This is a genomic window from Paenibacillus qinlingensis, assembly GCF_031455095.1.
GTDB lineage: Bacteria > Bacillota > Bacilli > Paenibacillales > NBRC-103111 > Paenibacillus_E > Paenibacillus_E qinlingensis_A.
In genome coordinates this window covers 1,498,912-1,614,254 of the sequence record NZ_JAVDSB010000001.1, presented here as the reverse complement: position 1 = coordinate 1,614,254, position 115,343 = coordinate 1,498,912, and the positions used below count along the sequence as shown (strand labels likewise).

Here is a 115,343-nt window from a genome sequence, read left to right as displayed (position 1 = left end):
GTTTCCGTGCATGTGCGACATCTGTATATTTTTTTGCTGGAACAACAAATAAAATCTCCGTATTTTCAATCTTCATTACTCCTTTATCTACAAGGCTTTCTAAAACCATTTTATAAATGTCTCTTTGATTATAGTAAAAATATGATACCCACTTTTTTAGTTTCTTTGGTTTTTCAGCAGCGATAATGTCGAGTAATTTGTCCAGATACTTTTCACCTGTTGATTCTGAGTTTGAAATTTTGACTGTCTCATCACCTTCAAAAAAAACATTACCATTTAAAGAAAGTTCCACGAAACAAGCCATTACCGTATACAAGGCAATATTCATGCGAAACATGGCCTTTATTTTATTCGTCTCACGATCTAACGCTAACAAAGTAAACTCTTCGGGGACTGATAAATTGTGCAACATGGTAATATCAACCATCCTTTCAGTCATTTTCACTTACTACTTACTACTTACTACTTACTACTTACTACTTACTACTTACTACTTACTACTTACTACTTACAATAATGTCCCAAATACAAAAAGTCAAAGGGTTTATTCATCAATTTTGAATTTGACATACGTAAACAGGCTACCGTTAATTACGGTAACCTGTTGGCATAAAAATTTTTAGTTATCAGCAGCGTTTCATTCCTGTTATTCCTTCACTGCACCCAGCATGATGCCGGATACGAAATATTTTTGAAGGAATGGATACACGATTAGCATAGGCACCATGGCAATAAAGACCTTAGCAGCATTGAGTGTCCTGTTGGATAACTCAGAGAGCTTTTTATATTGTTCTGGTGTCAAGTTGGTTCCAACAGGGATGTTAACTACCAACTGCTGAATATAGGTTTGCAGCGGATATTTATCAGATGTATTCATCAGCACCAGACCGTTAAAGAACTCATTCCAGTGATAGACACTGATAAACAGCGCTACTGCTGCTAAGACAGGGATGGAACAAGGGATATAGATCCGAAACAAAGTGGCCCAAGGGCCTGCACCATCAACAATTGCCGCTTCGCTAAGTTCCTTAGGGAGATTCCGAAAAAAATTCATAATTAAAATTACATTAAATATTGGAACACCACCGCCAAGCACTAGTGCCCAGATGGAGTTGATTAAACCATAATTCTGGATCGTGAGATACCATGGAATTAGACCACCATTGAATACCATACAAAAAACCAGGATCCACATAAACGTATTGCGTGCTTTAAATTCTCTCTTAGATCTGGCCAAAGGATAGGCCATCAGAATACTAATGAACATGGAGAATGCCGTACCTAACACGGTTCGTTGGATTGAAATCCAGAAGGAATTTAAGAAAAGTCCATCGTTTATGATCTCTTTGTAGGAGGCTAAAGAAAAACCAATGGGATAGAGTGTGACCAACCCTGCGTTTGCAGCTGATTTATCGGAGATGGACACACAAAAGGTATACCATAACGGGTATACGCAGCTAATTAGCAACAATCCTAGGAGAGCCACATTGACAATCTCGAAAGTACGCGAACCTAACGTAATATTTCTTACCATTGCAATGCCTCCTTTTTAAAATACGGTATAATCTGCATATCTGTATGCTAACCGGTATGAGATAACGATGAGCAAGAAGCTGATGACCGATTTGAACAAACCTGCAGTTGTTGCCAGTGAGAATTGCAGATTCTGCAAGCCAAGCCGATAAACCCATGTATCTAAAATATCACCTGTGGAGTAGACAAGTGGATTATAGAGATTGTATACCTGATCGAAACCTGCATTTAGCACGTTGCCTAGGCTCAGAACGCCCAGCAGCACGACGGTTGTCGTAAGCGCCGGAAGTGTTATATTCCTTATCATCTGCCACCGATTAGCTCCATCGATCGCAGCCGCTTCATATAAATTCATGTTGACGCCAGTCAGTGCTGCAAGATAAATAATGGCATTGTATCCGAACTCTTTCCACACATCGGTGCCGATAACCAATTGACGAAATATACTTGCGTCTGCCATAAAAAGCTTGGGATCTCCCCCGAACATTTGAATGACGGTGTTGACAACACCGTAATAACCGAAAATGCCAATAACGATCGTCGCCATAATAACCCATGATAAAAAATGAGGTAAATAAACGATGGTCTGAACAAACTTTTTATATCGCAAGTTGGTAAGCTCATTGAGTAGAATCGCAAATACCAAGGGGATTATTAAATTAAATACAATTTTGCCCACAGCGATAATAATGGTGTTCGTAATGACCGATTTGCTGTCATTTAATTGAAACATATATCTAAAATTTTCCAACCCAACCCACTCGGAACCGAGTATTCCCACGCCGGGATTATAATTTTGAAATGCCATCACGATGCCGAACATCGGTACAATACTGAACATAATAAGCCAAATCATGCCTGGAAGCAGCATGAAGTAATAATGCTTTTGGAAACCCATTTTCCTCATAACGGTTGTCCCCCATCTCAACAGCCATATTGAAATTTGCAAAAGGCGTTGAGTCTGCCAACGCCTTTTGCAAGTATAGCCAAGTTATTTCTTAAGGAGATCCGCAACTTCCGTTGAGATCTGATCCCCACCCTGTGCCTTCCAATCTTTAACAAACTTATCAAACGAATCGATTGGCGTCTGGCCAAGGATGATTTTTAGAACGGTCTCATCTTCCATCTTTTTCAAGTTCGCCCATTTAGTCTCCATTGTCGGTGTTTGGTTATAGGTGACACTGAACACTTTTTTATTGATCGGGATCGTTGAGAATGCACGGTCGCCAATCAGCAGTGAATAGAGACGTTGGAAATCCCCGAAGTTGGTCTTATCGAAGTTGCTGACGTTCAAGTTATCGTACGGCGGTTTAACTACGCTTTGTACCTTCTTTGCATCTGCGTACATCAGTTTATACAAGCTGTTCGGCACATTGTAATCTTCTGGTTTCTTTTGACCGTTCAAGACTTTAAGAAGCTCGGTATATTCATACTCCGTTTCATTTGCCGCAGCCATGACATTACGCAGCGGATACCAAGACACAGCGACGGATAGGTTGAATGTGGCTTCATCGCGTACAAGCGCGTTATTCATGATGAGAATCGCTTTAACAACATCTGGTTTCGCGTTCTTACTGATGAGCGTATACGTACTGCCTGTCGTTTTCATATGGGTGTTCCATTTCCCGTCATCCGTATAAACAGGATAAGCTTGCCAGTTGGCATTCGGAACGTTTTTGAAGGAATCCCCGTTTCCGTATCCGCCATTCCACCACGGACCAAAGAAGATTCCCGCCTTGTTGGCATTGATGGGATCCCCTACGTTGTCACGGGTACCAACCTCTGGGTCAATGAGTCCCTTTTTGTACCAATCAGCCAGTAAAGCCAGTGTTTTCTTTGTATTGTCTGTCGTTGTTCCATAGGTAACCGATCCGTTACCATTATCTAGCCAGTAGCCTGGATAGGCGTCTAAAGCACCGAATAACGGATCAAATCCACCCATGTTGTTGGAAGAAACGAGGAAGGTTGCGTATGGGAACGTATTTTTTGAAGGACCTGCAATGCCGATTGTTTTGTCCCCGCCCAATTTGTTGTCAATGAAGGCTTTCGCTGTTTTCTCAACGTCTCCCACTGTCTTGGGCACCGGCATATTTAGTTTATCGAGCCAATCTTTGCGAATCCACATGATGTGAACCCCATCTGTATCCACGGTGATATTAGGCAGTGATGTCATTTTGCCTTTGTAACTTGCGTTTTCCAACGCACGGCCTTGTGTACTTGCCATAATTTCCTTGACTTGCGAAGAGGCATACTGGTTGAACGAATCGGTGATATCGTACAGTAATCCTGAACTGGCCGCTTTCGTCATAAAGGACCTGTCATCTACAACCATGCCGTCTGGCAGTTTGCCCGATGCAATAGAGAGACTCACTTTTTGCTTATAATCATTACCAGTTGCTGCCGTCCAATCAACGATAATATTGATGTTGTACTTTTCCTTCAGATAACGCGTATATTGATTGTTTCCTACACTATCACCTTGCGGCAACGTTTTGTCTGTTGGATCCACAACCATGCCAATATGAACATCGACCGGAGATGGAAATTTGGAAAATGCTACATCATCACTAGTTTGTGTTGCGGTTGTACTTGAAGGCGCTTTCACTTCAGGTGATGCAGAAGCTTTCACATCTGATGTTGAAGGCGTCTTCGTTTCTTTTGTTTCATTTGGAGAAGTACAAGCTGCCATGCTTGAAACTAGAAATGTCGTCAGGAGTACGCTTACAAGTTTTCTTTTCAACTTAATCCCTCCCTTATATCTTTTCATCCCAATTATACATGGAAGGTTGATAGAAAAAGTCCGATGGATGTATCGCGTTTAAAGTGAACGCATGCTCGCAAGGGGGGTATTTGTTAGATGTTAAGTGATCAAATCTCTCTGTGACGCTGTGCCCGAAATTCGGTTGGAAGCAGCCGCGTCTGCTCGTAAAATATTTGCGAGAAGTATTTGGCGTCACCATACCCAACTGCATGGGCAATCCATGTCACTGGACGATTCGTTTCAGATAAAAGCCGCTCTGCAGCACGGATTCGTTCTTGCCGGAGATAATCGTTGAAAGTGGTTCCAGTTAATTTTTTAAAACACTGACAAAAATAACTGCGGCTCATATTCACATGCTCGGCAACATTCTCTGCATGTAACGTGTCCGCCGTATGTTCACGAATAAATTGCACGGCCTTGAGCATGCAGATCATCGTTTTCGATAAATCTGTTGACTTCGTCACTTGCGTATAGATGAGCATCCGATATCGGCGAATCCATTCCACAGCTGACCGGATGTCGTCGATTTCAGACCAGAACCCCGTGTCGAGCTTAGCGGCGATCTCTACTTGTGAGATTACACGCATAAATAGCGCTTCAAGCCTACGAACTGAACGATTCATCGCAATCGTTTGCGTGCATAAATGTTGGAATATGGCCTCATTATACAGCCAGTACAGGGAGTGCCAATCGTGTTCGAGCTTGCGCCATTGCTCATCCTCTACGCTATCATGTTGGATTGACAATGTAGTCGTCGCCCCAGTAACCGATATGTGCTGAGGAAATTCATCAGCTAATTTAAGACGGATTCGTTTGAGAATTTGTTGGTCATCCTCTAGCTCTAGTCGTACTTTAGAAATATAATCGAGAACCCCCAATCGGTAAGCGGATTGAACAGTTTCAAAATCTTCATGAAACGTTAACATCACAGAACGCAAAGTCGGATATTTGATACGTGCTGCCTGTATCAATTCGATCCCTGACATCACGGGCATGGAAATATCGACAAACATCAGATCCACCGTATGCTGGTCTAGAAATTCCAATGCTTTCGCGCCATTTGCAGCTTCCCCAGCTACGGTCATGCCATGCTCGGACCAGGGCATGATGGAAATAAGTCCTTTTCGCGCGAGTTTATCGTCATCGACAATTAATACTCGAATCATATCAGTTTCTCCTTTCAATAGGGGAGATACATGATTACCGTTGTACCATGGTTCGGAGTGCTGTCAATCTGTAGACGGGCTCTATCTCCATAAAACGATTCCAACATAGATCGTACATATCGCAGGCCGATCCCCCTCCCTCCCTGCTGTTGATCAGGCGGTTCACGTTGCAACAAGGCAAGTGTCTCTTCGCTAAGTCCTTTGCCATCATCGCGAATGATGATTATGATAATTCCAGCTATTTCGTAAGGAGCAATTCGCACTTCCAGCTTGCCTTGATCATCGAGGCCATGACAAACGGCGTTTTCTACGAGAGGTTGAAGAATAAAACGAGCGACAGGACTATCGAGATAATCTCCTTCAGGAATATCCAAATTCACTTGAAAATCGTATCGCTTTTGCTGAAGATCAAGATAAGCGCGCATAACTTGTGTTTCGGTTCGGAGTGTTGCTGTTTCCTGAGTTTTCCCTAAATTGTAGCTAAGCAAAAAAATCAATGTCGATACGAACTTGTCGATTTCAGGCTGCCGGTGCATGACGGCCAGCCAACGTACCGAATTCAGCGTATTCATCAAAAAATGCGGATTTATTTGATAAGCGAGTTTCTCTATTTCCAACTGATGACGCCGTTTCTCCTTATGTTCAACATCCATAATTAATTGTTGAATCTGTTGCTTCATTTTATTAAATTGATCAAAGAGCTTGTCAAACTCAGAAATGCCAGTACGATACTGCATCGCATCCATGTGCCCTCTTCCGAGTGCTACCATCTCCGTTTCGAACACGCGGAGCGGTCTGTTGATCAACCGCAGCAGCAGTAACGCGATGGATAACAGGATGATTAGAGCGATTCCCAATATTATCAACATATGATTTTTCCAAGTGTAAAATTCGTGGTTATAGCTCTCTATAGGCAGCATAAGGGCGATATGATAACCATAATCACTCACTAACTGATCCCATATATATCCCTCGCTTATACCCGAACTCCCGCCAAGTACCAAGTCTTGACCGACGGTAAACATACTTGGATCACTGCTGTATTGAATTTGCTTCTCTTGATCACTCAAAACCAGTACGTACGGTAAATTTAGACTGGATGAAAGCTTACTAATGTCCGTCGCGAGATCGGACTTGGCTTCGACATAAATCACTTGCTTCGTTCCATCGGAAAAAGTAATTTCGCGTGTTACCGACACGACTTGATCATCGCTGAATCTGCATAGGGACAAATGTGGCGATTGGTAATTGATGCTCTCGTTGCCAGCTACATTAGGTAAGGATTGCATTGTAAAATCTTCACGTAACGGTAAATTTGAATATAGCGGGTGTTTGTCCTCAGGATTGTAGTACATCACCAACTCCATTGCAGGGTTTGAAAAGGAGATCAGTCCGATATTGTTCGATACACTTAGTGAGAGTTGAAGTCGTTTGTAGAGATCGTCAGTGGAGAAATAGGTATCCATGAGGTTGCCGACATTTCCTTGAGGTGTCATTTGTTGCGTCACTTGGAGCAGATTATAATACACTTGCGTGAGCTTCATTGATTGCTGGTATAAATCGAAGGCCATGTTCGTTTTAATTTTGTTTTGCTGCATCGTGTTAATCGCATTGTACGAGACAGACGCCATTAAAATGGAACATCCAAGAAAACTCGAAATGAGCGTAACAACAATTCGTTTCCTGAGTGAAGAAGTACCGAAAGGGTTACGCAATAATCTAGCAAAACCTGTCTTACTACGAATAACTTTCAAGGTCAAAGTATTGATCAATGTAATGCTGCGCACATTCACCACCCCATAGTTGAACTACCTTTAGTAAGTTAATTCTCCAAATACTTCCTTAAAGTTTACCGTTATGAGTATTCGATGTGGATTGAATTTCTCCTTCTGCTTAAGCTACCGTCACTATGATGGTTTGCTTCTTTGTAATTATGATGGTGTGCTCATGTTGCGCCGCAAAGCCGCCGTACGGTAGACATAAAGTCCACCCATCTGACTGCTCTACAACGTAATCCGCACCCGTTGATAAGAAAGGTTCAATCGTAATGACGACCCCCTCCTTCAATACGCGTTTATCGTGCTTGTTATAAAAAGGAAGAATATCCGTTGGCGCCTCATGCAAGGATTTCCCAACACCGTGGCTGCACAAATTCTTTATGACCGCGTAACCTCCTTTTTCAGCTTCGGTTTGAATCATTCTACCGATTTCATTCAGTCTTACGCCATGTGTGAGTGAAGAAATAACCTTCATCATCGTATGGTGAGTATAATTGCAGAGGCGTGTTAAGGACGAATGATAGGGTGGCATTTGAAAAGAGTTCCCCGCATCTGCAAAATAGCCTCCACGTTCTGCAGAAACATCGATGTTAATAAGATCGCCTGGCTGAATTTTCCGATTTCCTGGTATGCCATGAGCCACTTCTCGGTTGATGCTGATGCATGTGTTGCCCGGGAAGTTTTTGGTTGTTTTTGGAGCAGACACGGCTCCATGGCTATTTAAAAATCTTTCTCCGATATCATCCAATTCATTCGTCGTCATTCCGACACGTGCTTGACGTTTCATTTCAGCTATTGTCAACGCAACGATTTTACCGATTTTCATAAGTTCATCGATATCTTTCTGGGAACTGATTGTCATAGAAAGACCTCCTTTGTTATACACTTCCAATTTTACATTCGCGAAAAGTCTAAATCAATGTAAGGTGTGTTTTTAAGTTAAAAAAGCTGATGCAAAAAGCCAGCAAACTCACAGTTTGCTGGCATCTCATATAACATTTATTTATCATTCCGTTGTATTTAGTCCCGTATAACAGCAATCCCAGGTGGGAAGCTTTCATTCCACTCCCCATTCTCGTATTGGAGTCGAATCGTGCCCGTGGGCACATTCAGCTGCAAAGAAAATGACGTCCAAGTCGCTGGAAGCTTTGGTCGAAAAGCAATTGCTCCCCACCCCGGCTTCGCAGGTTTTAAGCCGATAATGTCTTCGATCAGCACAGGAACCGGCCCGCTGGCCCATGGATGGCACAGGCTAGTGTTCCATTTCTGATCTTTCCCCCATGCTTCGAAGCAAGTGGTCGCGCCTTCTTTCAGCATATTCCCCCAAGAATGCTCATCGTCCGCTGAGAGCAAGTCATAGATCAACGCATACTCTGCCACCTCAGCAAGTGCTTTCATGACAAAATAAGAGAAATAAACGCCGCATGCAAAACGTTTGGTCCGGATCATGTCAACAATCGTGGTGACTGATTCCTCAGGGGCTATATGGTATAGCAGCGGAAGTACATTGGCATGCAAGGCATGATGCGTACTTTGCTCTGAATCCGTAAACAAACCATTCTCCTTATCATAGAATGCTTTAATAAAGCTCATCTTTAATTGCGGAAGTCGATTCTCATAGTCAACATGAAGCAAGTCTCTTATCTCGTTAACGGTACTTACACAGCCGATATAGAGCGCATTAATGACGTTATGACAGCCAGGACTGACAGGCCTGCTGAGTTCAAAATCATAATTGTCACGTAAGTTCTGTGGCCAATCGACCAGATTCCATTTGTCCGTGACATCCTTTAGCAATCCATCTTCGCGCTCAAATTGCGTGAAATGTTGTAATAAACCTTCCGCAAAAGGGTACATTTCCTGAAGAAATGCCTTATCTCCACTGTATCGGTAATATGTGAGAAGTTGCTGCGGCCACTGCAAAGAGAAATCAGCGATTTCCTGCATGTAATGTCCGGGTACAACAGCCATGATCCCTACACACACGAACGAACTTCGAGCGAATTGCTCAATAGCTTTACGGTATAGCCGTAAATCGCCACTAAGCAGCATATGGGAGTGACCAATAATCGTATTGTCCCCCAAATATTGACCCTTTTCTCGACTTGGACAATCTACATAATTTTCCTGCGAACCATAGCGGACACCGTTTTTGCAAATGTCAAAAATTTGATTCATCCGTACATCCGAACTATGAAGCAGACAGCTTTCTTCATCCAATGGATAATGTCTGACTACGGCGTGGAATGAGTCTGGTATCAACGCTTCCTCAGGTCCCTGCACTTCCACATAACGAAATGCTTTGTAATCATATGTTTCAAAGTAATCGATATCCCCAGATAACGTCCACTGATCATGATAAAGGCAATTGCAACGCATTTCGTAGCGAACTGCTTGATCCCCGGTCATCAGTTCTTCCCCTGAGAAAATATGTACGGGATCTCCCCCATTTCCATGGGCACTCATGGCGAACTGGCCTGTCAACTCACTCCCGAAATCAATCAAAAAATGACCTTCTCCAAGCCGTTTGACATGTGCAGGTTGCTTTTTATAGACGGCAAGCAATGGCGTTGGTTGCTGTACGAACGTATAATCCGTTCGCTCCGCGGCTTCTGCATAATCCCATTCGGAATCGTCGTAACTGATTTCAGTCCAGCCCCGATTGGTTAGCCTTGCGTCCAGATTCTCTGTAAATTGCGTATCATAGCCGAATTTGATGCCTGGTTGATTATCTTGAGCTCGTTTCACTTTCCAGGTACCATCAGTTTTAAGCAGAAGATTCTCACCTGCCCATAGTTCAGCTATCAAACCTTGCCGATAGTCGGCGCTGTTATACGCGCGATTTAACAGCCCTTGATAATAGACATGAACAGCAATTGCATTTTCGCCCAATTTCAAATAGGAACGTACATCTATTTTATTGAAATAGTAATGATTCGCATCACTTTGAGCTGGCCCTTGAGCGACGAACTCGCCATTAATATACAATTTATAATAATCGTCTGCCGTCAGGTTAAGCCAAATATCTTCCTCATTCATCACCTGACTATCTAATGAAATTGCCCTTCTAACATACCAATGATGATGCTGTAAATCAGGATCGTGTGGTTCGATTTCAACCTCTTCAAGTTCTTTATGGAAGAGATAGGGTTTCTTCAAATTAGTAAAAGAACGTTCTGTCAACCAACTTGCCTGCCACGCTTGCGTCAACCATACCAACTCCACTTCACTTCAATGTTAAACAAACTATGGAGTCATCATAACGTGCGATCTTAAGTGAATCAATATACACTTTTTCGCTTAGATCACATTTTTTATAATTACGTATTATTTTGTATACACAACGGGAAAATCCGCTCCGGTCAAAAGTTCACCTGGTTGTACATGGATATGTTTCCGCATAGGGTGATTGCCGACGGGCACATAACGAATGTTACCCGGCATGTAATGTACAGCAATCGCACGACGCTTCATCTCTGAGTGATTAGGCAACGATCCGTGCCAGGTCATACAGTGATGGTAGCCGACCTGACCTTTCTTGATTTCAAACGGTACTGGTTTTATCTCCACACCTGGTGGTAACAATTCAGGGCGTTTATGCTGCGGCATATGATCTTCGCCGTGAAGCAAATGTCGTTGATGATCTCCCCAAGTATGACTACCGGGTACCATCCACATACAGCCGTTCTCAATAACGGCATCGTCCAACGCCACCCAAGCGCTAATCAGCTCTGATGGTTGAATGATCGGCCATAGGGGATGATCCTGATGCCACTTCGTTGGGCCACCTGTGAGTGGCGGCTTATATTGAATTTGATCATGCCAAATCCGCAATGTGTCAATACCCGCGAGTTGTGCAACATCTTCGCATAAGGTGCGATTAGCGGCATGCTGTAAATAAATATCACTGGCCATCCAAATGTTAACGACCTGAACAATGGTTTCATTTGCTTCCATGCTCATGCCATATTCACTTTTATCTGCTAAATTACGATTTAAAACCGGTTTCTTCACCGTTTTCCCTTCCAACACGAGATCCAGTTCACGACGCAGAAGCTCAACTTCCTCATCGTTTAGCACAACCTCACCTTTTATAAAACCATCTCGCTCAAAAGCCTTCACTTGTTCCACTGTCAGCATGTCGAATCCCCCATCTACGATTTGTAGGTAGCTGTTGTTCTTGCTTACAAGATCAAGTGTAACAGTTGACTTGCCACAAGTCGTTGCAGGAATGATTAGAATTAGTTGCACTTTCCAAAGGTTTTCAAGGACATATAGCGAATTAGGTGAGAACAAAAGATCGATAAGGGAGACAATTAGATGGAACATTCTCGTTCACTAGGGCCGATGAGCTTATTGCTTCCTGCTGTGAACTATGCCAATATACAGAACGCTGCGGCCGGTACAGCTTACGGTCCTCGAACCATTCCTGATTATCAGATTGTTTATGTGATTTCTGGACGCATGAATTTGTTCATAGGCTCCGAAGAATATGAAATTCTGCCAGGCGATTGTGCTTTTTGGGGAGCAGATACGCTGCATAAACTTACCGTTCATCCAGATATGCCCGCCACGTTCATCAGTCTTCACTTTGATTGGACGCGTATGTCTCCAGAGCCTATTCATCCAGGTCCAAAGCTGAAAAACTTTCATGAGAACCCGCCCTATGAGCCAGCGCTGCCCTACACTGTTGAAGTTGAGAGTTACGGCAGCGTGTCGTTCCCTGTTCATTTTAGGTTCTTGGAAGGTGAACGGATTTTTCATCAAATTGTTCAAGAATACAAAGAAGAAGATCATGGCTACGCCATGGTATTAAGAGGACTTCTACTACAAGTCTTAACTCAAATCATACGTCGTGAGTTAGATGTTGCTTTCACACATAGTTCTAAACGAACCATGATTAGCAATGCTTTACAGATGATTAAGGAACATCCCGAGCAAGCATGGAGTATAACAGAACTAGCCAAGAGCTGCGGTTATCATCATATTTATTTTTCCCAGTTGTTTAAAGAGGTTATGGGTGTTTCACCTAAGCGATACATGATTCATAAGCGAATACAATTGGCAAAAAAGTTGCTTTTAAAAGAAGAAAAAGTCGAGGTTGTTGCTAGTAAGCTTGGCTATACTTCTATCCATTACTTCAGTCGGCATTTTAAATCCATAAGCGGAATGTCACCGTCTACGTTTAGATTATATGGGAATGAAGTGGGCGACTTATAAGTTAGTTTTTGTCAGCCAGTCATAACTCTCTCTATCGGAGTTAATCCAATCCTCCCAAACAAAAAGCCGTCCCCAAGTAGAAGAATCTACTTATGGAACGGCTTCTATACAAAGCTAATATATGACATCTACCCCTGATTGCCTTCGACAGCGATTAAAACTACAGCTGCAGCTAAGCCTAAGCGGCGATCAAGCTTGTCGTTCGTGTCAGCGGAAAAATCAAGGTTTAACTTTTGAACGAACGGATTAAAGTTTTGTTTGAACTCAGCGACTTTTGTTCCGTTTAACTCTACATTGTAATGTTGAGGAATCAAATTTGTCAGGAACCTCCGTAGTAGAGCTAACAGCGCGTTATCTTCTTTAATCAATCCAATCTCCGAATCATTAGGGCCCAAAATCGCCCATTCATCTTTGAAGATCGACTTCAAACCTTTTCGTTGCAGTGAACCTACCTTTTGCCCGGATTCTACATCTACTACGTCAAAGATAGACGAGAAATCAATAACACTTCGCGCTTGAATGCTAATCAACTCTTGTTGCATGGTTTCATCCCCGTATATTCGGATGTCTTCCTTCAACTTGAAAGCTTTCATCTTGGAGAACAGAATAGCCCTATCGTCCATGTCGAAAATATCAATTTTAGCGCCAAGTAGAGAAAGGATCTGTTTTCTAACTGCGAATTTTTGTTGTTTAAATTTCGGATTCAAGTCTTCACCCCTCTTTGCTATATGACATAATAATTCCACATTTTCGCTTCGTATTCCTGCATCTCTGTCGATTAATGTCAGTATTTTGTAGTTTTTTGTTGTTCTAAAAAGTAACGGGGACCTCTACTAAATCTTGAATACTACCGTCGCGGGCACTGCGGGTGTACACCATTAATGAACCATTTGGTGTAGTGGGTGTTTGATCAAATTTGATTTGTACGTCGAATAATCCGAAGGCAGGAGCACCATGTGCAGCTGTTGCAGCTTTTTCTTCTGTAATGGAACGCCCCATTGCGTCGCGAATTTGGTAATTTATCGTCGCTTCGAAAGCTCTGGCGCTCCCCATCAATCGTTGTCCGGAAGCAATCTTCGTTCCAGGTAAAGGCTCATATACGACGATATTCGTCGAGGATGGAAGCGGGATGACCAACCGGAATCCGGGGTAAATGACATCAGGTGATAGCCCCTGACGATTGCGGTTAGCTCGAATTAACTCACTCATCGGTGTTCCAAAGCGGCGGGAGATACTGAACAGAGTGTCCCCCTGCTCTACTTCGTAGGCAAAAGAAGCAATAAACAGCAACTGAGCGACTTTGAGTACGTCCGGTTGCTGGATTTGATTAAGTCCCGCCAACATATCAACGCTTACAGAGAAACGCTCTGCGATCCTAAATAAGGAATCACCCGGCTGAACCTGATACAGAACAGAGCTTTGCTCCGCCATTCCTGGCAATCTGGCTAAGAGCACTTGACCAGGATAGATTCGGTTAGGGTCTGATGAAGGTGGATATAACGCATTAATCTGAACTAGCGACGGTACGTTGGTACCCAGTTGTTCAGCAATCGAATACAAGGTGTCACCCGGGTGAACGGTATACAGCAAGTGGGTTCCTGATGAAATCGGCATGGAAACGCAACTCCTTCTTCAAATAGGTATATACCCATCATATGCCGTATTTATCTGTTAACGTGAATAGCGCTAAACATATTCCCACCAGGCTTCGATCCAGAGAAGATGTCCAAATAAAATAAAGCCACAAGACAACCCAGCATGTCTGGTTGTCTTGTGGCTTTATCAGGTTTTTCTTTTATAGTGGATTCGCTTGCGACTGTTTTTTACTTCCTGGTGCAAACCAACCTAGAAGAGCTATCGCAATCAAAACGCCATAGAAGATTAGCGTCCAGGCTGTGCCATGTGGGAAACTATGATCCAACACACCGATATCTTCATGGGCTAGAGTAATGACAGCAAGCTTCACGCCGACCCAGGCAACAATCGCGTAAGCCGTGGTTTCGAGTGCTGGCCGCTCAGCAAGCAGTTTCACAAACCACGTAGCAGCGAATTTGATTAAGACGAGTCCAGCGATTCCGCCAAGTAAAACAACTAGGAATTTTCCTCCGTCCATTCCGCCGAAATCAGCAAGCGGTGAGTCCGGTAGACCAAGTGCAAGTGCTACTGCGGCAAGAATGGAATCAATCGCAAATGCGAGATCCGCAATAGCAATTTTTCCTACGGTAGGCCAAAATCTTTTCCCTGCTGCATCTTTCTTCAAGTCCTCGCGATTATTCTCATTTTCCTTGAAGAACCGCGCTTGGATAATGTGCTTTAACCCGAGATATAACAGGTAAGCCGCACCGATCGCCTGGATTTGCCAAACGTTCGCAATAAATGATATGGCAAACAACGCCGCGAAGCGGAAAACAAAGGCCATAATGATCCCATAGTTGATCGCTTTCTTTTTCTCATTATCCGGTAAATGCTTCGCAATTACTGCCAAAACTAGCGCATTATCCGCAGATAACAAACCTTCCAAACCGATAAGTATCAGTAAAGCCCATGCATACTCTAACCAAATTGAATCCAACTTTCCATCCCCTTTCAATGTCAAACGTCACTTGTTAGCTTGTCCGAATATAATATATCACTTTGCTGCTGTCAAATAGTTTTAAGAATAGTCTCCCTTATATTACCACAACTTCATGAAAACATCCCCTCCGGTGCTTCAAGCACGAAAAAAAGCCTGATTCCTCAGGCTTCTGCATGTATCCAAACTATAACAACCATTCTCCCACAATGCCTGCAATCTCCCACTGACCATCTGATCGTCCCAGTAACGTGACGGAATTGCCTTGCACAGCTGTACCGATAAGGGATTTCCCTCCACTTGGTGTCAGAATGCTCTTACCAGGCTGTGTCACGAGATTAAGTCGATTCGAGGCTTCTACAAAAAAAGTATAAGTAACGGATGCTTTTGCTGTAGGTAGTGTCAGACTAACCTCTCCAGATGAGCCGGCATTAGTGATTTTGAAACCGATGTAATCGAGAGTGATGGCGCCGGAGGACGTGAACGTTTGAATGGGCAGCGGACTTTTTTCTGCATAAATGTCCTCTGAAGTGGGATCTATCGAATACATGCTTTGACCTCCACCTTTGATGGAGCAGTTGAGATAGGCAACGTTCCGTATGATTTCTGATTTGTTTTTCTTTAAAGAAAATCCTCGTTTTATCAAGGGGACTTGTCGTGAATCAATGGATTCACAGTCCATATAGACCGCATTTCCAATAGCGGTTCGTACCTGTGCGGGCACCGTTGTAAGGATGAATGAGGAACCATATCCGTAAGGATCATCTGGCTGATTAACTGTATTGCAGTTGATCGCTTTACAGCGAATATAGGATCTCTTCGCACTGTCTGCGGAGAATGATAAGTCAGAAAATCCGCCGTACTGCTCACTATCAGCAATACAATCAATCAATTTAATTTCACCTTGGACGGCTTTGGCGCCATCTCCTCCATAATTCATGGAATAACCAAATGAATTGCCTTTCGTGATGCAGCGATCAAAAACGATATCAATTGGCGCACTAACCGCAGTTGGTTTCAACAAAGTGATTAGGAAACCACGACCTGTGTTCCCTTCCGCCACACATTGGATGAAGCGAATATTTTTCAGCAGGTCCAGTTGGCCATTCGGCTCAATATCGACGCCACTCTGAGGAGCTGTCCCTTTTGTGTTGGTGAAGCGACAATTTTCCACAGTAAGGCCATCTACCGAAATAACGGATAAACCTTGTCTGCGGTTATTGTCCGCTCGGCAGTTTCGGATCACAATATTCCGGCAGAAAGTTACTGTCGATTCAAAATACCCGATATAAAACCCGTCTCCACCACTGTCATTGGCATTGATATTCTCAATTACAACGTTCTCGGATCCGCTAATATCGAAAATGTGAGCCTGTTCACCGGACGTATACGCCGCTTTGTTCATACGAAATATGGCACCATTCCCATTGATATATACGTCTTTAACAGTTTTGATACGTATTAACCGTTCGAAAGTTGGACTTACCCGGCTAAGGGTATCTATCGCTTGAATTATCGTCCCCGGCTCTAGTTCGATGGCGATTTGGCTTGGAATGAACAGTTGTCCTGTTAAGTAAAAGCCGCTCCGCTGCTTAGGAATAAACAACTTGTGGCCAGAAGCAGTGTTCAAAGCTGTTTGTAAAGCCAACGTATCGTTCGTCAAGCCATCACCTTTAGCACCGAACCAGGTTGCGATAATCGTATCTTCATACATGCGTTTGAATCGCTTGCCATTCGTAGATACAAGTACAGTTCCCGTGTTATCCGCGGTAGTCGTGTCATTTGGATCATACCGGAAGAAACCTTCTTGCATCTCATTCGTTACGTAGTAAGCCAAACTCGGATTAGGATCAAGTTCAGTCCTCAGATCCTCCAGTTTGACTGTGACGCACAATTGCATATCCAGTAATTCCAGTAATTCTTTCTTCCGATTTTTATTCGTTATACCGTATACGGAACCGGTTACTGTCTGATCTTTGGCGAAGACTGTTGACCTTCCCACTCCCTCCCAGAGTCCTGTAGAGATTGCAGCAATTCCTCCCAGTCCTAACGTAGCGAGCAGCTTCCTGCGACTAATTAATGGTTTATTTTTCTCTTCCCGAACTGTTGTTCCCTCTGCGTCCACGTTATGTGCAGCTTCTTCTACATCATTTGATTGGTTAGATGGTTTAGACATAGCTATCGTTACTCTCCTTTTCCCGACATGCGGGTATTAAGTAGGGTTGCAGGAATGTCAGCCTTTCAATCCAGTCGAAGCGATTCCTTGGACAAAGTATTTTTGAGCAAAGAGAAAAACGAAAAGCACAGGCACAATGGTAATAACGGCTCCAGCCATAACGAGCGTCATCCGATTTTGAACTTCGTTTTTCAGAAACAGCAGTCCGAGAGGCAGTGTAAACATATGCTTATCTTGTAAGTAAATTAGTGGTTCTAATGTGTTATTCCAAGCGCTCATGAAGGTGAACACAGCTAGTGCTGATAAGGCTGGTTTCGCTAAAGGAAGATAGATCTTATAGAAAATTTTCCATGGATTTGCGCCATCTACCCAAGCTGCATCATACAGCTCTTTCGGCAAAGTCTTATAAAACTGGTGCAAAAGGAAGATACCAAATGCCCCGCCGAGAAAACTCCTCACAATAAGCGGATAATACGTATCAAGTGCACCGACGGACTTCCAGATAAAATAAGTAGGAATCATCGTAATTTGGGATGGCAGCATCATCGTACCTAACATCGATAGGAAAATCATGTTCCTACCGCGAAATTGGAAGAAAGCTAAACCGTAGGCTACGATCGCACAGGAAGCTACGGTTCCAATCAAATCCATCAGCGTGACAAAGATGCTGTTCATGGTGTATTGCAGGAAGTTTACCTCGATCCATACCTGCGTATAGTTATGCCATACGAAAGGCTCTGGTATTAGTTTGGGTGGTAAGGTTAACTCAGAGCCCGCTGCTGTCAAAGAAGTTGAAAGCATATACAAGAAAGGAACAAGCATGATAAAGGATCCAACTCCTAATATCACATAGGCGGAAGTTCGTAAACCAGGGTTTGTTTTATTCATAATGCACCCACCTCTTTTCCGTAACCTTCTGTACAATGGTGATGAGCAGAATGATCAGGAACAGTCCCCACGCCATGGCGGATGCGCTGCCCATTTTAAAGTTTAGGAAAGAATCGCGGTAAATCAGGATGTTCGGCACCATATTCCGATCGGCTACAGAAATGACGTCACCTAGCATAACTAGAAATACGTCAAATGCATGAAAAGCAGAAATCGTAGAGAGAATCATCACCATATACAACATAGGAGACACGATTGGCATAATGATTTTGGTGAATAGATTCCAACCTGTCGCACCATCCATCCGTGCCGCTTCCAACATTTCTTCCGAAATATTCTGCATGCCAGCTAAAATAATAACCATCGAATAGCCGGCCCCTTTCCAGACGTTAATGAGGGCGATAGACCCAATGACTAACCACCATTTTCCGCTGCGTATCCAATCAACCGGCCCAATCCCCATCGTATGTAAAATCCAGTTTAACAAGCCAAATTCATTGTTAAAGATCCATAGCCAGATCATCCCCCCTGCTACCCAAGGTGTGATTACAGGGAGAAAAAAGATAACCCGGAACAAGGATTTACCCCGAATTTGCTGATTAAGCAAATAGGCTAGAATTAGGGCAACGAACGTCTGAAGCGGCACGAACAGGATGGCAAAATAGCCGACATTACGCATGGAAAGCCAGAAAACTTTCTGATGTAGGAATTGGTTCCAATTGCGCAAACCGATCCATTGCGGCGGGTTGAATAAATCCCACTTCGTAAACGTGATATATAGTGAAAATACGAAGGGAAACAAGAAGAAGATAAGCAGCTGCAGGACAAAAGGTAAAGTGAAGGCGAAGCCCCACCAGCCTTGTTTGCGCATTGGAACACCCCTTTTTAAGTACAAGCAGGTTTATTTGTTATCGTCGAGCACTTGTTGGACTTTTTGTTGAATTTCTTTGGCTCCGTCTTCCGGTGCACGCTTACCGTCCATGATATCGTTCAAGATCGGGCCGGCGGCCGCTCTCCATTCGTTCCAGGATGCGTTCTCATCCAATGTACCGCCCGCTTCTTCAATCCCTTTAGTATAAGCCTTCTTGTTGAGCGGTTTGGTTGTCGATTTCTCCAACTCTGTCAGGGCTGTTTTCTTCACTGGCAAGCTTGTGCCGCTTTCTGACAGCAACCCTTGCCCCTCATCACTCAAATAATACTTGAGGAATGTCCATGCGGCCTCTTTCACATCAGGTTTCGATTTGGAATATAAAACCCATTGGTTCACAACCATCGGAACGAAGCGTTTGCCATCCATACCGATCGGCATCTTAACCGTGTCCCAATCAAGGTCCGGTTTGCTTTTATTAAGTGAAACTTGCGTTGCATATTGCATGAACGTCATCGCTGTCTTCCCATTTTCGAAAAACTTGCCAGTGGTGGCAGCTTCTCGAGTAGGACTAACTTTCAGCTTATTAATTGTATCGGACCAGGCTGTCAGCCCTTGAATCGATTTGGGATCGGTGAAAGTTGCTTTGGTTAATGATGAATCGAGTGAGGAACCGCCATACGCCCTCATCCAAGGCAGCCAGCCTAGTGTGATATTACTTCCTGCCTGGAAGCCGTAAATATCTGCTTTCCCGTCTCCGTTAGTGTCTTTTGTCAACTTCTTCGCAGCTTCTATCATATCATTGTAGGTCCAATCATCCGTCGGCAAGGGGATGTTATTATCTTTGAAAATTTGCTTATTAAAAGCGAGCGCCCCAGGGTTGATCCCGTGCGGAATTCCGTATATTTTACCGTCCAGTTTGGCGGACGTAAGCGCACTTACATAGTCATCGGTCTTCATATCGCGCTTAATGTACGGTTCTAAATTCTCCGCAACACCTCGTTTTCCATAACCTAGAACAACGGCATTTTCTTGCAGCCAAAGATCTGGCGGGTTATTTCCAGCAATGCGAGTAACGATCTTCGTAACAAAATCCGCCCAAGGCGTCTCCTCGATTTCCAGCGTAATGTTCGGATACTTCGCTTGAAAGTTCGTTATGATTTTCTTACTAGTGATGTCATAACCGCCGGGCAAGCCAATTTTCAACGTGACATCTTTTAATGGAGCTGGTGTTGCTGATGCCGTGGCCGTTCCACTTGTGCTGCTAGGTAAAGTATCCGCTGGTTTCTCGTTTGAACAGGCCGTGAGTGATAGTGCTGCAACGATGCTAATGACGATTGTCTTTTTGTTCATGAGTATGACCTCCCTTTTAAGAACAATTTCGAATCCATGACACACATAACTTATTTAGTTACTTGTAGGATTTGACCATCCAGCAGAAGCTGTTTTCGCAAAATGCCATAATCCAGGTCCTGCAATGCACATTGATGCTCTAGCGCCAAAGCGGCAGCTGTCGCTGCAGATTGACCAAGAATCATAAACACAGGTTCCATTCGAATAGAACCATAGGCGATATGTGAGGAAGACAAACAGACCGGTACGACAAGGTTTGTGCACTCCTCCCCTTTGGGAATGATAGATCGATATGAAATCGGATAAGGCCCATTGGGACTAATTTCAACATTTCCTTCATTGATACAACGACCATCAAGAACCAATCGCCTGCAATTGTGGGAGTCCATGGTATAGGCGGCTAAGCCAACCGAATCCTCTTCTACTGTGAAGTGGCGACAATGATGTTCTGTCATGACGACGTCTGATATCATACGCCTTGCCTCACGAATATACAGTTGGTGCGGCCATCCGCCGGTAGCGGTAAACTCATCAGCTGGCAGCCCCCACGTCTTAACCTCCGCTCGAATCGCTGCTGGGATCGTGTCGTCATTGGCCAAAAAATAAAGCATACCCATATTATAATGTAGATGTTCTTGAAAGAGCTGCTCCCGAATCCTATAGCTCGCTTCAGGCCAAGCATAATTGCGTCCAATATAATCGGTTGAAATAGCTCCCCAATTATTCAAGTCACTCTTCCCGCCGGGCATCACCTTATTGAGCTTCAAAGCATCCCAGACGCCGTTACGGATATATCTCGCTAGTAAAGCGAATTGATCACGATTGTAGTTAGGTGGTTCTGAAAATGGAAGTTGATTATCCCGGTTACTGCTCAAACAAATGCGGAAGTTATAAGCCTGGACGGAACTGTCTCCCTGTCCTTGCACGCCAGGTGCAACATCGGATATACCCGCGAGCAGACCGCTATCGATTTTGCCTTCTTGTACATAGGGGTCAACCCAAGCGGTAAAATTATGTTTCGGATGACCAAAATGAATGCCGTTCAATATTTCTTTATAGACAGTGTTGGATTCTCTACCCACATGATAGGAAACGCCTGCCCGAGCAAGGAGATCACCTTCATAGGAAGCATCGATGAACATAGGGGCTGAATAGATGGTTCCATCTTCCATATGGATCTGTGTAATACGACCTGATTGAAGTTCTACGCGATCTATATACTGTTCCAAATAAACAGGTATCTCATCTCGCTGCAACCAACTCATATAGATGTCTTCCGCGACATGAGGTTCCAGGGCCCAAGTCCTTCCATCCGGTTCGTCGCTGCCATAGTGTTGACCCAGTGCTTGATAGAACTCGCTGGAAATCCCGCCAATCGCCATGGTATTACCAACATCCGTACGTCCGAGACCGCTGGCTGTCATCCCACCAATATGTTGGCTGAATTCAGCAATCACAGCTTTGAGTCCCATGCGACTAGCTTGAATGGCTGCTGCTATGCCTGCTGGCGTGCCGCCATAGATGCACAGATCAGCCTGAATATGATTGGCTTGCAGAGGTAGAGGTGGTTTGGGCTTATAATAATACAAATGTGAAAAAGAACTCATACTGGATCCTCCTCCGTTTAATTTGTAAGTAACTGTGTGAAACAACTGCATTCCTTCTATAAAATGAAGCTCTCAACAGGAGAGTAACAGATAGATTGGAGCTGAGGCGTATCTACCCTTCTTCCTAGTTGAAGAGATTCCATGCCATGATTAATCATTCCGGTTGTGAGAAAAGTACGCTCCGCACTGACAGGTGAATGATGGGTCAGTACCATCTGCTCAATCAGTCTTGTCAGTTTCTCGAAATGCTTATAGGGTCGCCCCATGCCACTGTCACAACGAGCTGCTGTAATTAAGCCATCAGCCGCACGAAAAGCAAGCCCCCACTCTCTGATAAAACGCTGAAGCTGAAGAACATAGCCTTTCAAACCATCGTTATATGAAATAATGAACAAGACAGGTACGTCTACATGATCCCTAGGATGACCAGGTAATACATCTCTAAGAGCGATAAGTGCCTGAACCATGAGATCCTCTGGGACATCTCCCCGTTCCATAGCCGCCCACACGGATCTCCCTTCCAGCGCTTGAACGGAGCAGATCCCGGTCTCACCGCCATGTCTTTGTTCAGCTGCGGCTTGCAGCACCTCCATGCCATGAAACCCATAGGATTCGACTCCAAGCCAACTAATGACAAAAATCTCCTTCACCTGATGAAGTTGAGTGGATGAATAGCTAGGTAATTGAGGAGCATGTGGAATTGAGGAGCCTCCGAGAAAAGGCAGTCCCCTTCTCGTGAGCTCGTTGTAGATCCATTCCGCATCCTCCATGAGATAAGATAGATGCTTATCATTGAAAATCGGTATCGTAAGCCCTAAACGATCCAATGCACGAAATGTTTCTTCAAAAAAACGACGGCGTGGATACCTCTTTTGACGCTTCTCGTTCCACGGGTAGTCGCCATGTTCACCAATGATGAGAACGCCATCTATTGGAATTCCGATATGTGGAGCTGCAATAGCTTCCTCAATGGAAGTGTAGATAGGTATACCACGAAATTGCGCTTCTGCTGTGCCGATATCGTTGGATGGAACCTGATCCAGATAGAGTGAAACCACTTCGATTTGCGGATTATAACCGAACATGCCTAGCAACCGTCCGATGATAACTTCTGCATGCGAATCAGGACGATATTCTGTGACGATGGCAGCTACTTTTTTTCGCGCATTCCACGCCTTCATTTCATTGAGACACAAGTTGTTTCCTCCTATGCCTGTTCCATTAATAGGCAAGCAGTCAAGGCAGCCGACCAATGAAAATCTCTGACAACGTCCATCTTTTGTCGAATATTATAGTTGCCCCGGTGTGGCCCTTTTCGATCGCATGCTACAGGTGGTACATCGTCTGCCGAATCGAAATATTCAAAGATGACTCCGAACTGTTCATAGTATTTCTGCACCATCTCAATACTTTGCTGTGCAAGCTTATCTGCTTCCTCGTTTCTACCTTGCCTCTTAAGACCTATATACACAAGGTAGTTCATATTCATCCATACAGGACCTCTCCACATATCCGTGCTGTACGTTTTTTCAGAGGCTGCCGTCGTTGGAATCGGGAATTTTGTTTGAAAATGTTGGGTATCCTGCAACATGGATATCAATTTGTCTGTACGCTCTTGAGGGATCGTATGTAGGAGCAGTGGGAGAAATCCACTTACCGCCTTCACTCGAGTAAAGTTTCCATCCATGTCGCGATCAAAGTAAAACCCCTCACGCTCATCCCAAAGTAAATCTTGAATTTGACTAGTCATATCAAATGCTTTTCGCTGCCAATATTGAGCTAGCTCAGTTTCACCAAGTTCATCAGCGATCAATCCAATGAAGTAAGCATCTTGAGCGACAAATACGGAAAAATCTACGGCGTCCAATACAGCCGCTTGATCAAACCGTGGAGAATTATCCATTCCGGACTCTCCGGATCGGCATAGTGGATTGCCTTCAATCATCCACTCCAGCAATCCATTCCCGTTGCGATCACGGTGCGTGATATCCCAATTTACATAACGTTCGAGTATAGGGAGTGCATAACGCAAGTGGGAACTTTGTTTGGTATGACGGTAGTTCTCCCAGACACCCCAAGCCAATATAGGTGGCTGGGTTATACCAGAGCCTGATCCATCCACTTTATAGGTATGGGGAATCATGCCATCATCCCGCTGTGTATCCAGTACGGATTTAAGAAAATGCCATGACAGCTCTGGGTTCAACAGATTCATAGCAAGTGAATGAAAGACAGAGTCCCATAACCACATCGCTTTGTGAGGAACACGATCCGGCGTGGACCAGTGCTGACGAATTACACCTTCAGAAGCAAGAGTATTGACTTTCATCACACTGAAGCACTTGAAAAGCAGCCGTTCTTTCATCGGATCATGAAGTCGAGGTGCCAGTTGATAATATTGCAGTCTCGCTTCAATTTCCTCCAATGAATCGTATGACAAACCCTTCACGACTCGGCTAACAGCTTCTTCCCTCTGTCGTCCATAAGATAATGCCCATCGTTCCTTAACTCTTAGCAAAACGATGACATCCTGTCCATTCGCCGACTCTGTAATGAAAAGTGAATCATCGGCCCAAGCTTTACCACCGTCTTCTTCTTCAAAACTTAGCACAATGTCAACAGACGAAGGAGCGTTTCCAATAAGCGTATGCCAGCTCTGATAAACCGCCAACAGCGGACTTTCCTCCGATTCCGTTACAAGTACATCTCCTGTCGCAATTTGAACAACTCCTGCGTGCGGAACGAGAAATTGTAACCTTCTTCTTTGAGGTGTATGAAATAGTAGACTATAAGTTCCCTCGCCCACAGTAGCAACGAACTGAGAATACGAATCCGTCTGCCCGTCATAACCGGAAAAAGCAAACAGAGCACCTTCTTTCCATAGGTTAGGTAAATTTTCTCGGACATTTAGTGCGATCTTACTCCCCGTCAAATGTGCTCTCTCCCTTATGAATGCGTTTATTTGATATTATTATCTCGCAATTCAGATAAATGGTTATATAGAACAATTTGCTCAATCGTTACATGATTTTGCTCTTTTCCTCATTTCGGTACAGAAATCACTATGGTATACTCAGAATTATCTGATAGTTAAGGCGGGTGAACGGCAATGGATGTTTTAAAGAAAATTGAACCTTTTGAAGGTAGACGCTTTCCATTAAGAATGACGGAAGTCATCAGCTGTTTTCACTTAGTTAGACCTCACTGGCACGAACACCTTGAATTTATTCAGGTTATCGAAGGTGAGGTTCAAATTCTTATCGACAATCGAACCTTTATTGCGCATGCACCTTGTATTCTTTTCATAAATAGTTGCAAGATTCATTCCATGCATTCGCTAAACGGCAAGAACAGCATCATCCACGGGATGATATTCGACATGTCCTTATTAACTGGCTCTTCAGAGCATTCCGAATTACAGCATGCACTGGCCCAATTCATTCAAACAGCTCCAATCCAAGAGCCCATCCACCCCGTACATCCGTTATGGAACGAACTGAATACCCAATTTGAAATCGCATACAAAGAATACGCGGCGCAACATATCGGTAGTGAGCTCATCATCAAGTCTTCGCTATATCGCATGATGATTCCTTTACTTCGGAACTATCAACAGGTGCTTTCCCTCTCAAAAGACTTCAACAAAAGCTTTGATCAGTACAAACGGTTGAAACCTGTCATTGATTATATAGAGTCCAGTTACGCTCAAAAAATTTATACCGACACCCTCGGTGGACTTGTGAATTTAAGTCCTTTTCACTTTACACGGTTTTTTAAAAAGGTAACGGGGCTTACCCCGATGAACTACATTAATCGTTATCGGGTAGAAATGGCCAAACGATTATTAATCGAACATAACTTAAGCATCACCCAAATTGCTGAACGCACGGGCTTCTGTAATGTTAATTACTTCGATAAAGTATTCAAGGAAATGAACGGATTCACACCACTGGAATTAAGAAAGCAATTTACCGATAGTTAACCACTTACAATTGTCACCAAAATATTAATCTATCCACTCTACTTATGAGAGAGGTCACTTCACTATTTTACCATAATTTGGATCCCGTTAGATGCAAAAGGCAACCGATCCACTAAGGTCGGCTGCCTTTTCTTATGTATTGAACAATTGTCTTAACGTGGGATTCCATTGTCTGTTTGGGACATGTCCCTGAAATATTCGATAACGACCTCACGAAATTCCAGCGCAGCTGGTGAGATATATCGACTCTTGTGCCACAACAACGCAATTTCCCTTACTACTTCGTGCGTCTCTATTTGGAGATATTTAATTTTCGCTAGTTCATTCCTCGCCGTGCTTGGTATGAAAGCTATGCCAATTTCAGCTTCCACCAGATTGACCAGCCTTGCTGGTTCATCCCCCTCGTACACATAATGTGGAGTAAATCCAGCAGTTTTGCATGCCGCGTCCATTAAATCACGCGTACCGTAACCGATTTTTAACCCTACTAACCATTCATCCCTCAACTCAATCAGTGACACACTGCTTCGACCGGCCAGCCGATGCCCTATTGGAACAGCGACAAGGATGGGATCGATGTACAGGATTTGACATTCGATGTCATCCCGTTTCACAGGCGGCGAGGACAAGCAATAATCTACCTCACCTCTCTCAAGTAGATTAACCATTTCCTGCGTGGTTAGCATTTGCACATGAAATTGAATATGGGGCCGCTTTTGCCGAAATTTCCGAAGAATGTGATGTAGTACACTTGCACTCGTCACCCCTAGTTCAAGGGTGCCATGATCAGGGCTTGATAAATTGTTAAGTTCCAGCCTCCCCTGATCCAATTCGAACAAAGCTCTTTCTGCTCGTCGAAGAAATATTCTCCCGAACTCATTCAGTTGCAGCTTTCTTCCTACTCGATCGAATAGTGAGACTCCCAGATCTTCTTCGAGGCGTTGAATGGTTTTGCTTAATGACGATTGTGTAACATGCAGACCGCGGGCAGCTTCTGTTACATGCTCTGAACGAGCTACCGCAAGAAAATATTGTAGTTGAAGAAGTTCCAACTTCGAACACCCCATTCATTCCTTCTAGTCAATGAGATTATAGCATGCAATGCGTTGGAATATATAATTGATTTCAAGTAAGATGACAATAATATTCCATACGAAAGGGTTGAACATCTTGAATCGTAAATTGGTACTTTACATTGTAGCTTTTGCCGCGTTTCTTGGGCCGTTCACGCAAACCATTTACACCCCTATTTTACCTGAGGTTGCAAATGAGCTCCACTCCACCTCATTCGTCGTAAATTTAACGATTTCAGTGTTTACCTTATTTCTTGCTATCATGCAGATGATCTATGGTCCGCTCACAGACTTAAAGGGTCGACGCAAAGTCATGTTATTCGGAGTAGCGCTGTATGTTATCGCTTCGATTGGCTGTTTTTTCTCAGACACGATAGCCTTTCTGGTGATCTTCCGAGCACTGCAAGCAATCGGCATCGCTGCTGGATCAGTCGTAGCCGTTACTGTCATTAGTGATTTGTTTGAAGGGAAAGAGCGCGGTCAAGCGATGGGGACATTTCAAATGTTAGTATCGTTAGGCCCTGTACTCGGACCGGTCATCGGCGGGTTTCTTAGCGGTTTGTTTAATTTTCATTCCGTGTTTCTCGCTCTTGCGGCAACCGGTATGCTTGTTCTAGTTTTCAATTATCTTTATTTGAAGGAAACGAAGCCAGAGAGTGTCGAAGCAAGACGTTTTCAACTACGAGATTTTGTAGCGATTCTTCAGAATCACATTGGATCGTCCATTATTTATCTTGGGTTTATTCAATATTATGTGTTTTACTATTTCCTTGTTTTTCTGCCCAACATTTTAACCGATAGTTACGGATTGTCAGCCCAGCAAAAAGGACTTGTCTTTCTGCCTATGTCACTTGGCATTTTTCTAGGTAGTTACTTAGGAGGAAGAGTACAGGCGAGATTTGAAGGGGAAAAGCTTCTCGTACGAACCACTTATCTAAATGCCATTTCGGTATTACTATTTCTCATATTCTACGCGATTTCTTTGCCATTTCTGCTAGTTGGAATTATCTGTTTTGGGTTAACGCTAGGGTTTTCGCTCCCCGTACAAACGACGCTGTTAACCAGCACTTTCTCGCATAACCGTGCAACCGCCGTCGGCGCATATAATTTTTTCCGTTATATGGGAATGGCCGTGAGCCCAATCGTTGGCAGCCTATTCTACCCAATCGGCGGCTATGTTCTGCTGTTTGGTTTTATCATTGTCATATATCTGGCATATGCTTTACTGTTGTCGCGGCGTCAGCTAGGTGCTCATGCAAATCGTCCATCGCTTGGAAAGGAAGGCGTGTAATCGCCGTGAATTTCGCTGATGAAATCCCATCTTATGGCGTGTCTATCATTTCACCCTGTTAAGTTACTTGCATACCATAAGAAGATTACCATCGGGATCCCTAAAATTGAACCAATGATCATTCTCGATACCTGTTGTTAATTGTACATTTTTCGCTCTCATAAATTCATAAGCTTGTTGGATATCTTCTGTACGAAACTGAAATGAAGGTACTTGATATACGTTTTCTGGCGAGTAGATTTTACTATCCAGGACAATATTGGGACCTTCCATCGGAAGAATATAAATATGACCAAAAAATAGTTCACCGTCCGTTGGTAAGCCTAAAATGTCACAGTACCAATCACGTGCATTTTCAATATTACTTACTGGAATAAAAACGCCACCAATTTGATTTTTTACAGGATTCATAGTAACCTCCAGAGTCATTTATGATACCAAACCTTTGGACAAGCCCTTTGAAAAAGGTCAACACTAACATTATAATTCAACTTTAATATTCCATATTTTCCCTTGAAACTCCTCTTTCGCTGCGGAAAGTCAGAAACTAAAAAAGATGCGAATATGCATCTATTTATGCTAGAGAAGTCACGTTCTATTAGGAAAGATGCGAATATGCATCTTTTTCCACCGCATTTATCCTTTTTAAGGAATTTCGGTAAAAAAGGATGTATTTTCGCAGCAATTCCTCGATAAACGGTCTATTCTTCTTGAAAAAGATGTATTTTTGCAGTTTTCTGCTCATATCGAGACGTTTAATGAGAACCAAAATAGAGGTAAGCTTCACTTACCCCTCCAAACCCAAAATTAGATATCAAAAAAGCCGCACTTCTACGACTTTAGAGCTTATCTACCTCGTCATCTGTTTGCTCAGTGTTTCTTGCGGCAGATAAGCATCATGTTCTCTCAAGGTTGTTATTAACTGCTCCGTATCCAATTCACAGGCCGATTGTCCTGTACGAATCGTTTGTACAGCTGCCGTTCCAGCGGCTTGACCCATCATCGCACAAGCGGGCTGTACTCGAATAGAACCGTGTACCTGGACATCACTGGATACACATCGCCCAGCTACCCATAGATTTCTCCACCCCTTCGGCACCAGTACACCGTAGGGAATTCCGAAGCATTCGCCAGGGCTTAAGCGACCTGCTTTTTCAAATTCATCATAATACCGTTTGTATTCTTCTTCGGAATTGTTGTAAGGATGGATATCGATGGACTTGTTAAAGAGTCCGATTTGGTCCGGAAATTGGCGACGAGCGAAATAATCTTGTACATTCAGCTCATATTCGCCAACGATGCGGCGTGATTCCCTGATTCCGATAAGCGATGCGGTCGTAACATGCTCAATATGCTCAAATCCAGGAACATACTTTTTATAAAAGTCCATGTATTCCCTTGCAAGTCTACGCCCCAGCATAACGCCGTCCGACAAATCCTTGCAGCGTAGTGCATTTAGGTTAAACAGATGCCCACCGTTCAAATAGCCTACCGTGTGATTGACCTTTGCCATCCCTGGCAAATGACGATCTGGCTGTGAGAAATGTCCGTCCCGAAGCGCAATATGCAGCATCTCCTGTTGGATTTCATAGGATTTGCCTTTCGTGGGACCCCAGTCAATGTTAGAGAATAGAGAAGCAAGTGTCGCAGGCATAATGCCTGGTGTATCCCGTCCTGCTTCCACACACGTGACATCGCACAATTCCGATAATACAGCATCACCTGTACTGTCAATAAAGGTTTTGGCACGAACATAAGTAAAACCTTCAATGTTATGCAGGACAACTCCTTGCACAATACCAGTTACGGAATTCGCTTCTGCATCTACGACTTTCGTAAAAAAACGGACCTCTACTCCGGCATCTACGGCAAATTCATCTAGGACTAACTTATAGCCCTCAACTTGAAAAGCAGTCCATTTGTGATAATGTTTACGCCAACTGTCCGGGTCGATGTCAGGACGTAAGAGGCTCCGTCGATACAAGGTTTCAACAACTTCTTTCATAAAACCGCCCACCAGCATGCGCTCGCCGTTGGCCATCGGATCGAATGCCGTTACCAAGCCTGATGTGCCCATTCCGCCTAAGCATCCGGTGCCTTCGACCAGAAGGACTTTTGCACCTTGTCTTGCGGCACTGATAGCAGCCGCTGCACCGGCAGGTCCGCCCCCAGCTACAACGAGATCATAGTATTCCTCCGCGATTGGAATGTTGCGATGAAACGAATACGTATGCATGGAATAAGTACTCCCTTCCTTTTCACACTTACCGTTCTCTTTCTATCGCTAAGTATAGGTTAACTAAAACGCACGTTATAGTTTAATATTTGTTTAACTCTTAAGGGGCTCAGTTTCAGGTTGCGTGAACACCTCATCATCGCGTCCGCTTCTTGAATTGAGACAGGAAAAATTGCAGAGATAAAATCAAGAGAGTGAAAGCTATTCCCGTTTCGATTACGAGATAAGGATAAGCTTGGATGTACTTAGCTCCATAAGCGATCAACGAGGTCCACTCACCTGTTGTCGTCAAATAAATAAAATAAGGCGCTTCACCAGGAACTAACTTATCTACCATATCCAACGTTTCAGCCCCTCCAATAATGATATTGAAAATAGCCAACTGTCCCATTAGGAAGAGAATGAGGATAAACTCACTTATCACCATATAAAGCAACTCAAGTCGCATACTTGAAAAAATATGCCTTACAATTCTATGGAATGACGAGCCACCCATCAACCGGGAAGCGACGACGTATGGTTTGGAACTGTACAAACGGGCTCTTTCGGCAATCTGGTAGGCAAGTGGGAAGATACCTAGGACAGTTACCATGAAGAGAAAGATCATATTAAATAGTATTAAATTGTGTGGGTTCGCTTTGTCCACATTATTTAAGCCAAGTTTGAAATACAACCCAATCAGCGGTGGATACAAGAACAAAAATGCTGGCACGGCAGAGATGACCCATTGCATCGTACGCAACGCGCCTCCTCCTCTTCCCGTCGTTCCCGACCACATGCCAAGAGGCACAGCGAAAATGAATCTTAATGCCGTTAATAAAGCTGCATACGCCAAAGTGTACTTCAATCCGTTCAGCAACAAGCTCAACATATCCAATCCCCTGTGGTCGGTACCTAGAAGATAAGTAGCATTCGGATGAAGAGGAGGCGTTTCATAAATCGTTTTACCGTCGATTATATTCGAATTTAAGTAGACTTTATCCGCGTTTGTAAGTCCATGGGGTTTAACCATCCCGCCGAATGCCGCTAGTAATACGATGAATATGATCATCGCGCAAGCGAAATAAAACAGTTTCGATGATTTCTTTTGCACGGTTATGCTCCCTCCCCTATCTTTACGACAAAGAGCTTACTGAGCCATGCATATATAACATGAAAAATAATTGCTATTATAACAAGAACGATACAAAAGATTGGAGTAGCGCTGATATTTTGGACTCTGGGACTGACCAGATATCCGCCGAGACCAAGAATATCGCACATCGCTTCTGCAACTGCCATGCTTGCGATAGCCAAAGTCGTCGCTTTTGGCATCACCATCAACAGGTCCGACATAATATTCCGAATAACGTGATGAAAAAGCACTTCCCTTTTGGTCAAACCCTTAGCCAACGCTGTTGTGATATAATCCTGCTTCATCTCGCGTTCGATTGCGAGGCGCAGCGTTCCGTAAATCAAAACCCCGGGTATTAAAGCGATCGCAAGAAAAGGAATCGTAAACGGAATATGATTACCATAATGTGCTACCAGTATGATGTTTCTTCCCGTCAATCGAGTTAAATATATGGACGCTAGTTGAATAAGAATGATCAGTAGAAAATCCGGCAAACCACTTAATAGCGCATGTACCGAATTCAACAATCGCCCTATCGTCCCCCACATCGAAGCTACCAGTGATAATAAGGTGGAGAACAAGACCCCAACGATCAGACCAGGTATTAAATAAGTACAAGTGCGGACAACCGTTTCCTTTAAAACTTTCTTTACCGGAATGTCATAATTTCCAGTGCGGATTAGACCTAAATCGCCATGCGAGTAGTTAAGTAAAAGTTCCTTAAAGGAAAACAGATAGTAGTGAAACGAAAATGCTGGTTTCTCAAGTTGTACTTTTCTCGGAAGGAATACACCTGGAAGTTTACTAGCCAGCTTTCCGTATTCATCGACTCTTCCGTAAGGTACGGATATAATGTGTAGCTTCGCGTCAACAATCCTGCTTCCAGGAAGCTGCGAGACGACCTCTTCATTCGTTGATTCAGAACTAAGATTAATCCGTAACAGATCAGGAGCCTCAAGTATGAAGGCTTTACTGATGTTACTCATCAAAATGACAGCTGTGATGGTAATGAAGCTTAGAAAACCCCATTTCATAATGAATTTCAATATGATCAGACTCCTTTCTGGCATAAATAAGACAATTGGAAACGTCAATATGTGACTTCATTTTTATGGAAATTTGATATATATAAAAAAGCACCCCCGAGTCCGATTTCATGAAATTAAAAATTCATGTTCATCCTCTGAAGTGCTGCTCGATTTCCAATCATCATTTCCTGATACCCATTTCCTTAATATTCACGTTAACAACCAGGCTAACTTTCATGGATTGATATTGTTGTTTCCAAACCTCTTCGTTCCAATTTCGCGTTTTACTTCTAACGAAATCTCCTATTCCGAGAGGGTCGATCCCTTCTTTTTTAAACATTTCGATGAGATCCATTCCCGTTGTAGTTAGATCTTTTTCGAAAGCAGCTTTTATGCTATCTTGATCCTGCAAAGATAAGTAAATCCCTTTTGCATCAATAATTTCAACATTGATATGAAGATTTAATGTCACTTTTGAACTATTCGAATCTTTACTCATATGATATCTCGTCTTAGAACCTACATTTTTCACAGCCATGTATGTATTATTGTCTAACTGTGTCTCAAGAACACCGTACCTCGTATCTTCCAGAAGAAGCTTTATCACTCGCATCTGTTTTTCGTTCAAGGACTTTACGTATTTGTCAGCTTTAAATAAGGCTAATCCTGTAATCATGACTGTATTGTTTTGCAAATTCAGAATCGGCAAAATGGGGTCTAAGCCTTTGCCCAAATAGGAATACTCAAAATCGTGAATATTTTGCCTCGGAACAAGCCCGCTCCGCACATTCGTGTCGAGTAAATTGCACAAGTACATCCCTTTTTCTTCATTTGAACTAAAATTGGCCTTCAATATATCCTTGGCTTTCCCATCAACTACTGCCAAATACATTCGTCGAGAAGTTACTGCATCGCGTAAGAACACATCCAATTCGTCGGCCAAGCCGTTAGCCGCCAACTCTTTTCCAAATAATATCACCGAAAGATTTCCCGGTTTAATAGGCCGATTTAATTGCATGTCCATTAATTCGGTTATGTTCCTAGTTGAATGGCCAATCTTTGAGTGCAAAGTATTCGAAATGGTATTCGATTTACCTGCTTGAAACTTAGGTGCGGCGAGCGTTAATTCGATTTGATCATCTGGTGCTTCGTCTAGGGCGCTAACAAAAGAAATCGTAATTTTCTCTAACGTTTGTTGCTTGACACACCCTGTTACTAGGATGCTCACAAGGAATAAGTAGACAAAAGAACGTCTCATACGGTCCTTCTCACTTTCATTCTAACCATATCGACGATGTATAAGAATGGGATGTACACTAGAACAATGTAGAATCCGATTCCGGATAGCATGCTTTGAACAGATGAAATACGGGTATGATTTGGAATTAGACATACAATGGTAAAGACGAGCACTAATAAGATAGGCAGGGCTGTCAATTGTTTAACAGTGAACATTAATTTACACATTCTGCTTGCTGCCCAAAGACCGAAGCATATGATAGGAATTACCCATAATATCTGAGCAACTGCGCCGATATATTCAAATCGTTCAATAAATGGAAAATGAATAAATTTATATTTGGTTAATTGTGGCCATATTTCCTTTGATAACTGTTCAGGCTTGAACATGAGTAGCGCGAAGATAATAATTAATAGATAAGACACAGTTGAAAGTACATTAGCAATATGTGCCCATTTTTGAGATTTTTTTGGGCTTTCAATGAATGTGTAACAGAAGAATAACGATTCCACGCCTAAATAGGGAAATGTCATTTCTTTGCCTGCTTGGATGATATCGATAACCGAATGATCAAATATGGGGGTTAAATTGTTGAAATGAAAATAAGCCACGGGAAAAAACAAAGCAAATATGGTTACATATCGGACCAAGCTAACCATACAAATGCCAACGATGACTCGAAAACCACCTGCCACGATGTAATAAACAAGCATAAGTAAAGCTAATGCCAATGTCCACGTCACTAAGTCAGGAAATAGCCATACTTGTATGATTTCTATAAATTGACGTATGAGGTAACTCGCAACAAGCAGGAAGTAAATGATAAAGCCAAAGTTAAGTGCTCCACCTACCAGTTTTCCAAAAAAATGTTGATGAATATGCACAAGATCCGTCTCATTATGATTGAGAATCTGATACATCATCCAAATAATGACATGGAAAATGAGTCCCCATAGAACGACTGAGACCCAAGCATCTTGGCCAGCCAATTGAATAGGTTTGATCGACATCGCAAGATATTCGGGTCCGAACTGCATCGAATGAATCAACACGAGTACAAGGAAAGGCGAAATTGTCAATCTCGGTTGTTCTGTTGATTTCATCTTTGTTCACTCCCAAAGCTAATTCATTCATCTATATCTTTTTTAGAATTTGCTTTTTTCTTATTAAATCTTACAGGTCTCCTAGTTCTTAAAAACGAAAACCGATGTTCAAATTTTGAATACGGTGGACGAATTAAGGTATCAAATAAGTCTGCCGTGCGAAATGGATAAAACGGAACCAAATATGGCATCCCGAGAGAAGTTAATCGCAGTAAATGAGCAATTAGGGCTATGAGACAGATGATGATTCCGAGTAAGCCCCATAATTGTGCTGCGAAAATAAATGGGAAACGTAGGATACGTATCGTAGCGCTCATTCGGAAGATCGGTGTCGTGAAAGAAGCTAGAGCCGACAATGCCACTATGATTAATAAAAAATTACTTGTAAGCGCAGCCTCAACAGCGGCTGTTCCAAGTACAATACCTCCAACAATACCAATGGTTTGTCCGATTTTCGTAGGTAATCTGGCGCCTGCTTCCCGCAATAGTTCAATGACAAGCTCCATAATGAGCACTTCCACGATTGGAGGGAATGGTACATTTATTCTCGAAGAGATGATAGTAGGCAAAAAGACGGATGAAATACTCTGACCGTGATAGGTAATAACGGCAACATATAGGGGCGAGGCAAATACCGAAAACATCACCGAGAACATGCGAATCAACCGTAGTATTGACGCTATAATCCATGGCAAATAGTAATCTTCATAGGTAATAAAAAATTGCCAGAAATTAACCGGTGCAAAAAATGCAGTCGGTGCCCCATCCTTTAGAACGCATATTTGACCCGAGGATACGGCCCAGGCAACGTAATCAGGCCTTTCGGTCCCAATAGTCTGAGGAAAGATCGAATTGGAATTATCTTCGATCATTTGCTGAAGCAAAGTAGTATCCGTAACTTGATCAAAATCTACATCCTCAATGCGCTGCATACATGTTTCTAAATATTGTTCGTTCGTTAATCCCTCTATGTAAATAATTGCAACTCTCGATTTGGAAATACTCCCTGTTGTTAGTTCTTTGATGCGTAACTCTGGAATGGGAAGCCGCTTACGGATCAAGTTAAGATTGACATCCAATGATTCAACAAAGGCTTCTTTCGAACCTTCTACGGTGAATTCGGTTTCAGGTATTGATACGTTGCGACCTTTTAAGGCAGCTGCATTGACCAATATACAGTCATGGCTTTGAAATCCATATTGGATTACAACATAACCCCGATAAAACTTGTTTTGAATGATGTCCCAATTGGAAGATACTTCTTTTTCTGCTACAGGGATGCATCGATACAAATCCTCAAAGGATATATCCGAATTATTTTTCAAGCAGCCAAGGATATGCCATTGCAGTAATTCTGACTCTGTTAGAGATTTGAAATACCCGATGAACAAAGAAATCTCATTCAATTTATGTTCATAGCATACGAAATCCGCTGAATCACTAAGCTCCTTCCATAGCCGAGGGATTGAATTCATTTCTAATCACTCTTTTCTAAAAATTATTACTCAATCATTGTGTCTCTACGAACGATTAATTATTCAGAATTAAAGCACAAAAAAGAGCCCCGTAATTTCTCGGGACTCCTATATATTCTTATAACTATTTAGTTCTTTACTTGATTACACTTAAGCGTAGTTACGGCTAAGCCAATCTTTCAAGTGCGTAGTGGTAGTCGTCGTTGGATGGCCACCGATTGGAACAAGGGATTGATCATTCACCTGAACGGAGCCGTAGTATGGCGCGTTGGCATCCGAAACAACCTGACGTGGATCTTTCGTTGCTTTGAAAAATTGTCGAACAAGCTCGTCCATGCGAATTTGATCGGGTCCAGCCACGTCAACAATGCCATTTGCTGGCGCTGCAAGTGTGAAATGAGCTACCGCTGCTGCAACATCATCCGAAACGATAGGTTGCATAAGAGCGGAAGGCAATCGTACGGTATCCCCTTGTGTTGCAACATCGGCGATGCCGCCGATGAATTCGAAGAATTGGGTAGCGCGGACAATCGTATAGGGAACCTTAGCATTTTGGATAAGCTCTTCTTGCGCCATTTTTGCACGGAAGTAGCCACTTTGGAGAAGTCGTTCCGTACCTACAACCGATAAGGCAACATGATGACTTACACCTGCTGTAGCTTCAGCAGCAAGAAGGTTCGTATTGGATGTAACGAAGAAATCCAATACGGCTTGATCTTCCCACGAAGGCGCATTTGATACGTCAACGACTACCTGCGCGCCATTAAGCGCTTCTGCCAGCCCCTCACCCGTGATTGTGTTCACACCTAAAGAAGGTGAAGCTGCTACTACCTCATGACCAAGTTGACGCAAGTTGTTTACAAGTTTTTTCCCAATAAGTCCACTACCACCGATTACGACTATTTTCATGTTAATTCCTCCTAGTTGTTATTGTCATCAATCACTATAAAGACAATTGGCGATCTGAATGTGTGACATCAATAGATTTATATTTTCCCTCGCTTATATCCGATATCCATTTTATTTAAACGCCTCACCAGTAAAAGCAAAGAGTGAAAACAAGAAAAGCAATGAAATAAGCACAAAAACACCCATACAGATATAAGAAGATATTTTTTGAGAGCGTGGTGAGATCGTAATCCCCCAGCTAATTAAGAATGCCCAGAGACCATTGCTAAAATGGAATACAGCCGACAATACGCCGATGACGTAAATGATAAAGTACACAGGATTCGTAGCGATCTCATGCATCGTCGAACCCAGTTCCTCATGCGTAATATTCCCCAAGTAAATTTGAAAACGAGTATTGAAAAAATGCCAAAATACGAAAATAAATGTGAGAACGCCAGTAATACGTTGCAAAGTAAAGGCCCAGTTACGACCGTACGCGTATTGGCCAGAGTTCAAATTGGATTGATAGGCCATATAAAGACCATAAATCCCATGAAACAATATCGGAAGGTATATCCCGAAAATCTCCAGCAATGGCTTAATTGGCAGACTGTTGATGAAATGCACGTAGGAAGCAAAGCCATCTGGTCCGCGTTCAAACGCTTGAAAATTGATCGACACATGCACAAGAATAAAACCACCAAGTGGAATTACCCCGAGTAGCGAGTGCAGTTTGCGCCAGTAATATGAATTCCCGTTCATTATCCACCTCTCTAAGTTGACTTGTTCACACTACTAAGACAATTGGCAGCTTCAATGTGTGACATTCCCCTAAATGAGTGTGATTGAAAGTTTTTGAGCCATAAAAAAGAGGCTGTCAGAGGTAGATTTCTCTACATATGACAGCCTCTTGCCTTTACAATACTTTTGTTCGATTAATTGGAAGGAATGACTCGAAATTCTTTATCCAAATTAACAAGCATGATGAAATTTGGATTGAATGTAAATATACGTTTTACCTGGTAATAGGACATGGTCACTGCAGTGAATGCTTCGCTGAGTGAGAAACGGAGTTCTGGCCTGTCGATCAGCAGTCTGCGTGATTCACCTTCGAACTCTTGGCCGCTGGAAATCACGACGAGCTTGCCTTTACTTACTGATTTATCAATCGCACTCAGAAAGTATTCTGCCTGCTCGTAGCCATATTCATTGCGAAGCCATTCATGAAGATTAAATATAATGGAATTCGTCGTCGTGTAATTGCGTTCAAGATCATGTAAATCTAAAAAAAGGGAACGAGCTTTTGCATAGTGTGGATCTTCAGGATTCATTAAAGCGGCTAAAGCAGTTTCATCCAGAAAGATGGCATCCTGAATGTTCAAGTGGTTATCCATATAGCAGCACTCCTTAAACCTCTAGTTTGCAAAGACCATCCAAATACAGAAGTGGGTTATCTTCCTTTTGATTCACTGAGATGGGGGTTGATCCGTATGTAGCATCTGTCAGGTACTGAACAATGATCCCATTGACGACCGCTTGTACCGTCGTATGCCGCATATCAGCGATGGCTTGCAGTTCGTCATAATATTGCGGATTGAGTTCTATCATGCCTTCTTCTTGTTTTTCATTTCGTGGAGAAATGAGTTCAGAAGCAGTGGACATCGCTTTTTCGTATTGATTCTGAATGAATCGTTTGTAATTATTCGCCAATGTGAGTCACTCCTTATAGCGTAGCCTCTCAAACGATTCGTCTGTTTTTGTCGATTTAAGGGGGTACCACAGGATGACCTTCTCCACCGCGGCAGCCAGTGTTATCTCCTCGTCACTAATGGTAAAAACACCTCATCCACGATTTGCGCGATCGTCTCCTCGGACATCGGTCTGTTATAAAGCATTAATTCATGGCGAGCCAGATCAATCGGCACATTCATCTCGCGTTCGGTTAAAAGACGCGCTGGCAGTTCTCCCCTTTCAATTGCGCGCTGTAGGATAACGGACATTGACCTACTTTGTCTGCCTTGAGGAAACATGACTTCAGCGATCGTTGTCGTCCCTAGTTCCATGACGAGCCCGAATAAAGCTTTCGAAAGCAGCTCCGAGGCGTTCCGATTCATCGATCGCAAAGCGTCGCAAACGTCGTCCCGCAAATTACCATGATTAGGTATTTCATCAAGAGGTAAGGGTATGCGCTCACGAACAGCTGCTAACACGATCTCCGCTCGGTTGGTCCATCGCCGATATAAGACGGCTTTACTTGTACCCGAACGTTCTGCTACACCCTCCATTGTAAACTGAAAATAACCCCGTTCATTCAGCTCTTCACGAACCGCCTGCATGATCGCGGCTTCCAACTCCTTGCCTCTTCGTCTTGATTTTATCGGATCTTTATTTTTATTTTTATCTTGAATAGCGTCCATGGCCTGGGACAACCTCCTAATAAAAACATGTTGAGTTTTATCTGTTGATAGTATATCATAAAAACCGTTAAGAAACGATGCGTTTCTTATTTTATCGAAAAGGAGAGTGATCCTATTGCAACAAGTAGAAACAGCGCCGATGCCAACTCTGGAACAGCAAAAAGCCACTAAAAAAATGATGCTCATTCTCATGATTGGCATCTTGGCCCCATTATTCGACACGACGATTACGAATGTAGCCATCGAAACGCTTGTCCGTGAATTTCAATCAACAGTGTCAACCATTCAATGGGTTATGACCAGTTACTTGCTTGCCTTGGGAATGGTTATTCCGATCACGGGGTGGGCAGTGGAGCGATTTGGCGGCAAGGCGACGTGGATATTTTCCCTTATCGTGTTTCTCGTTGGATCCGTTCTATGCAGCTTGGCTTGGAACGTAGGGTGGATTACTAATGCCGGTCATGCAGACTATGGGAGCTCGCGCTTCTGCTGGGCAAGGGACAGGCAAAGCTATGGCCGCGGCGTCCTTGCCGGCACTACTCGGCCCGATCTTAGGACCTGTTTTAGGTGGCCTTATTATCAATCATTTGGATTGGAGATGGATCTTTCTTGTTAATATCCCCATCTGTCTGCTTGCTATTGTGTTGGCGTGGAAAGGACTCCCTGGCGAAGAACAAGGAAATCGATCGTTCCGATTAGATTGGATTGGTTTCCTGCTGCTATCCCCTTCCATCGTACTTATTATTTATGGATTTGGCGAAGTGAGTACACATAGGGATTTCGGGAATATTCATGTGCTTGGTCCTGTTATTGCTGGTCTAGCAGCATTAGTGACTTTCGTCATGTACGCGTCAAAAAAGGGAAGCGAAACGCTCCTCGATGTGAAATTGTTTCGAACAGGTTCTTTTACCGTAACCAGTATCCTCCTCTTTTTATCTGGTCTGACCACCTTTGGTGCCATGTTGTTACTACCACTCTATTTCCTGCAAGTCCGCGGCGAATCCGTGTTAATGTCTGGCCTTCTTCTCGTACCGCAAGGAATTGGGATGCTATTAACCAGATCGCTTGCAGGTAAATGGACAGATCGGATTGGGTCAAGACCAGTCGTTTTGATGGGTACCCTCATAACCATTCTCGGAACGATTCCTTTTACCCAGGTAGGTTCAGAAACAAGCTATATGTATATCGTCCTTGCCTTATTGTTAAGAGGGGCGGGGTTGGGCGCTGTTTTCATGCCTGTAATGGCTACGGCCTATGTCGGCTTATCACCTAAAGACATTCCACATGCGAGTATCACTACACGTATCATGCAGCAAATCGGTGGAGCCTTTGGTGCTTCGATCATCGCCATCATTTTGCAACACCAATTCAACACTTTGACATCTCACGATCCAGCAGCTGTAGCTATCGCATTTGATCACACATTTAGCTGGTCGATTATCTTTACTGCCCTGGCTCTTATCCCTTCCGCTTTGTTGCCAAAAGTAAAAAAGAAGTAATAAACTTAAAATTTATCTGAGAGAGTGTGAGAAATTGATATGCAAATATCGCAAGGATCTTCCCCAAAAATCGCTATTAAACGAATGTTAATCGTCAATGTCGTTATTCCTTATCTTATCTATCGATTATTGGAGTCTCATGTGAGCAGTGTTGCCGCGCTATCTATTGCTGCTGCTGTTCCCTTGTTAGAAACGATCTACGGTTTTATCAAAACTCGTAAACTTGATGCTTTTTCTCTGTTTATTTTTTCATCATTGATTCTGGGTGTGCTGGCCACACTCATGACAGGTGACGAAAGGTTCATATTATTAAAAGAATCTTACGCCATTGGTATTATGGGTCTGGCGCTATTGGTTTCGCTGCTGTTTCCAAAACCGCTCCTGTATGTTTTCGCCAAACGAACGTTAAACGATCCGCAGATGACGTATAAATATGAAACCAACCCCGCCGTTCGGGCTACCTTTCGTAAATTAACACTCGTCTGGGCTGTGGTGCTGCTGTTCGAAGTCAGCGTAAAAATTTGCCTAGTCTTCCTTCTCACGACAGATCGCATGTTAGTAATCGCTCCTATCGCTTCCATCATCATCATTGGGATAGGCGTGTTATGGACATTCAGATATGTGAAAAGTCGTAAGAACCCAGTTCAATAACATCATACAAAAAAGGGATCGTCGGACTGATAACAGCCATACGATCCCTACTCTTCTTATTTAGCGAGCCATATTATTAACCGAATGCTTGGTATCAAAAACAGAAATGTGATCTACTTTTCCGCTTGATTTGGGAATAATAAATTTAAGTTGGAACATGTCGGATGCTTTATAAATATAAATCGTATCATCGCCGTTCACCTTGGTATCTACTGGTTTTCCTAGCGCTTGTAGAATTTGGTTTAATGTTATAGTTTGCAGCTTTGGATCGTTGGAACGAATATCAATGATTTGATCGCCCTTATTAAAGCCAATGACGGCATTTTTCTTGCCATAGGTCGCATATATGAAACTACCTACCACATCCTTGTGATCGGCACTTCCCCACGCTTTCTCCACATCTTCGAAGAATCCTGTTTCTCCTGCAAACGTAATACCAGCCACTTTACCCACTTTCGCTAATTCAAACATCTCTTTAATTTGTTTAGTAACCGTCGTTGTTTCAGACGGCACGGATACTGGTTTTACAGTGATGCTGCCATTTGGAGTTGAAAGTGGTGCAGATGAAGCTTCTGGCGTTTCAGTTGGTGTAACTGTTGGTGTGAGTTCATTTACGGTACTAGGCGCGGTGCTAATTATAGGAGCAGCTGAGTTCGCTGTTGGTTTTTCAGTGGATGCACATGCTGTAAACACAAGCATATTTGCAAATAACATGGAAATGACAATTGCTTTTTTTCTATTATTCATAGTAAGTTCTCTCCAATCTACATTTCTTTAGTGGACAATTAAGAGTAATAAGATTAGTGAATAGACTTTCAACCTCGCTGCCGCTCGGCTGAAGTCTATTTAGTATCATGCAGCCAACGCGTGTTGTCTGTTTTTACGAATACGCAATGCGAACACTGCTGCTAGCAAGCAGACGAATCCTGCAGCCACAAAAGGCACCGTATAACTGCCGAGTACATCTCGCAGGTAACCTGCCCCATAAGCGGCAATGGATGCACCTAGTTGGTGTGCAACGAGGATCCAACCGAACACCATACCGGCTTTCTCAGCACCAAACGTTGAAGACGTTAATTTTGCCGTAGGCGGCACCGTTGCGATCCAATCCAACCCGTAGAATACGGCGAAAACTGTCAATTGCGTATAGCCGCCTCCAAGTGCATAAGGCAAAAAGAGTAAAGATAGTCCGCGTAAGCCATAATACCAAAAAAGCAACTTTCGACTGTCAAAGCGGTCTGACAACCAGCCTGACAATGTTGTACCGACGAGATCGAACATTCCCATAAGGGCTAGCAGGCTCGCTGCAGTGACGACGGGAATACTGTAATCACCACATGCTGGGATGAGATGCGTACCGATGAGCCCGTTGGTGGAAAATCCACAGAAGAAAAATGTGCCTGCGAGCAACCAAAACGTTCCACTTCGGGACACCTGCTTCAAAGTATTTAATGGCATTAAGAAAATATTGCCTTGGAACGGTGCAGGCTTCACGATCTCTTGTGCACCAAGCGCAGGCGAGCCGACATCCGATGGATGATTTCGCATCCAGATAGCGATAATCGGTAGAATCAGGATAAGTGCCCCCATGATAACGTAAACGGCATTACGCCAGCCTTGTTCTTCTGTTATTTTGGCTAGCAATGGCAAAAAGAGTAATTGCCCAGTTGCCGCGCTCGCTGTCAATAAGCCAATAACCAAGCCTTTATGCTTCACGAACCAGCGATTGGCGACCGTCACCCCTAGTACATTCGCCAACGTTCCTGTGCTTAGTCCGCCTAACACTCCCCAGAGCAGCACAAGCTGCCACACAGAATGAATAAATGGGGTTAACCCCAGACTAAACAACATCACAATAATCGCTGAAATCATCATACGGCGAACACCGAACTTGGCCAGCATCGCAGCCGAGAATGGCCCCATTAAGCCATATAACAGGATTCGTATTGAGATAACACCGGAAATGGCCTCTCGCTGCCAGCCAAACTCTCGCTCTAGAGACTGAATGAGAACGCTGGGGAAGGAACTGATGGCCGCAGACACAATTAAAGTCATAAATACAATAAGTACAATAATCCAACCATAATATAGCTTAGAAATAGGTGTATTTGCAGTTTTCATCTCTCTAACTCCAATCTTTAACTTTGATATCTCTTTCCTCTCATTTCTTTTCAAAGTAACAATACCATTTCAAGAACGTTCGGTCAATAACTATTTTGAACGATCGTTCTTGAAAGGTAATAAATAGATTTCTCAGCAACAACAAAAAGAACCGAAGATATCATGCGGTTCTTTTTGTTCTGTATTTTAAGCATAAATTCACATGACTCATGACTATGCTCACCTAGTGTAGCCATTACCAATCCCAGGATAAGAGGAGGACTGTCTCCTCTACCCGTACACCGGATAGGAAACTAACGGGTGTTGCTGCACTTGCGGTTCGTAAGTGTCTTGCTGTACCAGAGGTGGTTTCGGGCAACGATTGTTCTTCAGATCGTAGAAGTATTGCACGTTCGGTGAAGTGAAATCCATGTAAGATACGGCCATCCGCTCAGCCTCCTGATTGTAGAATCATCATTACTAAGCGTATTCCAATGTATGTACAGCCATGACTAATGCACGCCCCCTGATTAAGGCAAAAAAACCGGTCTGAACCTAAGTTCACACCGGTTGGTATAGTAGCATTTCAAGCGGCCGCTGCTAATGCTAATTGTAATCGTTGACCTGCAGCGCACTTCGTTATCTCAAAACTTCTTGTATGAATCTTTCGAGCGCAGTGATATCTGTCATGTTCTTGTTGCATTCCTCACTATTCATGCACAAGTAATTCCCAACCACTTTGTAATAGTCCTGTGAAGAATGTGCCGGCCTCGATTTGGATACCGCGGTAAATAACGCGATCTCTTCTTGCTTGTTGCATAAAAAACAATAGCCCTTTTTGTTTGTAGGGGTCATCTTCCCTTCAATCCCGACGATTTGCCCATCTAAAGGGTACACCATGAACAATTTTCCCGTTGCAATGCTGGTCCATCCCAGATAGGTCAAATACCTGTTATCGATAGTCAAATCAGGAATTGGCAGTTTTTTATTTTTGTGAAATAACTTTTGGATCTGTTTTTCTGTAACTTGCGGAAACGTAGTCCTGTATGACTCCAATAACAGGAGAAATTGCTCGAAGTCCTCTGCCGTCTGAAGCGAGAGAATCTTTTGAAACAGCTCTCTTGGGATCCCGTTTTCTGAATCCGCAAAAAGCTCACTAATCTTGAATTCTGTGCTATCTCGGACAGCTTCTATGACCTTGCGATCGGATACGGTTTGGTACGTTCGCTGCAGATAGTTAATTTCTTTCTTAATAAAATTATATTGATGGTTTCTAATGAATTGTCCGTACATGACATACTCAGCCCCTTATTATGAATTGAAATGGAAATAAGGTGCAAAGCCCATTAATTAGAAACGATAGGCACTGGACATGAGCGATATGATCTCAAATGTTTCCCCCATGCAAAGAATCGCCCCAATAAGTAGGCTTTGCATGAGTTAAGCTAGTCCCGGCAACATGATTTGCCATGGTATACCACCTCCCTAATACATAACTTGATGATAATATGAACTACTCATATTTTCAAGGTAGGTTTATTGGGTAGCCCTCCCCCTTCTGCATGACATTCTCCCTAGATCATGATGCTTCTTCATAAAAACTCCACATATGGATATAGTTACTTACCGCTACCCCCTGCTAGTTTCGTGAATATATTATGTTTTATGTGGACTCTATAAAGTTTGCAAAATTCTAATAGTTTTGGAGGAGATTTTGTGAGATTTGTTATGAAACTACGCATGTTTATCGACAACAATGTAGAGCTGGTTCTTTCAAACGGAGATATCGTTAAAGGCATTCTGGCAGAAGTGAACTGTTCTTACGTGATCGTTCGGACAGCAGGCGTAATCGGATACGATGGTGAAGAAGAAGTACTTATCCGCACCCGTCTGATTGATTATGTTCGGGTTATTTAATAAGTACCGAAAGAAATCGGAGACGACCGTTGGCCTAATTATAGTTTCATACCGGAGTCACGATACGCTTACCCAATTCGTAACCAACTGTTGCAAAGCTTCTTTGAGCGTTCCTATGTATCTAGGGGATGTAGAGAACAATCGCTTGACCTTGTATGGTGAGTCTAACTTTTGTGAGCCAACTGAAAAGTTCGTTTTGATTACAGATGACCTTAGCGATCCATTTGAACTGAAGTGGATGCTTGAAACGCTTCAAAATGGGCAGTCTGATGTTATTTTAACGCAAGGAAAGATCAGGTTGGACCCATTCTTAAGTGTCTCACCTTTGCCCCTATGGGACAGGTTAATCAATGAGTTCTCCGATAGACCTGAGCTGGGCAGTGCCTCACTTGCCAATCTTCCCATTGCCCTGCCCTTTTCTGAGTGGAGCGCTCACAACGGACTTCAAATTCTAAGAAATCCTATTCAATCACACCTTATATTAACCAAGTCTCAATGGCGTATAGGTGTAAACGAGCGATTATCATCCCCGCTGTCTTCTCTCGAGCAGCATGGTGTAAAGACTTCTTTTGCGATAAAAGAACGGCTTGAAGCTTACCTCTCTCTCTTACCTCCTCCTAGAGGAGGTTGGAATGACGGAGCTCGAAGAAGGGATATGGTCGAGAAGCTTAACCAAGGTAGCCTATTATTGCCTCCTCCGTGCCCCGGCACGGACTTCTCTTTTAAAGGGAGTACCGATGATGCGAAGTCGTTATCTGTCATTATCCCTGCACAGAACGAGGAAGCTACGATTGGGCAAGTCATCCTGGAAGCTCAGATGCTTGGTCCAAAGGAAATTATCGTGGTCATCAATGGATCAAGCGACCAGACCGAGATGATTGCCCGGGCGCATGGAGCAGTTACCCTCAGCTTTCAGGAGTCGCTTGGTACGGATGTAGGCCGAGCAATTGGAGCCTATGCTGCGCAAAGTGAAATTTTACTATTCTTAGACGGTGATTTTATCATCCCGTGGCAAGATCTTTCACCTTTCGTAGATGCTGCTGCAACCTGCTGTGATTTGGCAGTCAACCAGTTGAATCAACATTTAGGTATGCGCATGCCTCCTGGGACGGTAACAGCTCTGAAATATGCGCTGAACGTTGCGCTTGGTAGAGAAGATCTCGAGAATGCTTCGCTTGTCAACGTACCGTTTGCCATGAACCGGCGAGCGCTGGAAGTCATGCATTGGACAAATCTGCAGTGTCCACCCAAAGCATATGCGCTGGGACTTCTGGGAGGGTTGCACAGCTTGCCGGTACACCATGTCGAGGTAGACAGACTGAACCGTTACCGACACGGTAAACATGATTTGGCGGGAGAACGATATTCTCAAGCGGCGATACAAATTATTGGCGACCATATCGAAGCCATGCATACTATTTTGGACAGAAAAGGAGGAATGGATCATCATGATGAAGCGTGAACCCGGCATGGTCAGTGTCGTTATTACCAACTTTAACCGAGAATTATATCTGATTGAATGTCTCGACAGCCTCCTACATCAAACCTATCTGAATATAGAAATCATATTTGTAGATGATGCTTCCACAGATCGATCGATCGAAGTCGTACATTCGTGGATGACGGAAAATGAGGTCAATCTCGATCGTTTTATCCTTGTTCGCTTACCGAGAAATGTTGGCTATGCCGGTGCATTGTCCACGGGTTTATTCTTAGCCCGAGGAGAGTACATCGCCGTTCAGGACTCCGATGACTTCTCTCATGGAGCCCGTTTCGAGAAGCAGGTGAATTTCCTTCAAAACCATCCTGAACTTGCCTTGGTTGGATGTAACTATGCTTCCTTTAAGAGCGAACTTAATCGACAATATATCCCGGCTAACTGGCTGAAGTACGGTGAGGAAATACGTAAAGTTTACCAGAATGGCGGCCACTGCGTGTGCAATGGGACGATCATGTTCAGGGGAGCGATTTTCGACCAGATTGGAGGACTTACAAGGCGGATCGATGGCGCTGAAGATTATGAATTTATTGTTAAGTTTCTCAATATCGGAGCTCGAATCGAGAATATTCGCGAAGTGCTGTATTACTATCGTTTACACAGTAATCAAAGGTCTCTAGCGTACTTCGGAAAAGGGGGAGACTCCTCATGACCACTTTTCCATTGTCTGTGCTGATGGTACTTGATCAATTAGCCCCAGCTGGCACGGAGACACATGTACTAAGCTTGACAAAGTCATTAATTCAAAGAGGTCATAGAGTCGCGCTGGTATCGTCCGATGGTGAACTTCGTTCCTCGTTTGAACAAGTTGGATGTACGGTATATCTCTTGGATTCTCCTGAAGGCGGGTCCACCAACAACTTGGGATGGATTGAGAAGCTGCAAAATATCATGAAGATGGGCAATTTCGATTGCGTTCATGCGCATCAAACTCCCTCTGGTCTTTTGGCTGCAGAAGCTGCGAACAGTGAAGGTATTCCCTTAATTTTCACAACCCATGGGACGTATTACCCCAAAGACAGTCTTGGATCTCTCCTCTCCCAATCGAAAGCCGTAATCAGTGTAAGCAAACCTGTCCAACAATACGTGGATCATATCGGTTATCCGTCGTATGTAATTCCAAACGGTATTGACCTTGGGGAATTTTATCCGTCATCTCAACATACCAAGGTGCGCTCGGAACTCGGTATTTCCGAATCATCCATTCTCATCGTTTATGCCAGTCGTTTAGCTTGGGGCAAAGCGACGGCCTGTGACATCCTGCTGCGTGCGATGAAGGATCTCCATCGGTATGGCTGGCTGCAGTTCGAGCTTGTCGTCGTAGGTGACGGTCCGAAGCGGGATGCGATTCAGCGACTAGCTGATTTCATTCATAAGGAATGCGGCAGGACGTTCATTCATTTAGCCGGGCAGCAAACCCACATGCATGATTATTATAACGCTGCCGATATCGTGGTCGGAACTGGACGGGTTGCACTCGAAGCACTGGCTACAGAGAAACCGGTGCTGGCCATCGGCAACAATGGTTTCTTTGGATGGGTGGAACCTGACAATTACGAGGATGCTTGGTCGCTCTATTTCGGTGATCACGGATCGAATGCTCCACATTCACGATATCTGTTTGCCGATCAAATTGTAAGAGGTTATCAGAGATTGGAAGTCTTAAAGGCACAAGGACAAGCAAACAGACGGTGGGTCGAACACTTGTTTCATAGTGAGCGTAACACGGATCAACTGATCCACATCTATCAATCAGTTTCACGGCTATCGCGAGAAAGGGGACAATTATGAAACGCATTTTATATTTGGGTTGGATTGGCTTTAATAATATTGGTGATGAACTCATGTGGCAATTGTTTCGAGAATTAAGTTGGAAATATCTATCCTCCAAAACGTATGATGTTATCCCCTCGATTCCAGGTGTGGATATTCGAAATCACGGCCCCTACGATACCATTGTTTTGGGTGGTGGATCGCTATTAATTCCTGGCTATATCGACGTTGTTCACCAGGCTATTCAAAAAAATAAACAAGTGATCATCTGGGGAAGTGGACATGATCGTCCAGAGTACACGCCTTTAGATGAATCAGGTCAAACCTCCCTCCATCTGGCCTATACCGGAGAGCATAAACCGACAAGCGCAAAGCTCGCTGAAGTTGTCCGCCAGTCTGCCTTCTGCGGAGTACGCGGTCCACTCTCGCAGCAGTTTCTCCAGCATTCTGGTGTAGCCATGGAGAAAACCATGATCAGCGGCGATCCTGCATTTCTGCTGCCAAGTCCTGTTCGTAAGAAACGTGAAGGTTCGAAACGTGTCATTGGTGTCAACTGGGGAACAGCGTATAATCGCATTTTTGGTGGTAGTGAGGAAAAAGTGGAAAAGCATTTAGTCGAGGCACTTCGGCGTTTGATTTGGCAAGGCTACGATATTACGATTTTTCCAGTATGGGGTCCTGACCGAGAAGCATGTGAGCGTCTTTACCGTAAGCTTGGTGATACGGAGCATGTGAAGCTGGATCAGCGATTGCATCATTACGAGGATTTGATCGATATCATGCAAGCCTATGACTTAACGATCAATTTCAAACTCCACAGCAATTATCTTTCCGCAGCTGCTGGAGTCCCCTTCATTTGCCTAGGTTACCGCTTTAAATCACTGGATTTCGGTTACTCCATTAATCTTCCAGAGTATATACTACCTACACATCACGACCAGTTAATGGATGCCATTCTAGATAGAGTTGCGAAGATCGAAGTAAATCAGGGTTACATTACGGAGCAATATGAGGTGAATAGGAACTCTTTTCAGACGTTGCTGGAGCTGCCTTTCAAGGAAAAACTTTTCTAAAACAAACGGATATGTACAAACATTCAAGCCGCGGATGACGCGGCTATTACTTCTCCTACTTAGTTCTGACTTAATTTACTCACATGGTTTATTAATACATAAATCGATACATACACGGTACCAATAAATAAGCCGAATAACAAACAAAAGAAAATCGAATGACTAGTTAAACTTACTTTTATAATGTCAGTTACTTTGCTCCAATCCGTTATAGCCTCCCAACTATTTAAGCGATACTCTCTACCTAACAAAATGCCATACCCACCTGCAACTGATGTTCCAATGACAAAACACCACGCTATCATTTTGTTGTATACATTCATTAGGATGTATTGAAGTTGATACATGGATATGGCTCCAAGTAACAAACTAGTCCAAGAAAATAGACTGATTACTAAAAAATCAACCCAATAAGCAAAACGAATATCCGTGGTTTTTACATATAAATCACTCTTTAAATTTAAATGAATGAGATCCGTTATAACGTACGGGGAATTCGGAAAGAAAAGTAACCAAAGCATACCAATGAATACCAGAAAAATTGTCTTCACTTTACTTCGCTTGTATATCAGATAAATCAAAGTAGACAGAACAAAAGGAATCCAAGCCAAAAATAAATTCCAGATCAAAAAATCATAATAGGTTTTATTCCTACAAATGATATAAACAACTACGTTCAATATAGACAGGCTAACTAGCATAATAAACAGGCTTTTATGGTTCAAATCCTTCATTGAAAATCCCCTTTAGGTTTAATGAAATCCCCGATATGCGGGGATCCGTTTACTTCAACTTGATTTCAAAAGGTTGCTCGATCCAAGATGGATAATTCGTGATTTCAAATGTGAATGGATTTGTATAAGGTTTATCCAAGATTAATTGAGAGCTAATCATACTCTCCATCCCGCCTTCGTTCGTTGAGGTTGAGGTCGTACGATAGCTGCCCCATTGAAACTCTGTCCCCTTCGCATCATGTACTTCTCCATTGAGTATGGTAAACCCGTAATGATCTCGATCCAGATCACTTTGGACACCTAATACGAGGCTATAATGATCATCATTAACTTTATCTATCGTTACAATTCGAACCTTGTCGTCTGGCGCTTGCACGATTCTTTGCTCATCCAAATCGAGCTGCATTTCCAGTTTCGATTTATCTAGCGCCATGATGCGGCTGCCTTTTAAAACAAGATGCTTCGGCTTGGAAAAAAAGGCACTCTCAAACTGTAGTGTTTGTCCCCCGTCTTGTTTCCCAAACCAGCCTTGATTACGTAGTTCCTCCCCTGTATCCGTTACAATTCGTAAGTCATTTATTCCAAATAGCTTCATCGAATTACTTGCGTCAAATGCAACTTCTACTTGAATGCTTGTGGGATTAATCGTGGCTTCCTTAAACAGTACACGTTGACCATCGACAGTAACAGTTTGCCCAAGCGGAATCGTTTCTTTCAACCCTTTAAAACGTGCTTTATCAATGGGAATGACTGCGTTCCATGTTTGATTTTCGAAAGGCATCAGCATAAAACTAACCCCAACACGATCTGGCATCTTTTGACCAGCGGATAGCGTTATATCCATCCTATCTAGAAATTCCTGTCTAGGCTTCCCATGTGCACCTGTCGCTGCATAACCAAAACCGATTCCAACTGGAAGATCTTCTCCTGTATCTGCATCATATACCCGGAGATGATCGTAAGGTATCGTGTCTACTGCAGATGGCATATTCATTGTGAAGAATACATTTAACCGCGTATCGTCGGCGATTATCCCTTGAACTGTAAACGTGACGCCGTCATGGCTGTCGCTAGCATCCACCGGCTGTACGAATTCGCTCCTGACAGCTCCTTGGAGCCCTTTGTCGCCAGCCACCAAAGTGACTATACCCGATAGGCCGGGTAATCCCGCAACCAATGAAGCAAATGCAGGAGATACGCGTACCATGCCAAGTAAAAACATTCCCGCGATAAGCATGCTTGCTGCAGTAGCATAACGTCGACCAGCACGTTGACGGTTTCGTCTTTTAGACACGACCATGCCTTGTCGAATCACTTCATCCAGTTGCGATGGTATCGCAATTGTCTGTAGTTTCGCCCCTTCTTCCTGTAAAAGCTCTTCCAATCCATTCTCAGGTTTAAGCAAAGCAAGTTACCTCCTCGCCAAGTGTTTTCCGCAGCTTGACAAGCGCTTTATGCAGTCTTGTTTTGACCGTACCTTCCGGACATTCGAGCAATGCTGCGACCTCGCTCAATGTAAACTGTTGATAGTATTTTAAAATAATGATTTCTTTCTGCTCAGGCGGCAACTGATCCACTGCTTGACGAAGGCTGACCCTCGTGTCGCTCGTATCTTCAAAACCTGTGCCTTTCGATTCTTTTCCTGTATAAGCCATCTTTCGTTTCCTTCGATATTCATCCGCACAGGCATTTAGTAAAATGCGTACAAGCCAAGTATCGAAATACTCGGGCTGCTTCAGCTTTTTCAGGTTTTGGAAAGCTCGGCATACCGTCTCTTGAACGGCATCTAATGCATCCGTTTCATTATGCAAGTAACCGATCGCAATCCGAAACAGCCGCTCCTTTCGCGTTTCCAGTAACGCAAGGAAGGCCTCTTCTTTTCCTGCTTTTGCTGCTGCTACCCATTCTTTCGTATCCAGCCAAAACCCCTCCTTGCCGTTTTCATACTTATTAGACTGCAAAAAGCTGGAAACAGTTTTGGTAGGCATTTACTTTTTTAGTTAAATGCCAAAAAAGCAGCGCAAGAGTCGCGCTGCATCAGATCGTCAATGCATCATCTAGTTGGTGGAATACTTTGAGGATTTGGCTGCTATCTTGATTTTTTCATTTCATAACTCATGAATGGTTATTTCGCTTCTGACCAAAAATCTAGCATTGATTCCTGTTTGGCCGATACCCTTGGATATGTAGTAAGCCCCATTCGATTGTTTATGCAATCCCTTATAAATACCCATTCTAGGTAACTTACCTGCGTCTTTTATTTTAAAGAAATAAGGAATATTGAATTGTTTGCCGTGAAGATGACCAGCCATTAAATAGTCATATGCTTTATCTATGTGCAGCACTACGTTAGGATCGTGAGTAATAATGATTTTCGGTTTACTGGGATCAACGGTCTGAAACGCAGCACCAATGTCACTCTTACGTGAATCGAAATCATCAATACCTATTAAATCAAACTTCTCCAAGTGCAGCGACTCATTTCTTAACAAATGAAGCCCATATTTGCTTAAAAGTTGGATAAGTTCCGTTACATTTTTCTGCTGATAATCATGGTTACCCAGCACGCAGTAGATAGGTACATGACAAATGGACAGCGCTCTTAAGTACGCTTCTAGTTTAGGAAGGCTTTTGCGGTGCTTGGTAAAATCGCCAGTTATACAAATATAATCGGGTTTTTCTTTATCGATAATGGCAGCTATTCTAGCTGGACTAATACGTAACCGCTCAACATGCAAATCGCTAATTTGGAGGATTCTCAACTTAAGCTGAAGCGCGTATGCGATCCGCTCGATTTTTAGCCATTGTGTAGGTAAGATAAAGCCTATGTAGAACAAAAGGATGAATAGCAATAAGTAAAGGCAATACAATACATTCCCTTCCAAGTACTCCCTCCTTCCCATAAAGAATGTTATTTAGTATGTCATGAATAGATTTCGCTCTAATAACATCCCGACGTGCTCTGCCACAACTTTAGGCGATTCTGTCATTTCATTCCTCATATACGATTCGATGATTCCGGCAATAGCAGTCCCCAAGAATGTGAGAATAATCCCTTTGTTTAACCCTTTATTAATTCCTTGGGTAATATCTACTTCATGTTGTAACTGTTCAATAAGAAACGCCAGAAGACGACTACGAAATGTCGTGACGCCATTGCTTGCGAGCATCGTTGAAAAAAATGTCTGATTCCGATCAAAATGTTCAAAGATCATCACATTTGTTGATACGAAATCTAAGTCTGAAGTTGATTCGCAGATTGTCCTCAATTCGTTGATATGTTCTTCAATCAGTTTATCTAGTAGATCGAACTTATCTAAATAGTGGTGATAAATCGTTCTTCGACCGACATTTGCTCGATTGGAAATATCTTGGATCGTAATTTCATTAAAATGTTTCTGAGACATCAGTTCTATAAAAGCACTTTTGATTGATTCTCGAGATTTGACTATTCTTCTATCGATCACGGGCATGTTATCATCACCAGTCTTCTATCATCGTATTGCACATTAAGTTACCAAATGTGCCATTAGGCACAGAAATCGCTTTTTTGATAATTGTAGATGGCAAAATTTCACTTTATATTATACACATATGTGCAATATCGCATCAACATGCAAGATCAAAAGGAGATTAGTTATGAACATTTCCATACATCTAAATAACGAACGCACGCCTGGAAGGTTAGAGGTTCCTATTAACATTCATCCAAGTCATCCTCCTCAAACATTAGATAAGCACAAACGAGATGATAACAAGGACACACTCACGATAAGTCCACAAGCGCATAACTTGTATATGAATCATGGTTTGAAGACACCACAACTTGAACGATTAATGGAACAAAAAGAAAATATGTTAGATCGACGCAATGACTATATTTCCAGCGCTTTAGAAAGAGGTGCTAGTCCGGAAGATATGAAAATAGAGCTTGAACAAATGGATAAGCAAATGGAAGATTTAAATAAACAAATCCAACAATTGCAACATGAGAAACTTAACAAAGCGACAGGTTTAAGTGATGTGAACGATAAAGAAAACGATGGTGTGATTGATAAAAAAGATACTCGTAGCGATACAGATTCATCTACGACGAATCAACTTTCATCGGAAACGATGAACGCATTACTATCTACACATACCGAAATGAACCAAGCCGAACGTGTGAAAAAAGCGCAATTAACACTTGAAACTGAAGCATTAAGTTGGTCAAGTGACCCTGTACGCTCCGCTCGGCTAAAAAGTAAAGCTGCTGAGTTAGATGGCAAAATCATGGATACCTCTCAAAAGGTAATGATTACTTTGAATCAAGCTAATGAAAAAAGTAGCGAGGACATTCAAACTCCATTACCTACTGATGAAAACGGTGAAAATGAAAATCCATTCACTAATCCTCTATAAATCACATGAAAAAACCATTCCTTATTATCTGGGAATGGCTTTTTTATGAGAATACAGTTACTTCATTCTTATTGCTTGAGAAACCTAACCGCATCAGCAATTGTATATCCCGGCGCAGAAGCTATAATCTTAACTGTATTGTTCGTAGAGGATGCGGTTAATGTATACGTACCTAGATCAACCCATGTATTCCCATTCAAAGTTTGATTTACGGTTTTCGTTGTATCCAATAAGCCGCCGTAGGTAATTTCCAATGGAGCGGATGTCGGGCGGTTCGCTGCAGCGGGCCAGCGCATAAATACTTTATAATTTCCTGCTTCCGTAATCGTCGGTTTCCATACGGCGGATTTATCCGCGTTTGCAGCAGCAGCTCCATCATGAAAATAACTTGAGTTATAGTAACCAGAGTCAAATGTGCTGGATGTCCATGCACCCGTTGTTGTGAAAGCAGGCGCCGAATCATTATTGTCCACGATGACTTCAACTTGAACGCCTTTTACTAGGACATTATCAAACGTAGCTACTTGATTATAAGTACGCAAGCCGATTTTGCCTGCCGTATGTGAGGTGTCATTGACGGTTAACTCGTTCACCCCATTCACCGATCCAACAAGCGTACTGCCTCTCATCGAAAGCTTAAGATTGTATACGCTATTAGGATTAACTGTATAGGATTTGTAGGCAAGCGTTGTAAATGTCCCATTCACCTTTTTGAGCAATTGAACTTGATTCGTACTAAGCCTCAATAAGTAGTAGTTGTTATTGTCTACATATCTGCCAATGATGCCTGTCGCTGCTCCGGCTGTTGCCGATTTCGGGCTAATATCCGCCTGAATGTCGTAGTTCGTCCAGTATCCGTCGCCAGCCGTTGTCACTGCCTCAGCAGCAATGTTCGTGGATTGTTCGTAAGCATACGTTGCATCTGTGACGACCGACCAACTGCCATTAAGTGCTGTCCAACCCAGCGCATTGCCATCTTCAAAATTATCCGATAGTAATGTCTGCATGACTGGTTCTGTCGGTACAACAGGAGTCCATGTACCTGCAGCTGCATCAATCTCCCAATTTTTATAACCGTTAACTGTTGGAACTCCCGAACTGTTAAAGGTAAGCGGATACCAGCCATTCCTGCCAATTCCTGTACTGCCGTTAAAATTACTATTACTCCAGCGATCGCCTAGATAGACATACATCAAACCTTCTGTTCCTTGGATAGGTAGAATTTGGTCAATTTGCGTATCAAATGAATTGCTTGAACTTGGTGAAGTCAGTAAATCCCATTTGTACGTCCAAGCTCCTGACAGACTGCTTGTTGTGTAATAGTAGGAAGGTGTTGATTTGAAACCGTTCGTCATCGAGGCAAACAGATAATACTGGGAGCCACGCTTAATTAATGTTGTTGCCTCCTTATTCCCTTCCGTCCATCCAAAAAATTTCGTGCTTTCCGCAATGTCTAGATAATTGCTTGTCAATTTACTAAGTTGGAAGCCGCCATTCCAATTCGAACCAACATCCACCGTAAACGTAATGTACGTACTGCCATCATCGTCAGTGAATATAGAACCTAAATCGCCCATGCTATATCCACTTGGTCTCGCAATGTATCGTTGAAAGGTAAATGGACCTTCCGCTGAAGAACTCGTGAAAAACGCTAATTTATTCCGTCCAAATACAGGAATATTATTATCGAAACTATTCCACTCCGTAATCATGACATACTGAGAGTTCGCACTATTATAGGCAACCACAGGTCTACCAATCCATTGACCGGTATCATATCGTTTTGTTTTCCCAGGTGCATAAGTCCCTTCCTGCTCATCCAGTTTGGGATTGATAGTACTGAAATCAACGATCCCCTTACCGCTGGGAACAGTGCTTGCTTGTTTCGTCCAATTCACCATGTCCGTTGATTTGAGCAAGTTTACATTTTTAACCCCAGATTCGGAATAGTCCATGCCATACCATAGAAATGTATCGTCTTCCTTGATCATCCAACCGCCTTGCGCCCAAATCGGATTACCTGCCGTATCGTTCCACACGCTTTGGTCTGTATTCGTCATGACTGACGCTGCCTTTGCCGACTGCGCAAAACCTAAGATTAACACAATGAATAGTAAAGCTAGCGAAGCCGTAAGAACTTTCTTTGCACTTTGAATTTCATGCTTAATTATCATCTCTATCACCCTTTCGATTACTTCCAATTAATAAAGCGCTTACACAAAAATCTTAGTAAAATATAGATAAAATGAACAGCCATACAATCAACGATTTATAAACTTTTCCTAAAAAAAAGAGACGGATCATAAGTGATCCATCTCTTTTTTGCCATTTCAAATGTTAGTTATTTGAGTCCATCCATTGAAAGTGAAAGCTACCCTTTTTATCAACACGCTCGAATGTATGTGCGCCAAAGTAATCTCTTTGCGCTTGAAGTAAATTAGCAGGCAATCGCTCTGTCCGATAGCTATCGTAATAAGCTAACGCAGAAGCAAACGCAGGAACCGGAATCCCTCTAGTAACTGCAAGTGAAATTACTTTTCTCCAAGCATCTTGATAATTTTTAACAATCCCACCGAAATATTCGTCTAATAACAGGTTTTTAAGTGCTGGGTCTCTGTCATAGGCATCTTTAATATTTTGTAAGAATCTTGCGCGAATAATACATCCACCACGGAAAATCATTGCAATACTGCCATAATTCAAATCCCACTTGTATTCATCGGATGCCGCTCTCATTTGTGCAAAACCTTGTGCATAAGAAGCAATTTTGCTAGCGTACAAAGCTTTACGAACCGCTTCGATGAACTCTTTGGAGTCTCCGTCATAATTAGATACCGCTGGCCCGCTCAGGCGTTGACTTGCAGCTACGCGTTCTTCTTTCATAGCTGAAATAAATCGCGCGAATACAGATTCCGTGATAATTGGTAATGGAACGCCTAGATCCAATGCACTTTGACTCGTCCATTTTCCAGTACCCTTTTGCCCTGCCGAATCGAGAATAACATCGACCATCGGTTTGCCCGTATCCGGATCCGTTTTGGAGAAAATATCGGCTGTAATTTCAATTAGATAACTATCCAACTCGCCATTATTCCATTCAGTGAAAATCTCATGCAGTTCGTTCGTAGATAAGTGAAGAACATCCTTAAGCAAGTGATAAGCTTCACCAATCAGCTGCATATCCCCATATTCGATGCCGTTGTGTACCATTTTGACATAATGGCCTGCGCCATCTTCACCGATATAGGTTGAACAAGCATCGCCATTTACTTTGGCCGATATGGCCGTCAGGATGGGTTCTACCAAGTCATACGCATCTTTTTGACCACCAGGCATAATCGAGGGGCCATGAAGGGCTCCCTCCTCACCGCCTGAAACACCAGCGCCGATAAAGCGGAATCCTTTGGCTTGCAGCTCTTTATTTCTACGTTGTGTATCTGGGAAATAGGCATTGCCACCATCAATGAGAATATCTCCTTGACTGAGGTAAGGCACTAGCTGGTCAATCGTATCGTCTGTTGGTTTGCCCGCTTTTACCATGATTAATATCTTGCGCGGCGCCTCTAGTGATTGAACAAATTCTTCCACACTATACGTACCAACGAAATTCTTTCCTTGCGCTTCTGACACGAGTTCTTGCGTTTTCTCAGGTGAACGATTATATAAAGCGACGGAGAAGCCTTTACTTTCAATGTTCAAGGCTAGATTTTTGCCCATAACGGCCAAACCTACGACGCCAATTTGTTGTTTGTTCATTGTCATTGCCTCCTGTTAGTCTCTAGTTGGGTTAGCTCAGCCTTTAACAGCTTTTTTCCAATCAGCAGCAAATTTCTCAAGACCTTGATCTGTTAACGGATGTTTGGAAATTTGTTCGATAACGCTGAATGGTACAGTTGCGATATGTGCGCCAGCCATGGCTACGCGAGTGACATGATCGGGATGACGTACGGAAGCCGCGATGATTTGCGCATCTAAGTTGTGGACGCGGAATAACTCAGCAATTTTCACGACTAATTGTACGCCATCTTCGGAGATATCATCGAGTCTACCTAAGAACGGGGACACATACGTAGCTCCTGCCCGCGCAGCTAGTAAAGCTTGATTGACGGTAAAGATCAATGTTACGTTTGTTTTGACCCCCTTGTTAGCTAGGTAACGGCAAGCCTCTAATCCATCTAATGTCATAGGCAATTTTATCGTTATGTTCTTATCATAATTGTTAATCTTGATAAGTTCTTCTGCTTGTGCAATCATGTCCTCAGCCGTAATCGCATCTGGTGTAACTTCGGCAGAAACGGATTCAACCGTAGGGACTAATTTGAGAATCTCTTCAATACGATCCTCAAATTTCACACCTTCTTTAGCGACTAGGGAAGGATTCGTTGTCACACCGGAAAGAACGCCCACTTTATAAGCTTTTTGGATATCCGTTACATTTGCACTGTCGATAAATAGTTTCATTGTCATTACCTCCATAAATTTAATTGAATGGGTTATGCTGTCAATTATATGATTTACGAATTACCGAGTAAACCCTTGGATAAGCGAGTGACATTCTCAACGGAATAACCGAAATGTGCCATAACGTCAGGTCCCGCCCCGGATGCACCAAACGTATTGATCGCAAGTATTTGTCCACGCGGACCTACATAGCGTTCCCATCCCATCGAAATTCCTGCCTCGATAGAAAGTCTGTTAGTAATGGAAGAAGGAAGAACGGTTTCTTTATAAGTAGCGGACTGGCGTTCAAACAACTCCATACTTGGCATAGCTACGACTCTGACGGAGATATTGTCCTTCTCTAACTCCTGCTTCGCATTTACGGCCAATGAAACTTCCGAACCCGTTCCAATGAGGATGAGATCAGGTTGAGCGTTGGTTTCGGATAAAATATAAGCGCCTTTCTTCAAATCCTCTACATTTGCTTTGGTTGCACTGTAAACTGGAAGATTTTGTCTACTAAGGACAAGTGCGACTGGTCCATTCTTGTTCTCCAGTGCATAAGCCCATGCGCTAGCGGTCTCATTGGCGTCACTCGGACGAATGACAGTAAGGCCTGGAATTGTTCTTAGCGCAGCTAAATGTTCAACTGGCTCATGCGTCGGGCCATCCTCACCAACCGCGATGGAATCATGCGTGAAGACATAAATAATCGGCAGTTTCTGCAAGGCAGCCAATCGAATGGATGGTCGCAGATAATCGCTAAAGACGAAGAACGTACTTACAAATGGAATGACGCCTCCGTGCAAGGCCATACCATTACCGGCTGCTCCCATCGCATGTTCGCGCACCCCGAAATAAATATTTCGTCCTTCATAGGAGCCCGATCCGAAGATTTTTTCACCACTAATATCCGTCATTGTAGAATGGGATAAGTCGGCGCTTCCTCCGAAGATGGCCGGTACCTGTTTCATGAAATGATTGATTGCATTCCCACTCGCCACACGCGTGGAAATAGTTTTCGACTCATCGAATGTAAGAATATCTGAAGCTTCGATAAGAACCTTGCCATTAATCGCATTTTCGAGTTCTTGGCCAAGCTCAGGGAATGATGATTTGTAGGAAGCGAATAGTTGGTTCCACTCGGCTTCTTGCGCTTGCCCTAGATGCTTCAACTTATCAAAGTGAGTTTGTACATCCGTAGGAACGGTAAATTCATCATGCGTCCAGCCATAGACTTCCTTCGTCGCTTTGGCTTCTTCGGCCCCGAGTGGAGCGCCATGTGCTTTGTTAGTTCCAGCAACCTTGGGACTTCCGTACCCAATAATGGTTCTGATTTCGATCAAGGTAGGCCGCGAAGAATCCTGTTTGGCTTGCTCGATTGCCTGCGAAATTTCAGCGAGGTCGTTACCATCTTCAACCCTCAAGTATTGCCAATTTGCTGACTCTGCTCTTAACTGTGCGTTATCCGAATAAGAAACATTCAGCTCTCCGTCTAAGGAAATATCGTTGGAATCATACAAAACAATCAACTTATCCAGCTTCATATGACCAGCCATGGACATCGCCTCATAGGAGATACCTTCCATCAAGCAGCCGTCTCCAACAAGTGCATACGTATAATGATCAACGACCGGGAATGCTTCTTTGTTAAATTTGGAAGCCAAATGAGCTTCAGCCATCGCCATACCTACGGCCATTGCAATTCCTTGCCCTAATGGACCCGTCGTTGCATCAACGCCATCTGTATGCCCAAATTCCGGATGACCTGGTGTTTTACTTTCAAGCTTACGAAATTGTTTAAGATCATCCAATGTCACCTGATAACCCGACAGATGCAGCATGCTATATAAGAGTGCAGAGCCGTGTCCCGCGGACAAAACGAATCGATCACGATTAAACCACTGGGCATGGAATGGATTGTGCTTCAGGTGTTTCGTCCATAAAGTATAAGCCATTGGGGCAGCTCCCATCGGCAGCCCTGGATGACCAGAATTCGCTTTATTAATCGCATCAATGGATAATGTACGAATGGTATTTACGGATGATTGATCAAGTGTTGTATTCATAAGTATAAGATTCTCCTTTTGTTCCATAGTTATTTAACTCGTTTTTAGAATCGAACCACCAATGAAAGCCATCTCTCGCTAGCAATTTATCGGATTCATCAGGTCCATATGTTCCTGATGGATAAATGTGCAGCGGCAGCAGATTTTCTTGGTAAGCATCTAATAGAGGCTGTACCCACTCCCACGACAATTCCACTTCATCCCAATGGGCAAAGTAGGTTTTGTCTCCTACTAATGCATCATGGATTAGGATTTCATAAGCATCTTTAGCACCTTCTTCCAGTGTATTAAGTTGGCTTCTAGCAGCTATATCTTCATTTGAAAGCTCCTTACCTGCCTCACTTCTTTGAATGCTAATGGCCTCGTTGGGCCCAATCTCTATGATCAAAAGATCCTTTGAGGAGCCTTCCGATGTAAACTCAATAACAATTTTCGTCGCTTTTTCGTTCAGACGTTTCCCAGTTCGAATGTAGATGGGTGTATCTTTCCAGAACGGGTCTTTGATTTGTAGTCTGGCTGCAATGAACGTATCGTTTTGAGAATCCGAGGCGATACCCGATTCATCTCTATAGCCGACAACCTTCTCCCCTTTGATGACGCCTGATCCATATTGACCGCGAACAATATGGTTGTGAACATCCATTTTGTTAATAGGTACTAAGGACTTCATTATTTGTCTTTTGATCTTCCCAACCTCATCTACCTTGCTGCGATTCGGGAATTCGATAGTTAACATCATTAACAATTGAAGCATATGATTCTGGAACATATCGCGGATAGCACCTGCATGATCGTAGTAACCAGCTCTTTCCTCGACACCTAATGTTTCAATTGCGGAAATTTGTACACTAGCTATCTTACGTGAGCTAAAATCTAGTTCAGAAAGTGAAGCGTGCAAAAGCTGCCCCATTTGTTGAACCATAGGTTTCCCTAAGTAGTGATCAATGCGATAAATTTCAGTCTCATTGAATGCTTGGTTCAACTTCAGATTCAATTGTCTTGCAGACAGCAAGTCATGTCCAAATGGTTTTTCGATCACCAGACGCTTCCAGCCATTCGCTGAACCAAGTCCACTTTCATGAATGTTGGCTGCGATCGTTTCAAAAAATTCAGGGCCAACCGATAAATAGAACATTCGATTCGGCACTAGATTTAGCGATTGTTCCCGTTCTTCAACCATTTGCAATAGCTTCTTGTAATCTTCTTTGCGGTTAACCTCTAACACTTGATAACGGAATGCACGCAAGAACTTTTTCATTCCTTCAGCATCTTTCACTCCACTTCGGGAGAAAGTAAGGAGCGATTGCTCAACATTGGATTGAAATGTTTCATCAGATAATTCTCTTCTGCCAAGTCCAATCAAGGAGAAAGAAGAAGGTAATTTATCTTCGATAAATAACTGATATAAAGCTGGATAGATCTTTCTTTTGGCTAAATCACCTGTAGCTCCAAATAAAACAAAAGTTGCTGGTTCCAATTTAATCTCTCCTTTACTGGTTTCTACGTCATAGCTCATCTATAATGTTCTGTATGCCCATTAAACGAATCTAGGAGCTACGCTGATAATTTATGAACAATAACTATGAACTCTACAAAGTATTTTACTGGGCCGCGAAGACTGGCAGTTTGACACAGGCTGCAAAAGTCTTATACCTTACCCAACCTAGCGTCAGCCACGCTATCAAACAACTGGAAGACAGCTTTGGTATGACATTGTTTTTCAGAACTTCCAAAGGTGTCACACTCACGCAAGAAGGCGAAGTCTTATATTCCTACATTGAGAAGTCACAAATCTTAATATCGCTGGCTGAGAAACAAATGCTCGCACTTAAAAATCTAGATAATGGTGAATTACGAATTGGCGGCAGTGATTCTCTGTTTAAACATTACATACTTAAATACTTGGAGAACTTTCATAAGCAATATCCAGGTATCAAACTTCATCTTAACCATGGAACAACTCCGGAAATCATTAGCCTTTTAAAAGAAGGTGAAATTGATTTAGGCGTTGTTCGAATGCCGATTAGCGACTCTCAACTAGAAGTAAAAGAAAGTTTTCAGCTTCAGGATTGTTTTGTAGCCGGATCCCTTTATTCAGAGCTCCAAGATGTCGTTCTCACACTAGATATGCTGCTCCAATACCCAATCATTCTATTCTCACGCAATAGCCGAGCTCGCATGGCCATCACCGAATTATTTCAAAGTTATGGTCATCAACTCAAACCTGAAATTGAAGTTGGTAGTGTAGATCTTCTGATCGAGTTAGCTCGCAAAGGACTTGGTATTTCCTACGTAACCAGAGAATTCGTATCGAAGGAATTAGAAGATGGAACGCTCTTCGAAATTCAATTAGATGTAACGATACCACCATCACACGTTGGAATTATGATTATGCGCAATATGCCAATATCTAATGCAGTAAGCAGGTTTATTGAAATGGTTCAATAGACGAATGCCTATCTTCTATCACGCAGATACTTCAGATGCTTCGGATAACCAACCAACCGCATTGTGTATATCTTCGAACTCATGGTAATTGATTGGCAATGTTTCTTTTTCAATTGCATTTTTCATATCAAGAGGAGCTACTGTATGCTCTGGAATCACGGTAGCTGTAAATTGAATGCCCGCATGAAGGAGCCTAGGTAACCACTCCATCGAGAACCATTCAGCATCTTCTGTTAAAACCATTTTAGGACTTTTATCAATCAGTACTTTTTTTGCTTTTTTTATAACGGCAAGTTCAATCACTTTATCTAAGGGGACGCGAAATTCCTCTTCTTTAGCTACCGAATTCCAACGAATCACAACAGCTTCAATCACATCATCCCAAAAGATATGCGCTTTATCAGAAAAGTAATAGTGCATCATTGTAATCTCTCCTCTCACGCGGGATGGAACTTTCCATGCCGTAATCGATGTCTTCTTTCCGTAGTTCTACTATAGTACGAATTTGATGCATACAAGTAATTAATATATTTGACAGTAGCCATAGACCACATGAATGGCTCGCTTTGAGGTGATCATGAGAAAAAGCCGCCAATCGTGGCGGCTTACTCTCATGATTTATTTTATCTCTGTTCAGAAATTGTTGTTGTATCCCTTGTTTATTCCTTAATTGACGATAGGCTGCCGACAGACTCATCAAAACACCAGTCGTAACAAATACGCCTACTGGAAAAGCCCAGCTCCCCCATGCAGGAACGATGAGTGGCATTAAGGAGACACCGAATGCAATAGGTACAGGTGTTTTAAACAACACGCAGAGAATGAGTGTGATCAGTACATTGATTAAACCAACCCAAATGATGGATCCCGACAACAAGTGAAAGACACCAACCGAAAAAATAGCTGTCAACGTCAATACCGCTAACCGAGATGGAATCAGTCTCCAATTAAATTTCTCCGTATGAAATAATTCGAAAATAAGGGCAAATACAGGTGGAACCACGATAACTTCCAGATTCGTTGCGAGTGCCAATCCGATCCAAAGACATAAGATGATACTAATGATAAGCGTATCGGTTATTTTCCGAAATTGTTGCGGCGCGCCTGGCGTCATTGTTTCTGGTTTCCTCCACTTATAAGCAGCTAACATGATCACAAAAGTAAATATTGCCGTCGTAATCGCAAACAGAGAATCTCCTTTTGTTCTAGACATACTGCTCCAACTAGCATGAGAAGAATTAGCATGTATCCGGATAAAAAACCTTTCGATTTCAACGTATTCCAAATCATTTATTCCAGTCCTCCTTTAGATTCCTACCTATAAAATCCTTGTAATGGCTGTGCATGCTCCCTCCAATTATCGTTCAACAGGCTAGTATGATCACAATACAAAGTTTGTAAATAACGGGTCACATCTGTTACTTTACCTTCCACAAGGACTTCACGTATCTCAGATGGTTTGGTTGGTACATCATTTCGATCTATTTGCTGGAATTGCTCTAGTCGCAAGAACATCTGCAAACTTTTTTTATATGAGGTCCGAGTTGGGTATCGAGGGGAGCTGCCCGAATCGTACTTCGTTAACTTTATCTGGTCATAAAAGTCAGTCATCAATGATTGCGCATCGAATTGAAGAACAGCGAAAGCTTCGTTTGGTTCTCTTTTTGAATAAATCTCAAGCATTTTCTGACAATCTCTTTGTGTCGGCCAAAAAAATACATGCTTATCTACATATTGATGAAATGTCAGATGAGATGTATTAACATCCATGACTCCATCAGCTATTTTTAAATGCGCGTTTGCTACAAATAGATGACCATTGAAACTAATTTCACTCCTTACTTCTCGCCGTGCATCAGACAAATTAGGATTTACATCATGACAAGAATACAAAGCATCGACGTGCGAGATGGAAGGCAAGTTTCGTGCTCTCGTAAAGTGATACAAGGACTTCCTTTTTGTGCCCTTCGTTATTTTGTTCACTATCGTTACGTTCATAGCTGGATACCTCTAGTCTGTCATTTTCTGCGCAATCTGATTATAGTAAAACCGTATGTACTCCATCAATATCCCGTTTTCTATCATAATGATGCGTTATGTCTATAACAGTCAGAAGCTGTTAACCTAATCAAGAAATAGACAACAGTCCAAAGATTTAGTGAAAATCATTGGACTGCTGTTTGATTTTACGGATTTATAGGACTATAACTTTCATGAATGAACCATGGCTGGTTTGACAGATTTGAGATGTTGAATGTAGTCCTTGCTGCTCTTGGCTAGGCGTTCCGCTGTCACGTTTGACGCATCATTTAATGAGAAGTGCGGCAAATAAGTGGCACTTATGAATTTAGCAAGGGCTTCAATGGGCCGCAGCAATTCTTGAATGGTAAATTGATTAGAACCACTATGCTGATAGGAAGCTTCCGTACCATAAGTTGAAATCGCAACCCCTATTTCTTTGCCTTTTGTCTTTGACCCATCTGGTCCATAAGCCCATCCATACTGCAGTACTTGATCAAACCACTTTTTGAGCAACGGTGGCGAGCTGTACCAATAAAACGGGTATTGGAAAATGATGCGATCATGCGACTCCAGCAATTGCTGCTCTTTGGCAACATCGATCTTTTCATCCGGATACGTTTTGTATAGCTGATGTATGGTGAATTCATTATGCTTTTGTAATTCCTCCACCCAAGCTTTATTCCAGTTGGATCCTTCAATATTCGGATGCGTAACGATAACTAATGTTTTCATTTTTGGCAGCTCCATTTCATAGTAAAGTGGTCGTAAACAAATGAGGTTCAGAATTACGCTAGTAGTATCTGAAGAAAAGAGCTCTATTATCACCCTTTAAGCAGATTTCCATTAAATAACGACTTTAAAGTTCGTACAAAGAGAACGATCAGAACGATGTTCATCAAAACAAGAATAATTGCAGCTACCGTAATAAGCGGCCAACCATCTACAAACATCGCATATTGTAATGCCGCATTGCTGAGTGCGGCCAATGGAAAGCTTACACCCCACCAAGACGCCCCAAATGGAATGGACTTTCTAAATACTTTGAAGAATACTACGATGAACAAAAACAAACCAAAGTAAAACAAAATCGATGCGAACTGGTCAACTCGATGCTCAAAATTGATATACCCCAGAAATCCGACTTCAAACGGCCCAATCATGATAAGCATGGATGGAGTTAAACCTGCATGCATAGGCGCATGATGTATCAATCTGGATAAGATCATGGTCAGGAAAACTAATGCGACAATACCGCCAATCGCTAGGGAAAGCAGATTAACTTCATGCGCCCAAGCAAACGGCATATTGCCACCTGCAACAGCAATATCAAGTGTCCCTACCCCAGGGATGAGCCAGGCAGGTACGGCATGACCGTGCTCGTGATTCCCGCCTAACAAGCGTGCAACGATGATATAACTAAGGACTAATGTCGTTACGGTTCCGATGATCCAGAGAACTTGACCCGTTCGTTCACTGTAAGTCCCAACCACGGAGGATAGCAATAGTATGGCAATGGTGATCGTACCAAAGAAATTACCTATGATAGGATGTTTAAATTCATCTTTCACTTTTTGCGGATATAGGATCCACTTTGCCAGATAACCAATGCTTAACACGATAAACGTAAGCACCGCGACCATTCCGATGATATCAGCGATAACAAGTGAAGTACCGAATAACTTACTTGCTTGTCTCCATGCTAATGACAGTCCTGAAATGCCCATAACCGACGCGAATAGATTAACGGGTAAGAATTCAATGGAACCTATGCTTTTTTGTTTTTGTACGACTGTTATGGTTGGCATGGATGATGTTCACTACTTTCTGTCTTTTATTCTTCTCAACTTATTAGAGCAAGTTCTATCAATCAAAAGGATGACGACATTCCCTCCCTTATTTACCTATTAAAAGGTAGTTGTTCTTGCAAGATAAATACCATTATTGAATAATTGATGATAAGTATCAATATTCAAAATTCTATCGTTATCATTACTAATATGGATGATTAACTTCACTTCACTCCCTTCTTACATAAAAAAAGGGTTTTTATGATAAAGTATAAGTTTAAAGGAATGATACCCGCATTTACTTTTAGTGAAATACATACTACTATTTGTCATTATCAATCATAAAGTGAGGTATACCTATGGAGTTTCGACAACTGGAATATTTTATGGCCATTTGTGAAGAATTGCATTTTACAAGGGCTTCAGAAAAACTGGGTATGAGTCAGCCCACGCTGAGTCATCAAATCAAGTCGCTGGAGGATGAGCTAGGGGTACCCTTATTTGATCGAATCGGTAAAAAGATTGCCATTACGGAAGCAGGTACTATTTTATTAAATGAGTGCACAGTGATTTTTTCTTCTTTAGCTAACGTCAAAGTGCAAATTATGGAGCTTCAGAAGGTTACTCGCGGAACATTATCCATTGGTGCACTTCCAGGTGAGTTAACTCAGCTCGTTTCTTCTTTGTTACTCGACTTTCATCAGATATATCCAGAAATACAAATTAAAATTTTAAATCTTGACGATATTGTCGAGCGTGTCATACAAAATCAAATAGATCTGGCCATCACTATTTTTCCAGTCGATGATGATCGTATTCGCAAAATTCCGCTGTACAAAGAAGATATCTATTTGGCTGTTTCTAGAGACCATGCATTGGCCAACCGAGACAGTATTCACTTTAACGAAATAAGCAGTTACCCAGTTATCCTCTTCCCGCAATCGCATAAATGTCGCCAAATTATTGATCTAAACAGCACTGTTTGTGGTATACCTATCGAACCGATTATTGAAACAACAGCGATTGAAACCATTATTGACCTTGTCAAGTCGGGTACAGGTGTGACCGCGCTATCCAAAACGTACTTGAATATGTACAACGATAACCAACTAAAGGCGATTAAGATCGTTAATCCAACACTCAACAGGGAAATTGGCATTATCCATCATAAAGATAAATATGTAAGCAAAGCTGCTCGGTTATTTATTGATTTATTATCACAACATATTGTTAACTTGAAGTTAACCGAAGAAAGTACGATTCTAGCTTAGTCCGTGTTCAATACAAAGTTCAAAACAAAATAGAGCCACTTCAAAGTGGCTCCTTACGATTACTAGTACATCGAAGTTTGTGGTGCTGGCGACACAATAAACGAACATTTTTTACGAGAATACCATTTGTCACTCACTTTGACTTCATGCTCATTCCAAGCTTCAATCATGCCTCCTCCAACCATTCTTCCTTCTTTCAAAACCATGATGAATTGACCAAATAAAATAGCATTATCGAATTCAATGTCATACTGGACTGTCTCCATGGTTGTACCACCTTCCTAAATGGATTTAAAAAAAGGAACATTTTGCATAAAGATGCTCTCTATTTTCTCGTACAGAGGTCCATTTAATTCCGTTCTATACTGAATATCCAGCCATTCTGGGTCATGCAGGAAAGCTTCAAAGTTTCGCTCGCGTGAATCTGCGTTCTCATGTTCGAGTACGTAATAGAGACGATTTTTCGATTCGTCCGCGTCTACCCAAAAATTCGTTGTCTTCATTTCATGTTTGGCTAGAAGGGCTATCACATTATCCCGAAACCGATCTAGGATAGCTTCCATGCGACCAGGTACAATATCATAAATCCGCAACTCGTATAGCATAAGATCATCCTCCACTTCATCTGCTAATATACCTATTAATAGGTAAGTTAATCCATCACACTCTCTATAAGCTCTCTCGCCTCTGCGTCTTACACGCTCATTATTGAATAATTAATCATGAGTATCAATATTCAATATTCTATTATTATCATTAATAAACTGAATCCATATACAAAAAGCCCGACAAGTGGTCGGACTTTTTCGCATTTTATCTATCATATGTGTTTATATTGTTGTAAGTTAACCGCCTTTTGGATTGTTAGCTACTGGATTTTTATCAGCAGAAACAACTTCACCTGTTTTGGAATTGACATTTGCGATATACACATCGCCTTCCTCTTGCAGCTGCTGCTTCGTTTTACCGTCAACTGGCGTTGTAAAGAAAACGGAATAGTACGTTCCTTCCTTGTCCACAAGATTCACAAAATAGGTCGTTTGATCCAAACCAGCTAAGGACTCATTGTATTTGCTTTGAAGTGCCTTCTTGGCAATTTCAATTGCCTGATCCTCTTTCATATCTTGGGATGTCTTAACGGGTTCCTTATAATCTGGGTTTGGAGTAAATCCTTCCATAGTAGATCCTTGCGCATTAGCATCTACAGGTTGCGGTACAGCCACCTTCTGTTGACCTGTCACTTTGACACTTGGTGCTGAATCCATAGATAAAGCAAAAGCTGAAATAGCACCGTTGCCTGCGATCAAAGCCGTAGCTACGCCTGCCGTAAGTAGTGTTGCGTACATTTTTTTCTTCATGTTCATTACCTCCATCGTTTAGTTGATATCGCTTGTTACACATATAGAATAAGGGAGCGATATGATAAACTTGTCTTCTAGTTATTATGGAGTTGTAAAATCGATCGACACTTTCGTAAATTCGTTCTCTTTCGATGTAATTTGGATACGCGCATGATGAAGCTCAGCGATTTGGCTGCAAATCGATAATCCTAATCCGATTCCACCGAGTTCTCTGGTACGGGATTTGTCCACTACATAGAAAGCTTCTGTTAGTTGTGCTATGTCCTTCTCTGGAATTCCTTTCCCACAATCAAGTACTTCAACAATCACATCTCGTTCCCGGTAGCTGCTTTTCAACGTAATCTTTCCTCCAGGATGGGAAGCCTTCACACTATTTTCTACTAAGTTTATGAATAACGTTTGCAGGAGCGTTTTATCACCAGCAATGTGATCTGCTAAACATTCCGTATCCACTGTTATCTGTTTAACTTCCAACTGATGCTGTACCATGGTTACCACATACGTAAAAAGGTCGTTTACATCAACGCGTTCCATGCAGATGTCGCCATTTTTCAAATACAACAATTCCATCATCTTTTTCGAAAGCAGATCCAGTCGGTTGGCATGCTCAAGAATGTAACCGATGGCCATTCTCCGATCATCTTCGTCATAGTTGGCATGAGTCAAAAATTCACTATATCCCTTAATCGCCGTTATCGGCGTTTTTATTTCGTGGGTAAGATTGTTAATAAAAGTTTGTTTCTCTTCATTTGCTGTTTGAATCGTTGCAATATTCGTAGACACCGCATCAACCATCTTGTTAAAATTTTGCGCTAACTCCCCGATTTCGTCATTGCCAGTCACCTTAACTCGTTTATGGTAGGCACCCGCGGCTATGTCTTTGACCCCTTTATTTAACCGTCTGATTGGTGAAGTTAATTGAAACAAAAGTAATATGAGCACAACCGATAATAGCACTGAAATCACGACACTGAGCGTTATAAAATAATGGAGCAGCGTCTGATAATTGGCCTGCAGATAATCAGAATTTCTGGAGATGACCAACCTGAACTCCTGAAAATCCATCTTGCCCCCTACAAAAATCCAGAGCTGTCCCTGAATATTTCTGTAGGTGGACTTTCGAGAATCCCCCTGCAATTCTTCACGTTTACCATCAAATTGATAAGCATTTGAGAAAATCAGTTGATTCCCGTTATATACCTCAGCTTGAATTCCTTTTTTATAATAATTAGCTGCAAAACCACCAATAACGGAGCCATAGTCGGCTCCGCCTGTACTTTGCGTATAAACATTAAGTATATAACTTAAGGCGTTTTCAAAGCCCTCATACTCATTAAACCCTCTTGAGATGTCCATCTTCTCGTTTAATTGATAACTCTTTTTTAGAAGTCCATACGCACCAAGATCGAAGACAATGAGAAATACAATCAGGACAAGCAAATACGTTTTCTGCCAAAACTTCATTCTTACACCTCAAGCCTATAACCGTACTTATACACTGTTTTAATCTGATTGTCCCAATTAAGCTTCTTTCTCAGCTTCTGAATGTGGACGTCGACAGTCCTTGTATCTCCGTAGAAATCAAATCCCCATACTCGTTCGACAATTCTTTCTCTAGACAGGGCAATATTCTTATTTTGAATAAGCAGTTCAAGCAGTTGGAATTCTTTGTTCGTCATGTCAATGCGTTGTCCCTGCACCATCACGGTATGCTTGTCTAAATCTACAACAATGTGATCTAGTATGATTTCGTTATTCTCCCGTTGGTTTCTTCTCAATATGACATGGATGCGAGCAATTAGTTCCACGGCTTCAAATGGTTTGGCTATGTAGTCCTCGGCACCGATTTCCAAGCCATGAACCTTATCTGCAAGAGAATCTCTCGCCGTTAAGTAGATCACTGGTACGTTTCGTTTCACTATTTCCGAGATAACTTCAAACCCGTCTTTGCCTGGAAGCATCACATCCAGAATGACCAAATCGATTTTATTCGCATGCAAAACGTCAGAAACCTGATCCCCGCTATACAGTTGAATGTATTCGTGCCCGACCATTTTTAGATGAACCGCGATTAAATCATTGATTGCTCTTTCATCATCTACGATGAGTATTTTAGCCATACGATCACACTCCATAACAAGCATAACAAATACCTCACTGGAAGTTGTTATCGAGTTGTAAAATTTGATCCTAGTCCCTATGAATGAATCCCATTTTTCATTGGCTTTTGAAGTACGTCTACGATGGCCGCGAAAATACTTGTTAGTAGGATAGCCATTAGACATAAAGACGTAGGACCTGCAGCGTCATCGCTAACTGTAACTGCAGCAAGCACCCTCAAGCTCACAATTCCTATCACGAGGAGGCAAATGACGGCAAAAGCGCATTTTTTTATTATCGTCAAGGACTTTAGAGATAATTCAGAGATTGCTTTGTTCTTTTCGATGTAGGTTAATAGTTTATAAGCTTGAAATAACGAAACAGCAAACGCCGCACAGAACCCGTATGCACATACTAAAAATGGGATTAGGAAGTAGGCCGTATCTGGATGTGCTTTTGCATCTCTAACGGCTATTACAGGCAACCAGATACAGAAAGCAAGTACGGCAATTCCAGCTAGAAAAATAATGACCTTTAAGAAAGTGGTTGAACCCCGTCCAACATTCATTTCTGACACCTCGCTTATTTAATGACAAGATGATTCTAACACATTATTTATCGTTATACAATAAAATAACATTGTATTTAGATATACTATTGTTGTTATCTAAATATGATTCGTATGCAAAAAAAAGAACCATGTCCACATGGTTCCCTCCATTACTGCCTATTTATTTAACCCCTGTATAAACAAACGCACGTATGATATGCCTTTGTGCAAAAAAGAATGCAATAAGAATGGGTGTTACCAACATCATATTGCCGGCCATTAACACATTCCAATTGGCTACTCCCTCTTCTTCACGAATCTTTGCAATCCCTAGTGGCAATGTTCGCGCGACATCATCCGTCGTCATGACTAGAGGCCAGAAGTAGTCGTTCCAATGTGCAATAAAGCTGAATAGGGCAAAAGTCGCCAGAACCGGTTTGGCCATAGGCACCATTAATTTGACAATAATCTGCCATTCTTTGGCACTATCCAACCGCGCTGCTTCAATCAGTTCTTCCTGAACTTGTTTAAACGATTGTCTCAATAGGAAAATACCGAAAGCACTTGACGCAAATGGGAGTATAAGCGCTAGATGTGTATTTAGCAATTTCCATGTACTCAATTGTAAATAGACAGGCAAGAAAATTAATTGCGACGGTATCATTAACGTAATCATAACCATACCGAACAGAAATCCTGAAAATTTAAATTTATACCGTGCAAAAGCATACGCTGCTGGAATAATGGTGAGCATCTGCGCTACGAGAATACTGATCGAAATTATAAAGCTGTTTGTAATATAGTGTAAAAACGGTCCTGATCCCCATGCTTTTGAATAATTGCTCCAAATGAACTGTTTAGGAATCCAATTAGGCGGGAAAATCATGGTTTCAGGCAGCGTCTTCAGTGAAGTTGACAGCATCCAGAAAAATGGCATTGCAAAAATGAGGACTAAACCTATCATGCAAACAATGCTAATGGTTTTGAAAATATACTGGGAAATTCTTGATACAATCTCTTCTTTGCTTCTTACGTATATCACAGTACGATCAGAATCAATTGTCTGCTCAGCTTTCAATGCATTCCCTTCTTTCTATTGATAATGAACGCGTTTGGACATCAATTTAAAGTAAATAATCGTTAAGATCCCGACAATGAATAGTAAAATGACACCTGCGGCTGAAGCACTGCCGATTTTGAAGAAGCGGAAACCGTACTCATAGATGTAATAGACAAGCGTATTCGTTGAGTTAACGGGTCCTCCCTGCGTCATAATGGCGATCGTTTCGAAAACCTGGAATGAACCAATCATATTGATAACCACCAAGAAGAAGATGGTTGGCGAGAGCATGGGTAGAATTAGTCGGTAAAAGGTTGTCCAAGGCTTGGAACGATCTAGTGCTGCCGCCTCATAAATATCTCTAGGAATACTTTGCAACCCAGCGATAAACACAAGGGTGTTATAACCAAGTCCTTTCCATACAGCGACGATGACTAAGGAAACCAAGGATGTACTCGGTGAAGAAAGCCACGCTAGCTTACCAAAGCCAAACAACCCGATGAACCAGTTCAGTAAGCCATACTGCGGATCCATGACCCACACCCAGATCATGGAAATGGATACCCAGGAAACAATATGCGGACTGAAGATAGCACCTTGGACGAAGGTCTGAAACACGCTGGCTTTATTCAACCAAAGCGCAAGTAATAAGGAAAATACAATAATACAGGTAACGGTCAACACCGTGTAAATCGTTGAATTTGAAATGACTTGTAGAAACTCTTTCTCCGTAAGGAGATCTGTGAAGTTTTGAATACCAACAAAGTTTTTCGTTGGGCTAATAAAGTTCCAATCATACATACTTAGGTACATCATATAGATGATCGGGTAAATAAAAAACAATGAAAACACAGTAATGGCAGGTGCCACCATGGCATATGGACGCAATTTTTCCCACATTGTCATCTTACACACCACTCCCAGCAACAAGGAGAGTGTCTTGTCGTGTTTCTTTTGTCGTTGCCCCTACCTCAAGCACTTCAGTCTTCTGCCGTTCAATATGGCGAATTCTTTCACCATTCTGATCAAAATAATAGAGCTTATCGTAGGGAATTACGGTTTTGACCTGATTTTCCATGTGCAAGGAAGTTAGGAAGGTCTTTACGAAAAATATGCCCATCTCCGATTTGATTTGATAAATATTTTCCGAGCCAAGACTTTCTCTGGTTAGGATCTCCCCTTCAACCACAAATCCATCAATGCGTTCATTCGGGGACATCACCACATGCTCTGCACGGAAGCCAATTGAACCAATTTTGGAGGTTGAATCTACCTTTAACCCTCGTACATCAGTAAACTGAAAGATATTCATAGCTGGTGTCCCGATGAACTGTGCTGTAAAGACATTATCCGGATCATTGTAAAGTTTCAATGGAGAGTCTGCTTGCTGAATAACCCCTTTATTCATAAGAACAATCTCATCCCCCATAGACATGGCTTCCACCTGATCATGGGTGACATAGACAAACGTCGTGCCCAGCCTTTTATGAAGTTGAATCAACTCCGTGCGCATTTGATTACGCAGCTTGGCATCTAGATTGGAAAGCGGTTCATCCAAAATAAATACTTTTGGATTTTTAACCATCGCACGGGCTAGGGCGACCCTTTGACGCTGACCGCCGGACAAGGTTTGTGGTTTTTTATCTAGATAAGGCGTTAATGCAACGATTTCACATATATCATGAATCAAAGTTTCTCGCTCTGCCTTCGGCACTTTTCTGTTTTTCAGACCAAATTCAATATTTTGACGTACGGTCATCGTCGGGTATAAGGCATAGTTTTGGAAAACCATGGCGACATCTCGAAGTCCTGGCTGTGTATCATTAACACACTTATCACCAATCCATATTTGACCTTCATTCTGTTTTTCAAGTCCTGCAATCATGCGCAGCGTCGTTGATTTCCCGCAACCAGATGGGCCAACGAGAACGGTAAACGACCCATCTTTAATCGTAAGATTCAAACCGCTAATAATCGTCTCTTCTTTATACTTTTTGCCGATATTGATCAATTGGATCCGTGCCATACGTTCATCTCCTTTACTTGTCTGCTGTTGTTACACTTGAATAGTGACAGTGCTATTCTGTATAGCCTGCATGAGCTGCTTCAACTCGTCTAATGTGTGCAAACGTAAATCCCATTGCTGATTGTCCCCGTTCTGATAAGGAGAAATGAAACAAGTGCGACCTCCCGCTTGTTTGACCGGATACAAGTCATTCCATGGATTATCGCCAATCGATAGCACCTCATGCGCGTGATAACCCTGCTCAAGTAATGAGGCCATGTACTTCTGTATGCCAAACGGTTTATCAGCACCACAGTAAATTTCGTTAAACATGTGGTGTATTTGCATATAGTGCAAAAAATCGATACCGGATTTTTCGTAGGTATTGGTCATCAATATTTTTCTATCAATTGCTGTTAGGTTGTGAATGGTTTGAAACAGGTCATGCTGCAGTCCAAATTGGTACGGTTCAAGAATCATTTCTTCACGTACGCGTTCAAAAGCTATTTTCATTTGTTCTTCATGAATCTTGCATTTATGACGGATTGTATTCACGATTCCCCAGGGATCACCCATATAGATAAGATTGGTATCATATATGGATAACGCTGCGTATTTCTCAGCAAATTCTTGCCCTTCGAGCTCATCACCGTTTGATAGAAATCCATGAACAAATCTCCCAGCGTTCTGAACAAGTGCGACATCATCTAATTTGTGATAAAAATGGCCTAGTTTGATCGTGTGATTCCCTGATAAAATCTTCCTTGATGATGCTATTGAAAATTGTGTATCTTGTTCCCATTCTGTACCCTCTAACAAATAGCGGATATACCGGTCCATGAAGGTGTCTTCTTGATAAAGTGTTCCATCCATATCAAAAATAATTACTTTAATGTCAGATAACCATTCCACAGGTAAGATCAGCCTTTCTTCTAGTTGAATTAGTAGTTGGCCAGCTTCCTAACAAGGAAGCTGGCACTTCTCTTCCATTGTTTACTTGCTCAACAATTTATTTGCTTTCTCCGCAGCCTCATTCATCGCATCTTGCGGTTTAACATCTTTTTCGAGAATGGCTTTCGTCATAGCATCGATAATCGTTTTTGAAATTTCAGCGTACCCATTTGCGCTTGGACGAAGTACGGCATACTGTAATTGATCCGAAGCAACCTTGTATTGTGGAAACTCTTTATAGTAAGTTTGCAATTCTTCACTTTGTAAAGCAGATAGACGGCTTGGCAGGTATCCAACATATTTATGCTGATAAATCGTATTTTCTTTGGTAGTCATGAATTTAATAAACTCCCAAGTTGCTTCTTTTTCTGCATTGCTTAGCTTAGATGTGATGGACAAATGACATCCACCGGTCGGAACTCCATACTGTTTGTTTGCAGGCATAAAGCTGGTCGCCATCTCAAAATTATTGCCTTTTGCTACCTCCATGCTTGCAGAAACGCCTGCGGTGGATCCGATTTTAAATGCGGAAAGCTGATTGGTCCAATCCTTATCGGCATCAGCGCCTGCTGTCTTTCCAACTGTAAATTTGATTAAACCGTCATCGGACATTTTCTTCCAAAACTCAACCGGCGCTACACCTTCAGGAGAGTTGAACGTTGCTTTTTTATTGTCGTCGCTGATCACTTTACCACCGCTTTGTGCGACAAGTGCCTCATATTCCCAGACGCCGACAGCCATTGTCAATGGTGTTTTACCTTTCGCTTTCAATACGCGGCCATATTGCTCCAGCTCTGCCCAACTTTTTGGACCTGCAGGATCCAAGCCAGCATCTTTTAACATCGAGACATTCTTATAAAAGATCGGCGTGCTGCGCATAAATGGAATCCCGTAAAGCTTGCCATCCACATATGCATTCCCCATGAGTCCCGGGATAAAGTCTTTAATATTCACTTGTGCCTCATCCCTTGCAGCAAGTGGTGTTAGATCAGCTAGCATGCCTGAGCGGGAAAAAATGCCGGTAGAAGAAATTTCTAGATCAAATACGGCTGGCGCATTTCCTGCTGCGAAAGCAGCTTGTACTTTTGCATTTAGATCATCGTATGTACCTTGGTTCGCTTGCTGCACTTCAATTTTGTTCTGTGACTCATTAAATTTTTTGACGAGGATTTGTTTCGCTTCCTCGATTTTCCCACCATTCGCTGTCCAGTATTTAATGACAACTTTCTCTCCTGAAGAGGCCTTAGAGCTCGAAGCGGACTTACTGCCTGTACCACCTGTTCCACATGCAGTTAACATGACTATGGAGCTAAGCGTAAGAAGAGATACCCATTTTTTCTTCATCATTTTCAATTTCCTCCTAATTTTTGATATCAAATTACAAAGAAAGAAGCCTAAATCAACCGCCGACTTAAAGTCGGCCGCTAATCAGGCTTCTCCACTACTCCAACCTACTGCTATTTACTTGTCTTGTTCATCATAATCGTCCTGTATTAACCCAGTGTCAAATCCATGTGAATGTTTTGAAAATTCAAAGCTTATTTAAACCTTCTCACACAATAATACGAAGCTTCTTTTCTTCTTCACCATACGTTTCCCGCCATAATTCCGATTTCGAAGAAGATACGGCGGTTGCGCCATACTTAAAACATTCCATGGCATGTGTTCGTTCAAACAGCAATCCTCCAGTAATGATCGGGATGGATGTAAACTTTTTGATTTCCCCAATCATTTCTGGAATTCGCGCTGGCATAACCTCGATGATGTCTGGCTCGATTTGAGTAACACTTTTGGAGATGTTCTCCATCCCCTCCGTATCTACTAGGAAAAAGCGTTGAATGGTGAACAAGCCCATTTTTTTCGCTGTTTTTACTACATTCGTCTTCGTGGTAATGATGCCTGTTGGTTTAATGACTTTTGCCAAGTAATCCATCCCATAGAAATCCGTACTTAAACCACCAATCTTTTCCATGTGCAGAAATACCGGTAACTGATGATTTTTGAACACATCCACATAACTTTTAATGACGCCAATATGTCCTGTTAGGAGAAATACGCCACTTAATTGGTTTCTAAGCGACAAAGCAATTTCGATTTGTTTCGGTTCCTTAATGGAAGCCACCATCCGATGCGTGTTTAATCTTTCGAAAAACAACCCACCTTCATCATGCGTTAGCCTCTTCATCTATCAGCATCTCCTTATTCGTCATGGGGTCAACCAAAACACGAATTAGTGTTCTGCCGCTATCCGCAAAGAGACGCTGCATTCACGATCTGAATCTATCCCACGTGCGTTAGCAGTGTGTCTAAAATGCTTCATCGTGTTGTATAACATCTCTACATTATCTGTTAAAGCAGCGTCTTCTAGATCGACTGCTGAAATGCGGATTTCTTCCTCATCAATCTCCATAATACGTAAACCATGTTGATCGAGACACGCTGATAATTGAACGAACGTCCAGTTATTTTGATTGACAATCGAATCAATGTGCGTATGACCATTCACATAGATGCCTACGCCATCTTTCTTGCTTAGAATCTTCCACATATCAATGCTAGGATGAATGGATCCTTTGTCTTTATCTGAATTCGTTGTCGTTTGATGTACAGGATGATGTGCAAATACAATGACAGGTTTGGACCCCGAAGCTAGAATAACATCTTCGAACCATGTCAGTTGCTCTTCGTCAACCCATCCTCCCCAATCCTCAAAATCCATTTCTTTCGCTGTATCCAGAAATACAAGGATGGCGTGATCTGTCGTAATTGCATGATAGCGTGGTTGTCCGCTTATTTCGAGTACTTCTCTTCTCGTTTGTGCATAAAGATCATGATTACCCATTGCATGATAAAACGTTTTTCCACTTTTGCGTACAATCGCATAGACTTCCTGCAGCTCAGACGTGTGTCCATAATTGGTAAGATCCCCAACTGAAATATGAGCATCTGCTTCCAATTCCAAAAATCGTCCCAGAAATGTTTGAAAGAAGGTATCACGAGCCTCTAACCATCCTGGAATTGTTTCATCCACCTGGTGATAATGTAGATCTCCCATCAATACTAGTTTCATCATATTTCTCCTTCTCTCTATCAAAAATTGGATGTGATGACATCTCTTATTTCATGATAGTGAAGGATTATTAAATCTAGTTGCATTAATCATGGTTAAATTGTAAATATTTTCTTTTACATTTTCTTTACATCACCCTACTCCTTTCATTCCTTTAACTTATGCGGCCACATCTCTTCGTGTAAACATAAGCCACGAGATCAGATTAAATACAAGAAAGTAAACCGCAAGCATTCCGATGGAAAATGAAAGCGTCATGCCACTTTGATAAGGTCTCCCACTCAGATATTGGGTAAGATCAGTATTCGCAAATAACAAATATCTGCTCCAATCAAACCGCTGCAGCGCCTCCAACAGAATATTGCCTCCAAACATGGCAACGATGGAAAACGAGATGGCCATGGTACTGCTGCGGAAAGCGGATGAAATCATAAAAGCCATGGTCACATAAAGGATGGTGGATACCCCATTAAGAAGATACGTTTTCCACAAATGAAGGAGCATATTTTTCTCAACGATAATTCCGTCATAGGTGACCTCGACTAGTGGCAGCTTCAAATCGCCAAACCCGAACAGAATACCATTTACAGTGAAAGATACAACGAATAATATGAGTAACAAAAGCAAGCCGAACATCAATGACGCTGCATATTTGGCTATAAGGATCTTAAGACGATTAGCCGGTCTGATTAGGAGCAGCTTAATCGTACCCGTCGAGAATTCGCCTGCCAGGATGTCGCCTGCGATAATAATGGTGAATACGGTAATCACGAGCACCATAGAGGCTGAACCATTAATGCCATCCCATAACGTGCCTTCCGCCGTGGGTATATTTTTCTCGAGGTGATATTCAATGAGTGCGATCCTCTGTAGGTTATAGGTACGGCTTTCTGCATTTAGTTCCGGCTTTGTTAAAAGCTCAGTTCGGTGCTCTTTCTCCTGTGTCAGCTCCATCTTCCAACCTTCGCCTTGCGACCGTTTGCCATCCGAATGCCATTCCATGATGTTGACAAAAAGAACCAATGCGATCATAAATCCGACCAGGATCCATGTTCTCGTCCTTCGGTAGATTTTCATGTTTTCATTACGTACAAGATTTATCACTCTGCCTTCCTCCCAGTACCCGTAATCTCCAAGAATCGATCTTCCAGCGACGGACGAACCATTTGAACACTATAAACTCGAATTTGGTATTGCGTTAAATGGGCCAGCATGTCCGGCACGTGATCCCGTTCGGTTGTGACTTCAATGAGTCCCTCTTCAACGAGCTTAACCCCTTGAATGACTTTCATGGCTCCCAATACATCCATCGCTTGTTCGTGTGGCTGTACTTCGATTCGATAGGTGGATGTTTGACCGCTTCCTTGGGTAAAATGCTGGATCGGCTTTACGTCGATTAGCTTGCCCTGCTGCAGAATGGCCACTCTGTCGCACATGAGTTCCATCTCGGATAATAGATGGCTGGATACGATAACCGTAATACCTTCCATGCGGGTCAACAGACTTAAATAATCGCGCAACTCGCGAATGCCCGCCGGATCCAGACCGTTCGTCGGTTCATCCAGTATCAACAGGGACGGTCGGTGCAGCAGAGCTTGAGCGACACCGAGCCGTTGGCGCATACCTAACGAGTATTTTTTGACCTTGTCATGTATGCGGTTCTCCAACTTAACCAGCTTGACGACTTCGTCAATTCTTTCTTTCGTCACACCTGGCGTCATGCGGGCGTAATGAACGAGATTGTGATACCCGCTCAAATACTTGTACATTTCTGGATTTTCTACAATGGCTCCGACGTGTTGAATCGCTTGTTCAAATTCGGTCTTGATATTTTTACCTTTGATCAGTATCTTGCCATGGGTGGTCGACATCAGTCCGACGATCATCCGGATGGTTGTCGTTTTGCCGGACCCGTTCGGGCCAAGGAAACCAAAAATTTCACCTTGCGGCACATCAAATGAAAGATTGTCGATGATGGTCGTTCGGCCGATCCTTTTCGTTACATGTTGCAAACTAATGATAGGTTCGTTGCTCATACTCGGCCTCCATTTCACTTTTTACTCGACCCTTGAAATCCAATAAAACGCCTATGTCAGATTGAATTTAGCATAATAATTATCGTTTTGCAATAAATTAATGTTGTTATATTTTATTGATCAACAAAAAACCACCCCTTAATAGGAGTGGCTAACTACGTATAAGTGCTTAAGATTCACTAAGTAATCGTCCAATTGGTATTATTCCACAAGCCGCTTCCAGTCAAATAGAACCCCCATCGCCGAGCTTCGATTGTTAACCAACAACTCGTACGCTTGCGGTGCATCATGAGGTGAATACCGATGTGAAATTAATAGTTTAACATCCATTCTCCCTTGCAACAGGTAATTTATGAATAGTTCTGCCATTTCAGGATGTTGCCATCCTTTATAAGACATTTGAGCATGAATACCGAGAATGGACACCGAGTTGGAAACCACGTTACGGCCCATTCCCTGAACGGATGGCGTAGCTGTATCTCCCAATAGTATGACTCGTCCCAATGGTTTAACAAGTTGAGTTGCTTGCGCTAATACAGCAGGATGTCCGGTAATATCAAATACGACATCCAGCATCTTGCCCTTCGTCTGCTCAGCGATATAGGCATTCGCCTTCCCTGCATCCATTGCTAGCCGATGAATCCCCGGTTTATCCCACACAAGTTGAACACGGCTCTCTGCTGGATCCATCGTGTAAACTTCTTTGGCTCCAGATAGATAGAGGTACTGCGTCACGAGCTGACCAAGGAGTCCTAGCCCAATAACACCGACTGTTTCTCCAAGAAACAGTTCTGCTCTTCTCACGCCAAGCTGGGTCGTTTTGGACAAATTAATCCAGGCACCCTCTTCAACGTCTATCTCCTTTGGCAGAAGTACAGCACGTGTAGACTCCGTCTTAAAATACTGGGTATGCGAATTTTCTACAAACACGCGGTCCCCTTTTTGTACATGCTGAACTGCCGTCCCTACTTCGATCACCTCAGCCACCATGGAATAGCCGGGACGAAATGGATAGTGCACCCAGCTTGACCAATTGGTATCCGGATCAAAGACGCCTCTCAGGCACTGAAGCTCTGTCCCTGTGCTGATTAGCGAACAAATCGCCGCGCATAACATCTCCGTCTGTCCGAGTGAAGCGTCAAAAGATTCCGAGATGACCTCCACCTTTTGCTTCTCAGAAAAAACAATGCTGACTGTTTCCATTTGTTCTCCTCCTTATATAGGAATTAACTCCTTTCAGATAAGTGTAGATGAGGATACTTTTGGAAAACAGTACAAATGTTTGTTGATATTTAACACTTCTACAGGTGTCCATCGCCACTTAATGTAGGCGACTAAATAGTTCTTTGTATTGACGAGGTGAAATGCCCGTATATTTTTTGAAAAGTCGTGTGAAGGTTTGAATATCGTTAAAGCCCAACATGTCACTAATTTCCGTGATTGTCATCTCACGCAACTCAAGCAATGACTTGGCTTTCGCAATTTTGATTTCCCGGTGCAGCAGAATTGGAGATTTTCCAAACATCGTCTTGAAATGATTGCTGACATAGGTCGGATTCATGTGCAATTCGATAGCCAGATCGGCGAGCGAAAGCGAAGCTTCGGGTTGATTAACAATTCTCAACAAAATCGATAAGAAACTGTGAGAAGACTGACTCTCCATAGAGGTCTTAACGCTGCCAAACGCATTATCCAAAAGTAAATATAGCAATTCCAGCGACTTCGCCTTTTGCAAAATGACATTCGGTAAGTGTCCTTTTCTGGACATGGAAAGCATGAGTTCATCGAAGACTTCCTCGAACTTTTGATGATTTTTTAGAGAATACGTGTAAGGTATCTGTAAAAAAGGCAGAACATCAACCACATGCTGAATCATATACGTGAAGTGCCACCAAAGGAATTCCGTTTCCTCATCACTATCTTTATATTGATCATGCTTGAGGTGAGGAGGAATAAAGATAACCGTTCCTGGGGACAAATGATAAACCTTTTCTAGCACTTTTAACTTGGCAGTCCCTTTTCTTATGTACGTCATCATGTAGTACTCTTCAAGAATACGATTACGATAGTTCATCTCTACACGATTATGGTTATCGAATTTGAGAATGTGCAAATCGGCAGTTTCCAACAGAGCGGAGATTACATCTTCTTGCACGTGAGCCACTTCCTTCTTTCGGACAAGTCTTCTGCTGATGGTTACATGAGAATTGTAGCATTCTACGTAGTTTTTTTGTATAAATTTGTATCGAAAAGTCAATACTTGGAGCAACCTCTGTGAGGTTAGGAGAGGGAGGGCGAAGATGCAGCCTACTGAACAAATCACGGTAAAGCAGTTTGGAATTATTCTATTCTCTTTTGTCGCTTCTACCATCATCTTAACGATTCCTGGATTGATGGCGATGTATGCCATGCAGGATGCTTGGCTTTCGGTAATTCCATCTACATTGACCGGATTATTGAGTATTTGGGTGATGGTTATACTTTCGAGACGATACCCTGGTTTGACTATCATCCAATACAGTCAAAAAATCCTCGGGAAATGGTTAGGAACATGCCTGGGCTTATACTATATCTATTTTTGGTACATGTCTCTTTCGATTATGACGATCCAACATACCTTTTTCATTAAAGCACTGTTATTACCAAGAAGTCCGTCCATTGTAGGTAGTCTGACATTATTAATACTTTGCGGTCTGGCCGTTTATTTGGGAATAGAAGTCATAGGAAGAGCGACGGAGTTTTTAACACCAATGAAATTGATTTTCCTGATTCCTCTCTTAATACTAACGATTGGGGCGGTAGATCCCGAACAGCTGAAGCCAATTCTGGGTAACGGAATCGTGCCGGTTTTACAAGGTGCCATTCTGCCGGGAGGCGCATTCATGAATCAATTATTTATTTTGGGCTGGCTTCTCCCTTATTTGAATCAGCCGAAAAAGGCACTCAAGGTCTCCTTGTTTGCCCTTTTAGCTATTTTTATTTTTATTTTTATCGTTGTCATTTCAGCGATTATGGTTCTCGGTTCATTAACAGGGCAGCTGAACTATTCGTATTTAAGTGTCATGCAATACATTGGCATTGAAGGTTCATTTGAACGACTAGAGGCAATCGCAGTCATGATATGGGTTATTGGAAGTTTTTCAAAAGTATCCGTTTCGTTGTTTATATTATGTATTAGTATTAGCCAGATTTTCCGTATTCAAAATTATCGTGATCTCGTTGCACCGGTAACCCTACTCGGCCTCATTGGATCTGTTTGGGTATTTAAGAATGGTGCAGAACTTCAAACCTATCTGACGTTGATTTACCCAAGCGCTGGTTTTGTCACGCAAAGTCTTATCCCATTGCTACTTCTCATGATCGACACGATGAAAAGAAAAGTAAACCCTTCACTGCTGTAATAGCATAGTCCCAAAGGGTTCAAAAATAAGTTTGAACGGGACAACCATGCTTGGCACGTTGACCCGAAACATTAATAAGGAACCGACTATCGACGATATGCCGATTAATGTCCCGAATACAGCCGCTTCTTTGTATTTTTGCATACTTAGGAAAGATCGAATTCTAACAAATGACCATACAAGCAGGACACCAATATACGCAATTGTACTTAAAATCATTTTTTGATTTCCTTTCTCTCCAAGTGTAAAGGAGGCCCCGCCATCCCGCTGCCTAAGATATTGATTGACACCTCAAGAGCAATATCCACGTCTGGAAACCTATCATTCCACTGATTTTTCAACACTTTCCATTGTTTCGGCTTATTGCGATAAATTTCCCGGCCGAACCCCACACTATCAACTTTGTATTGCGACTGAACTTTAGATAAGGCATCTTTGACTTGTTTTTGGACAGAGTTCTCCAACGCCTCCTGTACAAGTTTAATATTATGCGGCTTGCGAATATCCAAGTTTGTATTGTTTTCCCATATGTTTCCTTCCCCTTGCAGTTGTATCTTAAATGTTACCTTATCACCCGTGATCTGCGTGGTTATCTTTCGATTCGTCTTAGCCAGAATCATTCCGATTGTTCCATCTGCTTCTGGTAAGCTGGCGTTAAGACTGCCATGTTTCATACGATTTGTTATCCATAGGAACCCATTGGTTTCATTCTCATTTAGAAACCCAGCTAACTTAAAATCCTTGAAAATAGCTGATCCAGCTAGCTTGAATATATGGTCTTCCTTTAAACCTTCTGTAATGCCATCAGGTGTTATAGCTCCCAATACGGGACTGATTCCCTCTCCGGATGCAGCTTGAAAAAAGTCTCGCAATGTGATTGCCAATTCGCTATTTAAAGCTTCCATTTCTTTAATAGCTTCACTGGGCACTTGTTCAAAGGGGTATTTCACTTTCAAGAGGTCTCGCCCTTCTCCCCCCTTAACCACCATCATGTACGTTTTTAAACGTTGTTTTGAATCGTGCGTATAGATGTCCAGAATATCTGCAATACCGCTTTTGGATAACCGCTCACCTATAAAAATAACAACACGATGTGCCGTAAACAACCTGCGTGAACTCTTCTTCTGGAGCCTATAGAACGCTTCATTAATGTTCTTACCAACTGCAGATATCACAAAAAACTTCTCATTGCTGCTTCCACCACTTCCTGGCCCTCCTTGGGAGGATGAAGGAATCGCAATTTGATGTGATAAGATATAGTCCCCATCATCCGTTATATCAAATGCCGTACCCATAATGAAGGCAAGATCATTAATTTCGGTTCGATCCCAACATCCACTGGTGGTTATCAGTGTAAATAGCAGACCAATGTAAAGGAATGGTTTCATTCTGAACTCCCTTTCCCTTTTAACGCATTTTCAGGGCCTGGTTTTTGACCTGCAGGCTCACGGACCGGGTTGCTTGATGCTGTCGTTAGTGGCCGATGTGTCTTCGCCCATATCGGCGCCCGGATGAAGACATCCTTTAACTCCTTGAAAGTCATCGGGGCTGTCGGAGTGAAATAGGGAATACCGAAGGATCGAAGCGCTGTGATATGTAACACGATAGCCATAAACCCTAGGACAATGCCATAGAGTCCGAGCGTTCCGGCCAAAAATAGCATTGGAAACCGAAGTAATCGGATACCATTTCCAAAGCTATAACGAGGAATCGTAAACGCGGCAATCCCTGTAATTGAGACAATAATAACGACTGGAGCGGAAATAATGCCCGCAAGTACAGCCGCTTGACCGATAACCAACGCCCCAACTATACTAATCGCTTGTCCAATCTGTTTCGGTAATCGAATCCCTGCTTCCCGCAAGGCTTCAAAGATAATTTCCATGATGAAAGCTTCGACTACAGCTGGCAAAGGAACGGGCTCTCTAGAGGAGGCAATACTTAACACTAGATTGGTAGGTATCATCTCCTGATTAAAAGTCGTTATGGCCACATATAACGGAGGAGCAAATATCGCAATACTGATGAACAGGAAACGAATCCATCTTACAAAAGTTGCAATCGGCCAGCGAACATAATAATCCTCACTTGCTTGGAGACCCGTCCAGAATGTCATGGGAACAACAAGTACAAATGGAGAGGTATCGACGATAATCGCTATTTTCCCTTCCAATAACTCGGCAACAACAACATCAGGTCGTTCGGTACTGTGTACAAGTGGAAAAGGCGAATAAGGACTATCTTCAATAAATTCCTCCACATATCCAGAATCAATAATGCCATCAACTTGAATCCGAGATACCCTTTGTCGTACTTCTTCAATAATCGTTTCAGAAGCAATACCAGCAATATGCATAATGGAAACTTGTGTTTGGGTAAGTTCACCAATCGTAAAGCATTCCAGTTTCAATCTTGATGTTTTGAGCCTGCTGCGAATTAATCCAATATTCGTGGAGAGATTTTCTATAAAACCATCCCTAGGACCACGAATAACAGGTTCAGATGAAGGTTCTTCAAGGCTTCGTTGTGACTTACTATTCACTTTGACCATCATGGCTTCACTGTTCCCAATTGTAAGAACAGCGGCTTGTCCTTTTAACACTTGGTTGACAATCTCACTTACTTTGGATGTAACACACGTCCACCCATTGGAGATAATATGATCATCCAACTCGTCTGTTTTTTCAATGACGACATGATCTTGTTTGTCCGATTTGGCAATCATCGGTTTTAATACATAATCGTCAATCAGAACTTCATCAACAAGCGTTTCAAAGTAGATGATCAGCCAATGATTTTGTCCACACATTTGAACTTTACGAAAAACAATATCATCACTTTTTTGGAATATTTGTTTAAAAATAGATTCATTGTGCTCTAAATCTGTCGTTAATCTAGCGTGCTCTTCTTCAGATAAATGATCCTCAGGTATAATGGGATACCCAGGTTTCGTGTGTAGCCATTTCCTAAACCATTTCACTGATGAGCCTCCTAACGAGTTACTAGTACACCTAATTTTCCATTATTTCACCAAAAATATGCGGATGATCGTGGAGTCATTCTTGGCAGCCAAAAAAAAGAAACCTGCCTCAAGAGCAGATTTCCTTCTCGCCTAGCCTAACGTAATGCCGATGGCAGCATTATCGGCAGGCGTTCCGAGCCAGTATCCATAAGCAATTGCTACTTGAACAAAATTGCCTACCACTTCTGGGGCAGGAGGTCCTGGTGGCACAGTTTCCACTGGGCGTCCAATTTCATTGAAAAACTTCCCCATTTTCACTGTCGAAGCGACTAACAAGGAGACCGTTTCATTTGAGGAATTTCTCCAGGCGTGCTTCACATTGCCCGGAATATCAACACTATCGCCAGCCTTAACTGTTACCCACTTATCTTCTGTGAAACATTCAAGTTCCCCCTGTAGAATAACAAATGTTTCTGGATCTGCATGACTGTGAACAGGAACGACAACACCTGGTGGAACCACAGCTTTCATAAGAGAATAATCTTTATTTACTGATGAATCCGTTACTAATTGAATCTGCGGACCCATAATATCCAATACATTTGACATAACAAATGGCCTCCTAAAATAAATATAATGTCCTATATCCTATTATTAAATATCTCAATATGATAAATTCTACAATTAGGATATTACTCATCCTAGCATTAGGATGGTTGTGGAGTCAATCCGATCTGGGATCCAATTCGTGGTAATGAAAAAAGCCGCGATGTACGCGGCTTTTTCCGACTTCTATGTCAAACCGTTATGAAATAACGAGTCCGCCATCAACCCCAATAATCTGCCCAGTGATCCAGCTTGCATCTCGATCAGCCAAATGAACAACCCAACTTGCTACATCATCTGGCACGCCGCGACGCCCCAATGGAATCATCTTGCGTTCATGTTCCTTAACTTCATTAATCTGCTCTTCACCAAGTCCCATTCGATCTCGAAGGAAATCAGTTTCAACGGGGCCACTCGCGATCGCATTCACACGAATGCCCTTCGGAGCAAGTTCGAGAGCCCAACAACGCGTCAGATGTTCCACAGCTGCTTTACTTGAAGCATATAGGGATAAGTTTGCCGCCGCTTTACTTCCGTACGTACTCGACATGTTAACAATGGTGCCCTTTGTTTTTTCGAGATGTGGAATGGCAGCAGCAGCTAACAAAGTCGGCCCCATAACATTTACAGCGAAAATATCATTGATCGATTTCGCACTTACATCCGCGAGAGGCTGGATAACACCACCCCCTGCATTATTCACGACGATATCTAGGCGTCCCCAATGTTCAATAGCAGCAGCAACCGTCTTGCTTGCTGACTCCGGATCGCTAACGTCGGCGACAAATGCTTTCATGTTCGGCTCGCTGGCAGCTATCTCTTCCAAAGGTGCGATTTGGCGCCCGGTGATAAGCACTTTTGCTCCTTTCGCAGCAAATAAGCGAGCCGCCGCTAGCCCTATACCACCACCGCCACCTGTGATAATGACAACTTTATCTTGTAACATATTCAAAACTCCTTTATTTTAAATTAATTAACTAATAATTAATTGATTAACTATTTGGGAAACCTGTCCGTTCAGGACAGAATGTAAGGACTAGACCATTTTTTTCAACAACGTTTCCAACTGTTTCTGTTCTTCATAGGTAAGCTTATTACCCATTTTCTCTGTAATTGTTAGTTCGTAGACAGGCCAAACTTGCTGGATCATGTCATGACCCTCTGGTGTTAAACTAACAAGAACTCTTCTTCGATTGCTCGGGTCTAAATTTCTTTGGATGCTCCCTGCCTTCTCCAATGAATTCAATAAATTGCTAATATTCGCCCTAGTGACAGCAAGATCATCACTTATTTCGGATGGGACCATTGCTCTCCCACTAGACTTAAGGGCAACTAACACACACCACCGTCCCAAGGTTAGATCGAACTTAGCGAGTTGCTCCTCTAAATGCTGAACCAAATGATGATTCGTTTTGTAGAGTGTAAGAAAAAGATGGACCTGGAGCGGAGATTGCTCAAATGGGTTCCAAGGGTCTATAAGATAAAACCTCCATCCCTAATAGTTAATCAATTAACTGTTTACCTATTAACAATACGATTTTCTTATTCACATGTCAAGCCGGAACGTTTACCAAAAACTAACTCATAAAGTATCTGAGCATGAGAAATACACCAGCAACTGTTAGTAACTCCCTAACAATTGGTGGTGTGTTTCATGACGGATTGTCTAACTGGATCTATTTCCTTTTTTATGATTCCACATATTGTTCTAGGGCGTTTAGATCTCTAATCGTAATCTTCCCTCTAGAAAGTTGAATAATCCCTTCCTTCTCTAGAGCCTTTAATGTTCTACTAATTACCTCGCGCGCGGTCCCCAACTCAACGGACATACTATCGTGGGTGATGTGCAGCGGTTCGGATTCATCGCCTTGTTGCGCCAATTGAACAAGAAATTCCGAAACACGTCCACGAATGGATTTAAAGTTGAGGCTGTCTAGCAGATTGGACATTATCAGAATTCGATTAGCGAAAGATTTAAAAATGAACTGGCGAAACATCTGGTAGTGATCCGTCCAATGGCGGAACATATCCACTGGAATCAACAGCACTAAGCCATTTGTCTCTACGCAAGCGGAAGCTTCGTATTCCCCTTCACATAATATACTTGAAGACATCAATGGACAACATTCCCCACTGTGTATTCTATATAATGTGTATTCTCGGCCGCTGGCACTTAATTTGTACATTCGGACTGTCCCATCCAATAGCAAGAAGGCATACTCTAACAATTGACCTTCTTTAATTGTATAGTTGGGTTCCATTTCTACGACTCTAATGCCGACTTGATCCCAATCCTGATCTGATATGTCAGCCAGACTGGGGAATTTTGAATTGATTAATGGTAAATATTCAGACAGATTTGAACTCAACCGCTTCAACTCCTTGAGTCATTGCGTTGTCTTCTCAATCACCTCACGCCAAATCCCATGCCATAGACGCCAGGCATTGCGATTTCTTTACCGAGCTTGGTTGCTGCTTCAAGCGTCCAATATGGATTTCTTAACATACCACGACCTACGGCCACAAGATCCGCTTCTTCGTTGCCGATAACAGCATTAGCTAATGCGAAATCATCCAATCGGCCTACCGCTATGACCGGAACATTTAGGGCATTCTTAATTTCTCTTGCCATTGGGACTTGATACGCGACATGGGTACCAGGTCTTCCATGGGCAAGTATTGGCCCTTCTCCACCGGAACTGACATGGAATAGGTCCACACCAGCATCTTTGTACACTTTAGAAAATGCAAGGCTCTGCTCCAAACCATAACCGCCATCGACATACTCTCTTGCTGAAATACGCATGAGAAGCGGCATATCAGCTGGCATTACGCTCTTAACAGCTTGAATGACTTCCCGACCAAACAACGTCAAATCTTGTCCATATTCATCTGTACGTTTATTCGTAAAAGCAGATTGGAACTGATGGATTAAGTAGCCATGAGCTCCGTGAATTTCAATGGTATCAACGCCAGCTTTGATCGCGCGCTCAGCAGCTAAGCGAAACTTTTCAACCATTTGCTTCGTTTCTTCTGTTGTTAATGCGCGCGGCGTCTTAGCGGTATCATCGAATGGAATGGCAGAAGGTGCAACTGGCACTTCCGCATCTTCAGCCTTACGACCCGCATGGGCAATCTGAATACCAACTTTAGCACCGTATTGGTGTAAGGCATCGACGATTCGTTTTAAAGGAGCAATCTGCTCGTCCGACCATAGTCCAAGATCATGATCCGTAATTCGTCCATCCGGCTCAATATCTGTCATCTCAATGATGATTAAGCTAGTCCCACCGATTGCGCGGCTGAGATAGTGGTTATAATGCCAATCGTTGACGATTCCATCATTATTCGTTACGGCATACTGACACATCGGTGGCATCACCACGCGGTTTTTCAATTCTAGTCCTTTAATTTGAAATGGTGTGAATAAATGTTTCATTTCTTACATCTCCTTATATTCAAATTAGTATATGGTTAATTCTCTTTGATTTGTCTCATCATTGGATAGCAATTTAAGCATCGGTTCTGTTTCGCTCAATCCAGTTTATTATGTGATCGGCAACTTCTTCGTATCCCTTTTCCGCTATGATCCAATGCGACCGTTTGGGAAATTCAACGAACTGAGTTGCAGCTCCGGAGTTTTGATTATAGAGTTCAAAATTTTTCTTAACCATCGCGGCAGGAACAATATGATCCTTCTCACCAGCAATGATAAGAAGTGGTCCTCGTTTGCCGTTATCAAAGTTAACCGTTAGAGGGCTCTTCGAATTGAAGGAAGCAAATGCGCTTTGAAAAAATATTCTGGTCGTTTCGGGTACAGCATATCTGAATGCTTCTTTTTGTTCGTTCAATGGCATGGTATTGACAAAAGCATATTGGAATTGCTCAAACGTTAGGCTAACGGTCTTTCTCCAAGGCTTCAATAAGATGGAAGCTACCGACTTCTTAGCCGTCTTGAAAGCCCCTGCGTTGATCCCCTTCGAAGCAGCTGGGTCAATCGCGATACCCGCGGCTCCTAAGTTGCGATCCATGAGAATTTGAGTAATCAAACCGCCAAAGGAGTGACCAATGATAATCGGTTTTACTGGCAATGCCCGAATAATTCGGACATAATGATCAACGACCTCTGCCAATCCAAGTTTACCAAGACTGTCTGCAGGGTTATTTTTAAGCTCTTCGATACTGCGGGCATGGTATGGCCATGCGGGAGCCATCGTTTCAAATCCTTGTTTGATGAAATAGTCTCTCATTGGAGACCAACTATCCGGTGTCATAAAGGCACCATGTATGAAAAGTATAACCGGTTTTTTAGTAGAAGTTGTATTGATCGTCATAGTCAAATCCCCCCTGATGTTGGATGATTTATGTCTCTGCTTTTCTTTGTGCGTCTCACAGTTACGATCATATCAGGGTTAGTCTTATCGAACCGTAACTTTGTCACATAAAAACAAACGTCGGCATTTTGCCCGACGTTTGTTAGTGTTAGCAACCCCTACATTCATATCTCAGGCGTATAAATAACATTGGGTTTACCAATATTAACAATCATGTTGGGTTCTATATCATGAGGAGGTTTGCAAATGAGTCCCCCCTCGATTTCGACGAATGCCATTATCACTCATATGATAAATGCACTTGGTCATTCACCTGACTTTAAGCAGCATTTGTTGCCTGTTATCGGGAACGAAGGTGTTAAATGCTTCTATCTTGAATCGTTGGTGGATAAAACACGGTTTGAAGAGTTCATCTTACAACCGATTATTAAGCTTGAATATGGCTCCAATCTGGAACAACTGACAAGCGTTCTCACGAACAAAATGCCTAGTTCTTTCTTGCAGTCGGTGGGTAACCAGGAAACAGGACTCAAATATGTACTTGATGGTTTTATCCTATTCGTCCCCTTAGATGAGGGTAAACCGTTTGCTTTGGATTTCTCAAGAATCCCAGCTCGAAGTGTAACTGAGCCTGTAAATGAAGTTACTATACGTGGACCTAAGGAAGGCTTTACGGAAGATATGAACGTGAACTTAGCTTTGGTACGTAAGCGATTGAAGTCGAGTCATTTAACGTACAGCAAACTAACGATTGGTCAGGAGACCCATACCGACGTATACATTGTTTATTTGCAAAATTTAGCCTCCCCAACCATTATTGCCGAGGCCAAACGTAGACTGGAAACCATTCAAACGGATAGTATACTTGAAAGTTCCTATATCGAGGAGTGCATACAAGACACGGCATGGACGCCTTTCCAGCAAGTGTATGCAACGGAAAGACCAGATGTAGTGACGGCACATTTATTAGAAGGTTCTTTTTGTATTATTACCGCGGGAACACCGTGCGTATTAATCGGTCCCATTACATTTTTTCAATTATTTAATTCGCCTGAGGATTATTATGAGCGAGCGGATATCGCAACTTTGATTCGGTGGCTGCGGATGTTTTCTTTCTTACTTGCCATTTTCGTCCCTTCCGTCTACATCGCACTGGTGACATTCCATCAAGAAGTGCTTCCTTCTTCTCTCTTGATCAGTTTGTCCTCGCAGCGAGAAGGCATTCCTTTTCCTGCATTTCTAGAAGCCATGATTATGCTTTGCACCTTTGAAATACTGCGAGAAGCTGGCCTTCGGATGCCTCGAATCACTGGACAAGCCATTTCCATCGTTGGTGCGCTAGTCCTAGGACAATCGGCCGTTGAGGCAGGCCTTGTATCTGCCTCTATGGTCATCGTGGTTTCCATCACGGCAATTGCTAATTTTGTGACTCCCTCTTACAGCTTTGGAATCGCACAGCGCATCATTCAGTTTAGTTTTATTATCTTAGCAGGTATTGTTGGGATGTTCGGCGTCACATGTGGCGTGTTAGTGTTACTTACACATCTGGTGTCTATTCGTTCATTCGGTGTCAAATACTTTACACCACTCGCTCCAATGCATCTAGCAGCCTTTAAAGACACGTTGATACGCGTACCCAGACCCAAAATGAAACGTAATCACCGTTCTGTTTCAAAACGTCAACCTTAACCTCGATTCGAGACAAGGAGAACCTGTCATGAAACCCCAGAAATTAGCCGTAATACTCTTGATACTAATCGTACTCACGACAGGATGCTGGGACAAGAAAGAAATTAATAATTTGGCAATCGTAGATGCTATTGGGATTGATTACGATCCTGACACTAGCAAAAGAATTGTTTACTTTCAAGTTGTGAATCCAACTGGGGCTGGCGGTAAATCTGGTGAAGCTGCTAAAGCATCTGTCTACACCTACAAAGCAACACAAGAAATTGAAGCGGTTTCAGGATTTAGTATATTTGCTAACAATCAAGTCCCTCGCATCGTTTTCACGAATCAGGTTCAAGTCTATATTATGACACATCGGTATGCGTTGAAATATTACCGCGAAATTCTAGACTGGACGGAAAGTAACCCAACTAGGCGATCCACCGGTTTTTGTCTAATTACGGACGATCCTTTAGATAAAATAATGAATACCGTAGTCCCGTTGGATCGTATCCCAGGAGAAGCGATGCAGGCTATGGTGGATCTCCAAAACAAAGTAAATGGAAGTTTTGTTCCTGTACGCGCACGTGATGCCATTAATTTTCTGTCTCGAAAACAACCCTTCATCATACCTAACGTTAAGCTAATGAACACCAAACCGAGCACGCATTTCTCCAAGCTAGAAGAAATCAATGCTCCGGCTAGCAGTGTTCTGATAAGTGGAGGAACAGTCTTTCTTCAGGACCACAATATTGGCAAAATTGATGATCAAACGAACAATTTAAACAATGTATTAAATAATAAAGTTGATCATTTTTTACTTAAGATCCCACACTCACAAGGTAACATCGAGGTCTTCCTTGGGGATACGAAAGTAGTTCGAAGTTTAAAGATTGAGGGAAATAAAACGAAGCTTCAATTAGAAATCAAATCCTCACTGCGTTTGATGTTGGACAATAGGCCAATGGACCCTGGTGATTCTTTCGACTACGAAGAGATTGAACAATTGGCGAATAAAGAATTCGAAAAAAAATGTAGAGAATTTGTACAATTTGCTAAGGAAAAGAACTGGGATTTGCTTGGCATTCAAGATCAAATTGATCGCATGCACAGTAAGAAATGGTCCATCTATAAAGCTGACACATCGACATGGAAAGAGACGGATATCAGCCTAACAGTGGATCTCAGAGTAAAGTGGTTTGGACGTATCAAGTCTTCCTACCGCAGAGAGGGGTAGCCTTTAAAATATGGAAAATGCCCAATTTACAGCTTGGCAGATGTTTCTTCTTACAATTTCCTTTGTACTCGGAACATCTTTCTTTATCCGTCCAGGTGGACTGATCTCAGCCGCTAAGGAATATGCCTGGATCATACCCATTGCGGGTGGAATTTATGGTGTCCTAATAGCCACACTTTGGCTTTATTTGTCCAAAAGACACCCCGGATTAAGCATTGTCCAGATTTGTATTGAAGTGCTCGGCCGCAAAGTAGGATTGTTCTTCGCAAGTTTATATATCCTTCTGTTTATACAACTCGCTGCCTGGGTCGTTCGTAATTTAGGTGATTTTATCAAGATGAATCTACTTATGAGGACACCAATAGAAATCGTTCATCTCATGTTTTTACTCGTTTCTGCTTATGTGGTCATAAAAGGCGCTGAATCGATAGCCATGCAAAACGAATTTTTAACGCCGATATTAATTATTGCTTTTTGGATTGTATTCTTTCTTATGTTAAAAGGGTGGGATTGGGCAAATTTTGGACCCGCACAAGTTTTCCAACCTATCACACTCATACGCAACACGAAGGAGATGCTTGGTTTTCCTTTTAGTGAAGCGGTGTGTCTCGTCATGTTCTTTCCATTTGTAAAGAAGAAATTGGTAAGTTCCTTTCTTCTGGGAATTGGAGCAGCGGCGATTATTCTCAGTTTAATTGTCTTTTGCGTATTAGGTATTGTTGGCAGCTATCGTTCATCTCATTTAATGTATCCGTTGTTCACGTTAGCGCAAGAACTGCCATTCTCCTTTTTTTTGGATCATATGGAGGTCGTGATTGTATTTATTTGGTTCTTGGCCATTTCGATAAAACTTTCCATAGCGATGTATTGTTCAGTTCTAGGCATAAGTCAGCTATTTGGACTAAAAAACAGAACCTTCACTTCCCTATCACTAATTGGGATCATACTCCCTGTTTCATTGTTATTTGATAATGTTATAGAGAATATGAATTGGGATCACCACTATTCCTTTGCTTTTGATTCTATATTTGCTGTCGTAATCCCGGTACTTCTCATCGTGGTTTCTTGGATCAGAAAAGATCAATTCAAACGGTTGCACACGGTATGATTCTAATCACACTGATCTACCTTATTTACTTGATTCTATCCTTTTGGTCCATGATGCGAGTACATACATCAACGCGTGAGAAAATAATCAATGTGGTTATAACCACAATTGGCTATTTGTTGTTTGCAAGTATCCTCATCGATCACCCTATCGATACAAATAAAATAATTGGCTGGATGATTGATAAGGTCATGTAACTGTCAATTCAATAATCCATGATTCTCAATTCGCACTTTCACATGTGCATGTAGATCAATTTTGGCAAATTCTTTGTTCCAATCAAGCGTCTTCCATAGCTTTGGATGTAGTCCTTTTGACCGAAGACCTATACCAAGCCCATCGCAATTTGCCTCCTGTAGTTTACGAAGCGATTCATCTGCGCGTTTTGTTAAGATCTCCTCAAGTTCTCGTTCCATTAGCACTAGATCCGCTTTCTTTAATCGGACACCTGATGGGTTGTCGATCAATTCGCAGTTCATTTTGACATAAACATCGGCTTGTATTGGCCCGTTTGTGTTCAGTTGAATGGAATGATTCTTAGTGCCATAGGTAAATGTAGTAAAGGATTGATTAGGTCCAACTTGTTCGGTAACTGCCCCATAGACTCTCTTATTCGTTAAGAGAACATAAGCTCTGGCGTGTGTTTCGTCCAATCTCCCCGTCATGGAGCTATTATGAAACAGGGCTACACCATCAATTTTTGCGCGATTTCTCATTGTGGATTGGGACAGATAAGGAAGTACATTGTCAATTCCTTCAGCAAACATGATCTGCGTAATTAAATAAGGAGATTCTTTCGGAATTAACCCCTCCTCCTCTCCGCTAATAAGCAAGTCATATAAGTATTCACTTATCAGAGAGCGGTCCTCGATATCGAGTTGTACAATCTTTTGAGCTGAGGGATCTGTAACGGCAATATATACATTGATAGGAAAATGCGCCTCTCGATAGAAAAAGTCCAAACCCTCATACAAATTTTTCTCAGCCAATTGACTATTGACTAGGAGAATACGTGTTTCACGAAGATCCATATGTTGTGACACGATCCGCTGTAAATTCATGCTAGCTTCTTGAACGCTATGGCCTTCGCCACTGACTTTCGGAGTAACGACCTTCCCTTGTGATTCAACTGAACTTTTGACAGTAGGTATGGAGACCGTTAAACGAATAAAATCATTTTCTAGCAAATCGATACCTGCTGTGTGAACCATGCGAATATTTTTCAATTCTCTTTGATCCCAACAACCGCACAAGCACAAACACAAGATAATCACAAATGATATTCGGAATCCGTTAAACGCGTAGAGTACATCTGAATCGGCAATTCCGATAAGTCCGTTACCGTTCATAAGCACTTTAATCGCATCATGAATCTCGTAAATGGACTCAACATTTGTTGTCGTTAGCAGTTGAGCAATGTTCATGTTCTCATAAGCGCTCGAGTTGGTCTGAAACCATTGCTTAAATACATTTTTTTCCATTTTTTTGACATCGCAAAGTGTTTCAAGATACATCAATTTAGCTTCTTTTCCTTCAATTTCAAACACCCTTATCTTTAAATCATCCGTATGAAATAATTCCTTTTTTATTTGCTCAAATAGCTTTCCCATGACCAACCCTCTTTGGACGTAATTTTTGAATTATGCCCAACTGAAGGGATTTTATGTAAAATACGTATTTGCCTGAGTGATCAAGTTTATAGATTGTTAATAAACCATTTAGAAGGAATCCATACCCTTGATTTATACTAAATGAAACAGTTTGAAATGAAAGGATCGAAATTTGTTATGGGTGTAACAGATATTCCCTACATGCTTATGCGTTGGGCAGTGCCCGCTTTATGGTTCGTTGCAGCATGCATCGTCGTTTTTCTAGTAAGCTATACGTTGATTTATCAAAAGCTCCTACATGGAGTGAAGAAAATTTCATGGATTAAATTCTCACTAGCAGTCCTTCTACTAGGTTATCTTTTTATGGTCTTTTCATTGACCATACTAAATAGAGGCACAAGTGCTGACAAGGAAATCAATTTAAATCTAACCAGTAGTTATCTAGATGTATGGAACACATGGTCAAATACGTCATTTCTACTCCTTGTTTATAATATTGCTATGCTTTTCCCACTCGGAATCCTATTGCCACTTGTTAGCCCAAAATTTCAATCTTTGAAAGCCATTTTATGTATATCTTTGAGTTTTACACTAGGCATTGAGACGTTTCAATGGATAACTCACAGGGGAATTTTTGAGCTTGATGATCTTGTCCACAATACGTTAGGTGCATTGGCTGGATATTTAATTATGAATGCAATTCTGGATATTACGTATGCAAAACAAATCAATAAACGCTCCCTACTCTCGGCAGCCATTATTCCTTTATTTTTTGTATGCCTTTTTGGTGGTGCACGAGTTGTTTACCATGCACAGGAATTTGGGAATATGGGCATACGTCCAGCAATAGGCACGAACATGTCGAATGTCACTGTGTCTAGCCAGATTACATTATCGCCAAACAGCAGCATGCTTCCTATTTATTACGATGAAAATGCGAACCAACCTGAATTGGCGCTGAAAATTATTTCCAAATTACAACATAGCATTCCGTTGCCACTCGTTCAAAGCAGCGGAAGAGACGGTGACAATCTGCAATATAGTTTTGGCAAAACCAAGGATTCAGCTTACTACTTAAACTACTTTTTGCGTACAGGAACATGGACAATGTACGATGACATAGCTGATCACAACCAAAAGCGTACAGATGAAACGACAGGTCATAACGTGGAACAAATCTTGAAAGACAATGCGTTTATACCCTCAGATGCTGACTTGAAACTTGATCCCAACGGTACATTCCGTTGGGATGCCCCTTCTGTTGAACCTAGCACATTATCGAAAGATTTCTCACACGGCGTGGTTATGGTGGATGTAGAGAGCTCTGGTCAAATTTCTAGTTTAATGTATGGTGTTTTCAAAAATAAATATATTCGCCAAGTACAGGTCATAGCTCCAGCAGCTGCTTTAGAGAAAATCAAAAAAGGTGAATTTGATAGTTATAATACGAGAACCCCTTTCACTCCGGGGACTCAGATTAAAATCACCGAAATGAATATCATTTACTTGTATGACAGTAAAGGCTATTATCAGCCAGTTTATCAGTTTGAAGGATCTGTTAATGATGAAGTAGGGAAATTTAGTGTGAGTATACCTGCACTAGCTTAGACGGATATGTAAAGTAAAACGACCCCAATTTCGGGGTCGTTTTACTATTTCTCACACTTGATCTTTAGGTATCCCATTTAAACTAGGGACATAATCAGCCGCCTTCTCGCTTGTTAAGGTCTGTGCTTCTTCCAGAAAATTGGCATGATTTTGTTGATTATTTTTACTGTCTGCTCGGTTATCCTCACGGTCATGTTTAGGATCTGCGTCATTTTTGGGCATATATGTTCAACTCCATTTCCTCGTAGTTAGTATGGATAACTGATTATTCGTGCGTCTGATTCTGTTCGTTTTCATCTAGGGACGATGAAATTTCACAAGCTTGATTGGCTGCGGCTTCAAACTCTGCTTCATTGCTCGCACTCAGTTTGTCACCATACTGGTCTAGCCGTCCTGGATTTCCAGCTGGTCCATCATTGTCTGGCTTGTTGTTTCTTCCGCTCATACAATCACCTCTTATGTTAAATGAATGGATCGCCAAAGACATTGTCTTGGCATACGCATTAGTATATCTCAATAGGTTCCAAACTATCCTACTCGTCACACTTGTAGTTATCACCCTGCTTTAGTGTCCCATCATCATAGACGGGTCTGGTTTCTCCCCTTCACCCAACTGATCTTCTTCTTTCAATCGTGGCTTACGTAGAATTAGCGAAAGCGCAACACCCGCTGAAGCAATGCATGCGGATAAGAAGAATGTATCCCCATATCCTGCCACCACGGCCGTTAACGGATTGGCTCCTTTTCCAGCGCTTGCTGCATGAGAAGTAATCTGCGACGTGAGATATCCAGTAAGTCCAGCGACAGCGAACGAGACGACAACTTGTTGGGCCGCCGTCGTGAGTGGCGTTACGCGGCTTACCAATCGGCGAGGAGCCGAGTTCAGGACATGCGTATTCAGTGGCATCATGGAAAAGCCCATTCCAAGTCCCATCAAGCAGATAGCAATGATAATAAGTCGCAAGCTGGTGTCAACAGAAACACCTGACAACATAAACAAGGCAACGGAGACAACCGCCAATCCGCTGAACGCTAACGGTCTAGCCCCTATTTTATCAAATAGTCGCCCGCTGATGGGCATGCCGATTCCAGCACAAATCGCTTGTGGCATCAGAATCCAGCCTGTTTCAAGCGCTGTATAATGTTTCACACCCTGCAAATATAGTGGAACAATCAACATCGCGCCAAATAATGCGAGCTGAACGATCCATGTCAAAATAATACTTCGGGTGAAATCGGAAGATTTGAAAACTTTCAATTCTAGGAGGGGCTGTTCCTGCCGAAGCTCTACAAAGATAAAAGTAATTAATGCAATCCCACCGATCGTTAATCCGAGAATGGTAGAGGTCGAAGACCAGCTTGTACCCCCTTCACTCACACCAAAAGCAAGCATTGCAAAGGCAATCGGAGCAAGGCACATGCCGACAACATCCAGGTGAGGAGCATGATGACGATCGGATTTAGGCAAATATTTTACACCGAGTATGAATGCGATAATACCAATCGGCAGGTTGATGATAAAGATCCAATGCCAGCTGACCGAGTCAACTAACCATCCTGATAATACAGGACCAAAAGCCGGTGCCATTAACATCGGAATACCTAATACACCCATAATCGATCCGCGGCGTTCAGGAGGCGCAAGTTTAAATACCATGGCCATCCCAATCGGGGATACCATACCTCCACCTAAGCCTTGAATAACGCGGTAAATAATGAGCTGTAACGGACTTTGAGCAATCCCGCACAACACAGAGCCAATCGTAAACAGGGTAATCGTCAGCAAAAAGATCTGCTTAGAGCCAAACTTATCCGTTAACCAACCTGCGAGCGGAATGACGGCTGATAAAGCAAGCGTATATCCTGTCACTGTCCATTGAATCGTCTTTAGATCCGTTCCGAAATATTCGACGAGATGTGGAATTGCGTTATTAACGACCGTACTGTCTAAAATAACCATAATCATACCAACGATAATAGCCATAAGTGGAGGAAGAATGGCTTTAAAAGAGAAGTCGTCACCGTTATTCTTTTGTGGTTGTGCTTGTACTGACATAGACAAACCTCATCTTTCTACTCCTAGAGTTGTATAGTTGTAGTTATGAATTCCTAGCAATTCTGCTCATGAAGCGTTGTTTGCTTATTAGCTTCCCCCTTTATCCCCAATAATAATTGGCGATTACAATAATTCGATTGCCATCTTATCTCAAACTCTCCTATGAAACAAGGACTGCCGAATGGCAGTCCTTTAAGTATTTACTATATTGATAACTGTTCATTACACGCACGAATCGCCCATAGTTGCATATTCAATGATTTTCTGTTTCAACGTTTCTTTACTTTGTGGACCCACCCATGTTTCCAATTGATAACCGTCTTTAAACAACATTAACGTTGGCACGCTCAAAACACCGTACTCCGTTGCAAGTTCTTTATCCGAATCGATATCAACCTTGGCAATGTTAGCTTGATATCTGACTTCCTGCACGAGGTCCTCAACAGTTGTAAGTTGACTTTGACTAGATTCGCTCTCAAGTGAGTAAAACACAATGAGCGTAATCCCATGATTGACCTGTCCTCTGAATGTTTCTTTGTTCAATGAAATGATTTGCACACATTTTTCCTCCCCTGTGCTGCTTATTTTTTTAAGATTCACTGTTAGTTTGTCTTTTATTCTATGTGCTGTTTACAAGATTTCAATATAACCTTCGGTTCCATGTACGCGAATTCGTTGACCGTCTTTTATTAATGAAGTGGCATTTTCCACGCCGACAACAGCAGGCAAACCGTATTCACGCGCGATAACGGCGCCATGCGTCATCAGACCACCAACTTCGGTGACTAAACCTTTTATAGATACGAACAAGGGTGTCCAGCCAGGGTCTGTGAAAGCTGTAACCAAGATATCGCCATCTTCGAGATTAGCTTCTTCCATATTTAAAATGACACGTGCCCGTCCTTCAATTACGCCTGAGGAAACAGGTAGACCAACTAGCGCTTCAGCCGGTATATGTTCTCGATTGTAAGTACCCGAAATGATCTCACCATCCGATGTGATAACACGCGGGGGAGTTAGTTTCCCATACAAGCGGTATTCAACTTTACGTTTGCTGATAAGCTGATAATTGAGTGTATGGGTACGTACGACTTCATGCAGTTCTTCAAAAGTGAGATAAAATACATCTTCTTTTTCAAGAATGACACCCGCTTGTACGAGTTGCTCCGCTTCTCTCAGTATAGCCTGCTTATATACGAAATAGCGGTTAACCCAACCATATTTGGGATATTCACGATACCCAATGTAATTTCGAATTCGGCGGATCATTTGTTTGGTCTCTTCAACTTTTTGTTCACCATCTGGCAAAGTGATTAATCGAGCTACTAATTCTTGTTCTTTGTCCAAAGCTTCCTGGCGTCCTTGTTCAAATTTACGTTGGCCTTCATTAGGCTGAAAGGCTTTGATGTTACCCAGAATCATCGGAACTAGCGTAAGTGGTTTCTCACTCCATCGCGTTCTAGAAATATCGATTTCTCCAGCGCATCGCATTCCGTATTTTAGCAGATAAGCATCGATTGCAGCTTGAGCCTCCTGTCCCCCCTCAAACTTAACCAGTTCATCCAGAAAGTTATCCTCTTTTACGTGCTGTAAATAATCAATGACTTCTGGATAAGGGCGAATCACATCCGCGACACCCATTAATGCCAGACCCATTTCTGATGTAATATTATTCGGTACCGATTGAGAAAGGGTATCTGCTGCGTTTTTTTCACCTAACCACTCGTTCATTTTTTCATTGATCCATAAGGAAGCATTGATGGCCGTCATAAACACAGCCGTACTAAGAGGGTCAAACAAGATCTTTCTCAATTGCTGGATATCTTCTAGTATAAAATCAATGACATCCGATCCTGATTTCGTTTGGATACTTTGTTTTAATGCTTCTACCGATGCGCGATTGCTCTGAATTAACTCAGATACGATGTTCGGATTGTTTTCAATTTGTTGCACAAGATCAGGATTATTTCGGCTCGGAATCGGTGCTGTTTGATCATTTGGTAACAATTTTATATAATCTCGCTCTATGATGGTCATCAGTGCGCTTTTTATAAGCGGATCGGATCCGATGGTTGTTAATAAAGCTTCCCGGCCAACTGCTGTAGCCATCCTAGGCGCTACGTCAATAAACAACCTTCCACCAGCTTTACGCATAGGCGCAGGAGTAATTAACAGATAAAAAGACAAACCCAATGGTTTTATAGGATCTGTCATCATTTGTTGATGGCCAACAGATAAATAGACATGATTTTCTTGATCATTAGCTTCAGGAATCGGGAATAAGGTCGTGATGGGACGACTCTGGACTATATAAAATGTATCCTCCGCTAAACACCATTCAACATCTTGTGGACTGCCAAAGTAGGATTCGATCTGTCTTCCAAGTTGAGCTAGCTGTAAAATTTGTTGATCCGTTAGTGTTTGTACCTTTTGTTGCTCAGGTTGGAGTTGTTGCGTCTCCGTTCCTCCTTCCTTACGTCCATAGATAGCCAATTTCTTGGTGGCTATCCGCTTTTTCACGATTTCGTCTCCTTTTACTTGATAATTATCGGCAGATACCAAGCCCGAAACCAAGGCTTCCCCAAGACCAAAACTGGCATCGATGGATAGCAATTTTCGATTAGAGCTAATGGGATCCGCGGTAAACAGAATTCCTGAAGCTTGCGGCAAAATCATCCTTTGAACAATGACGGAAATATACACTTGGCTGTGGTCAAACCCATTTTGCATACGGTAGATTACCGCGCGATCCGTGAATAGCGATGCCCAACATTTGCTGATATGCTGTAAGATGGATTCTTTACCAATAATATTTAAGAAGGTGTCTTGCTGACCAGCAAAAGAGGCATGTGGTAGATCTTCCGCCGTCGCACTTGATCGCACCGCATAGGCATCCCCCTCACCAAATTGAGTAAGATAGTTAGTGACAGCTTTCACAACATCGCTAGGAATTTCTACTTCAGTTATGAGTTCTCGAATCTTCCTGCTGGTTTCACCAATTTGTTCTCGATCATCTACTTTTAGGAGTGTTAGTTGATTCACCAAAGCCTGGTAGGTATCGTTGTGTTCGATGACGTTCAGAAATCCCTTCGTTGTAACACAAAATCCTTCTGGTACTTGAATCCCTTGAATTTTGGATAATTCCCCTAAATTCAACCCTTTTCCTCCGACGAGCGATAGCTGTGTTTTTTCCATTTCCTGAAAACTGAGTACCCAAGAATTCACTCAACATCTCTCCTAATCACGAATTTGAAAAACATTTGACAAGAGGTCACTGGCATGGTAAGATTAAAGTATAAGATGGATTTACTACGAACATTTTACCATAAACAGTCTTAGGTCGATTATATCATCGTGACTCTGCCTATGCAATATAGAAGAACCTGGCAACATTGCCCAGGTTCTTTTTTGGTGTTATGCCACTATACTACTCACACTATTCCTCTAGATACATCATTTTAACTGTCATTCCCCCATCTACCGTGAGGTTCTGTCCAGTAATGAATCCTGCTTTCTCGCTCGCTAAAAATAAACAAGCCGCGGCAACGTCTTCTGGCTTCCCAACTTTGCCTACCGGATGCTGACTGCGATCTATTTCCGAGTGGGAATAACTGCCTTCGTCTCGCACCTCAATCCATCCTGGCGAAATTGCGTTAACGCGAATGCCATACCCGCCTAAACTGATTGCCATCGCATGGGTCAATGACGATATGCCACCCTTTGAAGCGGAATATGCTTCGGTATTAGGTTCTGACATGGCAGCTCTGGTGGACGAGATATTAATAATAGCACCGCCGTTGTCTTGTGCTTTCATGATTCGGGCTGCCGCCTGAGAGCAATGAAAAGTACCTCCCAGATTTATAGAGATAACTCGCTGAAATTGTTCTGCACTAAGTTCCAACACATCGGTATTATGCATGATCCCTGCATTATTCACTAAGACATCAATACTTCCCAAATCTGAATGCGTACGCTCTATCCATTGGTCAACATCCTCTTGCTTAGAAACGTCAACCTTCATAAAAATGGCATCTTCAGTAAAGGGACGCAAGCGTTCTAAGGTTTCCAATCCCTTCTCTTGGTGAATATCTGCTATGGAAATACCATAACCTTCTTGTGCAAAAGCTATAGCAATGGCACGCCCGATGCCCTGACCTCCCCCAGTTATGAGTGCGACTTTACGCAAACAAATCCCCTCTTCCACTTTTATCTAAACTGAATGTCTACTTATGTACCAGTGATCGACCTCGAACATGACTAATAAGCAGAAAAATAATCGGTATACCAACAATGAAGATTGGAAAAATGTAAATAATCCAGACGAATTTCGCGAAATCCAACAGACCTATAATGTCAGCAGGTACTAAGGATATCGTATAGATAACGATTGCAGCAAATCCGATGACGATTCGCCAATTCTTGATGCCGAGCAATTGTGCAGATCCATAGCTATTGATGAACAAGTAAATCGCCAATTTTACGAATACGCTGAAGATCCAGATGAACATAATCCAAACATCCATGTTTTGAATAAATTGTAGATAATTAATAAATCGAACCATGCTAAAATACGGAAAGATTAACGTTCCTCCGATATTGGTTCCAAATGTCATTATAACAAAAATTGCCGTTAATACGCCGATTAAAGCAGGAACACAAATGGCAAGTAGCGTAGGTTTGAGCATCTTTTGTGAATTCGCAATAAAAGGGGCTAGCATCATAATCATCATCGACTCTCCGAGGAACGATGCGTTTACCATAGAACCTTTCAGAATGGGTATCACCCCGGTGTCTGCATAGATGGGTAAAAGAAGCGCTGGATGCAGATTCGTTACATTTAAACCGAACGTAATTAAAATACCGACTAGAAGTAAGGGGCCAGCCAGTTCACTAAAGCGAGCAATAGCTTCGATGCTTCCTGAGTAATTGATATAAACCATCGCGGCAACCATAAGCAGAGCTATCATCCAAATCGGCGTATCGTGAAAAAGAAATTGCTTTATAAATAACGAGAAAATTCGTAAAATATCGGCAGATACGGAAAACCAAACCACAATATAGAGCATGGCTATGAGCTTTCCGAACCATTTACCAAATAGCTTTTGTGCAAACTCCACCAATGTTTGGGAAGAATGACGCTGACAAATAAGCACTAAAATCGTTGTCACAGCCAGTCCGATTACACCAGCTATGAGCAGAGAGATCCATGCATCTTGTTTAGCTAACTCAATCGACGGGGATACCGTGAGCCAAATACTCATCGAAATTTCTAACGTCGTGAACATCCAAAACAACTGCCAAGGAGAGATTTTCACTTTCGATCACCAATTCCTGGGATACGTTTGCCAATATCCCCTGTATTCTGAATTTTTAGCTTGACACTTACTGATACGTCAACAGTCGGGAATATTTGATCCCAATGATCACGCAGTTCTTTCCACTGGTAGGGATGCTCTTTGTGAATTTCTTCTCCGATACCAAACACATCCTGACCGAATTCCAATTGCATTTTTTTAATGGTTTCCTCTACTTTTTTTGCTTTACGTTCATTCAGTTTATGTTCTAATGGTCTACGTTCGGAGGAAATGGATATATCAATATCCGAGTTATTTTCAAGAACTCTTCCAGTTCCCTCTAGCTTCACGTAGGCTTTAACTGTATGGCCTTCAATTTCTGTTCGTATTGATCTTTTTAAATTGGATTCGTATAAAGAGATAACCCCCTCCTCCGTTTCTTCCGTTAGAAATTGATCCTTTAACACGCCTTTGACCCAAAACATTTCCAAGGATTCTCTTCCACTTACTTTCCCAACCATTTGCAGTTTTTTATTGAATATAGCTACGGACTTCACCTCGATGGTTTCATGTTTTTCTTGTTCATTCTTCGGTGAAATCTCAACCATCGGCATAGATGGCCGAATACCATCTCGCCCGACGTCTAGTAAAACATCTCGTAAGGCTGTGTCCCCTAATCGACAAAATCGGTCCTGATCAACAGCAACAATCGATGAGAATTGATTAAACGGACTGTTGATTTTCAAGACATCTTTTCCTTCACCGTTGTTCACAACAAATATATCTGTGCGCAGACGTGTATCGGTATTTCGTGTAAATTGATCCATAATTTCTACTAGTCCTTGTTTCGCCAGCTTTTCTCCAATGAAAATAGACCTACGGTGTCCAAGAAAAACCCTTCTAGGCAATTTGTCTTGAATTTGCTGGGTCAAATCTACGATTGAACTTCCGGTCGCGGTAAGCACAATATTTGCTCTTTGCCCACTATCCCCTCCACCTTTCGTGCTCTTGAAATCTGCGGGAACTGCCACCTGGGCGCTTTTTTGAAGTTTGCCACTTTCAGAAATATCTAAAGCCGTTCCAATCCAGAAAGCATAATCATTAATTTCATTCCTGTCCCAACAACCGGAAACGAACAACGTCAGTATGATCCATAGGATTAGCCAGATTTTTTTCATTGTTTACGTTGTGTCGATACATATCGTTTATTCATGCGTATCAAGGTATCCCTCCAAAATCTTTGTCCAATGGGTGCTGCTGGTGTTAGGTAAGGAACACCGAATGACTTCAGCGATACAAGATGAATTATGACGAATATGACACCAATAGCGACGCCATACAGACCCAGGAATCCACCTAAGATTAGAAGTGGAAAACGCAACAGGCGAAATGGCAATGCCAAACTATAGCTCGGAAATGCAAACGAAGCAATCCCTGTACCCGCAACGATCATCACGATAGGTGCGGAGATAAAACCTGCTTGGACCGCCGCTTCCCCAATAACCAATGCTCCAACGATACTCACAGCTGAACCGATGGCTTTGGGCAACCGTAGACCGGCTTCCCGCAATCCCTCGAACATCAGTTCCATTAATAATGTTTCTATCACCGTTGGAAACGGAATCCCTTCTCTTGATACTGAAATACTCAGCATTAAAGCAAGTGGAATCATCTGAGGATGGAACGTCGTTAGCGCCACATATACGGATGGAAGTAAGCAAGACATAATAGCTAACAAGAACCGGATAAGTCTGACGGCAGAGACGTATAAGAAACGTTCATAATGGTCTTCCGCAGCTTGAAACCCTGACCAGAACGTCATCGGCAATAATAAAGCATTCGGTGAGCCGTCAACGATAATGGCCACTCTGCCCGCCAATAGACTCGCAGACACGGTGTCCGGACGTTCCGTATTTTGAATTTGCGGAAAAAGGGAAAAGGTCTTGTCCTCAATAAATTCTTCAATATATCCAGAGTCTAACAATTGATTCGTACGAAAAGCATCAAGTCTTCTTCTTACTTCTTGAAGTAATTCTGGTTTGACTTTCCCTTCGATATACGCAACCACAAAATCCGTATTGGTTAGCTCTCCTGCCTGATGCATTTCAAATTTCAATTTGGGATTACTTATTTTTCTACGAATCATGCTTATATTTGTTTTTATGCTTTCGGTAAATCCTTCACGTGGACCGCGAATCGACGCTTCATTGCTTGGTTCACTAATGGCCCTTTGATTGAAAGCGTTCAAATCCGCTAAATAGGCAAAAGGATTGCCATCTAGAAAGATAGCTGTACAGCCTTTCAAGACATTTGCTACAATTTCCGACAACTGAAAAGCGGTTGTATACTGAGTCAGTCGATCAGAATCACGACTTATCATACAGGCTGAAATAATTTGTTCTAATTTCCCCGAATCTGTCAGTTCTTGAATATATACGAGCAGAATTTCTGAGTGATCTGAAAGCTTTAACGGTCTAAATACGATATCCGCACAATGATGAAAAATATGTAGCAAGGCCTCGTGATTAATTTTTACACTTTCGTTTACTTGTAACGGGATGTTTTGCTCCATGTCGAATCCCCCCTCTCTCCCAAAAACTCATTTTATATTTTGCGTGATTTTCTGTTACTTTATTCCAATAACTTTATAGATTTTTCTAAAATAAATTAAGGTATGCCCTTCTATTTTTCTTATAATTAAGCTTATAGTGATTCGTGCTTCAAAAGGAGGAGCCGCATTGAAGGATCAGCCCACACAAACAGATCTATCCTTAGCCAAAACATATGCACCACAGCTGTTATTTGACCAATTGGAGCCATTTTACCCCGTTCGCGTTGGCGTCACCCTATTTGATCAGGATGGTCCATCCCCATCCTTTCGTCGATTGATCAGTTTTGAGTCGGATGCTAGGATTGAAAAGGTCATTGAATATGCGATTTACTGGGATTATGATATCGAGCATTTGTATGAATTAGAGCATGTATGGATTTATGTAGGACGCGATGGAACTATTATCAATTGTGAATGCAGCTTCCATGGCAAATATTTTAAAGGATTACTCAAGGATCGGAGCAATATTGCTGAAAGCAATCCTTACCAGGTAAGACTGTACTCTCAGCCTGGTAAACACGCTTTTTCCCCGCTGCTTGCTATGCTTGAACTCATCCCGAATTTAGATACGTGTACCTACGAGACGGCAGGTCGAGCGGGTTTGTTAGTTCCCGACATGCTGCAAGATAAGTTAACTACAGACAAGGAAACTAACGAATTAGTTGAACGCTACTTGCAGACGTTTCGGTTCCGACCAACGATGACATTTATTGAATTTTCCTGGGATGAATCATTATTCGTACCGTGGCCAGAGCTTCTTAAGGAGATTCCGGAGCGTGTGAACCATGAACTGCGTGTTATGAGGGAATACTTCGGCTTCTCCGAGTAGGTACAATATCTTAGGATAAAATTGAAAGAGCTGCCTCTCGGCAGCTCTTTTGTTGTCATTGTTTTTTTATTATCTGATTGTTTTTAATGCACCGCTCCAAGCAATAAGTTGGTCGAGCATGCCAGTTACATTCGTCAAATGTAAATCTGCAGGTTTAAATGTCGTATAATTCTCAAAATCCGTAAATAAAGACAAAGTAGGATGTACACGAACATCGGCAACCAATAATTCAGCCAAAATGCCACGCAAATGTTCTGCAGCACGCGCACCGCCAGTCGAACCATAGCTTACGATACCAGCTGCTTTGTTATTCCAGGCTTCACGTGCAAGATCAAGTGCATTTTTTAGGGCACCTGATATGCTGTGATTGTACTCGGATACGATGAACACGAACCCGTCCAAGCTGTTAAGTTTTTCATTCCAAGCTGCAATTCCTGGCTCCGTCCCATCGGTGGTCCCCAAGAACGGTAAGTGATAGTCAGCGATATCTACGATTTCATAGTTCGCATCTCCACGCTTTTCAGCAATTCCTTTTACCCACTCCCCTACTTGCGGGCTCACGCGTCCTGCTCTTGTACTACCTAAAATAATTCCTACATTCAATTTTCCATTACTCATTGTTTTCTCCTCCAGTAAGGTTTGTTTTTTATTAATGTTTCCAAAAACATTGTGCTCATACCACGTCCACTTTATTAAATTAATTAGTTAAAGCTCCAAAATTAATAACTAATACAATAATTCCTAGAATTAGTAAAAGGATTGGCATCATCATTTTGTTAGCAGCATCTTTCACCTTCATATGTGTAAGAATGGCTCCCAACATCGTTACAACAACTAATGCAGCTCCCCATGCCGCTAATGTGTCATTCCAAATCCCCCAAATGATGATGGCTGCTGCAATTACTTCAACGAGGCCAGTAAAAACTCTAAAACCGCCTGAATATCCATACCGCCTAAATTCATCCACCATTTGCTTTGAACCGAACTTCATAAATCCAAACATCAGAAATCCTAAACCTAATAAAGCTTGAAGAATAATTGATAGTATACCCATTTTACATCTCTCCCCTTATCCTATTATTATTTATCTCGAAACACTTTATCCTAATGTTAGGACGTTTATTATCCTATCATTAGGATGATTATGTGTCAACAAAAAAATGGAGACCCGTTACAAACGGTTCTCCATTTTTCGCCAATTGCCTCTCTGAATATTTACAATACAATTAATTAAACTAACGCTACAGTGTACTTAGCCGATTCAATCCAGGTACGATCGGAAAATTCTCGGCCGCGGACAACCACTTCGTTGTTATAGATCTGAACGTACATGCCCTGCGCTACATTGGGGTTGTCAGCGCTGCGTGTTTTGCCTACAGAAGCATTATTGAACCAGTGAAACGAATTCTGCGTATTATAGTGATTCTCCGTCGCAAAGTTACGATGGGTGTGCCCGGACAGTACAAAAACGTTCTTATAAGGAGCTAAAATGGCACGAAACTCCTTGGCCCTGAGCAACTGTGGCGGTTTCCCCTCGGTATCCGGCGCCGGTAATGGCTGATGAATGAAGACAACAGCAGGCTTTCCATCCACATGGCTTTTCATAATCGTTTCGAGCCAAGCAAGTTGCTCATCCGAGTACCAAGCACCTTCCCCAACCTCTGGTTTCTCCTGTACATACGTTTCTTGAGACATCATAATGAGATGAACATCATTCATCCATACATCCTTATATGGCTTATCCTTGTAGCCAAAAAATTTCATAAAGCGTTCACGCGACATGGCATCGGTCTTTCCATTAGGCACCGTTTCCGCGGACCAATCACCTTTACTATTAATCCAGATATCATAATAGTCGTGATTACCCATATTCGCGTATAATGGCGGTAATTTATAGTTGTCTAATACCTTTCGAAAAAGCTTATAATCCTGATCTCTACCTACATCCGTGATATCTCCTCCGAATACAATGGTATCGACTGGGGATTCGAAGTGAGTGATATCTTTCAAAGCTGAATGAAGCCGATCCGTTATGGTAGAGGTCCCATTATTAGAAATATGCACATCACTAAGGAGGAAAAAGGATAGCAATAATCGATTTTCGCCAGAAATGACCGAATCCGGTGAAACGGTTTCATTGGGAACTTCATTCTGTTCGATGGCTTCAACTACAGTTCCGTTCGTCTCTCTGCCTTTTAGCGTTTGCATCAGGAGGGCACCCCCACCAGTTAAAGCAAACACAGTAGCAAGCAATCTTTTGACAAACTGTCTTCTAGAGATCATATGAATCTATTTCCCCCATTTTCTCTGTAAATAGTGCCTTTTAACTAATTTCTATGCCTTGAGGTCAAATACCTGTTAGAAAGGTTCGACCCGTTCTTAAAAACTTTTATCAGACTTGGAACTATTTAAGAATGAAGTTACTGAGATAAGGTTAACTCTCTTTTTATTATACATATGATTTTATGGCTTGAATAATTTCTCTTCTTTACTTCTGATAGACAAGTTCAATCAATTCAGATGGTTCTCTTAGTTTTGTGTAGTTTGTGATTCTTTCGCTGATGTAAGTTGGAAGAAACCAAGTTGCATGGTAAGAGGACATACCCACTTTGGCAGCCCCTTCCAATTCGTTCGATCCACCGTCACCAATAAATAATGATTCAGATGGACTGACCCCTAGTCTTTCGCATGCGAGATGATAGATGAGGGGATTCGGTTTTGCTAATTTTACTTGATAAGAAAAAATAGTATCATCAAAATACGCAGCTAACGGTGAGGATTCCCAGCCAATCACTTCTTCTGGTGTACAATTACTCATTAAACCAATCTTTAACCCCAATTTCTTAATTTGCTCTAGCATCGATAAAATCCTTAAATCAATCTTGTTGAAAGGGATTAATTTAGATGCTTTCCTTTGAGTATGTAAGGTTTCAATACGATCATCATGAACTTCATGACCCATTTTGCTAAAAATATCTCTGATTACAGACGGAAAGTCCGAGTACGAGCCATCCATTCTTTTTTCTTGTCTTAATTTCCATTCATTATCAAATATCTTAGTGTCGACTCCTAATTGTTCTACCATGTGAGTTGAACGTGGAGCTTTCCTTTGACCATTTTCAAATTCTGAAATAAGGGTTTCAAATAAATCAAAGTAGATCGCTTTTACTTCCATACAATTCACTCCTCATTTGGCATCCTATTTTCCTACAAATCAACCTTTATTTTAATATCATTTTTCCATCAAATCTCTTAAAATCTGCAAATACACTCTATTGGTTTACTATTATCATAGAGCTTCTGAATATTCTTTAATAACATCCCTATTAGATGAAATCGTTCTCATTTCGATATAGAAAATAATCATGACAAAAAAAATCCCGCCACGCTCCTTTACAAAGAGTGACGAGATTTCCCTTTTTATTTCACGG

General features: G+C 42.2%; 111 protein-coding genes and 2 pseudogenes (2 of these 113 only partly in view). 21 read left to right on the top strand and 92 right to left on the bottom strand.

Translation table 11 applies throughout. The annotated features are described in order from the left end of the window. The 9 genes from J2736_RS07365 to J2736_RS07325 form a co-directional block, all read right to left on the bottom strand. A protein-coding gene (locus tag J2736_RS07365; RefSeq protein WP_310224865.1) for a GOLPH3/VPS74 family protein crosses the window boundary here: on the bottom strand, positions 1–412 show its 5' portion. 227 nt of this gene lie to the left of the window's left edge; 412 of the gene's 639 nt are visible here — the first part of the coding sequence; its start codon is at positions 410–412; the stop codon falls past the left edge of the window. 234 nt (positions 413–646) lie between these two features. Then, positions 647–1,534 (bottom strand): carbohydrate ABC transporter permease, encoded by an 888-nt coding sequence (locus tag J2736_RS07360; protein WP_310224863.1) that lies wholly within the window; start codon positions 1,532–1,534, stop codon positions 647–649. Between the two features lie 15 nt (positions 1,535–1,549). After that, positions 1,550–2,440: an ABC transporter permease gene (locus tag J2736_RS07355; RefSeq protein WP_310224861.1), complete on the bottom strand. Its 891-nt coding sequence runs from the start codon at positions 2,438–2,440 to the stop codon at positions 1,550–1,552. 84 nt (positions 2,441–2,524) lie between these two features. Beyond that, entirely contained in the window at positions 2,525–4,273 is a 1,749-nt protein-coding gene (locus J2736_RS07350) for an extracellular solute-binding protein (RefSeq protein ID WP_310224860.1), read from the bottom strand. Between the two features lie 128 nt (positions 4,274–4,401). Next, positions 4,402–5,460, bottom strand: a complete 1,059-nt coding sequence (locus tag J2736_RS07345) for a response regulator (protein ID WP_310224858.1) — start codon at positions 5,458–5,460, stop codon at positions 4,402–4,404. Positions 5,461–5,474: 14 nt separating this feature from the next. Beyond that, on the bottom strand, positions 5,475–7,247 hold the full coding sequence (locus tag J2736_RS07340) for a sensor histidine kinase (protein WP_310224856.1): 1,773 nt from the start codon (positions 7,245–7,247) through the stop codon (positions 5,475–5,477). Positions 7,248–7,353: 106 nt separating this feature from the next. After that, a complete protein-coding gene (gene map / locus J2736_RS07335; RefSeq protein ID WP_310224854.1) occupies positions 7,354–8,100 on the bottom strand; it encodes a type I methionyl aminopeptidase in 747 nt (248 codons plus the stop codon). A gap of 158 nt (positions 8,101–8,258) precedes the next feature. Continuing rightward, the gene (locus J2736_RS07330) at positions 8,259–10,448 is read right to left on the bottom strand and encodes a family 78 glycoside hydrolase catalytic domain (RefSeq protein ID WP_310224853.1); all 2,190 of its coding nucleotides are present in this window, start codon (positions 10,446–10,448) and stop codon (positions 8,259–8,261) included. A 117-nt stretch (positions 10,449–10,565) separates the two neighbouring features. Then, entirely contained in the window at positions 10,566–11,567 is a 1,002-nt protein-coding gene (locus J2736_RS07325; RefSeq protein ID WP_310224851.1) for a phytanoyl-CoA dioxygenase family protein, read from the bottom strand. Here J2736_RS07325 and J2736_RS07320 point away from each other — a divergent pair. Then, complete coding sequence (locus J2736_RS07320) at positions 11,559–12,458, top strand: helix-turn-helix transcriptional regulator (protein ID WP_310224850.1); 900 nt, start codon at positions 11,559–11,561, stop codon at positions 12,456–12,458. The genes J2736_RS07325 and J2736_RS07320 overlap by 9 nt on opposite strands. A gap of 128 nt (positions 12,459–12,586) precedes the next feature. On the opposite strand, the gene J2736_RS07315 is transcribed toward J2736_RS07320, so the two are convergent. From J2736_RS07315 to J2736_RS07270, 10 genes are all read right to left on the bottom strand, one after another. After that, the gene (locus J2736_RS07315) at positions 12,587–13,165 is read right to left on the bottom strand and encodes a hypothetical protein (protein ID WP_310224848.1); all 579 of its coding nucleotides are present in this window, start codon (positions 13,163–13,165) and stop codon (positions 12,587–12,589) included. A gap of 103 nt (positions 13,166–13,268) precedes the next feature. After that, entirely contained in the window at positions 13,269–14,072 is an 804-nt protein-coding gene (locus tag J2736_RS07310; RefSeq protein WP_310224846.1) for a LysM peptidoglycan-binding domain-containing protein, read from the bottom strand. A 181-nt stretch (positions 14,073–14,253) separates the two neighbouring features. Then, positions 14,254–15,030 (bottom strand): TerC family protein, encoded by a 777-nt coding sequence (locus J2736_RS07305; RefSeq protein ID WP_310224844.1) that lies wholly within the window; start codon positions 15,028–15,030, stop codon positions 14,254–14,256. A gap of 187 nt (positions 15,031–15,217) precedes the next feature. Further along, a complete protein-coding gene (locus tag J2736_RS07300; protein ID WP_310224842.1) occupies positions 15,218–17,206 on the bottom strand; it encodes a right-handed parallel beta-helix repeat-containing protein in 1,989 nt (662 codons plus the stop codon). Positions 17,207–17,263: 57 nt separating this feature from the next. After that, positions 17,264–18,094 carry a carbohydrate ABC transporter permease gene (locus J2736_RS07295; protein WP_310224841.1) on the bottom strand — a complete coding sequence of 277 codons (831 nt, stop codon included), beginning with the start codon at positions 18,092–18,094 and terminating at the stop codon, positions 17,264–17,266. Beyond that, positions 18,087–18,965: a carbohydrate ABC transporter permease gene (locus J2736_RS07290; RefSeq protein ID WP_310224839.1), complete on the bottom strand. Its 879-nt coding sequence runs from the start codon at positions 18,963–18,965 to the stop codon at positions 18,087–18,089. The genes J2736_RS07295 and J2736_RS07290 overlap by 8 nt, the downstream gene beginning before the upstream one ends. Before the next feature lie 30 nt (positions 18,966–18,995). Beyond that, positions 18,996–20,315 carry an ABC transporter substrate-binding protein gene (locus J2736_RS07285; RefSeq protein ID WP_310224837.1) on the bottom strand — a complete coding sequence of 440 codons (1,320 nt, stop codon included), beginning with the start codon at positions 20,313–20,315 and terminating at the stop codon, positions 18,996–18,998. Between the two features lie 50 nt (positions 20,316–20,365). Further along, a complete protein-coding gene (locus tag J2736_RS07280; protein ID WP_310224835.1) occupies positions 20,366–21,922 on the bottom strand; it encodes an FAD-dependent oxidoreductase in 1,557 nt (518 codons plus the stop codon). A 56-nt stretch (positions 21,923–21,978) separates the two neighbouring features. Continuing rightward, positions 21,979–23,103, bottom strand: coding sequence for a hypothetical protein (locus J2736_RS07275; protein ID WP_310224834.1), 1,125 nt, complete (start codon positions 23,101–23,103; stop codon positions 21,979–21,981). Between the two features lie 26 nt (positions 23,104–23,129). Further along, entirely contained in the window at positions 23,130–24,854 is a 1,725-nt protein-coding gene (locus tag J2736_RS07270) for an amylo-alpha-1,6-glucosidase (RefSeq protein WP_310224832.1), read from the bottom strand. Between the two features lie 177 nt (positions 24,855–25,031). Between J2736_RS07270 and J2736_RS07265 the strand changes: the two genes are divergently transcribed. After that, a complete protein-coding gene (locus tag J2736_RS07265) occupies positions 25,032–25,904 on the top strand; it encodes an AraC family transcriptional regulator (RefSeq protein ID WP_310224830.1) in 873 nt (290 codons plus the stop codon). A gap of 152 nt (positions 25,905–26,056) precedes the next feature. Here the strand turns inward: J2736_RS07265 and J2736_RS07260 are convergent, their stop codons facing one another. Beyond that, positions 26,057–26,956, bottom strand: a complete 900-nt coding sequence (locus tag J2736_RS07260) for a LysR family transcriptional regulator (RefSeq protein ID WP_310224828.1) — start codon at positions 26,954–26,956, stop codon at positions 26,057–26,059. An 82-nt stretch (positions 26,957–27,038) separates the two neighbouring features. On the opposite strand from J2736_RS07260, the gene J2736_RS07255 reads away from it, so the two are divergent. Further along, positions 27,039–28,268 (top strand): MFS transporter, encoded by a 1,230-nt coding sequence (locus J2736_RS07255; protein WP_310224826.1) that lies wholly within the window; start codon positions 27,039–27,041, stop codon positions 28,266–28,268. A 63-nt stretch (positions 28,269–28,331) separates the two neighbouring features. On the opposite strand, the gene J2736_RS07250 is transcribed toward J2736_RS07255, so the two are convergent. The 12 genes from J2736_RS07250 to J2736_RS07195 all read right to left on the bottom strand — a co-directional run bounded on the left by J2736_RS07250 (position 28,332) and on the right by J2736_RS07195 (position 39,772). Next, on the bottom strand, positions 28,332–28,679 hold the full coding sequence (locus J2736_RS07250) for a VOC family protein (RefSeq protein WP_310224823.1): 348 nt from the start codon (positions 28,677–28,679) through the stop codon (positions 28,332–28,334). Positions 28,680–29,118: 439 nt separating this feature from the next. Next, positions 29,119–30,504, bottom strand: a complete 1,386-nt coding sequence (locus tag J2736_RS07245; protein ID WP_310224821.1) for an FAD-dependent oxidoreductase — start codon at positions 30,502–30,504, stop codon at positions 29,119–29,121. A gap of 136 nt (positions 30,505–30,640) precedes the next feature. Next, positions 30,641–31,597 (bottom strand): hypothetical protein, encoded by a 957-nt coding sequence (locus tag J2736_RS07240; RefSeq protein WP_310224819.1) that lies wholly within the window; start codon positions 31,595–31,597, stop codon positions 30,641–30,643. A gap of 2 nt (positions 31,598–31,599) precedes the next feature. Further along, a complete protein-coding gene (locus J2736_RS07235; RefSeq protein WP_310224817.1) occupies positions 31,600–32,652 on the bottom strand; it encodes an ABC transporter permease subunit in 1,053 nt (350 codons plus the stop codon). 175 nt (positions 32,653–32,827) lie between these two features. Next, a complete protein-coding gene (locus J2736_RS07230; RefSeq protein ID WP_310224815.1) occupies positions 32,828–33,904 on the bottom strand; it encodes a Ger(x)C family spore germination protein in 1,077 nt (358 codons plus the stop codon). After that, the gene (locus tag J2736_RS07225) at positions 33,901–34,989 is read right to left on the bottom strand and encodes a GerAB/ArcD/ProY family transporter (RefSeq protein WP_310224814.1); all 1,089 of its coding nucleotides are present in this window, start codon (positions 34,987–34,989) and stop codon (positions 33,901–33,903) included. Before J2736_RS07225 ends, J2736_RS07230 begins: the two co-directional genes overlap by 4 nt. 23 nt (positions 34,990–35,012) lie before the next feature. Next, positions 35,013–36,464, bottom strand: coding sequence for a spore germination protein (locus J2736_RS07220; RefSeq protein ID WP_310224812.1), 1,452 nt, complete (start codon positions 36,462–36,464; stop codon positions 35,013–35,015). A gap of 150 nt (positions 36,465–36,614) precedes the next feature. Further along, positions 36,615–37,373: an SDR family oxidoreductase gene (locus J2736_RS07215; protein ID WP_310224810.1), complete on the bottom strand. Its 759-nt coding sequence runs from the start codon at positions 37,371–37,373 to the stop codon at positions 36,615–36,617. 111 nt (positions 37,374–37,484) lie between these two features. Next, positions 37,485–38,117 (bottom strand): succinate dehydrogenase cytochrome b558 subunit, encoded by a 633-nt coding sequence (locus tag J2736_RS07210; RefSeq protein ID WP_310224808.1) that lies wholly within the window; start codon positions 38,115–38,117, stop codon positions 37,485–37,487. 173 nt (positions 38,118–38,290) lie between these two features. Next, positions 38,291–38,749, bottom strand: coding sequence for a hypothetical protein (locus J2736_RS07205; protein WP_310224806.1), 459 nt, complete (start codon positions 38,747–38,749; stop codon positions 38,291–38,293). A gap of 13 nt (positions 38,750–38,762) precedes the next feature. Further along, positions 38,763–39,065: a hypothetical protein gene (locus J2736_RS07200; protein WP_310224804.1), complete on the bottom strand. Its 303-nt coding sequence runs from the start codon at positions 39,063–39,065 to the stop codon at positions 38,763–38,765. Between the two features lie 101 nt (positions 39,066–39,166). Then, positions 39,167–39,772 carry a TetR/AcrR family transcriptional regulator gene (locus J2736_RS07195; RefSeq protein ID WP_310224802.1) on the bottom strand — a complete coding sequence of 202 codons (606 nt, stop codon included), beginning with the start codon at positions 39,770–39,772 and terminating at the stop codon, positions 39,167–39,169. Positions 39,773–39,911: 139 nt separating this feature from the next. Here J2736_RS07195 and J2736_RS07190 point away from each other — a divergent pair. The 3 genes and pseudogenes from J2736_RS07190 to J2736_RS07180 all read left to right on the top strand — a co-directional run. Next, positions 39,912–40,145, top strand: a pseudogene (locus J2736_RS07190) (MFS transporter); the annotation flags it as partial. Positions 40,146–40,224: 79 nt separating this feature from the next. Beyond that, positions 40,225–41,271 carry an MFS transporter gene (locus J2736_RS07185; protein ID WP_310224800.1) on the top strand — a complete coding sequence of 349 codons (1,047 nt, stop codon included), beginning with the start codon at positions 40,225–40,227 and terminating at the stop codon, positions 41,269–41,271. A 39-nt stretch (positions 41,272–41,310) separates the two neighbouring features. Beyond that, positions 41,311–41,922 (top strand): VC0807 family protein, encoded by a 612-nt coding sequence (locus tag J2736_RS07180; protein ID WP_310224798.1) that lies wholly within the window; start codon positions 41,311–41,313, stop codon positions 41,920–41,922. 60 nt (positions 41,923–41,982) lie between these two features. Here the strand turns inward: J2736_RS07180 and J2736_RS07175 are convergent, their stop codons facing one another. The 4 genes from J2736_RS07175 to J2736_RS07160 all read right to left on the bottom strand — a co-directional run bounded on the left by J2736_RS07175 (position 41,983) and on the right by J2736_RS07160 (position 45,315). Then, positions 41,983–42,669: a YjgB family protein gene (locus J2736_RS07175; RefSeq protein WP_310224796.1), complete on the bottom strand. Its 687-nt coding sequence runs from the start codon at positions 42,667–42,669 to the stop codon at positions 41,983–41,985. A 105-nt stretch (positions 42,670–42,774) separates the two neighbouring features. Further along, on the bottom strand, positions 42,775–44,043 hold the full coding sequence (locus tag J2736_RS07170) for an MFS transporter (protein ID WP_310224794.1): 1,269 nt from the start codon (positions 44,041–44,043) through the stop codon (positions 42,775–42,777). Between the two features lie 270 nt (positions 44,044–44,313). Beyond that, positions 44,314–44,469, bottom strand: a complete 156-nt coding sequence (locus J2736_RS07165; protein ID WP_310224792.1) for a hypothetical protein — start codon at positions 44,467–44,469, stop codon at positions 44,314–44,316. Positions 44,470–44,661: 192 nt separating this feature from the next. Further along, a complete protein-coding gene (locus J2736_RS07160) occupies positions 44,662–45,315 on the bottom strand; it encodes a FusB/FusC family EF-G-binding protein (RefSeq protein ID WP_310224789.1) in 654 nt (217 codons plus the stop codon). A 423-nt stretch (positions 45,316–45,738) separates the two neighbouring features. Between J2736_RS07160 and J2736_RS07155 the strand changes: the two genes are divergently transcribed. The 5 genes from J2736_RS07155 to J2736_RS07135 are packed head-to-tail and all read left to right on the top strand — an operon-like array spanning position 45,739 to position 50,283. Next, positions 45,739–45,939 (top strand): hypothetical protein, encoded by a 201-nt coding sequence (locus J2736_RS07155; protein ID WP_310224787.1) that lies wholly within the window; start codon positions 45,739–45,741, stop codon positions 45,937–45,939. Then, positions 45,923–47,401, top strand: coding sequence for a glycosyltransferase family 2 protein (locus J2736_RS07150; protein WP_310224785.1), 1,479 nt, complete (start codon positions 45,923–45,925; stop codon positions 47,399–47,401). Before J2736_RS07155 ends, J2736_RS07150 begins: the two co-directional genes overlap by 17 nt. Continuing rightward, entirely contained in the window at positions 47,385–48,089 is a 705-nt protein-coding gene (locus J2736_RS07145) for a glycosyltransferase family 2 protein (RefSeq protein ID WP_310225259.1), read from the top strand. Before J2736_RS07150 ends, J2736_RS07145 begins: the two co-directional genes overlap by 17 nt. Then, positions 48,086–49,228, top strand: coding sequence for a glycosyltransferase family 4 protein (locus tag J2736_RS07140; RefSeq protein WP_310224783.1), 1,143 nt, complete (start codon positions 48,086–48,088; stop codon positions 49,226–49,228). Before J2736_RS07145 ends, J2736_RS07140 begins: the two co-directional genes overlap by 4 nt. Further along, a complete protein-coding gene (locus tag J2736_RS07135) occupies positions 49,225–50,283 on the top strand; it encodes a polysaccharide pyruvyl transferase family protein (RefSeq protein WP_310224781.1) in 1,059 nt (352 codons plus the stop codon). The genes J2736_RS07140 and J2736_RS07135 overlap by 4 nt, the downstream gene beginning before the upstream one ends. Positions 50,284–50,342: 59 nt before the next feature. On the opposite strand, the gene J2736_RS07130 is transcribed toward J2736_RS07135, so the two are convergent. The 5 genes from J2736_RS07130 to J2736_RS07110 form a co-directional block, all read right to left on the bottom strand. After that, the gene (locus tag J2736_RS07130; protein WP_310225257.1) at positions 50,343–50,984 is read right to left on the bottom strand and encodes a DUF1361 domain-containing protein; all 642 of its coding nucleotides are present in this window, start codon (positions 50,982–50,984) and stop codon (positions 50,343–50,345) included. An 82-nt stretch (positions 50,985–51,066) separates the two neighbouring features. After that, a complete protein-coding gene (locus J2736_RS07125) occupies positions 51,067–52,422 on the bottom strand; it encodes a DUF4179 domain-containing protein (protein WP_310224779.1) in 1,356 nt (451 codons plus the stop codon). Next, the gene (locus tag J2736_RS07120; RefSeq protein ID WP_310224777.1) at positions 52,415–52,978 is read right to left on the bottom strand and encodes a sigma-70 family RNA polymerase sigma factor; all 564 of its coding nucleotides are present in this window, start codon (positions 52,976–52,978) and stop codon (positions 52,415–52,417) included. The genes J2736_RS07125 and J2736_RS07120 overlap by 8 nt, the downstream gene beginning before the upstream one ends. Positions 52,979–53,125: 147 nt before the next feature. Then, positions 53,126–53,902 carry a metallophosphoesterase gene (locus J2736_RS07115; RefSeq protein WP_310224776.1) on the bottom strand — a complete coding sequence of 259 codons (777 nt, stop codon included), beginning with the start codon at positions 53,900–53,902 and terminating at the stop codon, positions 53,126–53,128. Positions 53,903–53,932: 30 nt separating this feature from the next. Continuing rightward, the gene (locus J2736_RS07110; RefSeq protein ID WP_310224774.1) at positions 53,933–54,490 is read right to left on the bottom strand and encodes a TetR/AcrR family transcriptional regulator; all 558 of its coding nucleotides are present in this window, start codon (positions 54,488–54,490) and stop codon (positions 53,933–53,935) included. A gap of 166 nt (positions 54,491–54,656) precedes the next feature. On the opposite strand from J2736_RS07110, the gene J2736_RS07105 reads away from it, so the two are divergent. Continuing rightward, positions 54,657–55,418 carry a hypothetical protein gene (locus J2736_RS07105; RefSeq protein WP_310224772.1) on the top strand — a complete coding sequence of 254 codons (762 nt, stop codon included), beginning with the start codon at positions 54,657–54,659 and terminating at the stop codon, positions 55,416–55,418. A 68-nt stretch (positions 55,419–55,486) separates the two neighbouring features. On the opposite strand, the gene J2736_RS07100 is transcribed toward J2736_RS07105, so the two are convergent. From J2736_RS07100 to zwf, 5 genes are all read right to left on the bottom strand, one after another. Then, a complete protein-coding gene (locus tag J2736_RS07100; RefSeq protein WP_310224771.1) occupies positions 55,487–57,592 on the bottom strand; it encodes a golvesin C-terminal-like domain-containing protein in 2,106 nt (701 codons plus the stop codon). Between the two features lie 163 nt (positions 57,593–57,755). Further along, positions 57,756–59,174 carry an NADP-dependent phosphogluconate dehydrogenase gene (gene gndA / locus J2736_RS07095; protein WP_310224769.1) on the bottom strand — a complete coding sequence of 473 codons (1,419 nt, stop codon included), beginning with the start codon at positions 59,172–59,174 and terminating at the stop codon, positions 57,756–57,758. 36 nt (positions 59,175–59,210) lie between these two features. Further along, positions 59,211–59,879 (bottom strand): fructose-6-phosphate aldolase, encoded by a 669-nt coding sequence (gene fsa, locus J2736_RS07090; RefSeq protein ID WP_310224767.1) that lies wholly within the window; start codon positions 59,877–59,879, stop codon positions 59,211–59,213. A gap of 53 nt (positions 59,880–59,932) precedes the next feature. Then, positions 59,933–61,927 (bottom strand): transketolase, encoded by a 1,995-nt coding sequence (gene tkt / locus J2736_RS07085; protein WP_310224765.1) that lies wholly within the window; start codon positions 61,925–61,927, stop codon positions 59,933–59,935. Next, entirely contained in the window at positions 61,911–63,404 is a 1,494-nt protein-coding gene (gene zwf / locus J2736_RS07080; RefSeq protein WP_310224763.1) for a glucose-6-phosphate dehydrogenase, read from the bottom strand. The genes tkt and zwf overlap by 17 nt, the downstream gene beginning before the upstream one ends. Before the next feature lie 92 nt (positions 63,405–63,496). Between zwf and J2736_RS07075 the strand changes: the two genes are divergently transcribed. Next, on the top strand, positions 63,497–64,375 hold the full coding sequence (locus tag J2736_RS07075; protein ID WP_310224761.1) for a LysR family transcriptional regulator: 879 nt from the start codon (positions 63,497–63,499) through the stop codon (positions 64,373–64,375). 18 nt (positions 64,376–64,393) lie between these two features. On the opposite strand, the gene J2736_RS07070 is transcribed toward J2736_RS07075, so the two are convergent. From J2736_RS07070 to J2736_RS07050, 5 genes are all read right to left on the bottom strand, one after another. Beyond that, positions 64,394–64,798, bottom strand: a complete 405-nt coding sequence (locus J2736_RS07070; RefSeq protein WP_310224759.1) for a hypothetical protein — start codon at positions 64,796–64,798, stop codon at positions 64,394–64,396. Further along, positions 64,776–65,588 carry a hypothetical protein gene (locus J2736_RS07065; protein ID WP_310224757.1) on the bottom strand — a complete coding sequence of 271 codons (813 nt, stop codon included), beginning with the start codon at positions 65,586–65,588 and terminating at the stop codon, positions 64,776–64,778. The genes J2736_RS07070 and J2736_RS07065 overlap by 23 nt, the downstream gene beginning before the upstream one ends. Before the next feature lie 101 nt (positions 65,589–65,689). Further along, positions 65,690–66,373, bottom strand: coding sequence for a DUF7002 family protein (locus J2736_RS07060; protein ID WP_397340162.1), 684 nt, complete (start codon positions 66,371–66,373; stop codon positions 65,690–65,692). Between the two features lie 213 nt (positions 66,374–66,586). Further along, the gene (locus J2736_RS07055; RefSeq protein ID WP_310224753.1) at positions 66,587–67,129 is read right to left on the bottom strand and encodes an NAD(P)H-dependent oxidoreductase; all 543 of its coding nucleotides are present in this window, start codon (positions 67,127–67,129) and stop codon (positions 66,587–66,589) included. Between the two features lie 89 nt (positions 67,130–67,218). Then, positions 67,219–68,202: an SLAC1 anion channel family protein gene (locus tag J2736_RS07050; RefSeq protein WP_310224751.1), complete on the bottom strand. Its 984-nt coding sequence runs from the start codon at positions 68,200–68,202 to the stop codon at positions 67,219–67,221. A 341-nt stretch (positions 68,203–68,543) separates the two neighbouring features. Between J2736_RS07050 and J2736_RS07045 the strand changes: the two genes are divergently transcribed. Continuing rightward, a complete protein-coding gene (locus J2736_RS07045) occupies positions 68,544–69,455 on the top strand; it encodes a LysR family transcriptional regulator (protein ID WP_310224750.1) in 912 nt (303 codons plus the stop codon). A gap of 62 nt (positions 69,456–69,517) precedes the next feature. On the opposite strand, the gene J2736_RS07040 is transcribed toward J2736_RS07045, so the two are convergent. From J2736_RS07040 to J2736_RS06960, 17 genes are all read right to left on the bottom strand, one after another. After that, positions 69,518–69,721, bottom strand: coding sequence for a hypothetical protein (locus J2736_RS07040; RefSeq protein WP_310224748.1), 204 nt, complete (start codon positions 69,719–69,721; stop codon positions 69,518–69,520). A gap of 15 nt (positions 69,722–69,736) precedes the next feature. After that, complete coding sequence (locus J2736_RS07035) at positions 69,737–70,060, bottom strand: NIPSNAP family protein (protein WP_310224746.1); 324 nt, start codon at positions 70,058–70,060, stop codon at positions 69,737–69,739. A gap of 240 nt (positions 70,061–70,300) precedes the next feature. Continuing rightward, a complete protein-coding gene (locus J2736_RS07030) occupies positions 70,301–70,813 on the bottom strand; it encodes a hypothetical protein (RefSeq protein WP_310224743.1) in 513 nt (170 codons plus the stop codon). Positions 70,814–70,897: 84 nt separating this feature from the next. Next, a complete protein-coding gene (locus J2736_RS07025) occupies positions 70,898–72,280 on the bottom strand; it encodes a sensor histidine kinase (protein WP_310224741.1) in 1,383 nt (460 codons plus the stop codon). A gap of 2 nt (positions 72,281–72,282) precedes the next feature. Next, positions 72,283–72,936 carry a response regulator transcription factor gene (locus J2736_RS07020; protein ID WP_310224739.1) on the bottom strand — a complete coding sequence of 218 codons (654 nt, stop codon included), beginning with the start codon at positions 72,934–72,936 and terminating at the stop codon, positions 72,283–72,285. A gap of 77 nt (positions 72,937–73,013) precedes the next feature. Beyond that, positions 73,014–73,484: a DUF2975 domain-containing protein gene (locus tag J2736_RS07015; RefSeq protein WP_310224737.1), complete on the bottom strand. Its 471-nt coding sequence runs from the start codon at positions 73,482–73,484 to the stop codon at positions 73,014–73,016. A 163-nt stretch (positions 73,485–73,647) separates the two neighbouring features. Continuing rightward, positions 73,648–74,430 carry a carbohydrate ABC transporter permease gene (locus J2736_RS07010; RefSeq protein ID WP_310225255.1) on the bottom strand — a complete coding sequence of 261 codons (783 nt, stop codon included), beginning with the start codon at positions 74,428–74,430 and terminating at the stop codon, positions 73,648–73,650. A gap of 129 nt (positions 74,431–74,559) precedes the next feature. Further along, positions 74,560–75,432, bottom strand: coding sequence for a carbohydrate ABC transporter permease (locus tag J2736_RS07005; protein WP_310224735.1), 873 nt, complete (start codon positions 75,430–75,432; stop codon positions 74,560–74,562). Position 75,433: 1 nt separating this feature from the next. Beyond that, positions 75,434–76,552 carry an ABC transporter ATP-binding protein gene (locus J2736_RS07000; RefSeq protein ID WP_310224733.1) on the bottom strand — a complete coding sequence of 373 codons (1,119 nt, stop codon included), beginning with the start codon at positions 76,550–76,552 and terminating at the stop codon, positions 75,434–75,436. A 30-nt stretch (positions 76,553–76,582) separates the two neighbouring features. Then, entirely contained in the window at positions 76,583–77,443 is an 861-nt protein-coding gene (locus tag J2736_RS06995; RefSeq protein WP_310224731.1) for an HAD family hydrolase, read from the bottom strand. Between the two features lie 81 nt (positions 77,444–77,524). Beyond that, positions 77,525–78,829, bottom strand: a complete 1,305-nt coding sequence (locus J2736_RS06990) for an ABC transporter substrate-binding protein (RefSeq protein WP_310224730.1) — start codon at positions 78,827–78,829, stop codon at positions 77,525–77,527. 205 nt (positions 78,830–79,034) lie between these two features. Beyond that, on the bottom strand, positions 79,035–79,667 hold the full coding sequence (locus tag J2736_RS06985) for a glycerol-3-phosphate responsive antiterminator (protein WP_310224728.1): 633 nt from the start codon (positions 79,665–79,667) through the stop codon (positions 79,035–79,037). 45 nt (positions 79,668–79,712) lie between these two features. Continuing rightward, positions 79,713–80,555, bottom strand: a complete 843-nt coding sequence (locus J2736_RS06980) for a metallophosphoesterase family protein (protein WP_310224726.1) — start codon at positions 80,553–80,555, stop codon at positions 79,713–79,715. A 156-nt stretch (positions 80,556–80,711) separates the two neighbouring features. Continuing rightward, the gene (locus tag J2736_RS06975; protein ID WP_310224724.1) at positions 80,712–81,656 is read right to left on the bottom strand and encodes an ABC transporter permease; all 945 of its coding nucleotides are present in this window, start codon (positions 81,654–81,656) and stop codon (positions 80,712–80,714) included. Next, positions 81,653–82,588 (bottom strand): ABC transporter ATP-binding protein, encoded by a 936-nt coding sequence (locus J2736_RS06970; protein WP_310224721.1) that lies wholly within the window; start codon positions 82,586–82,588, stop codon positions 81,653–81,655. The genes J2736_RS06975 and J2736_RS06970 overlap by 4 nt, the downstream gene beginning before the upstream one ends. 201 nt (positions 82,589–82,789) lie before the next feature. After that, on the bottom strand, positions 82,790–83,791 hold the full coding sequence (locus tag J2736_RS06965) for a zinc-binding dehydrogenase (protein WP_310224719.1): 1,002 nt from the start codon (positions 83,789–83,791) through the stop codon (positions 82,790–82,792). A 118-nt stretch (positions 83,792–83,909) separates the two neighbouring features. Continuing rightward, positions 83,910–84,743, bottom strand: a complete 834-nt coding sequence (locus J2736_RS06960) for a helix-turn-helix domain-containing protein (protein ID WP_310224717.1) — start codon at positions 84,741–84,743, stop codon at positions 83,910–83,912. A 145-nt stretch (positions 84,744–84,888) separates the two neighbouring features. Here J2736_RS06960 and J2736_RS06955 point away from each other — a divergent pair, with 145 nt between their 5' ends. Next, on the top strand, positions 84,889–85,989 hold the full coding sequence (locus J2736_RS06955) for a GerAB/ArcD/ProY family transporter (protein ID WP_310224715.1): 1,101 nt from the start codon (positions 84,889–84,891) through the stop codon (positions 85,987–85,989). On the opposite strand, the gene J2736_RS06950 is transcribed toward J2736_RS06955, so the two are convergent. The 9 genes and pseudogenes from J2736_RS06950 to J2736_RS06915 all read right to left on the bottom strand — a co-directional run bounded on the left by J2736_RS06950 (position 85,978) and on the right by J2736_RS06915 (position 93,891). Next, positions 85,978–86,208 carry a hypothetical protein gene (locus J2736_RS06950; RefSeq protein WP_310224713.1) on the bottom strand — a complete coding sequence of 77 codons (231 nt, stop codon included), beginning with the start codon at positions 86,206–86,208 and terminating at the stop codon, positions 85,978–85,980. The genes J2736_RS06955 and J2736_RS06950 overlap by 12 nt on opposite strands. Then, positions 86,205–87,377 carry a Ger(x)C family spore germination protein gene (locus J2736_RS06945; protein WP_310224711.1) on the bottom strand — a complete coding sequence of 391 codons (1,173 nt, stop codon included), beginning with the start codon at positions 87,375–87,377 and terminating at the stop codon, positions 86,205–86,207. Before J2736_RS06945 ends, J2736_RS06950 begins: the two co-directional genes overlap by 4 nt. Beyond that, entirely contained in the window at positions 87,374–88,969 is a 1,596-nt protein-coding gene (locus tag J2736_RS06940; protein WP_310224710.1) for a spore germination protein, read from the bottom strand. Before J2736_RS06940 ends, J2736_RS06945 begins: the two co-directional genes overlap by 4 nt. A 132-nt stretch (positions 88,970–89,101) precedes the next feature. Then, positions 89,102–89,560, bottom strand: coding sequence for a cupin domain-containing protein (locus J2736_RS06935; RefSeq protein WP_310224708.1), 459 nt, complete (start codon positions 89,558–89,560; stop codon positions 89,102–89,104). A gap of 196 nt (positions 89,561–89,756) precedes the next feature. Then, positions 89,757–90,503, bottom strand: a complete 747-nt coding sequence (locus J2736_RS06930) for an SDR family NAD(P)-dependent oxidoreductase (protein WP_310224706.1) — start codon at positions 90,501–90,503, stop codon at positions 89,757–89,759. Positions 90,504–90,707: 204 nt separating this feature from the next. After that, a pseudogene (locus tag J2736_RS34270) lies at positions 90,708–90,911 on the bottom strand (winged helix DNA-binding protein); the annotation flags it as partial. Between the two features lie 334 nt (positions 90,912–91,245). After that, positions 91,246–91,926 carry a Crp/Fnr family transcriptional regulator gene (locus J2736_RS06925; RefSeq protein WP_310224705.1) on the bottom strand — a complete coding sequence of 227 codons (681 nt, stop codon included), beginning with the start codon at positions 91,924–91,926 and terminating at the stop codon, positions 91,246–91,248. 38 nt (positions 91,927–91,964) lie between these two features. Beyond that, positions 91,965–92,996: an NADH:flavin oxidoreductase/NADH oxidase gene (locus J2736_RS06920; protein ID WP_310224703.1), complete on the bottom strand. Its 1,032-nt coding sequence runs from the start codon at positions 92,994–92,996 to the stop codon at positions 91,965–91,967. Positions 92,997–93,069: 73 nt separating this feature from the next. Next, positions 93,070–93,891, bottom strand: a complete 822-nt coding sequence (locus J2736_RS06915; protein ID WP_310224701.1) for an alpha/beta hydrolase — start codon at positions 93,889–93,891, stop codon at positions 93,070–93,072. A 246-nt stretch (positions 93,892–94,137) separates the two neighbouring features. On the opposite strand from J2736_RS06915, the gene J2736_RS06910 reads away from it, so the two are divergent. The 4 genes from J2736_RS06910 to J2736_RS06895 are packed head-to-tail and all read left to right on the top strand — an operon-like array spanning position 94,138 to position 98,101. Next, positions 94,138–95,580 (top strand): spore germination protein, encoded by a 1,443-nt coding sequence (locus J2736_RS06910; protein WP_310224699.1) that lies wholly within the window; start codon positions 94,138–94,140, stop codon positions 95,578–95,580. A 28-nt stretch (positions 95,581–95,608) separates the two neighbouring features. Beyond that, positions 95,609–96,796: a Ger(x)C family spore germination protein gene (locus J2736_RS06905; RefSeq protein ID WP_310224697.1), complete on the top strand. Its 1,188-nt coding sequence runs from the start codon at positions 95,609–95,611 to the stop codon at positions 96,794–96,796. Between the two features lie 10 nt (positions 96,797–96,806). Further along, on the top strand, positions 96,807–97,904 hold the full coding sequence (locus J2736_RS06900; protein ID WP_310224695.1) for a GerAB/ArcD/ProY family transporter: 1,098 nt from the start codon (positions 96,807–96,809) through the stop codon (positions 97,902–97,904). Then, positions 97,901–98,101 carry a hypothetical protein gene (locus J2736_RS06895; protein WP_310224693.1) on the top strand — a complete coding sequence of 67 codons (201 nt, stop codon included), beginning with the start codon at positions 97,901–97,903 and terminating at the stop codon, positions 98,099–98,101. The genes J2736_RS06900 and J2736_RS06895 overlap by 4 nt, the downstream gene beginning before the upstream one ends. A gap of 3 nt (positions 98,102–98,104) precedes the next feature. Here the strand turns inward: J2736_RS06895 and J2736_RS06890 are convergent, their stop codons facing one another. Further along, a complete protein-coding gene (locus tag J2736_RS06890) occupies positions 98,105–99,514 on the bottom strand; it encodes a Ger(x)C family spore germination protein (RefSeq protein ID WP_310224691.1) in 1,410 nt (469 codons plus the stop codon). 141 nt (positions 99,515–99,655) lie between these two features. Between J2736_RS06890 and J2736_RS06885 the strand changes: the two genes are divergently transcribed. Continuing rightward, the gene (locus J2736_RS06885) at positions 99,656–101,122 is read left to right on the top strand and encodes a VanZ family protein (protein ID WP_310224688.1); all 1,467 of its coding nucleotides are present in this window, start codon (positions 99,656–99,658) and stop codon (positions 101,120–101,122) included. A gap of 51 nt (positions 101,123–101,173) precedes the next feature. Here J2736_RS06885 and J2736_RS06880 read toward each other — a convergent pair whose 3' ends face one another. From J2736_RS06880 to J2736_RS06840, 9 genes are all read right to left on the bottom strand, one after another. Further along, positions 101,174–101,344 carry a hypothetical protein gene (locus tag J2736_RS06880; protein WP_310224686.1) on the bottom strand — a complete coding sequence of 57 codons (171 nt, stop codon included), beginning with the start codon at positions 101,342–101,344 and terminating at the stop codon, positions 101,174–101,176. Between the two features lie 43 nt (positions 101,345–101,387). Beyond that, positions 101,388–101,567, bottom strand: a complete 180-nt coding sequence (locus tag J2736_RS06875) for a hypothetical protein (protein WP_310224684.1) — start codon at positions 101,565–101,567, stop codon at positions 101,388–101,390. A 120-nt stretch (positions 101,568–101,687) separates the two neighbouring features. Beyond that, positions 101,688–103,178, bottom strand: coding sequence for an MDR family MFS transporter (locus J2736_RS06870; protein ID WP_310224682.1), 1,491 nt, complete (start codon positions 103,176–103,178; stop codon positions 101,688–101,690). A gap of 222 nt (positions 103,179–103,400) precedes the next feature. Next, positions 103,401–103,736: a thioredoxin family protein gene (locus tag J2736_RS06865; RefSeq protein ID WP_310224680.1), complete on the bottom strand. Its 336-nt coding sequence runs from the start codon at positions 103,734–103,736 to the stop codon at positions 103,401–103,403. Positions 103,737–103,808: 72 nt separating this feature from the next. Beyond that, entirely contained in the window at positions 103,809–106,403 is a 2,595-nt protein-coding gene (ppsA, locus tag J2736_RS06860; RefSeq protein ID WP_310224678.1) for a phosphoenolpyruvate synthase, read from the bottom strand. Between the two features lie 211 nt (positions 106,404–106,614). Further along, a complete protein-coding gene (locus J2736_RS06855; protein ID WP_310224676.1) occupies positions 106,615–107,364 on the bottom strand; it encodes an SDR family NAD(P)-dependent oxidoreductase in 750 nt (249 codons plus the stop codon). A 37-nt stretch (positions 107,365–107,401) separates the two neighbouring features. Further along, positions 107,402–108,493, bottom strand: coding sequence for a GerAB/ArcD/ProY family transporter (locus J2736_RS06850; RefSeq protein WP_310224674.1), 1,092 nt, complete (start codon positions 108,491–108,493; stop codon positions 107,402–107,404). Then, positions 108,490–109,650 carry a Ger(x)C family spore germination protein gene (locus J2736_RS06845; RefSeq protein WP_310224672.1) on the bottom strand — a complete coding sequence of 387 codons (1,161 nt, stop codon included), beginning with the start codon at positions 109,648–109,650 and terminating at the stop codon, positions 108,490–108,492. Before J2736_RS06845 ends, J2736_RS06850 begins: the two co-directional genes overlap by 4 nt. Next, on the bottom strand, positions 109,647–111,044 hold the full coding sequence (locus J2736_RS06840) for a spore germination protein (protein ID WP_310224671.1): 1,398 nt from the start codon (positions 111,042–111,044) through the stop codon (positions 109,647–109,649). The genes J2736_RS06845 and J2736_RS06840 overlap by 4 nt, the downstream gene beginning before the upstream one ends. Positions 111,045–111,210: 166 nt before the next feature. Between J2736_RS06840 and J2736_RS06835 the strand changes: the two genes are divergently transcribed. Continuing rightward, positions 111,211–111,912, top strand: a complete 702-nt coding sequence (locus J2736_RS06835) for a hypothetical protein (RefSeq protein ID WP_310224669.1) — start codon at positions 111,211–111,213, stop codon at positions 111,910–111,912. Positions 111,913–111,981: 69 nt separating this feature from the next. On the opposite strand, the gene J2736_RS06830 is transcribed toward J2736_RS06835, so the two are convergent. The 5 genes from J2736_RS06830 to J2736_RS06810 all read right to left on the bottom strand — a co-directional run. Beyond that, on the bottom strand, positions 111,982–112,530 hold the full coding sequence (locus tag J2736_RS06830; RefSeq protein ID WP_310224667.1) for an NADPH-dependent FMN reductase: 549 nt from the start codon (positions 112,528–112,530) through the stop codon (positions 111,982–111,984). A gap of 79 nt (positions 112,531–112,609) precedes the next feature. Next, a complete protein-coding gene (locus tag J2736_RS06825; protein ID WP_310224665.1) occupies positions 112,610–112,966 on the bottom strand; it encodes a DoxX family protein in 357 nt (118 codons plus the stop codon). A gap of 176 nt (positions 112,967–113,142) precedes the next feature. After that, entirely contained in the window at positions 113,143–114,120 is a 978-nt protein-coding gene (locus J2736_RS06820) for a metallophosphoesterase family protein (protein ID WP_310224663.1), read from the bottom strand. A 280-nt stretch (positions 114,121–114,400) separates the two neighbouring features. Beyond that, a complete protein-coding gene (locus tag J2736_RS06815; protein ID WP_310224661.1) occupies positions 114,401–115,087 on the bottom strand; it encodes an HAD family hydrolase in 687 nt (228 codons plus the stop codon). A 245-nt stretch (positions 115,088–115,332) separates the two neighbouring features. Beyond that, positions 115,333–115,343, bottom strand: the final stretch of a protein-coding gene (locus tag J2736_RS06810) for a stalk domain-containing protein (protein ID WP_310224659.1). The gene runs 742 nt beyond the window's last position; only the last 11 of its 753 coding nucleotides appear in the window; the start codon falls outside the window, past its right edge; its stop codon occupies positions 115,333–115,335.

What these genes read in the sequence shown, in the direction of transcription:
- J2736_RS07360 (WP_310224863.1), bottom strand. Translation starts at nt 1,534, where the DNA reads ATGGTAAGAAATATTACGTTAGGTTCGCGTACTTTCGAGATTGTCAAT.
- J2736_RS07355 (WP_310224861.1), bottom strand. Translation starts at nt 2,440, where the DNA reads ATGAGGAAAATGGGTTTCCAAAAGCATTATTACTTCATGCTGCTTCCA.
- J2736_RS07345 (WP_310224858.1), bottom strand. Translation starts at nt 5,460, where the DNA reads ATGATTCGAGTATTAATTGTCGATGACGATAAACTCGCGCGAAAAGGA.
- map (WP_310224854.1), bottom strand. Translation starts at nt 8,100, where the DNA reads ATGACAATCAGTTCCCAGAAAGATATCGATGAACTTATGAAAATCGGT.
- J2736_RS07320 (WP_310224850.1), top strand. Translation starts at nt 11,559, where the DNA reads ATGGAACATTCTCGTTCACTAGGGCCGATGAGCTTATTGCTTCCTGCT.
- J2736_RS07325 (WP_310224851.1), bottom strand. Translation starts at nt 11,567, where the DNA reads ATGTTCCATCTAATTGTCTCCCTTATCGATCTTTTGTTCTCACCTAAT.
- J2736_RS07310 (WP_310224846.1), bottom strand. Translation starts at nt 14,072, where the DNA reads ATGCCGATTTCATCAGGAACCCACTTGCTGTATACCGTTCACCCGGGT.
- J2736_RS07300 (WP_310224842.1), bottom strand. Translation starts at nt 17,206, where the DNA reads ATGTCTAAACCATCTAACCAATCAAATGATGTAGAAGAAGCTGCACAT.
- J2736_RS07295 (WP_310224841.1), bottom strand. Translation starts at nt 18,094, where the DNA reads ATGAATAAAACAAACCCTGGTTTACGAACTTCCGCCTATGTGATATTA.
- J2736_RS07290 (WP_310224839.1), bottom strand. Translation starts at nt 18,965, where the DNA reads ATGCGCAAACAAGGCTGGTGGGGCTTCGCCTTCACTTTACCTTTTGTC.
- J2736_RS07285 (WP_310224837.1), bottom strand. Translation starts at nt 20,315, where the DNA reads ATGAACAAAAAGACAATCGTCATTAGCATCGTTGCAGCACTATCACTC.
- J2736_RS07280 (WP_310224835.1), bottom strand. Translation starts at nt 21,922, where the DNA reads ATGAGTTCTTTTTCACATTTGTATTATTATAAGCCCAAACCACCTCTA.
- J2736_RS07275 (WP_310224834.1), bottom strand. Translation starts at nt 23,103, where the DNA reads ATGAAGGCGTGGAATGCGCGAAAAAAAGTAGCTGCCATCGTCACAGAA.
- J2736_RS07265 (WP_310224830.1), top strand. Translation starts at nt 25,032, where the DNA reads ATGGATGTTTTAAAGAAAATTGAACCTTTTGAAGGTAGACGCTTTCCA.
- J2736_RS07255 (WP_310224826.1), top strand. Translation starts at nt 27,039, where the DNA reads ATGACAATAATATTCCATACGAAAGGGTTGAACATCTTGAATCGTAAA.
- J2736_RS07250 (WP_310224823.1), bottom strand. Translation starts at nt 28,679, where the DNA reads ATGAATCCTGTAAAAAATCAAATTGGTGGCGTTTTTATTCCAGTAAGT.
- J2736_RS07245 (WP_310224821.1), bottom strand. Translation starts at nt 30,504, where the DNA reads ATGCATACGTATTCGTTTCATCGCAACATTCCAATCGCGGAGGAATAC.
- J2736_RS07235 (WP_310224817.1), bottom strand. Translation starts at nt 32,652, where the DNA reads ATGAAATGGGGTTTTCTAAGCTTCATTACCATCACAGCTGTCATTTTG.
- J2736_RS07230 (WP_310224815.1), bottom strand. Translation starts at nt 33,904, where the DNA reads ATGAGACGTTCTTTTGTCTACTTATTCCTTGTGAGCATCCTAGTAACA.
- J2736_RS07225 (WP_310224814.1), bottom strand. Translation starts at nt 34,989, where the DNA reads ATGAAATCAACAGAACAACCGAGATTGACAATTTCGCCTTTCCTTGTA.
- J2736_RS07220 (WP_310224812.1), bottom strand. Translation starts at nt 36,464, where the DNA reads ATGAATTCAATCCCTCGGCTATGGAAGGAGCTTAGTGATTCAGCGGAT.
- J2736_RS07215 (WP_310224810.1), bottom strand. Translation starts at nt 37,373, where the DNA reads ATGAAAATAGTCGTAATCGGTGGTAGTGGACTTATTGGGAAAAAACTT.
- J2736_RS07210 (WP_310224808.1), bottom strand. Translation starts at nt 38,117, where the DNA reads ATGAACGGGAATTCATATTACTGGCGCAAACTGCACTCGCTACTCGGG.
- J2736_RS07205 (WP_310224806.1), bottom strand. Translation starts at nt 38,749, where the DNA reads ATGGATAACCACTTGAACATTCAGGATGCCATCTTTCTGGATGAAACT.
- J2736_RS07195 (WP_310224802.1), bottom strand. Translation starts at nt 39,772, where the DNA reads ATGGACGCTATTCAAGATAAAAATAAAAATAAAGATCCGATAAAATCA.
- J2736_RS07185 (WP_310224800.1), top strand. Translation starts at nt 40,225, where the DNA reads ATGCCGGTCATGCAGACTATGGGAGCTCGCGCTTCTGCTGGGCAAGGG.
- J2736_RS07180 (WP_310224798.1), top strand. Translation starts at nt 41,311, where the DNA reads ATGCAAATATCGCAAGGATCTTCCCCAAAAATCGCTATTAAACGAATG.
- J2736_RS07175 (WP_310224796.1), bottom strand. Translation starts at nt 42,669, where the DNA reads ATGAATAATAGAAAAAAAGCAATTGTCATTTCCATGTTATTTGCAAAT.
- J2736_RS07170 (WP_310224794.1), bottom strand. Translation starts at nt 44,043, where the DNA reads ATGAAAACTGCAAATACACCTATTTCTAAGCTATATTATGGTTGGATT.
- J2736_RS07165 (WP_310224792.1), bottom strand. Translation starts at nt 44,469, where the DNA reads ATGGCCGTATCTTACATGGATTTCACTTCACCGAACGTGCAATACTTC.
- J2736_RS07160 (WP_310224789.1), bottom strand. Translation starts at nt 45,315, where the DNA reads ATGTACGGACAATTCATTAGAAACCATCAATATAATTTTATTAAGAAA.
- J2736_RS07150 (WP_310224785.1), top strand. Translation starts at nt 45,923, where the DNA reads ATGTTCGGGTTATTTAATAAGTACCGAAAGAAATCGGAGACGACCGTT.
- J2736_RS07140 (WP_310224783.1), top strand. Translation starts at nt 48,086, where the DNA reads ATGACCACTTTTCCATTGTCTGTGCTGATGGTACTTGATCAATTAGCC.
- J2736_RS07135 (WP_310224781.1), top strand. Translation starts at nt 49,225, where the DNA reads ATGAAACGCATTTTATATTTGGGTTGGATTGGCTTTAATAATATTGGT.
- J2736_RS07130 (WP_310225257.1), bottom strand. Translation starts at nt 50,984, where the DNA reads ATGCTAGTTAGCCTGTCTATATTGAACGTAGTTGTTTATATCATTTGT.
- J2736_RS07110 (WP_310224774.1), bottom strand. Translation starts at nt 54,490, where the DNA reads ATGCCCGTGATCGATAGAAGAATAGTCAAATCTCGAGAATCAATCAAA.
- J2736_RS07105 (WP_310224772.1), top strand. Translation starts at nt 54,657, where the DNA reads ATGAACATTTCCATACATCTAAATAACGAACGCACGCCTGGAAGGTTA.
- J2736_RS07100 (WP_310224771.1), bottom strand. Translation starts at nt 57,592, where the DNA reads ATGATAATTAAGCATGAAATTCAAAGTGCAAAGAAAGTTCTTACGGCT.
- gndA (WP_310224769.1), bottom strand. Translation starts at nt 59,174, where the DNA reads ATGAACAAACAACAAATTGGCGTCGTAGGTTTGGCCGTTATGGGCAAA.
- fsa (WP_310224767.1), bottom strand. Translation starts at nt 59,879, where the DNA reads ATGAAACTATTTATCGACAGTGCAAATGTAACGGATATCCAAAAAGCT.
- tkt (WP_310224765.1), bottom strand. Translation starts at nt 61,927, where the DNA reads ATGAATACAACACTTGATCAATCATCCGTAAATACCATTCGTACATTA.
- J2736_RS07075 (WP_310224761.1), top strand. Translation starts at nt 63,497, where the DNA reads ATGAACAATAACTATGAACTCTACAAAGTATTTTACTGGGCCGCGAAG.
- J2736_RS07070 (WP_310224759.1), bottom strand. Translation starts at nt 64,798, where the DNA reads ATGATGCACTATTACTTTTCTGATAAAGCGCATATCTTTTGGGATGAT.
- J2736_RS07065 (WP_310224757.1), bottom strand. Translation starts at nt 65,588, where the DNA reads ATGTCTAGAACAAAAGGAGATTCTCTGTTTGCGATTACGACGGCAATA.
- J2736_RS07060 (WP_397340162.1), bottom strand. Translation starts at nt 66,373, where the DNA reads ATGAACGTAACGATAGTGAACAAAATAACGAAGGGCACAAAAAGGAAG.
- J2736_RS07055 (WP_310224753.1), bottom strand. Translation starts at nt 67,129, where the DNA reads ATGAAAACATTAGTTATCGTTACGCATCCGAATATTGAAGGATCCAAC.
- J2736_RS07050 (WP_310224751.1), bottom strand. Translation starts at nt 68,202, where the DNA reads ATGCCAACCATAACAGTCGTACAAAAACAAAAAAGCATAGGTTCCATT.
- J2736_RS07045 (WP_310224750.1), top strand. Translation starts at nt 68,544, where the DNA reads ATGGAGTTTCGACAACTGGAATATTTTATGGCCATTTGTGAAGAATTG.
- J2736_RS07040 (WP_310224748.1), bottom strand. Translation starts at nt 69,721, where the DNA reads ATGGAGACAGTCCAGTATGACATTGAATTCGATAATGCTATTTTATTT.
- J2736_RS07035 (WP_310224746.1), bottom strand. Translation starts at nt 70,060, where the DNA reads ATGCTATACGAGTTGCGGATTTATGATATTGTACCTGGTCGCATGGAA.
- J2736_RS07030 (WP_310224743.1), bottom strand. Translation starts at nt 70,813, where the DNA reads ATGAAGAAAAAAATGTACGCAACACTACTTACGGCAGGCGTAGCTACG.
- J2736_RS07025 (WP_310224741.1), bottom strand. Translation starts at nt 72,280, where the DNA reads ATGAAGTTTTGGCAGAAAACGTATTTGCTTGTCCTGATTGTATTTCTC.
- J2736_RS07020 (WP_310224739.1), bottom strand. Translation starts at nt 72,936, where the DNA reads ATGGCTAAAATACTCATCGTAGATGATGAAAGAGCAATCAATGATTTA.
- J2736_RS07015 (WP_310224737.1), bottom strand. Translation starts at nt 73,484, where the DNA reads ATGAATGTTGGACGGGGTTCAACCACTTTCTTAAAGGTCATTATTTTT.
- J2736_RS07010 (WP_310225255.1), bottom strand. Translation starts at nt 74,430, where the DNA reads ATGATAGGTTTAGTCCTCATTTTTGCAATGCCATTTTTCTGGATGCTG.
- J2736_RS07005 (WP_310224735.1), bottom strand. Translation starts at nt 75,432, where the DNA reads ATGACAATGTGGGAAAAATTGCGTCCATATGCCATGGTGGCACCTGCC.
- J2736_RS07000 (WP_310224733.1), bottom strand. Translation starts at nt 76,552, where the DNA reads ATGGCACGGATCCAATTGATCAATATCGGCAAAAAGTATAAAGAAGAG.
- J2736_RS06990 (WP_310224730.1), bottom strand. Translation starts at nt 78,829, where the DNA reads ATGATGAAGAAAAAATGGGTATCTCTTCTTACGCTTAGCTCCATAGTC.
- J2736_RS06985 (WP_310224728.1), bottom strand. Translation starts at nt 79,667, where the DNA reads ATGAAGAGGCTAACGCATGATGAAGGTGGGTTGTTTTTCGAAAGATTA.
- J2736_RS06980 (WP_310224726.1), bottom strand. Translation starts at nt 80,555, where the DNA reads ATGATGAAACTAGTATTGATGGGAGATCTACATTATCACCAGGTGGAT.
- J2736_RS06970 (WP_310224721.1), bottom strand. Translation starts at nt 82,588, where the DNA reads ATGAGCAACGAACCTATCATTAGTTTGCAACATGTAACGAAAAGGATC.
- J2736_RS06965 (WP_310224719.1), bottom strand. Translation starts at nt 83,791, where the DNA reads ATGGAAACAGTCAGCATTGTTTTTTCTGAGAAGCAAAAGGTGGAGGTC.
- J2736_RS06955 (WP_310224715.1), top strand. Translation starts at nt 84,889, where the DNA reads ATGCAGCCTACTGAACAAATCACGGTAAAGCAGTTTGGAATTATTCTA.
- J2736_RS06950 (WP_310224713.1), bottom strand. Translation starts at nt 86,208, where the DNA reads ATGATTTTAAGTACAATTGCGTATATTGGTGTCCTGCTTGTATGGTCA.
- J2736_RS06945 (WP_310224711.1), bottom strand. Translation starts at nt 87,377, where the DNA reads ATGAAACCATTCCTTTACATTGGTCTGCTATTTACACTGATAACCACC.
- J2736_RS06935 (WP_310224708.1), bottom strand. Translation starts at nt 89,560, where the DNA reads ATGTCAAATGTATTGGATATTATGGGTCCGCAGATTCAATTAGTAACG.
- J2736_RS06930 (WP_310224706.1), bottom strand. Translation starts at nt 90,503, where the DNA reads ATGTTACAAGATAAAGTTGTCATTATCACAGGTGGCGGTGGTGGTATA.
- J2736_RS06920 (WP_310224703.1), bottom strand. Translation starts at nt 92,996, where the DNA reads ATGAAACATTTATTCACACCATTTCAAATTAAAGGACTAGAATTGAAA.
- J2736_RS06915 (WP_310224701.1), bottom strand. Translation starts at nt 93,891, where the DNA reads ATGACGATCAATACAACTTCTACTAAAAAACCGGTTATACTTTTCATA.
- J2736_RS06910 (WP_310224699.1), top strand. Translation starts at nt 94,138, where the DNA reads ATGAGTCCCCCCTCGATTTCGACGAATGCCATTATCACTCATATGATA.
- J2736_RS06905 (WP_310224697.1), top strand. Translation starts at nt 95,609, where the DNA reads ATGAAACCCCAGAAATTAGCCGTAATACTCTTGATACTAATCGTACTC.
- J2736_RS06900 (WP_310224695.1), top strand. Translation starts at nt 96,807, where the DNA reads ATGGAAAATGCCCAATTTACAGCTTGGCAGATGTTTCTTCTTACAATT.
- J2736_RS06895 (WP_310224693.1), top strand. Translation starts at nt 97,901, where the DNA reads ATGATTCTAATCACACTGATCTACCTTATTTACTTGATTCTATCCTTT.
- J2736_RS06890 (WP_310224691.1), bottom strand. Translation starts at nt 99,514, where the DNA reads ATGGGAAAGCTATTTGAGCAAATAAAAAAGGAATTATTTCATACGGAT.
- J2736_RS06885 (WP_310224688.1), top strand. Translation starts at nt 99,656, where the DNA reads ATGAAACAGTTTGAAATGAAAGGATCGAAATTTGTTATGGGTGTAACA.
- J2736_RS06880 (WP_310224686.1), bottom strand. Translation starts at nt 101,344, where the DNA reads ATGCCCAAAAATGACGCAGATCCTAAACATGACCGTGAGGATAACCGA.
- J2736_RS06875 (WP_310224684.1), bottom strand. Translation starts at nt 101,567, where the DNA reads ATGAGCGGAAGAAACAACAAGCCAGACAATGATGGACCAGCTGGAAAT.
- J2736_RS06870 (WP_310224682.1), bottom strand. Translation starts at nt 103,178, where the DNA reads ATGTCAGTACAAGCACAACCACAAAAGAATAACGGTGACGACTTCTCT.
- J2736_RS06845 (WP_310224672.1), bottom strand. Translation starts at nt 109,650, where the DNA reads ATGAAAAAAATCTGGCTAATCCTATGGATCATACTGACGTTGTTCGTT.
- J2736_RS06840 (WP_310224671.1), bottom strand. Translation starts at nt 111,044, where the DNA reads ATGGAGCAAAACATCCCGTTACAAGTAAACGAAAGTGTAAAAATTAAT.
- J2736_RS06830 (WP_310224667.1), bottom strand. Translation starts at nt 112,530, where the DNA reads ATGAGTAATGGAAAATTGAATGTAGGAATTATTTTAGGTAGTACAAGA.
- J2736_RS06825 (WP_310224665.1), bottom strand. Translation starts at nt 112,966, where the DNA reads ATGGGTATACTATCAATTATTCTTCAAGCTTTATTAGGTTTAGGATTT.
- J2736_RS06820 (WP_310224663.1), bottom strand. Translation starts at nt 114,120, where the DNA reads ATGCAAACGCTAAAAGGCAGAGAGACGAACGGAACTGTAGTTGAAGCC.
- J2736_RS06815 (WP_310224661.1), bottom strand. Translation starts at nt 115,087, where the DNA reads ATGGAAGTAAAAGCGATCTACTTTGATTTATTTGAAACCCTTATTTCA.